The organism is Corynebacterium sp. TAE3-ERU16, from assembly GCF_019209935.1.
Taxonomy (GTDB): domain Bacteria; phylum Actinomycetota; class Actinomycetes; order Mycobacteriales; family Mycobacteriaceae; genus Corynebacterium; species Corynebacterium antarcticum.
Genome location: NZ_JAHUTN010000009.1, coordinates 1 through 115343, shown reverse-complemented (window position 1 = coordinate 115343; position 115343 = coordinate 1). Strand labels below are relative to the sequence as shown.

Annotated in this window: 91 protein-coding genes, 1 tRNA gene, 1 rRNA gene and 1 pseudogene (1 of these 94 running past the window's edge); 49 read left to right on the top strand and 45 right to left on the bottom strand. The window is 67.1% G+C overall.

What is annotated here, in order from left to right:
• On the bottom strand, positions 1-1046 hold the 5' portion of the coding sequence (locus KRX55_RS09940; RefSeq protein WP_218407574.1) for a SufD family Fe-S cluster assembly protein. Its footprint begins 88 nt before the window's first position; 1046 of the gene's 1134 nt are visible here — the first part of the coding sequence; it begins with the start codon at positions 1044-1046; the stop codon falls past the left edge of the window.
• Between the two features lie 44 nt (positions 1047-1090).
• Positions 1091-1810 carry an ATP-binding cassette domain-containing protein gene (locus KRX55_RS09935; RefSeq protein ID WP_218407573.1) on the bottom strand — a complete coding sequence of 240 codons (720 nt, stop codon included), beginning with the start codon at positions 1808-1810 and terminating at the stop codon, positions 1091-1093.
• 232 nt (positions 1811-2042) lie between these two features.
• Between KRX55_RS09935 and KRX55_RS09930 the strand changes: the two genes are divergently transcribed.
• The 5 genes from KRX55_RS09930 to dop all read left to right on the top strand — a co-directional run bounded on the left by KRX55_RS09930 (position 2043) and on the right by dop (position 9483).
• A complete protein-coding gene (locus tag KRX55_RS09930; protein ID WP_218407572.1) occupies positions 2043-4037 on the top strand; it encodes a thioredoxin domain-containing protein in 1995 nt (664 codons plus the stop codon).
• Positions 4038-4053: 16 nt separating this feature from the next.
• Complete coding sequence (locus KRX55_RS09925; protein WP_255567746.1) at positions 4054-5316, top strand: M18 family aminopeptidase; 1263 nt, start codon at positions 4054-4056, stop codon at positions 5314-5316.
• Between the two features lie 44 nt (positions 5317-5360).
• Positions 5361-6197, top strand: a complete 837-nt coding sequence (locus KRX55_RS09920) for a tRNA (adenine-N1)-methyltransferase (protein WP_200257495.1) — start codon at positions 5361-5363, stop codon at positions 6195-6197.
• 80 nt (positions 6198-6277) lie between these two features.
• Positions 6278-7897, top strand: a complete 1620-nt coding sequence (gene arc / locus KRX55_RS09915) for a proteasome ATPase (protein ID WP_218407570.1) — start codon at positions 6278-6280, stop codon at positions 7895-7897.
• Positions 7898-7935: 38 nt separating this feature from the next.
• Complete coding sequence (gene dop / locus KRX55_RS09910) at positions 7936-9483, top strand: depupylase/deamidase Dop (protein ID WP_218407569.1); 1548 nt, start codon at positions 7936-7938, stop codon at positions 9481-9483.
• Positions 9484-9548: 65 nt separating this feature from the next.
• On the opposite strand, the gene KRX55_RS12080 is transcribed toward dop, so the two are convergent.
• Positions 9549-11978 (bottom strand): HtaA domain-containing protein, encoded by a 2430-nt coding sequence (locus KRX55_RS12080; protein ID WP_218407568.1) that lies wholly within the window; start codon positions 11976-11978, stop codon positions 9549-9551.
• A gap of 494 nt (positions 11979-12472) precedes the next feature.
• Complete coding sequence (locus tag KRX55_RS09900; protein ID WP_218407567.1) at positions 12473-16372, bottom strand: Rib/alpha-like domain-containing protein; 3900 nt, start codon at positions 16370-16372, stop codon at positions 12473-12475.
• Positions 16373-16895: 523 nt separating this feature from the next.
• On the opposite strand from KRX55_RS09900, the gene KRX55_RS09895 reads away from it, so the two are divergent.
• The 7 genes from KRX55_RS09895 (at position 16896) to KRX55_RS09865 (ending at position 24988) form a co-directional block, all read left to right on the top strand.
• Positions 16896-17087 carry a ubiquitin-like protein Pup gene (locus KRX55_RS09895; RefSeq protein ID WP_218407566.1) on the top strand — a complete coding sequence of 64 codons (192 nt, stop codon included), beginning with the start codon at positions 16896-16898 and terminating at the stop codon, positions 17085-17087.
• 5 nt (positions 17088-17092) lie between these two features.
• Positions 17093-18538 carry a Pup--protein ligase gene (pafA, locus tag KRX55_RS09890; protein WP_218407565.1) on the top strand — a complete coding sequence of 482 codons (1446 nt, stop codon included), beginning with the start codon at positions 17093-17095 and terminating at the stop codon, positions 18536-18538.
• Positions 18535-19530, top strand: a complete 996-nt coding sequence (locus tag KRX55_RS09885) for a helix-turn-helix transcriptional regulator (RefSeq protein ID WP_218407564.1) — start codon at positions 18535-18537, stop codon at positions 19528-19530. The genes pafA and KRX55_RS09885 overlap by 4 nt, the downstream gene beginning before the upstream one ends.
• Positions 19523-20512, top strand: coding sequence for a helix-turn-helix transcriptional regulator (locus KRX55_RS09880; protein ID WP_218407563.1), 990 nt, complete (start codon positions 19523-19525; stop codon positions 20510-20512). Before KRX55_RS09885 ends, KRX55_RS09880 begins: the two co-directional genes overlap by 8 nt.
• Before the next feature lie 50 nt (positions 20513-20562).
• Entirely contained in the window at positions 20563-20970 is a 408-nt protein-coding gene (gene tatA, locus KRX55_RS09875; protein WP_218407562.1) for a Sec-independent protein translocase subunit TatA, read from the top strand.
• A 94-nt stretch (positions 20971-21064) separates the two neighbouring features.
• Positions 21065-22096: a twin-arginine translocase subunit TatC gene (gene tatC / locus KRX55_RS09870; RefSeq protein WP_370625821.1), complete on the top strand. Its 1032-nt coding sequence runs from the start codon at positions 21065-21067 to the stop codon at positions 22094-22096.
• Positions 22097-22168: 72 nt separating this feature from the next.
• The gene (locus tag KRX55_RS09865) at positions 22169-24988 is read left to right on the top strand and encodes a DEAD/DEAH box helicase (RefSeq protein ID WP_218407561.1); all 2820 of its coding nucleotides are present in this window, start codon (positions 22169-22171) and stop codon (positions 24986-24988) included.
• A gap of 13 nt (positions 24989-25001) precedes the next feature.
• Here the strand turns inward: KRX55_RS09865 and KRX55_RS09860 are convergent, their stop codons facing one another.
• Positions 25002-25703 carry a trypsin-like serine protease gene (locus tag KRX55_RS09860; protein WP_218407560.1) on the bottom strand — a complete coding sequence of 234 codons (702 nt, stop codon included), beginning with the start codon at positions 25701-25703 and terminating at the stop codon, positions 25002-25004.
• Between the two features lie 91 nt (positions 25704-25794).
• Between KRX55_RS09860 and KRX55_RS09855 the strand changes: the two genes are divergently transcribed.
• The 5 genes from KRX55_RS09855 to KRX55_RS09835 are packed head-to-tail and all read left to right on the top strand — an operon-like array spanning position 25795 to position 30551.
• On the top strand, positions 25795-26964 hold the full coding sequence (locus KRX55_RS09855) for a M24 family metallopeptidase (protein WP_218407559.1): 1170 nt from the start codon (positions 25795-25797) through the stop codon (positions 26962-26964).
• Positions 26961-27734: an SDR family oxidoreductase gene (locus KRX55_RS09850; protein ID WP_218407558.1), complete on the top strand. Its 774-nt coding sequence runs from the start codon at positions 26961-26963 to the stop codon at positions 27732-27734. Before KRX55_RS09855 ends, KRX55_RS09850 begins: the two co-directional genes overlap by 4 nt.
• Before the next feature lie 23 nt (positions 27735-27757).
• Positions 27758-29056 carry a precorrin-6y C5,15-methyltransferase (decarboxylating) subunit CbiE gene (gene cbiE, locus KRX55_RS09845; RefSeq protein WP_218407557.1) on the top strand — a complete coding sequence of 433 codons (1299 nt, stop codon included), beginning with the start codon at positions 27758-27760 and terminating at the stop codon, positions 29054-29056.
• The gene (gene cobM, locus KRX55_RS09840) at positions 29053-29826 is read left to right on the top strand and encodes a precorrin-4 C(11)-methyltransferase (RefSeq protein WP_218407556.1); all 774 of its coding nucleotides are present in this window, start codon (positions 29053-29055) and stop codon (positions 29824-29826) included. Before cbiE ends, cobM begins: the two co-directional genes overlap by 4 nt.
• The gene (locus tag KRX55_RS09835; RefSeq protein WP_218407555.1) at positions 29814-30551 is read left to right on the top strand and encodes a cobalt-precorrin-6A reductase; all 738 of its coding nucleotides are present in this window, start codon (positions 29814-29816) and stop codon (positions 30549-30551) included. Before cobM ends, KRX55_RS09835 begins: the two co-directional genes overlap by 13 nt.
• Here KRX55_RS09835 and KRX55_RS09830 read toward each other — a convergent pair.
• The 5 genes from KRX55_RS09830 to KRX55_RS09810 form a co-directional block, all read right to left on the bottom strand.
• A complete protein-coding gene (locus tag KRX55_RS09830; RefSeq protein WP_218407554.1) occupies positions 30548-30895 on the bottom strand; it encodes a PadR family transcriptional regulator in 348 nt (115 codons plus the stop codon). The two genes, KRX55_RS09835 and KRX55_RS09830, sit on opposite strands and share 4 nt — an antisense overlap.
• Positions 30888-31886: a hypothetical protein gene (locus tag KRX55_RS09825; RefSeq protein WP_218407553.1), complete on the bottom strand. Its 999-nt coding sequence runs from the start codon at positions 31884-31886 to the stop codon at positions 30888-30890. The genes KRX55_RS09830 and KRX55_RS09825 overlap by 8 nt, the downstream gene beginning before the upstream one ends.
• 426 nt (positions 31887-32312) lie before the next feature.
• Positions 32313-33833, bottom strand: a complete 1521-nt coding sequence (cobJ, locus tag KRX55_RS09820) for a precorrin-3B C(17)-methyltransferase (protein ID WP_218407552.1) — start codon at positions 33831-33833, stop codon at positions 32313-32315.
• A complete protein-coding gene (locus tag KRX55_RS09815) occupies positions 33834-34478 on the bottom strand; it encodes a precorrin-8X methylmutase (RefSeq protein WP_218407551.1) in 645 nt (214 codons plus the stop codon).
• 27 nt (positions 34479-34505) lie between these two features.
• A complete protein-coding gene (locus tag KRX55_RS09810) occupies positions 34506-35717 on the bottom strand; it encodes a nitrite/sulfite reductase (RefSeq protein WP_218407550.1) in 1212 nt (403 codons plus the stop codon).
• A 109-nt stretch (positions 35718-35826) separates the two neighbouring features.
• Between KRX55_RS09810 and KRX55_RS09805 the strand changes: the two genes are divergently transcribed.
• The 5 genes from KRX55_RS09805 (at position 35827) to KRX55_RS09785 (ending at position 43758) form a co-directional block, all read left to right on the top strand.
• Complete coding sequence (locus tag KRX55_RS09805) at positions 35827-37116, top strand: lipase family protein (protein WP_218407549.1); 1290 nt, start codon at positions 35827-35829, stop codon at positions 37114-37116.
• A gap of 80 nt (positions 37117-37196) precedes the next feature.
• Positions 37197-40799, top strand: a complete 3603-nt coding sequence (gene cobN, locus KRX55_RS09800) for a cobaltochelatase subunit CobN (RefSeq protein WP_218407548.1) — start codon at positions 37197-37199, stop codon at positions 40797-40799.
• A 37-nt stretch (positions 40800-40836) separates the two neighbouring features.
• A complete protein-coding gene (locus KRX55_RS09795; RefSeq protein ID WP_218407547.1) occupies positions 40837-41403 on the top strand; it encodes an FxsA family protein in 567 nt (188 codons plus the stop codon).
• Positions 41404-41414: 11 nt separating this feature from the next.
• Positions 41415-42956: an apolipoprotein N-acyltransferase gene (gene lnt / locus KRX55_RS09790; protein WP_218407546.1), complete on the top strand. Its 1542-nt coding sequence runs from the start codon at positions 41415-41417 to the stop codon at positions 42954-42956.
• A gap of 7 nt (positions 42957-42963) precedes the next feature.
• Positions 42964-43758 (top strand): polyprenol monophosphomannose synthase, encoded by a 795-nt coding sequence (locus tag KRX55_RS09785; RefSeq protein WP_218407545.1) that lies wholly within the window; start codon positions 42964-42966, stop codon positions 43756-43758.
• Between the two features lie 452 nt (positions 43759-44210).
• Here the strand turns inward: KRX55_RS09785 and KRX55_RS09780 are convergent, their stop codons facing one another.
• Positions 44211-44597: an RNA polymerase-binding protein RbpA gene (locus KRX55_RS09780; protein WP_198737891.1), complete on the bottom strand. Its 387-nt coding sequence runs from the start codon at positions 44595-44597 to the stop codon at positions 44211-44213.
• Between the two features lie 339 nt (positions 44598-44936).
• On the opposite strand from KRX55_RS09780, the gene KRX55_RS09775 reads away from it, so the two are divergent.
• From KRX55_RS09775 to KRX55_RS09740, 8 genes are all read left to right on the top strand, one after another.
• Positions 44937-45275 carry a hypothetical protein gene (locus KRX55_RS09775; protein WP_370625820.1) on the top strand — a complete coding sequence of 113 codons (339 nt, stop codon included), beginning with the start codon at positions 44937-44939 and terminating at the stop codon, positions 45273-45275.
• A gap of 32 nt (positions 45276-45307) precedes the next feature.
• On the top strand, positions 45308-45997 hold the full coding sequence (locus KRX55_RS09770) for a YceI family protein (RefSeq protein WP_218407544.1): 690 nt from the start codon (positions 45308-45310) through the stop codon (positions 45995-45997).
• 11 nt (positions 45998-46008) lie between these two features.
• Entirely contained in the window at positions 46009-46236 is a 228-nt protein-coding gene (locus tag KRX55_RS09765; protein ID WP_218407543.1) for a hypothetical protein, read from the top strand.
• A gap of 2366 nt (positions 46237-48602) precedes the next feature.
• Entirely contained in the window at positions 48603-49265 is a 663-nt protein-coding gene (locus KRX55_RS09760) for a hypothetical protein (protein WP_218407542.1), read from the top strand.
• A 691-nt stretch (positions 49266-49956) separates the two neighbouring features.
• A complete protein-coding gene (locus tag KRX55_RS09755) occupies positions 49957-50616 on the top strand; it encodes an NUDIX hydrolase (protein WP_248094846.1) in 660 nt (219 codons plus the stop codon).
• Positions 50617-50665: 49 nt separating this feature from the next.
• Positions 50666-52003: a quinolinate synthase NadA gene (gene nadA / locus KRX55_RS09750; protein ID WP_218407541.1), complete on the top strand. Its 1338-nt coding sequence runs from the start codon at positions 50666-50668 to the stop codon at positions 52001-52003.
• Positions 52004-52005: 2 nt separating this feature from the next.
• Positions 52006-52878: a carboxylating nicotinate-nucleotide diphosphorylase gene (gene nadC / locus KRX55_RS09745; RefSeq protein WP_370625819.1), complete on the top strand. Its 873-nt coding sequence runs from the start codon at positions 52006-52008 to the stop codon at positions 52876-52878.
• Positions 52875-54038 carry a cysteine desulfurase family protein gene (locus KRX55_RS09740; protein ID WP_370625818.1) on the top strand — a complete coding sequence of 388 codons (1164 nt, stop codon included), beginning with the start codon at positions 52875-52877 and terminating at the stop codon, positions 54036-54038. Before nadC ends, KRX55_RS09740 begins: the two co-directional genes overlap by 4 nt.
• A 21-nt stretch (positions 54039-54059) precedes the next feature.
• Here KRX55_RS09740 and KRX55_RS09735 read toward each other — a convergent pair whose 3' ends face one another.
• Complete coding sequence (locus tag KRX55_RS09735) at positions 54060-55037, bottom strand: bile acid:sodium symporter family protein (protein WP_248094834.1); 978 nt, start codon at positions 55035-55037, stop codon at positions 54060-54062.
• Positions 55038-55420: 383 nt separating this feature from the next.
• On the opposite strand from KRX55_RS09735, the gene KRX55_RS09730 reads away from it, so the two are divergent.
• The 4 genes from KRX55_RS09730 to KRX55_RS09715 all read left to right on the top strand — a co-directional run bounded on the left by KRX55_RS09730 (position 55421) and on the right by KRX55_RS09715 (position 61643).
• Positions 55421-58363, top strand: a complete 2943-nt coding sequence (locus KRX55_RS09730; protein WP_218407540.1) for an FAD-binding and (Fe-S)-binding domain-containing protein — start codon at positions 55421-55423, stop codon at positions 58361-58363.
• A gap of 335 nt (positions 58364-58698) precedes the next feature.
• Positions 58699-60060 (top strand): MFS transporter, encoded by a 1362-nt coding sequence (locus tag KRX55_RS09725; RefSeq protein WP_200257447.1) that lies wholly within the window; start codon positions 58699-58701, stop codon positions 60058-60060.
• 210 nt (positions 60061-60270) lie between these two features.
• Positions 60271-60948, top strand: a complete 678-nt coding sequence (locus KRX55_RS09720) for a DedA family protein (protein WP_255567744.1) — start codon at positions 60271-60273, stop codon at positions 60946-60948.
• A gap of 29 nt (positions 60949-60977) precedes the next feature.
• A complete protein-coding gene (locus KRX55_RS09715) occupies positions 60978-61643 on the top strand; it encodes a histidine phosphatase family protein (RefSeq protein WP_218407539.1) in 666 nt (221 codons plus the stop codon).
• A 5-nt stretch (positions 61644-61648) separates the two neighbouring features.
• Here the strand turns inward: KRX55_RS09715 and KRX55_RS09710 are convergent, their stop codons facing one another.
• Positions 61649-62989: a class I SAM-dependent methyltransferase gene (locus tag KRX55_RS09710; protein WP_218407538.1), complete on the bottom strand. Its 1341-nt coding sequence runs from the start codon at positions 62987-62989 to the stop codon at positions 61649-61651.
• A gap of 231 nt (positions 62990-63220) precedes the next feature.
• On the opposite strand from KRX55_RS09710, the gene KRX55_RS09705 reads away from it, so the two are divergent.
• Positions 63221-64633 (top strand): NAD(P)/FAD-dependent oxidoreductase, encoded by a 1413-nt coding sequence (locus KRX55_RS09705; protein WP_218407537.1) that lies wholly within the window; start codon positions 63221-63223, stop codon positions 64631-64633.
• 200 nt (positions 64634-64833) lie between these two features.
• Here the strand turns inward: KRX55_RS09705 and KRX55_RS09700 are convergent, their stop codons facing one another.
• Complete coding sequence (locus KRX55_RS09700) at positions 64834-65427, bottom strand: class I SAM-dependent DNA methyltransferase (protein WP_218407536.1); 594 nt, start codon at positions 65425-65427, stop codon at positions 64834-64836.
• Between the two features lie 225 nt (positions 65428-65652).
• On the opposite strand from KRX55_RS09700, the pseudogene KRX55_RS09690 reads away from it, so the two are divergent.
• Positions 65653-67897: pseudogene (locus tag KRX55_RS09690) on the top strand (bifunctional hydroxymethylpyrimidine kinase/phosphomethylpyrimidine kinase).
• A gap of 684 nt (positions 67898-68581) precedes the next feature.
• On the opposite strand, the gene KRX55_RS09685 reads toward KRX55_RS09690, so the two are convergent.
• Together KRX55_RS09685 and KRX55_RS09680 are read right to left on the bottom strand one after the other, a co-directional pair.
• On the bottom strand, positions 68582-69034 hold the full coding sequence (locus KRX55_RS09685) for a PaaI family thioesterase (protein WP_218407533.1): 453 nt from the start codon (positions 69032-69034) through the stop codon (positions 68582-68584).
• A 62-nt stretch (positions 69035-69096) separates the two neighbouring features.
• A complete protein-coding gene (locus KRX55_RS09680; protein ID WP_218407532.1) occupies positions 69097-69564 on the bottom strand; it encodes a PaaI family thioesterase in 468 nt (155 codons plus the stop codon).
• A gap of 143 nt (positions 69565-69707) precedes the next feature.
• Between KRX55_RS09680 and gndA the strand changes: the two genes are divergently transcribed.
• The 6 genes from gndA to KRX55_RS09650 all read left to right on the top strand — a co-directional run bounded on the left by gndA (position 69708) and on the right by KRX55_RS09650 (position 77456).
• Positions 69708-71159: an NADP-dependent phosphogluconate dehydrogenase gene (gndA, locus tag KRX55_RS09675; protein ID WP_218407531.1), complete on the top strand. Its 1452-nt coding sequence runs from the start codon at positions 69708-69710 to the stop codon at positions 71157-71159.
• The gene (locus KRX55_RS09670; RefSeq protein ID WP_218407530.1) at positions 71160-72566 is read left to right on the top strand and encodes a DEAD/DEAH box helicase; all 1407 of its coding nucleotides are present in this window, start codon (positions 71160-71162) and stop codon (positions 72564-72566) included.
• 32 nt (positions 72567-72598) lie between these two features.
• Positions 72599-73978, top strand: a complete 1380-nt coding sequence (locus KRX55_RS09665) for a hemolysin family protein (RefSeq protein ID WP_218407529.1) — start codon at positions 72599-72601, stop codon at positions 73976-73978.
• Positions 73975-75036 carry a hemolysin family protein gene (locus KRX55_RS09660; RefSeq protein ID WP_218407528.1) on the top strand — a complete coding sequence of 354 codons (1062 nt, stop codon included), beginning with the start codon at positions 73975-73977 and terminating at the stop codon, positions 75034-75036. Before KRX55_RS09665 ends, KRX55_RS09660 begins: the two co-directional genes overlap by 4 nt.
• Positions 75037-75042: 6 nt before the next feature.
• Positions 75043-75903, top strand: a complete 861-nt coding sequence (locus KRX55_RS09655; protein ID WP_218407527.1) for a 3-methyladenine DNA glycosylase — start codon at positions 75043-75045, stop codon at positions 75901-75903.
• 83 nt (positions 75904-75986) lie between these two features.
• Positions 75987-77456 carry a vWA domain-containing protein gene (locus tag KRX55_RS09650; RefSeq protein WP_218407526.1) on the top strand — a complete coding sequence of 490 codons (1470 nt, stop codon included), beginning with the start codon at positions 75987-75989 and terminating at the stop codon, positions 77454-77456.
• Positions 77457-77718: 262 nt separating this feature from the next.
• Here the strand turns inward: KRX55_RS09650 and KRX55_RS09645 are convergent, their stop codons facing one another.
• From KRX55_RS09645 to secA2, 5 genes are all read right to left on the bottom strand, one after another.
• Positions 77719-78264, bottom strand: coding sequence for a MerR family transcriptional regulator (locus KRX55_RS09645; protein WP_218407525.1), 546 nt, complete (start codon positions 78262-78264; stop codon positions 77719-77721).
• 119 nt (positions 78265-78383) lie between these two features.
• Complete coding sequence (locus KRX55_RS09640) at positions 78384-79145, bottom strand: bifunctional nuclease family protein (RefSeq protein WP_218407524.1); 762 nt, start codon at positions 79143-79145, stop codon at positions 78384-78386.
• An 81-nt stretch (positions 79146-79226) separates the two neighbouring features.
• Positions 79227-79976 (bottom strand): transcriptional regulator FtsR, encoded by a 750-nt coding sequence (ftsR, locus tag KRX55_RS09635; protein ID WP_370625817.1) that lies wholly within the window; start codon positions 79974-79976, stop codon positions 79227-79229.
• A gap of 99 nt (positions 79977-80075) precedes the next feature.
• The gene (odhI, locus tag KRX55_RS09630) at positions 80076-80522 is read right to left on the bottom strand and encodes an oxoglutarate dehydrogenase inhibitor Odhl (protein WP_200257410.1); all 447 of its coding nucleotides are present in this window, start codon (positions 80520-80522) and stop codon (positions 80076-80078) included.
• A gap of 235 nt (positions 80523-80757) precedes the next feature.
• The gene (secA2, locus tag KRX55_RS09625; protein WP_218407523.1) at positions 80758-83052 is read right to left on the bottom strand and encodes an accessory Sec system translocase SecA2; all 2295 of its coding nucleotides are present in this window, start codon (positions 83050-83052) and stop codon (positions 80758-80760) included.
• Positions 83053-83290: 238 nt separating this feature from the next.
• On the opposite strand from secA2, the gene KRX55_RS09620 reads away from it, so the two are divergent.
• The 4 genes from KRX55_RS09620 to KRX55_RS09605 all read left to right on the top strand — a co-directional run bounded on the left by KRX55_RS09620 (position 83291) and on the right by KRX55_RS09605 (position 86653).
• Positions 83291-84481: an alpha/beta fold hydrolase gene (locus tag KRX55_RS09620; protein ID WP_218407522.1), complete on the top strand. Its 1191-nt coding sequence runs from the start codon at positions 83291-83293 to the stop codon at positions 84479-84481.
• Position 84482: 1 nt separating this feature from the next.
• A complete protein-coding gene (locus tag KRX55_RS09615; RefSeq protein ID WP_218407521.1) occupies positions 84483-84878 on the top strand; it encodes a YchJ family protein in 396 nt (131 codons plus the stop codon).
• Between the two features lie 100 nt (positions 84879-84978).
• Positions 84979-85052 (top strand) — tRNA-Pro (locus tag KRX55_RS09610).
• 188 nt (positions 85053-85240) lie between these two features.
• Positions 85241-86653, top strand: a complete 1413-nt coding sequence (locus KRX55_RS09605; RefSeq protein ID WP_218407520.1) for a Na+/H+ antiporter family protein — start codon at positions 85241-85243, stop codon at positions 86651-86653.
• A gap of 114 nt (positions 86654-86767) precedes the next feature.
• On the opposite strand, the gene KRX55_RS09600 is transcribed toward KRX55_RS09605, so the two are convergent.
• The 8 genes from KRX55_RS09600 to KRX55_RS09565 form a co-directional block, all read right to left on the bottom strand.
• Positions 86768-86920 carry a zinc transporter permease gene (locus tag KRX55_RS09600; RefSeq protein WP_218407519.1) on the bottom strand — a complete coding sequence of 51 codons (153 nt, stop codon included), beginning with the start codon at positions 86918-86920 and terminating at the stop codon, positions 86768-86770.
• Positions 86921-87160: 240 nt separating this feature from the next.
• Complete coding sequence (gene der, locus KRX55_RS09595; RefSeq protein ID WP_218407518.1) at positions 87161-88795, bottom strand: ribosome biogenesis GTPase Der; 1635 nt, start codon at positions 88793-88795, stop codon at positions 87161-87163.
• Positions 88792-89484, bottom strand: a complete 693-nt coding sequence (cmk, locus tag KRX55_RS09590; RefSeq protein ID WP_218407596.1) for a (d)CMP kinase — start codon at positions 89482-89484, stop codon at positions 88792-88794. Before cmk ends, der begins: the two co-directional genes overlap by 4 nt.
• 17 nt (positions 89485-89501) lie before the next feature.
• Positions 89502-90380 carry a pseudouridine synthase gene (locus KRX55_RS09585; RefSeq protein ID WP_218407517.1) on the bottom strand — a complete coding sequence of 293 codons (879 nt, stop codon included), beginning with the start codon at positions 90378-90380 and terminating at the stop codon, positions 89502-89504.
• 72 nt (positions 90381-90452) lie between these two features.
• Entirely contained in the window at positions 90453-91127 is a 675-nt protein-coding gene (gene bioD, locus KRX55_RS09580) for a dethiobiotin synthase (RefSeq protein WP_218407516.1), read from the bottom strand.
• Complete coding sequence (locus KRX55_RS09575; protein WP_218407515.1) at positions 91124-92404, bottom strand: adenosylmethionine--8-amino-7-oxononanoate transaminase; 1281 nt, start codon at positions 92402-92404, stop codon at positions 91124-91126. Before KRX55_RS09575 ends, bioD begins: the two co-directional genes overlap by 4 nt.
• A 283-nt stretch (positions 92405-92687) precedes the next feature.
• The gene (locus tag KRX55_RS09570; protein WP_255567751.1) at positions 92688-94523 is read right to left on the bottom strand and encodes an ABC transporter ATP-binding protein; all 1836 of its coding nucleotides are present in this window, start codon (positions 94521-94523) and stop codon (positions 92688-92690) included.
• On the bottom strand, positions 94523-96244 hold the full coding sequence (locus KRX55_RS09565) for an ABC transporter transmembrane domain-containing protein (protein WP_218407513.1): 1722 nt from the start codon (positions 96242-96244) through the stop codon (positions 94523-94525). The genes KRX55_RS09570 and KRX55_RS09565 overlap by 1 nt, the downstream gene beginning before the upstream one ends.
• 214 nt (positions 96245-96458) lie before the next feature.
• Between KRX55_RS09565 and KRX55_RS09560 the strand changes: the two genes are divergently transcribed.
• Positions 96459-97949: a peptide MFS transporter gene (locus tag KRX55_RS09560; protein ID WP_255567742.1), complete on the top strand. Its 1491-nt coding sequence runs from the start codon at positions 96459-96461 to the stop codon at positions 97947-97949.
• A 109-nt stretch (positions 97950-98058) separates the two neighbouring features.
• Complete coding sequence (locus KRX55_RS09555) at positions 98059-98529, top strand: hypothetical protein (RefSeq protein WP_218407511.1); 471 nt, start codon at positions 98059-98061, stop codon at positions 98527-98529.
• Here KRX55_RS09555 and scpB read toward each other — a convergent pair.
• A complete protein-coding gene (gene scpB / locus KRX55_RS09550) occupies positions 98523-99086 on the bottom strand; it encodes an SMC-Scp complex subunit ScpB (RefSeq protein WP_370625816.1) in 564 nt (187 codons plus the stop codon). The genes KRX55_RS09555 and scpB overlap by 7 nt on opposite strands.
• A 31-nt stretch (positions 99087-99117) precedes the next feature.
• Complete coding sequence (locus KRX55_RS09545; RefSeq protein WP_218407509.1) at positions 99118-99945, bottom strand: sulfurtransferase; 828 nt, start codon at positions 99943-99945, stop codon at positions 99118-99120.
• A 532-nt stretch (positions 99946-100477) separates the two neighbouring features.
• Here KRX55_RS09545 and KRX55_RS09540 point away from each other — a divergent pair.
• Positions 100478-101146 (top strand): hypothetical protein, encoded by a 669-nt coding sequence (locus KRX55_RS09540; RefSeq protein WP_218407508.1) that lies wholly within the window; start codon positions 100478-100480, stop codon positions 101144-101146.
• Between the two features lie 16 nt (positions 101147-101162).
• On the opposite strand, the gene KRX55_RS09535 is transcribed toward KRX55_RS09540, so the two are convergent.
• From KRX55_RS09535 to rrf, 14 genes are all read right to left on the bottom strand, one after another.
• A complete protein-coding gene (locus tag KRX55_RS09535; RefSeq protein ID WP_370625815.1) occupies positions 101163-101996 on the bottom strand; it encodes a segregation and condensation protein A in 834 nt (277 codons plus the stop codon).
• Between the two features lie 2 nt (positions 101997-101998).
• Positions 101999-102871 carry a ParA family protein gene (locus KRX55_RS09530; protein ID WP_218407594.1) on the bottom strand — a complete coding sequence of 291 codons (873 nt, stop codon included), beginning with the start codon at positions 102869-102871 and terminating at the stop codon, positions 101999-102001.
• Positions 102872-103083: 212 nt separating this feature from the next.
• Positions 103084-104022 (bottom strand): site-specific tyrosine recombinase XerD, encoded by a 939-nt coding sequence (locus tag KRX55_RS09525; RefSeq protein WP_218407507.1) that lies wholly within the window; start codon positions 104020-104022, stop codon positions 103084-103086.
• Positions 104019-104681: an NUDIX domain-containing protein gene (locus tag KRX55_RS09520; RefSeq protein WP_304505533.1), complete on the bottom strand. Its 663-nt coding sequence runs from the start codon at positions 104679-104681 to the stop codon at positions 104019-104021. The genes KRX55_RS09525 and KRX55_RS09520 overlap by 4 nt, the downstream gene beginning before the upstream one ends.
• Positions 104682-104693: 12 nt before the next feature.
• Positions 104694-106355, bottom strand: coding sequence for a CTP synthase (locus KRX55_RS09515; RefSeq protein WP_218407506.1), 1662 nt, complete (start codon positions 106353-106355; stop codon positions 104694-104696).
• A gap of 225 nt (positions 106356-106580) precedes the next feature.
• Positions 106581-107633 carry a copper transporter gene (locus KRX55_RS09510; protein ID WP_218407505.1) on the bottom strand — a complete coding sequence of 351 codons (1053 nt, stop codon included), beginning with the start codon at positions 107631-107633 and terminating at the stop codon, positions 106581-106583.
• Between the two features lie 51 nt (positions 107634-107684).
• Positions 107685-108869: a putative cytokinetic ring protein SteA gene (gene steA / locus KRX55_RS09505; RefSeq protein WP_218407504.1), complete on the bottom strand. Its 1185-nt coding sequence runs from the start codon at positions 108867-108869 to the stop codon at positions 107685-107687.
• Positions 108870-108953: 84 nt separating this feature from the next.
• A complete protein-coding gene (recN, locus tag KRX55_RS09500) occupies positions 108954-110684 on the bottom strand; it encodes a DNA repair protein RecN (protein WP_218407503.1) in 1731 nt (576 codons plus the stop codon).
• 62 nt (positions 110685-110746) lie between these two features.
• Positions 110747-111682 carry an NAD kinase gene (locus KRX55_RS09495; RefSeq protein ID WP_218407502.1) on the bottom strand — a complete coding sequence of 312 codons (936 nt, stop codon included), beginning with the start codon at positions 111680-111682 and terminating at the stop codon, positions 110747-110749.
• The gene (locus KRX55_RS09490) at positions 111679-112515 is read right to left on the bottom strand and encodes a TlyA family RNA methyltransferase (protein ID WP_218407501.1); all 837 of its coding nucleotides are present in this window, start codon (positions 112513-112515) and stop codon (positions 111679-111681) included. The genes KRX55_RS09495 and KRX55_RS09490 overlap by 4 nt, the downstream gene beginning before the upstream one ends.
• A 69-nt stretch (positions 112516-112584) precedes the next feature.
• On the bottom strand, positions 112585-112776 hold the full coding sequence (locus tag KRX55_RS09485) for a hypothetical protein (protein WP_218407607.1): 192 nt from the start codon (positions 112774-112776) through the stop codon (positions 112585-112587).
• Positions 112777-112778: 2 nt separating this feature from the next.
• Positions 112779-113762 (bottom strand): HAD-IIA family hydrolase, encoded by a 984-nt coding sequence (locus KRX55_RS09480; RefSeq protein WP_218407500.1) that lies wholly within the window; start codon positions 113760-113762, stop codon positions 112779-112781.
• Between the two features lie 74 nt (positions 113763-113836).
• Positions 113837-115018, bottom strand: coding sequence for a hypothetical protein (locus KRX55_RS09475; protein WP_218407499.1), 1182 nt, complete (start codon positions 115016-115018; stop codon positions 113837-113839).
• Positions 115019-115229: 211 nt separating this feature from the next.
• Positions 115230-115343: ribosomal RNA gene (gene rrf / locus KRX55_RS09470) — 5S ribosomal RNA — on the bottom strand; the annotation flags it as partial.

Sequence of the window (115343 nt, the reverse complement as noted above, 5' to 3'; positions counted from 1 at the left end):
AAGCCACGGACGATGAGGTCGCGGGCGGTGTCCTCGTCGAGGCCGAGCGCCATGAGATAGTCGAGCCGGTCTCCGTCGATCATTCCGACGGACGCCTCGTGACTCAGCTGGGCCTCATCGACCCGTGCCTTCAACGCCGGGACGGAATCTATGTAGCCGGTGTCCCGGAGCATGAGCCCGTCGCACTCGAGGAACCCCGAGCACCCACGGCCGATTCCCACGAGTGTCGTGTCGTTGGCCACCTCGCCACCGTCGGAGACCATCCTCGAGACCTGCTCGGCACGGGACCCCACGCCCTGCAACCGGATCTCGGTGTCCATCTCGCGGTGGGTGCCGGCCGGCGCGAACACGACCGAGTGGCTCGTGTCGGTGGCCCCGTCATCGAGTTCGACGACGGAGTGGGACACGTGGTTGCGCAGTCCGGAGACCGCCACCGACACGGAACTATTCACCGCGTCGCGGGCGATCCGCGTCCCGGACCAGGAGTGGACGTCCATCTGCGGTCCCCAGCGTTCGACATCGAGAGAACGCAGCCGGGCCCCCTCGCCGATGAAGGTCTCCGAGACCGACACGTGGCGCCCGTGGGTCATCTTCGGTGTGACACCGGAACCACTGACGTGATCGACCCGGGCACCGGCTCCGATGACGGTCAGGTCGTGGACGAACTGACGTTCCTGGGGGACGGTCATGAACGAGAAGCTCTGGAGGGGCCCGTCGAGGACCGCGCCGTCGTGGACCCACATGAACGTGCCCAACGGCCGGTCCTGGGACTCGAACGCCCGCCGCAGGACGTCGTCTTCAAGCGGATCCACGAGGGAGAACATGAGCTGCTGCACCCAGGGGTATGTGACCACCGCGTCGGACAGCGGCATGATCTCCACCTGCCCGTCGTGGGTGACGATGCGTTCGAAGTGGTGGTCGACCATCAACGAGGTCGCCGCGCAGGATTCCTCGTCGCGCCAACCGAGGTCCGCGAGGAGCCGCGGGGTCACGCTTCCGCTACCGAGTCCGGGAACCGGGGTGACGGCTGGAACAGTGGATGTCATCGGGATCAGTCCTTAGGTGTTGTCGGAGTGTGGACGGTGCCGGGTCAGGCGGCCCAGCCGTCGGTGCGGACGCGGGCGAGCATGTCGCGGGCGTCCCCGCTGTCGGTCAGGCGTCCGTCGCTCATCAGGTGCGCAATGGGGGAATCGAGGTGGTCGAGAATGAACCCGGTGTGGGTGACGACGAGGGCGCTCCGTGCGGAACCGTCGGGACACGGGGTCTGCAGCAGATCGGCCAGCGCCCGTCCCACGACGGAGACGTGTTCGAGATCCACCCCGGATTCCGGTTCATCGAGCAGACACATGGTGGGCCGCTGGAGGTGGAGTTTGAGCATCTCGAAGCGGCGCATCTCCCCACCGGAGAATCCGCAGTGCACGTCCCGGTCGAGGAACTGCGAGAGATCCAGGCTCTCGGCCGCCGAGGGCAGACGGTCTCCCGCGTGGATGGCCTGCGCGAGTTTCTCCACCGTGATCCCGTGGAGTTTCGGGGGATGCTGTACCGCGAGACCGAGGCCGGCACGGGCCCGCTCATCGACCGGGAGCTCCGTGATGTCCTGTCCGTTGAGGAGTATCCGCCCACCGGTGACCCGGAACGGTCCCGTGCCCATCACGGCGTTGAGGAGGGAGGATTTACCCGATCCGTTCGCTCCGATCAGGACGTGGTTCTCGCCGTGGTTCACGGTGAGGGTGATGTTGTGGCAGACGGTGATGTCATCGACGGCGACGGTGACATCGTCCAGTGCGAGCAACGGGGTGGTGGTGTCCATTGGCGATCCTTCTCCCTGAAGTGGTCGGTCCTCCCCGCGGGCTCCGACCTGCGGGGAGCTGGTGCTTCAACTCCAGTGTAAGGAGAAACGTGAACGGCATTCAGGGTATGGATAGCGTGACCTGTGTCATGCGTCTTCAACTGGCGAAACAGGCATCACGATCGACTCGGAACACCCGATCCGGGGGTGCCCGACGGGCGGTGGTGATCCGGGTGCCGGGCACAATGGGGCAATGGCCAACAGACTCCGCGGCAGCGACAGCACGTATCTCCTCCAGCACGCCGGCGATCCCGTCGACTGGTGGCCGTTCGGACCCGAGGCCTTCGCCGAGGCCGCCCGGCGCGACGTGCCGGTCCTCGTGTCGATCGGCTACGCCGCATGCCACTGGTGCCACGTGATGGCCCGCGAGTCCTTCTCTGATCCGGGGATCGCGGAGCTGCTCAACCAGCACGTGGTGTGTGTGAAGGTCGACCGGGAGCAGTGCCCCGACATAGACGCGCTCTACATGCAGGCCACCATCGCGTTGTCCGGCCACGGTGGGTGGCCGATGACCGTGTTCACCGATCCGGAGGGGCGACCGTTCTACGCCGACACCTACGTACCACCGGAGGATCGACCGGGGCGCCCCGGTCTCCCGCGCCTCATCCGGGCCGTGGACGAAACCTGGCGCAACCGGCGTGGTGAGGTCGTCGACATGGGGGAGAAGGTCCGCGGAATGATGGAGCTGCACTCCGCACCCGTGCGCCCGGTCCCCACCGTCGACGGGATCTTCGACCGGGTGACGTCCGCGCTCCGGGACGCGGAGGATCCGGTGCACGGCGGATTCGGTGGTGCCCCGAAGTTCCCGCCCTCCGCCACCCTCCTCGGACTCACCAGGCGGGCGGAGCGGACCGGGAATGACCGTGTGCACGCCCTGGTCGGCAGGACCGTCGAGTCCATGGTCCGCGGTGGGATCTTCGATCAGATCGGCGGAGGATTCGCCCGCTATACGGTGGATGCGGCATGGCGGACGCCCCACTTCGAGAAGATGCTCGACGACAACGCCCTGCTCCTTCGTTCCCTGTCGGCGCACGCGCACGCGACCGGTGACACGCTCGCGGCCCGGGCGGCGCGGCAGACCGCAGAGTTCCTCTGTTCCCGGCTCCGCCGCGAAGACGGGCTGTTCGCCACGTCACTCGACGCGGACACCGAAGGAGTGGAGGGGGCGACCTACCGCTACACGCGGGAGCGTGTGTCCACCGCGCTCGGGCCGGGGGCCGAGGCGGACGTGGACTGGATCTGTTCCGTACTCGGGATCGACGAGGCCGACGCCGAGGCGGGTGGTTCAGTTCCGGGTCTGCGCCGCGACCCGGAGGACCTGGGACGGTTCCTGCGGATCCGGGATCGCCTCGCCGAGGCCCGGGACCGGGACCCGCAGCCGGGGCGGGATGAGACCGCCACCACCGCGGGAACCGCGATGGTCGTGACCGCCCTCACGGAGGCCGCCGACCTCCTGTCGGGACAGAACGTCTCCGCGGTTCGCGGCTCGGCCGCGGACGCACTCCGGGCTCTCGACCGCCTGCACCGGGCACCCGACGGTGTTCTCCTGCGGTTCCGGAACGGCAGCCACGCGTCGCTCGCCGACCTGGCGTGGCTCGGCGTCGCCGCAGCACGCACCGCAGCAGCGGCTTCCTGCGCCGGCGATACGGACACCACGACCGACTGTCTCCGCATCCTCCGGGATGCGCTGGGACAGATCGAGGACCGGCACGCCGATCCGGACAATCCGGGCACCTACTTCGACAGTGGAACGGCGATACCGGTGCTCGGACTCCGCGCCCGTGGCCCCTTCGACACGGCGGTCCCCGCCGGTGTCGCGGTGGCCGGCGAGGCCTTCCTCACCGGGGCGGCCGTCGTCAGCGCCACCGGGGACACGGACACCGCCGACCGTTGGGCGGACCGGGCCCGGGAGATCCTCGCGGTGCACGGGGAGGTGGCCGGTGCACGTCCACTGCAGGCGGGTGGCTGGCTCTGCCTGGGCGAGATCGCGGCCGCGGGTCCGACGCGTGCAGTGGTCACCCACCCGGCGCCGGACGCCCTCGGGCGACTGCGCCCGCAACTCGACTCTGCCGCGGTCATCCTCGGCGCGGGCAGTGGCTGCTTCGAAGTCGAGGGCCCGGAGCCCGGTGACGGTCCGGCCGTTCAGATCTGCCGCGACGGGGCCTGTGGCCGGGTCGTTCCCCTGTGATGGTTGGATGGAGTACATGATCAGCGTCAGTGACTTCATCCACGCATCCCCGAGCTCGTACCACGCGGCGGATCAGGTCCGGCGGGAGCTGACCGCCGCCGGATTCACCCGACAGGCCGAGGCCGATTCATGGGATGCGGCCCCCGGTGGACACGTGATGGTCCGGGGCGGTGCCGTCATGGCCTGGTACGTCCCCGAGGGGGCGGGACCGGACTCGGGATTCCGCATCGTCGGAGCGCACACCGACTCACCCGGGTTGAAGCTCAAGTCGATTCCGGACGCCGGAACCGCCGGCTGGCGGCAGGCGGCCTGCGAGGTGTACGGCGGCCCGGTCCTGTCCACGCTGTTCGACCGCGAGCTCCGGCTCGCCGGACGGGTCATCACCGCGGACGGCACACGGCACCTGGTGGACACCGGCCCGTTGCTCCGCGTCCCGAACCTCGCGATCCATCTCGACCCGAAGGTGAATAAGGGTTTCGAGTACGACCCGCAGCGCCACCTCTATCCGGTCCTCGGCGCCGGTGACCCCCGGGAAACCGTGCTCGAGACCGTCGCCCGCCTGGCGGGAATCGACGGGGAGGTCATCGCCCACGATCTGATCACCTGCGACACCCAGGCCCCTGAGCTCTTCGGGGCCGAGCGGGACCTCCTGGCCGCGCCCCGTCTGGACAACCTGTCCAGCGTCTGGCCCGCCACCGCAGCGCTGATCGAAGCCGTGCGCGACGGGGCAGCGGACCGGCAGAACGACATCCTCGTCCTGGCGGCCTTCGACTACGAGGAGGTCGGTTCCGGCGCGGTGACCGGCGCGGGCGGACCCATCCTGCAGAACGTCCTCGAGCGCACCGCCGAAGCGCTCGGTGCCACCGGCATCGACGGCAGGGCGAGGATGTACGCCCGTTCCTCCTGCATCTCCGCGGACGCCGCACACTCCGTGCACCCGAATTTCGCCGACCGGCACGATCCCGTCAACCGCCCGCTCGCCGGTCTCGGCCCGGCTCTCAAGGTGAACGCGAAGCAGCGGTACGCGACCGACGCCGAGTCCGCGGCCCTCTGGCACCGGATCTGCTCCGCCGCCGAAGCACCCAACCAGGTGTTCGTCTCCGGCAACCACGTACCCTGTGGAACGACCATCGGGCCCATCACGGCGACACGCCTGGGTATCACCACACTCGACACAGGTGTACCCATCCTCTCCATGCACTCCGCACGGGAGATGGCCGCCACCCGGGACATCGATACGCTCGCACAGATCCTCGGCGCCTACTACGCCGGCGCCTGACAGACCGCCCCCACGACCAGACGAGACACGAACGAGAGACACCCATGGCCTATTCCGGACCCTTCCAGGCGGGAGACCGCGTCCAGCTCACCGACGCGAAACGCCGCCACTTCACGATCGTCCTCAAGGAAGGGGAGAGTTTCTTCACCCACAAGGGCGGCATCGCACACGACGACATCATCGGCCAGCACGAGGGCACCGTGGTGGAATCCTCCCAGGGGGGCCTCTACCTCTGCTTCCGGCACCTGATGGTCGACCATGTTCTGTCGATGCCCCGGGGCGCCGCGGTCATCTACCCGAAGGACTCCGCCCAGATCCTCATCGAGGGAGACATCTTCCCCGGTGCCCGGGTTCTCGAGGCCGGGGCCGGATCCGGTGCCCTGTCGATGACCCTGCTGCGGGCGATCGGTGAGTCCGGCGAACTGATCTCCTACGAGATCCGGCAGGACCACCTCGACTACGCGGAGTCGAACGTCGACGAGTTCTTCGGCGGGCGGCCCGCCACGTGGTCCCCCCGACTGGGTGACCTGAAGGAGGTCACCGTGGACGACATCGGTGGCCCGGTCGACCGCATAATCCTCGACATGCTCGAACCGTGGGAGTGCCTCGACGCGGTCCGCGGACTCCTGCTGCCCGGCGGGGTGTTCATGACGTACGTGGCCACCGTCCCGCAGCTGATGAAGGTGATGGAGGGGATCCGCGCACAGGGGTGCTTCACCGAGCCGCGCGCCTGGGAGTCCCTCGTCCGGGACTGGAAGGTCGAGGGACTGGCCACCAGACCGGAACACCGGATGAACGCCCACACCGCGTTCCTCGTCTGGGCGAGACGCCTCGCGGACGGCACCGTCGCGCCCCGACCGCAGCGCCGCGCCAGGAAGTGACGCGACCCGACGACAAAGCGTGGGGATCAACCGGCCCGGCCTTCGGGCGGGCCCGCCCCGTTGGTCTAGATTGGAATTCCATGAGCACCTCCGCCGACACCCCCGATTCGGAAGACACCACCGCCGACGTTGCCGGGCAGACGATTCCCGCGCCGCGCTCCGCGGCTGACGTGAACCGGGACCTCGCGACGCAGCTACGGCGCGCCCGCCGGGACAACCGGGAACTGGCGACCCGCAACACCAAGCTCGTCGAGCTGCTCACCGCCTCCCGGCGCAAACTGGCCACCCTCAATGAGCAGCTGGAACAACTCGCGGCACCACCGTCCACGTACGGCACCTATCTCGAGGCGACTCCGGGCATGGAGGAGACCTGCGCCGAGGTCTTCACCTCGAACAGGCGCATGCGCCTGGCCGTCAGTCCACTCATCGACCGCTCTGAACTCGTCCCAGGGGTGCGGGTGCGGCTCGGGGAGGGGGCCCAGGTCGTCGAGGTGTGCGGCTTCGACGACTCCGGCGAGATGGCGGGCGTCACCGAGGTCCTGGACGACAACCGCGCCCTCGTCGTCGACACCACCGGTGAAGAGCGGCTCATGCGGCTCGCCGGCCCGCTGCTGACCGGTGAAAAGCCCCCGCGCCCGGGTGACACGTTGCTCATCGACCCACGCGCAGGTTACGCCTTCGAGGTGATCCCGAAGACCGAGGTCGCGAAACTCGCGCTCGAGGAGGTACCGGACGTCACCTGGTCGGACATCGGGGGACTGGACGACCAGATCACCCGCATCAGGGACGCCGTGGAGCTCCCCTTCACCCATCCCGAGCTCTACCGCGCCTACAGCCTACGGGCGCCCAAGGGGGTCCTGCTCTACGGTCCGCCCGGCTGCGGCAAGACCCTCATCGCCAAGGCGGTGGCCAATTCACTGTCTGAACGGATCGGCGACGGCTCCCGCTCGTACTTCATCAACGTCAAGGGGCCCGAACTCCTGAACAAGTACGTCGGCGAATCGGAGCGCCAGATCCGGCTCATCTTCGAACGAGCCCGGGAACTCGCGGGCGAGGGGCGCCCCGTCATCGTCTTCTTCGACGAGATGGAGTCCATCTTCCGTACCCGGGGAACCGGTGTGTCCTCCGACATGGAGACCACGGTCGTTCCGCAGCTGCTCGCCGAGCTCGACGGTGTCGAGAGCCTGTCCAACGTCATCGTCATCGGTGCGACGAACCGCGAGGAACTCATCGATCCGGCGATCCTCCGACCAGGTCGTCTCGACGTCAAGATCCGCGTACGACGCCCCGACCGGGCCGGGGCGAGAGAGATCTTCCACCGGCTGCTCCACGAGAATGTGCCCGTGGCCGGGGACCCGGAGGAACTCATCGACAACGCGGCGGAGTACCTGTTCCGCCCACGCCCCTTCGTGGAACTCACGTATCTCGACGGCGGCACCCAGGTCCTCCACTACCACGACTTCATCTCCGGGGCGATGATCGCGAACATCGTCGACCGGGCGAAGAAGGAGGCGATCAAGGACCATCTGGCAGGCAGGACGAACGGCATCACCGACGAACACCTCGCCCGCGCCATCGACGCCGAGAACATGGAGAACGAGGATCTCCCGAACACCTCGAACCCGGACGCCTGGTCCCGCATCACGGGACGCCCCGGCGCCCGGGTCACCGGGGTCCGTGTCCTCGAGACGAATGCCTGATCCGGGTCTTTGCACGCCACGTCAGAAAGAGACACACCATGTCGCGTTTCATCGGTTCCGAGACCGAGTACGGAATCTCCACACCCGACGATCCGACGGCAAGTCCGATCGTCACCTCCACCCACACGGTCCTCGCCTACGCGGTGGCCACCGGAGCGTCGCTGCGCCGGACCCGGTGGAACTTCGGTGAGGAGTCCCCGTTGAGGGACGCCCGGGGTTTCGATCTCCGCAGGTTCCGTACTGCCCCGGTCATCGACCCCAACACCGTCGGTGTCGCCAACGTGATCACCTCGTCCGGTGCCAGGTTCTACGTCGATCACGCCCACCCCGAGTACTCCGCCCCGGAGACCTCCGACGCAATGCAGGCGATGATCTACGACGTCGCCGGCGACCTCGTGATGAACCGCGCGGTCGATGCGGTCCACCAGTACACCGCCCGCGGTGAGAGCGTCATCGAGGGGCAGCCCCCGTGCCCCGCACTCAAGGTCTACAAGAACAACGTGGACGGGAAGGGGGCCAGCTACGGGAGTCACGAGAACTACCGCTGGAACCGGTCCACGGACTTCGACGTCCTGACCCGCGCCATCATCCCGTTCTTCGTCACCCGGCAGGTACTGATCGGCGCCGGGCGCGTCGGGCTGGGGGAACGGGGTGAGTCGCCGGGATTCCAGATCAGTCAGAGAGCCGACTACATCGAACAGACCGTGTCACTCGAGACGACCCTCAACAGGGGGATCGTCAACACCCGCGACGAGCCGCACGCGGACGCCGACCGGTGGGGCCGGCTCCACGTCATCATCGGTGACGCCAACATGTCCCAGACGTCGAACCTGCTCAAGTTCGGTCTCACGTCGCTGGTGCTCGACGCGATCGAGGCCGGAGAGGACTTCTCCGACCTCGAAATCGCGGACCCTGTGGCTGCGGTGAAGCAGGTGTCCCGGGATCTCGACTGCCGGAAGACCCTCCGGCTGTCGGACGGCCGTGAGCTGCGGGCCACCGCGATCCTCCGGGAGTACCTCGCCCGGTGCCGCCCAGTCAGTGACACGGACCGTCTCGTGCTACGCACGGCAGAGGAGCTCCTCGACGATCTCGACGTGGACCCGCTACGCACCGCCGACAGGCTCGACTGGACGGCCAAGTGGTCACTCATCCGGCGGTTCACCGACCGCGGTCTCGGTATCGGGCACCCCAAGATCGCGCTGGTGGATCTGCAGTACGCGGACATCGATCCGGCCCGCGGTCTCCATCACGCACTGGTCCGGCGGGGCAGCATGCGCAGTCTCGTCGATCCGGAGATGATCGAGACCGCGGCTCTCACGCCACCTGACGACACCCGTGCGTTCTTCCGCGGCGAGATCATGCGCCGCTGGCCCGACCAGGTTCTCGCGGCGAGCTGGGACACCGTGGTCGTGGTCGGGGACCGGGTCACCGGTCACCACCGGCTGCGGATGCCGGAGCTGGATTGCCTGACCCGGGAGAACTGCGGTGAACTCGTGGACCGGGCCACCGACGCCGCTGATCTGCTCCGCCTCGTGGATGAGCGCAAACTGGCACCGGTCGATCTCATCGGCGGTCCCGGCCGTTGATCCGGTGAATGGCAGGGGCCCGGCACCGGGATGTGTATCCGGTGCCGGGCCCCTGCCGGTTCTGCCTAGCGGTGGAAGATGCTCACGTTGAAGAAGTGGAACAAGCTCACGATGAGGGAGAGTATCCCACCGAACGACGCGAGAGCCAGCAGGCTGATGCCACCGAATCCGGTGAACAGACCCGCCAGGAAGCCCTTTCCGTCGCTACCGTCCGGAGTCGGTGCCGGGGTGGACGTCGAGGTCGGTGCCGGGGTGGACGTCGAGGTCGGTGCCGGGCTGGACGTCGACGTCGGTGCTGCCGCGCTGACCTTCACGGTCAGGTCGACGGTTTCGTCGCTGCCGTCACTGAACGAGACCTTCACCGAGATGGTTGTCTCACCTGCGGCTGTGTCCGCCGAGGGGGCGTAGGTGACGGCGCCGGTCTTCGCGTCGATCGATGCGCCGTCGGGAGTGTCGATGAGACTGAACTCGGTTCCCTCCGGTGCTGCCGCAGCTTCGCGTTCGGTGGTCGTCGTCTCGTCGAAGACGATGCCGGCGGAGGTGACGGACTCACCGGCGGTCACCTCGAGGGTGTCGTCCTCGAAGTAGGCGTCCACGGAATCCGCGGTGCTCTTCGAGTCCGGCTTGTCCGGCGTATGCCCCATGTTCACCACGGCGATGTCCGGGTTGTACTGGCCTTCGGCCCCGGGGAGCTCGAGGCGCTGGAGACCCGCGTAATCGACGTACTCGATCTCACGACGATCGACGATGAACACATCGTTGCCGATCATGACGGTCGCGAGCGGCAGGTTCTTCTCGGTGCCCTTCATGTTGCCGGAGAGTGACGCCTCCTCGAGGACGGTACCCGTGGCCGGGTCGACGACCATGAAGTAGTTCTTCGCGGACGCCACCAGAGCCTGGCCCTCCGAGTTGAAGGTCATGCCCGCGATGGAGACGAGCTTCTCCGGTTCTTCGGCATGGTACGGCATGGTGAACTCGCCGTTCTCGTACTTCAGGAACGCGACATTGGAATTGCTGTAGTCGTTGTAGATCCCGATGTTCGTGCCGTCCGTGGCGACGCCTCGGAAGCTGTGGCTGCGGTCCGCGATCGCCGGTGTGAACGCTTCGACCAGCGAGGCCTTCGCACCGTCGGAGGCCGGGGTGATGTGGACGGGGAGGGCACCCGATACCGAACCGTCCTGCCGGGGAACGGAGTGATCGTAGACGTAGAGATAGGTGCCGTCATTGAGTGCGCGGAGGCCCGAGGTCGAACCGAAGACGTAGGGCGAGCCGTAAACCTCGTTGTAGTGCTGCTCGGGGTCGACATCGGGGTACAGCGCGGTGGCATCCGGGAGTTCCACCGTGGTCGTGGTGCCGTCGGAGGCGATCGTCGTGAAACTGGCGGGGTAGTCGTCGACGGAGTCCTCGGGTTTGGGCAGCAGGTGCAGGACACCGAGTGTCCCGTCGGACGAGTCCCGTGAGAATCCCGAGACACTCCCTTCAATGGTCGCGATCTCCGTGGCGGCACCGAGACCGGAGGAGGACACGGTCGCACTGCGGATGACCGCCGTCGCGGGATCCTGTTTCTGCTCCACCCAGTAGAGGGTGTTCGTCGCGGAGTCGAATGCGGTGTCGGTCGCGTTGGTCGTCACGAACTGGAAGGTGTCGGAGACCGTGTCCAGATCGTGGGAGACGACGACGCCCTTGCCCGTACCGTACTCGTTCGTCACGTAGAGCACCGATCCGTCGGACAGGCCGTAGAGCCGTTCGGAGTAACCTGCCTTGACCGGGAGTTGGATGCTCTCGGCGAGGGAGTAACCGGCGTCGCCGGACCCGCTCAGCTCGGTTTTGCCCGGGTAGGAGAAGGACAGCGAGCTGATGTAGGGGTTTGAGTTGTAGAAGTTCGAGAAGGCCTTCTGACCGTCTTCGAGCAGTGATCCCGCGACACTCTTCCAGGTGGTGGTATCGGTCTGGTTGTTGTAGCGGCCGGCCTTGAAGTCGAGTTTCGCGAACGCCACCTCTTCGACTCCCAGCCATTCGCCGGTCAGGTAGACCCGGGAGTTCACGGTCGCGTAGAGAGTTCCGCTGCCCTTAGCTGCATCGAAGACGATCTTCGGGTCGGCGACGGTGAGATCCAGCTGACAGCCACCGCGCACGGGTTCGTCGCCCTCGCAGTACTTCATGTAGTTGACTGTTCCTCCGTACTGGACGACGGTGTTGCCTTCCGCGTCGGAGCCGGTGGACTTGTACGGCCAGAGGAACGTTCCGTCGACGAGTTCCGCACCGTCGAACAGATGGGTCGCCCCACCGGTGTAGTTGTTGAATGAGTCCCGGATCTCCCACTCGAGGGCGGGCGTCGAGTCCGCGTATTCCTGGGTGACGCCGGGACGCGGGGTGATGCCTATGGTGTCGTCGACGCCGGCGATCGCGGGAGCCGCGACACCGAGGCTGACTGAGATTGCGGTCACCGTGGCGAGCCCGATGCGGGTGAGTCGGCCGGAGTTGGTTCTGGGCACTGATGGGTCCTTAGGGGATCTGGTGTTCGGATTCGGCCACCGGTTGGAGTATCTTCCGGAATTTCGGGGTGATTTCACCGGTGATTGGTGACAACACTAACAGAGGTTAGGCGGTCCTCACCATCACTTTTGCAGCAGCCTAAACGCGGGAGAATTACGGAGAGCCGTCACCGATACCTTCCACCGGCCGGCCGGACGTCCGATGGGTGGGATCGGCGGCCCGAGTAGGTAGTCACCCATCAACCGAACGGTTGATTTTCCGGGTCACCGGTCCCGGGAAATACGGTCCATGACGAGGCCCGACACCGGGCCGGACCTCTCGAACGGGAAGGGCCCTTTCGGCGGATCGGGCCGGTGACGTGACCGGCTCTCAGCCGGGAAGAGAAAGAACCCGGGCGCGGTTCCGGTCCCCTGTGGTCGGGGACACGGACCGGGCCCGGGTCGTTTCGATCATTGTCCGGACCCGGATGGGTCACGGCCCATGATCATCTGTGTCAGCGGCTACCGAAGGACGGCGTGAGGCGGAGACCACCGAACACGTGTGCCGTGAGGAAGTGGATGATCGACGCGAAGATGCTGAACAGTGAACCCACCGTCATCAACCCCACGATTCCACCGGTGAGCAGCCCCAGCAGCGACGGGAGGGCGGACGGGGTTGGGGTCTCCTGCTCGGCGCCCTTCACCTCGAAGAGGATGGTTGCCTCATCCTCGGTTCCGTCCGCGTAGGTCACGGTGACCATGGCCTGGACGGTCGCGTCCTCCGCGTCCTCCGCGGCTTCGTAGGTGACGACGCCTGTGGTGGCGTCGATGGAGAAGCCGGCGTCCGGGGTCCCGGAGAACCTGAATGTCGTTCCGTCCGGAGCGGAGCCGGTTTCGACCGCGTCTGTGTCGGTCATGTCGAAGCCGGGTGCGACTGCCGCGGATTCGCCGGCTTCGACCTCGCCGTTCGCGTACACCGGGGTGTACATGGCGTTGTCATCGGTCTGCTGCTCGGCGGCGGATACGAGGAACACCGCGATCGCGGAATCGGTTGAGCCGTCCGAGTACTCGGCGTTCACGGAGAACGCGACGTTCTTCGTCTCCGTGTCAGCGGACGGGGTGTAGGTGATGACACCGGTTTCGGAATCGATCACAGCCCCCTCGGGGTTGCCGGCGGCGAGCTCGAAGGTGGTGCCGTCGGGGATATCGCCCTTCTCGATGTCGTCGGTGTCGGCCTTGTCGGCGAAAGGCGTGGAGGTGACACTCTCACCGGCGGTGACATCCGTGTTCGGGTAGAACAGGTTGTACATGGAGCTGGTCTCCGGGTCCGGGGTGGCCACCTCGTTGACCTTGACCAGTCCGGTGCCGGGCCTCGGGGCCGAGGTTCCGTCACCGTAGGTCGCCTGGACGTGGAAGAAGAAGCTCTGTCCGGCTTGTTCCCCGGTGGGGGTGAAGGTGACGACACCGGTGTCCTCATCGAGGGTCATGCCGACCGGTCGTGCTTCATCATCCTTGTCGACGAACTTGAAGGTCGTGCCCTCCGGCATGTCGACGATGGTGTAGGGGCTGTTCGTCGCCGCTTCGGGAGTCACCACCGCTTCCTCGCCGGGATCCACGATGACGGTGCTGTAGTAGACGTAGATCTCGCTCTCGGTGGGCTCGTCCTTCTTCACGTTGATGACCGGACCGGTCTGCTGAGTCGTGCCGCTGGGGAAGGTGACCTCGATCCGCGGGTAGATGGTCTGCTCATCGGCGTCGGCCGGAGCCGCGTAGGTGATGGTTCCCGTCGCGGCGTCGATGCTGACCCCGGCGATGTCCTCGATGAGCCTGAAACTGAAGTCCTCGGGGATGTCCTTCTTCTCGCTGCCGGATTCGATTCCGCCGAGCTTCGGCGTGGTCGTGGCCGTCTCACCGGGTGCGACGGTTACGGAATCCGGGTACCAGACCTGTTCGGTGTAGGTCGGTGTGGCCGCTTCGGCCTTGAGTGAGACGCCGGTGAGCTGGGTGCTCGTGTCGGCGAATGTCACCCGGATCTTGACGTTCTCGACGTCGTCGGTCGCCGCGGTCGGGCTGTAGGTCACGACACCGGTGTTCTCGTCGATCGACGCGCCCTCCGGAACGTCGCCCTCGAAGACGAAGGTGGCGGAGGGGACGTCCTTGTCCCCGTCATCGGTGACGAACGTCGGTGAAACGGTTCCGGTTTCGCCGGCGGTGACGGTGAGAGCGTCCTTGCCGTAGAACACCTTGCCGGTGTCCGCGACCGGGTCGGCCGCGGCGGTCACCTTGAAGGTCACGGTGTACTCGTCGGTGGTGGTGTCCGGGTAGTAGACCCGGACCGTCACCATGACATCGGTATCCACCTGGGATTCGACGGCTTCGAGAGTGACTGATCCGTCAACACCGACAGTCGCCCCCCGAACGTTCTCCGCGATGCCGAATTCCGTACCGACAGGTGCGGAATCGGTCTCGGTGGCGTCGGTGGCGACCATGTCGAAGGTCGGTGCCGGAGCGACAGCGGGGGTACCGACGGTGGCCGCTACAACCGTGCCGTCGACCATGGGCTCGTAGCTGGTCTCATCGTCGTACTCGCCGACGGTGACGCGCCCGACGCTCGAATCGCCCGTCGTTCCCGACATCGTCTTGGTGATCGTCGCGAGCTTGGTGTGGTTGTCCCCGTAGCCGGAACCATCCTGGGGGATCGTGACGATCAGCTTGTCGCCCGACGAGATGAGGTTGTTGTAGTCGGTGTTGCTGTACTTGAAGATCTCGGTCGCCTCGTCCAGGACCACGCTGTCCTGGACGGTTCCGTCCACTGCGCTCAACGCGGTGAGTGTCTTGTTCGCGGAGCTGAGGATGTAGAGGGAATCGCCGTCAGTGCCGACTCCGCCGATGATCTCGAACTCGGCGGCGGCGGTGTTGGTGTAGATCGGGGTCAGTTCGCCGTCGGCGTAGCGGTAGAAACCGACGACGGTGTGCTTGTTCGCGTCGGACTCCTTCCGGGCGTTGTAGAAGGCGACGATGTCGCCGTTCGCGTAGATGCCCCGGACGACCTGGAAGTCCGCGAAGAGATCGGCCGCGCCGGTCAGGAGCGACGCCTTGACGTCCGCCTTCGGCGTGATGTGGATCGGGGTCGCACCCTTTCCTTCAGTGACCTCGTAGTCATGGTTGAAGATCCATGTCCCGTCGGGGAGAGCGTCGAGACTGCGGTCATCACCGAAGGACAGACCGTAGGCCTCATCGCTGTAGTACTCGCCGCTGTCGTCGATCTCCGGGTAGAGGTCCTTGGCCGAAGGTAGTTCTGTGACCGTCTTCTCTCCGGAGGGTGTGATCTCGACGATGCGCGCGTAAGTGGGCTCCGTGTTGTACTTGGGGACGAGAACGACACCGAGGGTGCCGTCGGCCTGCCGGGCGAAGCCGGTCACGTGTCCGGTTTCACCGAGCTGAGCGAACTCGGCGATAGCGGTGACGTTTCCGTCGTCACCGAGCACGCCGGTCTTGATGAAGTTGTTGTCGTCGATCCAGTACAGGGTTTTCGTGGCGGTGTCCGCGACGACCATGATGCTCTCGATGCCGGTCACGGAGACGCTCTCGGAGTGTTCTGCGTTGAACAGTGCAGCGTCGATCCCGTAGTGGTCGGCGATCTGGAGTACGGTTCCGTCGTCGAACTCGATCGTCTCCATCATGTCGCCGACGCTCAGATCGGACTTGGCGGCGGAGTACTTCTCGACGGAGATCTCGATGCCCTGCTTCGCCTCGGTTTCACCGGGGTAGGTGAACTCGACGTTCTCGAGTGCTCCGGTGCCGAGGAAGGCGTTGTCGGCCGCTGCGTCGGTGGCGGTGGCTGCGACATCGACCCAGGTGGTGTCGGTGTCGCTGTTGATGAACCGGGCGCCGGAGAAGTCGAGTGCGGCGAGTTCGACGGTCTCGGGGCCGAACCACTCGGCGCCGTCCCTGGTCGAGTGGACGGTGGCGGAGACGGAGCTCGTGCCGTCGGGGTCCACGGTGACGACCGGATCGGTGAGGGTCACATCGACCTTGCAGGTGCCCCGGGACGGATCTGCGTCATCCTCGCACTCACCGAGGATCGTGACGGATCCGGTGTAGCTGACGGTCTTCGCCGCGTCGTCCTTGGAGACGTAGGGGAACACGAACTGCTTCGCTTCGGCGTCGTAGCGAGCGCCGTCGGCGGCCTCGTAGGAAGTCGCCTTCCCGCGGAACACCTCGTTGATGCCCCAGTGGAGTGCGTCCGTGTCGGCGGTGTAGACCTGCCTGGCACCTTCGGTGGCTTCCACCCCCTTGGTGTAGGTGGCGTCAGCGAGTGCGACACCGACCGGACTGATGGGGGAGAGGGTGAGGGAGAGACATGCGATCGCTGCCACTCCCGCCCGGGACATGCGGCGAGTTGATTGAGCCATTCAGATTTTCCTTATGTTTTGCTTCACGTATCCGTGAAGGGGAGATCGGTCTGATCGTGAGAGCGATCCACCATGCGGCGGTCTCCGCCCTCATCGATATACCTGCACTTGCGGTCAGCAGGGTTTTCACCTGCATATTTACTGGGTCCGGACGGTACCGGACCGGTTTCCCCCCAGTCGGACCAGCTTAGGTGGGGCTTACCAGCAGATAATCTAACACAGATTGGGTTAAGCTTGCCTAATGTTTGACGGGGGTAAAAACCCAACCGCCACACAGTCCCCATTAAGCTTTCGCCGGCACAACCGACCGGTTTCAGGCCCAGTCAGATCCCCAGACAGCGGGGTCCACAGCCGAACGGAACACCGTCGGGCCCCCGGTGACACGGCCCGGCAGGCCTTCGGGACGGATGTATCCGTTCGTGGCTACAGTTGAATCCGTAACGTACGCATGTCGTCCTTCCGGCCCAGCCCGGGAGGTGCCCGACGACCCGGTGTCAGGTACGCGCCGAAGGAGAGGAAGACAATGGCAAGCAATCCGTCCATTCACGCCGGTGGAGGTCGTGGTCGCGGTGATGACGATTCCGGCGACCAGGGTCTGGTGCAGTCGCAGATAGACACCCACGGAACTGACGACCTGCTCGACGAGATCGACGGTCTCCTCGAATCCAACGCCGAGGAGTTCGTCCGGTCCTACGTGCAGAAGGGTGGACAGTAGCCACCATGACCCAATCGGCAGCGGGAGCCCTGACCGAAAGAATCATGGGCGTCGAGACCGAGTACGGAATCTCCTGCACCCTGCCGGGCGGCGGCAGAATGATCCCGGACGAGCTCGCGCGCCAGATGTTCCGGCCGGTGGTCGACGAGCACGCGAGCTCGAACATCTTCACCTCATCGGCCGCCCGCCTGTATCTCGATGTCGGCTCGCATCCCGAATGGGCGACCGCGGAGTGCCGCTCGATCACGCAGTTGCTCAATCATGAGCGCGCGGGCGACCGGGCCATCGATGAGCTCGCCCTGCAGGTCGAGCGCGGCCTCGACCCTGGCTCACGCGTCTACGTATTCAAGAACAACGTCGATTCCATCGGAAACTCCTACGGATGCCACGAGAACTATCTCGTGCGACGTGAGCTGTCGCTGAAGAAGCTGGGCCTGGCGCTGGTCCCGTTCCTCATCACCCGTCAGCTGATCGCCGGAGCCGGGAAGATGTACCGGCCTTTTCCGGGCAGTCCCAGTGAGCGGTACGGGACGGGGTTCTGCGTCTCACAGCGTGCCGATCACGTCTGGGAGGGAGTGTCCTCGGCGACCACCCGGTCACGGCCGATGATCAACACCCGCGATGAACCGCACGCGGACTCGGAGAGATTCCGTCGCCTGCACGTGATCGTCGGTGACTCTTCGATGGCGGAACCGACGTTCGCCCTGAAGATCGGCTCTGCACTCCTCGTGCTCGAGATGATCGAGGCCGGGTTCCCCCTGCCCGAGGTCGAACTCGCCAACGACACCTCGACCATCCGCGACATCGCGCGTGACACCCGCGGCCGCACCGAGATACCGCTCTCCGGCGGAGGGACCGTCACGGCGCTCGAACTCCAGGAGCGCTACTGCACGGCCGCAGCGAGGTGGTTGGAGATCCGCGAGCCCGCGGACGGTGGAACGCCACCGGAGGAACTCGCCCGCATCGTCGATCTCTGGCGACGGATGCTCACCGCTCTGGACACCGGTGATTTCTCAACGGTGGACACCGAGATCGACTGGGTGATCAAGCACAAGCTGATCTCCCGCTACCGGGAGCGTCACGGTATCGAACTCGATCACCCGAAACTCGCGCAGATCGATCTCACCTACCACGATGTCCGCCCCGGCAGGGGCCTGTACTCCACGCTGGTGGACCGGGGAATGATCTCCAGATGGACCACCGACGAGGCCATCAACGCGGCAGCCGACACGCCTCCGCAGGACACCCGCGCCGCTCTGCGCGGTAGATTCCTCGACCACGCGCGGGCGGTCGGTGCCCCGGTGACCGTCGACTGGATGCGTCTACGGGTCAACCGGCCCGAGCCGCAGGTGGTGCAGCTCGGCGATCCGTTCGCCGCGACGGATTCCCGGGTCGACGAGCTCCTCGCCTACATGGACGCCCACGCCGCCGACTACCGGCAGACGCCATGACCCGGAAGGACGAGGCCCTGGAGCGGCTGATCAACCTCACGTTCGCGTTTCTCGACGCCGAACAGAACGGTGGACGGAGGCTGCTCACCGCGGCCTGGGTGAGGGACAACGTGGCCGGGTACGCCGACCGTGGCGAGGACGCCTCCCGCCGCATGTTCAACCGTGACCTCGGGGTCCTGCGGGCGGCCGGTGTGCCGGTCGAGATCGTCGCCAACCCCGACGATCCCGGGCAGACCGGCTACCGGCTCCAGTCCGAGGAATACTCCCTGCCGGAGGTGAGCTTCACTCCCGCGGAGGCCACCGTACTGGCGCTCGCCGGAGACATGGGGCTGGGACGGCGGCTCGCGGCGTTCGCGCAGTCGGGTTGGACGAAGCTCGCGGCGGCGGGCGCCTCCAGGGAGCTGGGAACCGTCCCGGTCGTCAGCGTGCTCAACGACACGGCACATCTCGGGCCACAGACCCTCGACACCATCCTCGGGGCCTGCCGGAACCGACGCCGCATCCGATTCACCTACACACGCGGACCCGTCGATGAGGCGGTCACCCGCTCGATGGATCCGTGGGGTCTGGTCAGCCACCGGGACCGGCTGTACATCGTCGGACACGACGCCGACCGGGACGCGGTGCGCAGTTTCCGGATCACCAGAATCAGCGACATCAGGGAGTCGGGCCCCGCCACCCACCCGAATCCGGGCGGGGTGGATCTGCAGGATCTCGTGGCCCGGTCCCTGAGACGCGGTCATGATGTGGTCGACGTCCGGTTCCGGACGGCACCCGGGTGCGCGGGAGAGTTGACCAGAGCCGCGGAGCTCCGCGAGGACGGGGTTCACGTCCTGCGGAACGTCGAGCGCGACTGGTTCATCCGCACCGCTGCCGCACACGCACCTCAGGTCGTCGTGACTGAGCCGGAGGACATACGGTCGGCGGTCATCGAGACGCTGTCCCGCGTCGCCGCGGGGCACGCCACCGAGAACGGGGACCCGCATGAGTAGTCGCGACAACCGACCCGGGGGAGGGAACCGGCTCGGAGATCTCGTACGGATGCTGAACCTGCTGCCCTACTTCGAGGCGCACCCCGGACGATCGATCATGGAGGCAGCCGGTGACCTCGGTTACGCTCCGCAACAGATCATGGACGACCTCAACCGGTTGTGGTGCTGCGGTCTGCCCGGAATGGGGCCGGGGGACCTCGTCGATCTGGACCATTCCTATCCGTCGGTGCGGGTCACCAACAGCCAGGGAATGGACCGGCCCCTCCGCCTCACACCGACGGAGGCCGGTGCCCTTCTCCTCGCGCTGGAGTCCCTCGAGAACGTCGGCGGCCTCACCGACCGGGACGCCGTGGTCAGTGCGGCGGCGAAGCTCCGCAGCATCGTCCCCGACAGCACGGCGGCGGTCGTCGACTCGGTCGTGACCGCCAGCTTCCGGTCGGCGACGTCCCCGGTTCTCGAGATCATCCGGGAGGCACTGGACAACCGGACCATCCTCAACTTCGGGTACTACAGTGCCGCCAGCGACACAACGACACGCCGTCGGGCCGTTCCCGCACGTGTGTTCACCAGAGAGGGAAACACCTATCTCTCGGCCTGGGACACCTCGGCCGGAACACACCGCACGTTCCGGGTGGACAGGATGGACGAGGTGTCCATGACCGGCGAAGCCGGAGACCCGCATCTCGGGGAGCTGAACTTCGACTCCGAGGATCCCTTCTCCTTCACCGCGGTTTCCCGCCACGCCGATGTCCGGATCCGCGGGGATGCCGTCTGGCTCGCCGATTACGTTCCTCTCGAGCTGGATCCGGAGGCGCAACCCGCCGACGGTTTTTATCCGGGACGCATGCCGGTCTCCTCCCGCGACTGGTTCGTCCGGTTCATTCTGGGTCAGGGTGGTCGTGTGCTCGTGGACGGTCCCGCGGAGCTCGTCTCTGAGGTGTCGGAACGCGCCCTCGCCGGTCTCGCGGCGTATCATCGCTAGGAAAGGAGAGCCCCCCGCTCCCTCACCCGCTCGTATGAAAGGCTGTCTCCATGACCCCAGGACCCCTTGAACTGGCCATCATCGCCGTCGTCGTGCTGGTGCTGTTCGGCTGGAAGAAACTCCCGGACGCCGCACGCTCCATCGGTCGATCGATGCGTATCTTCAAATCCGAGGTCAAGGAGATGAAGAACGACGATCAGATGGCGGACAACGCCCCCTCCGGACAGACCCCCGGGAACGTAGTCCCCGAGCCACGGGAACTGACCCAGAACCCCCAGGCCCCGCAGTACCCGCAGCAGGGTTACGGCGCCCCGAATCCGCAGGCCAACCTCCAGCAGCCCCCGACTCCCGCTCCCGGGTACCAGCAGCCGCAGGGCTACCAGACCCCGCAGGGCTACCAGCAGCCCATGCCACCCGGATACCAGCAGCCGAACCCGAATGATCCCCGGCAGCGGTAGCCATCCCGAGTGAACACGCGGGCGTTCCCACGCCCGCCTGACCTGACGCACCGGGATCCCGGTGCGTCGAACACGGAGCGGAACACCAATCTCCATGAGCACACCCACCCCGAAGAAGCGGCTCATTCCCCGACGCGGGCGCAACTCGGCGCGTTCGAGTGACGGGACGATGACCCTGGTCGAACACATCAAGGAGCTCCGTCGTCGGCTGATCATCTCCCTGATCGCGCTCGCCGTGGGAACGGTGCTGGGCGTGATCTGGTTCGAGCACTCCGTCTTCGGTCTGCCCACCCTGGGTTATCTCCTCCGCGAGCCCTACTGCAGGCTCCCTGCCGAGGTGCGTGCCGACTTCTCCGCTGACGGCAGCTGTCGACTGCTCGCGACCGGACCCTTCGAGATGTTCGGCCTCCGGTTCAAGGTCGGTGGCCTGGCCGGTCTCGTCTTCGCGTCGCCGGTGTGGCTGAGCCAGCTGTGGTTGTTCATCACGCCCGGCCTGCACAAGAACGAGCGTCGTTCGACCGCGATCTTCGTGACGGTGGCGGTCCTCCTCTTCGTGCTCGGAGCTCTCCTCGCGTACTGGGTCATCAGCTTCGGACTGGAGTTTCTGCTGACGTTCGCCAGCGAGTCCTCGACGACCGCTCTGAACGGCAAGCTCTACTTCAGTTTCCTCATCGGCCTGCTGCTGATCTTCGGGGTCAGTTTCGAGGTTCCGTTGATCATCGGGATGCTCAACATCATCGGGGTGGTGACCTATGAGCAGCTGAAGGACAAGCGACGTATCATCATCTTCTTCATTTTCTGCTTCGCGGCCCCCATCACCCCCGGTCAGGAACCGATGAGCATGGTCTCTCTGGCGATCGCCCTGACCCTGCTCGTGGAGATGTCGATCCAGTTCTGCCGCTTCAACGACCGTCGCCGCGACCGGGAACGCCCCGAGTGGGCGGACCTGGACGACGATGAAGCCTCGCCTCTGTACGCCCCGGGCGCCGATCCGCGCAGCGGTGGACCAGTCCGCGGCTCGGGGCCGGTGGCGTCCTCCGGACCCCTGCATCCCCCCGCCGAACCGCCCGCCCCAAGGCAGGGTTTCGACAGCCACGACGGTAGCGGATTCGACGACGTTCTCTGACCCCTGATCGGGTGCGGGGGCGACGTCCACCGTCGTGGGGCCGCCGGTACGGGCCCGGGTAGCGTGGTACCCATGACGGACACCGCCACACACCTCGACGAGTTCACCGCCCGACTCGATTTCCCCCTCGACGACTTCCAGATCCGGGGTTGCCGGGCCGTCGAGGAGGACCGGGGTGTGCTCGTCTGCGCGCCGACAGGTGCCGGCAAGACGATCGTGGGGGAGTTCGCGGTGTCCCTCGCGCTGTCCAGGGGCACCAAGTGCTTCTACACCACCCCGATCAAGGCGTTGTCCAACCAGAAGTTCCATGACCTCGTGGAGGTCCACGGTGAGGAGTCCGTCGGGCTGCTCACCGGGGATGTCTCGGTGAACGCCACCGCGGAGATCGTCGTCATGACGACGGAGGTGCTCCGCAACATGATCTACGCCGGTTCCCCTGCACTGGACCGGCTGAGCCATGTGGTGATGGACGAGATCCACTATCTGGCGGACAGGTCCCGGGGCCCGGTCTGGGAGGAGGTCATCCTCAACCTGGATGAGTCCGTACGGATCATCGGTCTGTCGGCGACGGTGTCGAATTCCGAGGAGTTCGGTGCGTGGTTGCGGACCGTCCGTGGTGACGTCGAGGTCATAGTCTCCGAGCACCGACCGGTGCCCCTGGATCAGTGGATGCTGCTCGGCAAGAAGCTCTACCCCCTGTTCGAACCCGGCAGCGGTGGTGAGGTCAACCGTGAGCTGGAGAAGCACGTCCAACGGCTGAACTCCGCGGAGATGGAACGCGGTTCGCAGGCGTATTCGGGGGGAGGCGGTTTCCGGGCCAGGAGCGGAGGACGCGGGGAGGACCGACGGGACCGGAGGCACGGTGGCCACCGTTCCGGCAGACCACGGGAGACTGGGGCGCCACGCCCGATGGGGCGTCCGGAGGTCCTGCAGGTCCTGCAGGGCAGGAACATGCTGCCGGCCATAACGTTCATCTTCTCCCGGGCCGGGTGTGACGGGGCGCTGCACCAGTGTCTGGGTTCCCGGCTGACTCTCACGACCGAGGAGGAGGCGAGGGAGATCGGCCGTATCGTCGACGCCGGGGTCTCCGACATCCCGGAGGTCGACCTGGAGGTGCTCCGGTTCCGCCAGTGGCGGGCCGCCCTGACCCGTGGCTTCGCGGCGCACCACGCGGGTATGCTGCCGGCGTTCCGGCACATCGTGGAGGAACTGTTCACCAGGGGACTGGTCCGGGCGGTCTTCGCCACGGAGACCCTCGCCCTCGGCATCAACATGCCGGCCCGTTCGGTGGTCCTCGAGAAACTGGTCAAGTACAACGGTGAGGCGCACGTTGACCTCACCCCGGGCGAGTACACGCAGCTGACCGGTCGCGCGGGACGTCGTGGAATCGACACGATGGGCAACGCGGTGGTGCAGTATGCGCCCGCCGTCGACCCGCGGGCGGTGGCCGGTCTGGCATCCACCCGCACCTATCCGCTGATCTCCACGTTCCAGCCCGGCTACAACATGAGCGTGAACCTCATCCGCACCATCGGCTACGGCCCGGCGCACCGACTTCTGGAGAAGTCCTTCGCCCAGTTCCAGGCGGACGGATCCGTCGTCGACGAGGTCCGGGAGATCGAACGCGCGGAACGGAAGGTGGCGGACCTCCGCGACCAACTCCAGAGGGCCGTGACCGAGGCGAATCCGCCGTCGACGGACGGGGACCCGGTCGGTGAGTTCCTCGACTACATCCGGATCAGGACCGAGTTGTCGAAGAAGGAGAAGAAGGCGCGCCGCCGCCATCTCGAGGACCGGCACACCGAGACCGTCGTCGCACTGCGGAAACTCCAGATCGGGGACGTCATCGCGCTGCCCACCAAGAAGCGCCCGATGCTCGCGGTCGTCGTGACGCCGGCGCCCGACTCGAAGAACCCGCGCCCCTGGATCATCACCGAGACCGGGTGGTCGGGCCGGGTGAATGCGGAGTCCTTCGCCGTCGCACCGCAGATCGTCGGCCACATGTCGCTCGGCAAGGACGTGCAACGCAAACCCAGGAGGAATGCACGGGTCGTTGTGCAGCAGTTCCGTCGCGGCGACTATCCGCGGCCGAAACGGCTGAGGCACGAGACCAGGATCAGGGACAACGACGAGGTCAGGGAACTCCGGGCGGCACTGCGGGCCCATCCGGCACACGACTGGGCGGACCGGGAGCTGCTAGCCAGGACCGCGGAGAAGCTGGTCCGTCGGCAACGCGACCTGGACCGTCTCACCTCCCGGGTGTCGGCGGCGACCGACACCCTCGGCCGCACCTTCGACCGGATCGTCGATCTCCTCGCGGAGATGGACTATCTCGAGTTCGTCACCGGCGACGACGACCCGGAGCCCACCCCCGTGATCACCGAGGAGGGCGAGCGCCTCGCGCAGATCCACAACGAATCTGATCTGCTCGTCGCGCAGTGCCTGCGCCGGGGAATCTGGAACGATCTCGATCCCGCCGAACTCGCCGGAGTCGTCAGCATGTGCACGTTCCAGAACCGGCGGGAGGTTCGCGGCGGATCCCCGGACGGAGCGACCGACCGGATGGCGACAGCGATGAATGCCACGATGCGGATCCACGGTGAGCTGGTCTTCGATGAGCAACGACACAACCTTCCGGTCACCCGGGAACCGGAGGCGGGGTTCGCGCTCGCGATCCACCAGTGGACCGCCGGTGCGCCGATGGGATACTGCATGGCAGCGGCCGCGGAATCCGGCGCGGAGCTCACCCCGGGTGATTTCGTCCGGTGGTGCCGGCAGGTGATCGACCTGCTCGAACAGGTGGCGAAGACGGCCTACACCAACGAGGTGAAGCACAACGCGCGGGCCGCGATCGACGCGATCAGGCGCGGTGTGGTGGCGCTCGGTTCGTGACCCGGTCGGCGGGTCACCGCGCCGACATCATCTCCACGGCGCGGCGGACGGCGGCGAGGTGGGGGGCGAGCAGTGCCACGGTCGCGACGTTGAACAGCTCGCGGTGGCGGTACCCGAACAGCAGTGACTGCAGGCCTGCGACCTCGCCGTCGACGAGCACGGGACCGCCCGAATCCCCGTAGACGACCTGGTCGCGTCCGGTGGGGAGGCAGATCGCCGCGTGCCGGACCCGGGTACGCAGATTCAGAGACAGGACGAACGGGACCTTCGCGAGCAGCAGACCCCGCCTCGGCGGGGCCGTCAGCCTCCTGCCTCCGTAGCCGTAGGTGACGGTGGGAGAAAACACCGGTGGCACCGCGGAGGCGATGGGTGGCAGGGACAGGGCGGGCGCGGGCCGGGCGAGCTTCACGACCGCGATGTCGGTGCCCACGACCACCCGGGCGTCGGAAACGGTTCCCCGGAGCCCGGGACCCGAGACTCTGATCCCCGACGGCGGGTCGCCGGGTGTGAGGAAGTGGGCGGCGGTCAACGCGAACCGCACGGGCGACGGAATCGCCTGCGGGGTGACGTCCCCACCGTTGATCGCCGCGGTAATGATCTCCTGGGTCGTGAGAAGCCCGGAGCAGTGGCGCCCGCCCCGGTCCAGCCGGATGACGCCGGAAGCGCCGATAGATGGGTCCGAACCGGTCCCCGTCCGACTGAGGCTGTGTTCCACGCAGGTGATTCTACGTGTGTCCCCGGTGGCATGGAGCCCGCCACCGGCCCCCGCCCCCGTGAGATCGCCCCGGGTACCTATGATGGGGCCCATGACTTCGAGGGAGACCGCAACCACCGGAAACATCCACAGCGACCGTTGCGCCGCGATCCTGGAGCACATGCGTAGAGAGGACATGTCGGCCATGATCCTCGGGACCGGACCCGATCTCGAGTTCTTCACCGGCCTGGACATCAGCTCCCACGAGCGCCTCACCGCACTCGTCATCCAGGCGGACGGCGACGACTTCCTGATCGCCCCCGCGGTGGACGCCGGCAGAGCCGTGCGTGAACGGACCGCGGAGATCGGTGTCCGGCTGATCCCGTGGCAGGACGGGCAGTCACCCTATGAACTGATCGTCCGCAACCTCGTCCTGCCGGAGATCACGGAAGGTGAATTCGCGGGCCGGGGAGTCGGCCTCGGTGCCTCCCTCACCGCCGATCACGTTCTGAGCATCCAGGACGGTCTCGCGGAACTCGACCACGGCTGCGTGTTGGCCGGACCGGTCATCGACCAGCTGCGGATGGTGAAGACCGATCACGAGATCGAGGAACTCGCCGCAGCGGGAGCCGCCATCGACCGTGTCCACGCCCGGGTTCCGGAGCTTCTCCAACCCGGCCGGACGGAGGCGGAGATCGCCGAGGAGATCACCGCGATGATCCTCGAGGAGGGGCACGTCTCCGTCGACTTCGTGATCGTCGGCTCCGGTCCGAACGGCGCCGATCCGCACCACAGCTTCTCCGACCGGAAGCTCCGGACCGGCGAGCTCGTCGTCGTCGACATCGGGGGAGCACTGCCCAGCGGGTACCGCTCCGACTGCACCCGCACCTATCTCGTCGCCGATTCGGATCCCCAGGTGATCACCGAGCGGGTCCTCGACATGTACCGGGTCCTGGAGAAGGCCCAGGCCGCCGCGGTGAAGGCGGTACGCCCCGGCGTCACCGCCGGGGAGATCGACCGGGTGGCCCGGGACGCGATCGCCGCCGCCGGATACGGGGCGCAGTTCATCCACCGGACCGGTCACGGAATCGGGCTCACCACCCACGAGGCTCCGTCGATCTCGTCCGGCTCCGATACGGTTCTCCAGCCGGGCATGGCGTTCTCCGTCGAGCCGGGCATCTACTTCACCGGAGACGTCGGTGCCCGGATCGAGGACATCGTCGTGGTCACGGACGACGGCGTGCGTCTCCTCAACAACCGTCCGCGGAGCCTGTTCTGGTGAGTTCCGGATCCGTGCTCCTGCTGGGAGGTCGCAGCGACATCGGCGTTCATCTGGCCGAACGTCTCGTCGCCGGACGCGAGGTGGTGCTCGCCGCCCGCGACATCTCCGCCCTGGACGACGCGGAACAGCGGATGCGTGCCGCCGGTGCCACGTCCGTCCACCGGATCGAGTTCGACGCCACCGACCTCGGCCGCCACCGGGCGGCCGTCGAGCGGGCCGTCCGGCTCGCCGGTACCCCGGCGCACGCGATCGTCGCGTTCGGTGTCCTCGGTGATCAGCGCCGCGCGGAGCACGATGAGGCCCATGCCGCCCATATCGCGACGGTGGACTACACCGCTCAGGTGTCCGTGTTGACCGTGCTGGCGGATCTGCTCACGGAGGCGGCGACCGCGGAACACCCGGCGACCATAGTCGCCTTCTCCTCGGTGGCGGGTTGGCGCGCCCGCCGCGCCAACTACGTGTACGGGTCGACGAAGGCCGGCCTCGACGCGTTCTGCCAGGGGCTGACCGACCGACTCCACGGTGGTCCGGTCAGGCTGATCACCGCCCGCCCCGGATTCGTCATCGGACGCATGACCGAGGGCATGGATCCCGCACCGATGTCGGTCACCTCGGCGGAGGTCGCCGACGCGATCGCCCGGGAGATCCGGTCTCAGGAGAGGGGTGGGAGAGTCCGCTCCATCACCCTGTGGATCCCGCGCCGACTGGAGGTTCTCGCCCGGGTGATGCGGCTCGTTCCCCGCCCGGTGTGGCGCCGGATGCCCCGGTGATCGACCCGGTAGGATGACGCCACATGACCAACTCCGCCACCGGTGACCGCGCCGCGACCGACAGCGGTGTCTCGCACCCGGAAGCGTTTCTCGCGAGCGTGGTCGGGATCAGTGCCGCGGGTATGGGAGATCTGCCAGCGACCTCCCTCGATCGGTTGCGTGCGGCCGATGTGGTGATCGGTTCCTGGCGGCAGCTCAACCTCATCGACGGGGAGATCACCGCGGAACGCCGACCGTGGCCGTCCCCGCTGCTGCCGTCGATCGAGCCTCTGTTCGAGGAGTTCTCGGGCCGGCGCATCGTGGTACTCGGCTCGGGTGACCCGATGTTCCACGGGATCGGCACGACACTGACCAGGATCTTCGGTCCCGGAAACATCGAGGTGCTCCCCCTCGCATCGTCGGTGTCGCTGGCCTGCGCCCACCTGGGCTGGCCGTTGAACGACACCCCTGTGGTCAGTCTGGTGACCCGTCCGGTGTCGGCCGTCATCCCGCTGCTGGATCAGGGCAGGAGGTTCCTCATCCTCGGCCGTGACGAGACCACACCGGGTGAGGTGTCCACGCTGCTCGCCGCCCGGGGGCACGGTGGGGCGAAGGTCCATGTCCTGAGCGACCTGGGTGGGCCGGACGCCCACACCCAGAGCTACCGCGCGGCAGCCGCGGAACCTCCGCGCAGCGCCCTGAACGTGATCGCCGTCGTTCCGGCCGGACCACCCGGAAGGAGCCTGCTCCCGGGTCTGCCGGACGACTCCTACGACACCGATGAGGGGCAGCTCACGAAGGCGGATGTCCGCGCCTGGACCGTCTGCGCACTCGCACCACGCCCGGGGGAGCGTCTCTGGGACATCGGCGGTGGCGCCGGATCCGTCGCCATCGAATGGTTGCGCAGCACCCCCGGCACCAGCGCCGTCGCCTTCGAAAGGGCCGAACACCGCAGGAGGACCATGACGGACAACGCCCGTAACCTCGGCGTGGAGCACCTCGAGGTGCTGGGTGACGCACCGCGTTCCTTCGGGGAGGCTGACACGGATCCCGACGTCATCTTCATCGGCGGTGGCCTCACCGCCCCCGGTCTCGCGGAAGCCGCGTGGTCGCGGCTGAAGCCGGGCGGGAGACTCGTGGCCAATGCCGTGACCGTCGAGTCCGAACGGGAGCTCTGGCGGCTCCGCGGCCGCTTCGGTGGCCGGATCACCCGCATCCAGGTCGACTCGGAGACGTCGATCGGTGGCTTCACCGCCCTGCGGCCCGCGCTGCCCGTGACGCAGTGGAGGGCCACGAAGCAGGTACCCGAATCAACTGAACAAGGGGAGAACCACACACCATGACCGTCTACTTCATCGGCGCCGGCCCCGGTGCCGCCGATCTCCTCACCCTCCGGGCGGACCGCCTGATCCGTTCGTGCGGGGTCTGCCTGTACGCGGGCAGCATCGTTCCCGAGGAGGTTCTCGAGCACTGCCCGGATGCTGCCGAGGTGATCAACACCGCCCGGATGCCGCTGGACGAGATCATGGCCGTGATCCGGCGGGCCGACGCGAGCGGTCTCGACGTCGCCCGGCTCCACTCCGGGGATCCGTCGGTGTACTCGGCCCTCGCCGAGCAGGCCCGCCGCCTGACCGCCGCCGGAATCGACTACGAGATCGTTCCGGGGGTCCCGTCCTTCGCCGCCGCGGCGGCGGCACTCGGACACGAGCTCACCGTGCCCACCGTCGGCCAGACCGTGATCCTCACCCGGGTCAGCGGTCGTGCCTCCGCGATGCCCGAGGGCGAGGATCTCGCGACCCTCGGTGCGTCCCGCGCGACGTTGTGCATCCATCTCGCGGCGCACGACATCGACCGCGTCGTCGGGGAGCTCACCCCGAGCTACGGGGCTGACTGCCCTGTCGCGGTCGTCGCCTACGCCAGCCGTCCGGAGGAGCGGATCGTGCGTGGACGGCTGGGCGACATCGCCGGAGCGGTGCAGGAGGCCGGGATCAGCCGGACCGCCGTGATCATCGTCGGGGAGGTACTCGGGGCGGAGGGCTTCCCCGACAGCTACCTCTACTCCGATGACCGGCCACGCGACGCGGAAGGACGGACGATACCGTGCGTGCACTGATTCTCGGTGGAACCTCGGAGGGACGGGAACTCGCCGCCCTGATGTCCACCCGCGGATGGCTCGTGACCAGTTCACTCGCGGGCCGGGTCGCCAGCCCGAGGCTGCCGGTGGGGGAGGTCCGCATCGGGGGGTTCGGTGGGCCCGCCGGCCTCGCCCGCTGGCTGATCGACCAGGGTGTGGAGGTCGTCATCGATGCCACCCATCCCTTCGCCGAACGGATATCGATCTCCGCGGCGGAGGCCACCCGGGCCACCGGGGTGCCCCTGATCGCGCTGCACCGACCGGCGTGGGAGCCGGTCGCACGGGACAAGTGGCGGATGGTCGACACGATGGAGGAGGCCGCGCGGATCACGGAGCGGGACTACCACCACATCCTGCTCACCATCGGCCGCCAGCAGCTCGCCCCCTTCGCCCACGACGATCTCAACCTCTACGTGATCCGCTGCGTGGACAGACCCGATGCCCCGCTTCCCGCCCGGCACCGGGTGATCCTCGACCGCGGACCGTTCACGGTGGCGGCGGAGAAGAAGCTCATGCGGGACAACCAGATCGACTGTGTCGTCACCAAGAACTCCGGTGGCGAGCACACGCGGCCGAAGCTCGACGCCGCACGCGAACTGGGTATCGACGTCGTGATGGTGCGCCGCCCGGAGTTGCCCGGCGGCGGTCGGATCACCGTGGTGCACACCGCGGAGGCGGCCTTCAACGCCGCGATGGAGCTCTAGGGTGCGGTCAGCTGTCCGTAGCCGTCAACGATGATGGCCGCGAACTCGGCGAACCGTCTGCGGGACTGCGCCAGCTGCTCGGCACCGGCGGGGGAGAGGTGGTAGACCTTCCTGCCAGGGCCGCTCTCACCGGGCTCCCACGTTGACGTGGCCAGTCCATCGTCCTCGAGCCGGTTGAGGACCGGATAGAGGGCCGCACCCTTGACCGGGTTCAGTCCCCGTTCCACTAGTCGCTCGGCGAGCCCGTAGCCGTGGCCGGGGGAGAGCTCCATCTCACCGAGCAGCAGCAGGGGCAGTGTCACACGTTGCCAGGCGGCGAACTCCCGGTCGGAACGGTCACCCATCGTCTCCTCCCCTCGGCGTGGGCAGACCCGCGTCCACCCAGAGTTTCGGGACCGCCAGGGCGAGGCCGGCGAACAGAATCACTCCCATCACGACAGGGAACGTCTCTCCGCTCCGCATCACTCTGACGGCCACCAGGGTGATGAACGCGTACTGGAGCAGCCGCCAGCGGCTGCGACTCCGCAGTGATCTCTCCTGCCCTCCGGTACGGGCCGCGGCAATGGCGGGTGACCCGAACTCCTCCTGCGGGGTTTCTCCCCGGGACAGCGAGTGGTCGGCGAGCTGGCGGGCCTCCTGTCCGGCACGTGAGCGGCTGTACCCGTAGTTGCTGCGCAGCAGCGTGCCGTAGCGGGACACCCACTGCCCGGGGTCATCGCAGGTGTCCCGCTCGTGGTCGGGAAGGACGCCGTCGTCCGGGGTGATCCACCAGCTCAGGGCGACTAGCCCGAGACCGACAGCCGGGACGAGGACGGAAGGGACGGCAATCACCGGTACCGGATCCGTCGAGGCCGTCATCACGCCGGTACCGATGACGCCGGCGACGGTGCCGAGAGCACCGACCCGGAAGCCGGTGGTCCGGCCGCTGGCGTGACTGAGGATGGCGAGGTGCAGTGCCGTGAGACTGACGGTGAACCCGATCGCCAGCACGATCATTCTGGTGCTCAGCGTGAAGGTCCATCCCACGGTCAATAGCCAGAGTGAGGCCAACAGGACGAGGAGTCCGGCCTGCATGGCCACGCCCGACAGCAGATTCCGCCACGTCAGTCCGGCCGTTTCCGGTGCGAAGGGGTAGGTGGCGACGGTTTCCCGCGCGGCCTCGCGTGGTGTGGACCATGACTCGTCGTCCGGGGCGACGGCGGCGCTGATCATTGCGTTCCGCATGGTGTCGGTCTCCCGGGCGAGGGCATCCCGGTCGAGCCTGCCGCTCACGACGAGATGGAAACGGTACGCCGCGATCCAGTCGGACTGTGCCGCGGTCAGATCGTCAGGCATGAATGGTTCTCCTGTCTTTTTCGTAGGGCGCTCCGAAGGTCACAGACCAGACTAGATAGATTTTCTATCTAGTCAAGCGTCCGGTGTCCCGGACCGGGGTACGCCGTCCCCGGGAGCCGGTGGTTCCCACCCCGCGACCGGAGATGGTGAACGTGGTCGGTGTGAGCTGAGTGGACCGCTCCCGGTGGGAAGATCGAACGGCACCGGGGAAGTGAAGGCCGCGACGGAGATCGGTTCGCGGGCGTGTCCGGAGCGCCGCGCAGGCAGGCGGGCGGGCGCTACCCGGAGAGAAGTCATCTCTCTCCGGAACCGGGGACCCCACGGACCGGGAGACGGAATCTGGCCTCCGGGTTGCGGTGGGTCTCCCGGGATCAACCACGGAAGGCCCGCCACGGGCCCCGGCGTTCGGGGAGGAACCGGGGCACCTCAGCCGTAACGGCGTGAGGTGAATACCCGCGGCCCATCGGGCCCCTCGTAGACCTTCGTCGTCGATGCCCCGATGATGAGCATCGTCCGCATGTCGACCACGTCCGGATCGAAGTCGGCGAGGGTGGTCACCGTGACACTCTCCCGGTCGGAACCGACGGCACGGGCGACGATGACCGGGGTTTCGGGGCCCTGGTGTTCCAGCACGATGTCCCGTAGCTCCGCCACCTGGCGCCGCCTTGTTCTCGATGCCGGGTTGTACACGGCGAAGGCCATGTCCGCCCCGGCGAGGGCGTGCACCCGACGGGCGATGACCTCCCACGGTTTCAACCGGTCGGACAGGGAGATCATCCCGAAGTCGTGGCCGAGCGGAGCACCGACCCGGGAGGCGACGGCCTGCGCCGCGGTCATTCCGGGAACAACCCTGACGGTGACATCCCGCCATGCGTCGTCGTCCGCGGTCTCGAGAACCGCGGCCGCCATGGCGAACACACCCGGATCGCCGGAACTGACGACGGCGACCCTCCTGCCCCTGGCCGCGAGATCGAGCGCCATGGCGGCGCGCTCCGCCTCGACCTTGTTGTCGGAGAGGTGGCGGCGCTGCCCGGCCCGCTCCGGAACGCGGTTGATGTAGGTGGAATAGCCGACGAGGTCCTCCGCGAGCCCCAGCTCGCGGGAGACCTCGGGGGTGGTCCAGTCGGGATCACCCGGGCCCAGTCCCACGACGACGACCTCACCCGCGCCCGTCAGCGCCGACCGGCCGGCCGCCTCCGACGACGCGGCGCAGACGCCATCCCGGTGGGAGGGGACGACGGCGACCGCGAAATACGGCACCTCGGTCACCTCGGTCGCCGGGAGGGAGTCCTGTCCCGCCATGCCGATACGGGACACGACGTACGTCCGGTCGAGGACACCGGCGCGGTCGAGGGCCCGCCGGACCTTCGGCCAGGTCCTCCCCAGCTTCATCACCACGGCTGTGTCCGTGTCCCGGAGCCGCCTCGACAGTTCCTCCTCATCGAGTGTTCCGGGGAGAACGGTGAGCACCTCGTCATCCTCGGCGAGCGGGCGGGCGAGGACGTCCGCGGCCGCGGTGATCGAGGTGACCCCGGGAATGATCCGGGCGGCACGGGTACCGGGGAGATCAGCGAGCATCCGGTGGAGATGCTGGTAGGAGCTGTAGAGCATCGGATCCCCCAGCGCGAGCACGACCACGTCGCGGCCCGCGTCCAGGTGTCCGGCGAGGCGCTGTACGGCCTCCACGTAGAACTCCGCCAGTGCTCCCGCATACCCGCCCGGATGGGTGGTGTCCCCGGTGGTGACGGGATAGGAGAGCAGTTCATGGATCTGTCCCTCGTGCAGGTACGGCTCGGCGGCCGCACGGGCGGCGGACGCGCCACCCGGCTTCGCGTGGTACGCCACGACGTCCGCGGCGCCGATCGCCCGGGCGGCGGCGACGGTGAGCAGCTCCGGATCCCCGGGGCCGACGCCGACGCCGGTGAGGGACCCTCCTTCGGCGGCCATCTACATGATCTCCCGGGAATCGGCGAGCGCGTTGACCGCGGCACAGGTGATGGCGGATCCGCCCCGTCGACCGTGGACAGTGAGGAACTCCGTACCGAGTGAGGACGCGTCATCCGCGAGCGCCTGCTTGGATTCGGCGGCGCCGATGAATCCGACGGGGACACCGAGAATCGCAGCCGGGCGGGGGAGACCGGGATCAGCCGCCAGCAGGTTGAGCAGGTGGAACAGTGCGGTCGGTGCGTTTCCGATGGCCACCACGGCGCCGTCGAGGACGGGGCGCCACAACTCGACGGCGGCGGCGGTCCGCGTTGTCCCGAGATCCCGGGCGAGCTCGGGGACGCGGGGATCCCCGAGCAGACAGATGACCTCGTTGTCCGCCGGGAGACGACGCCTCGTCACACCCGAGGCGACCATCTGGACATCCGTGAGGACGGGGGCACCGGACTGCAACGCATGGCGCGCGGCGGGGATGAGGTCGGCGGACATGGCGATGTCGCCCGCGAGGTCAACCTCACCGGCGGCGTGGATCATCCGGACGGCCACCGTGGCCTGCTCGGGGTCGAAGGCCGAGAGGTCAGCCTCGTTGCGGATGGTGGCGAAGGAACGGCGGTAGATCTCGGCACCGTCGGTGATGTATTGATGCATGGTGTCCCATTCTACGTTCCGGGGGTGTCAGTTCCTCCCGTCCCTGCGACCGATCTCGTATTCACCCTCACCGACCGCGAGATAGTCCGTGTACGGCCTGTCCACGGGATGCCCGCAGCGGCGCTCGCATCCGGAGAAGTGGACGTGGTCGTCGGGGGCGACGGGGACGCGGTGTTCCCGGACGGCGGCCACCGCATCGGCCCGCGTGTCGGACGCGGATTTGTCGCATCCGGTGGACCCGGTGCAGGCGGAGACCTCGAGCCACGGGGAGTCCGCGTCGAAGATGAGCCCCATGGGGGCGAGTACCTTCACCACGACCTCCGCGGACGCGGTGTCCAGCCCCTCGATGATCACAGAGCGCCAGCAGGTGACCTGGGTCGGCCGACCGATGGTCGCGATCATCCGGGCGAGAGCCGTGTCCAGTGCTCCGAACCTGAGTCCGGCCGCAAGGCTGACCGTCCCGTCCGGGCGGTCGATCCAACCGATCGGCGGATCCGGTTTCCCGACGGGAACCGCCGGCGCGGGGACGCCACGGGCGAGGCCCGATCCGGTGAGGTCCGCGGCGATGTCGGATGCGGCACCGGGTTGCTCGTCGATGCGCCAGGCCTTCCCGCGGCGCGCGGCCCACAGAGCGGCCGCCCGGGCAAGTGCCCGGGCCGTGTCCCCGGGGCGGGTCGCTGCGTCGACGGGCGAGCCACCGAGGATCAGATGGTGGAGCTCGGGCCCGGGCAGCACGCCGATGTCGGGATGCCGGGACGCGATCAGTCCGCTCCCGTCATCGATACCGAACAGCGTCCGCCCGGACAGCCGGGCCGTGGTCGGATCCTCCAGCAGCAGCTGGTCGAGCTGTTCTACGAGCGGAACGAGTTCGGGGGAGAGGGGGGCCGCGATGATGTTGCGGATCCGGTCGTGCGCGATGCTCGGCAGCAGGCCCGCCGCGTCCACCGCCCCTGTGAATCCCGCGGCGTTCTCCTCGGAGATTCCGCGCACCTGGAGGTTTCCGCGGGTCGTAAGGTGGATCATCCCGTCACCGTAGCGGTCGGAGAGGTCCGCGAGAGTCTCCCACTTCCCGGGATCCAGGTAACCCCCCGGCACCCGGATCCGGCCGATCCGACCATCCGCGGCACGGTGCATGTGCACCGCACCCGGACAGGCGTCGGGACGACCACGGTCGCCGAGACTCCGGGAGTTCTCCACCGTGTGTCCGGCGGTTGATGATGCCCTGGATTCCACGCTCATGCTCACCAGTCTAGGACCCGGCACGCCCCGGGCGGCAGCCGCGCCGCCGCGGTCCGGCCACCCGGGGACTCCGGGGGTTCCGGGCCACGCCCGTCGTTAAGGTGGACACATGCCTTCCCGTCTCGTGTCTCCCCGCCTGCGCACGGTCGCATCCGTGCTGCTCCGCACCGTGATGCCTGTGACGGTCGACGTGGTGCGGAGCCAGGTGGCCAGGTGGATGAGCGGTGAGCGGGCCGCCATCCGGTATCCGGAACGCAGGCGTGTTCCGGGATCGGTTGCCGATACCGCGCCCGGCTCGGTCCTGTCGGCGGAGCCGGTGCAGGTTCTCGGTGCGGGCAGCCGACTGAACCCGGCCACGGCCACCGCATTCTGCTACGCCACGAGGGACTCGTCGGGCCGTGTGATTCCCGCGACCGGGGTTCTGCTGCGCTCCCGACGGCTCACCGCCGACCACGCGGGACCCCGGCCGCTGATTGCGTTCGCCCCCTCGACTCAGGGCGTGGCGCGGCACTGCGATCCGTCGGTCAGCTGCACCGTGGGACTGGATCTTTTCCTGCGCCCGCCGGTGGACTGCATCATCGCCTACGAGCTCCCGGTTCTTCTCGCGCTGGTGGCCTCGGGTTTCCATGTCGTATTCATCGACTACCCCCGTGACGAGGTGACCGGTGTCCAGTACTACGGGGACAACATCGCCGGCGGTCAGGCGCTCGCGGACGCAGTGCGGGCCGCGGTCGGGCTCGGGGTCTCACCGCGGGCACCTCTGGGCCTGTGGGGTTTCTCCCAGGGGGGTGGAGCGGTCGGGTGGCTGGCGGAGAATCCCGGCTACGCCCCCGACGTCATCCCCCGGGCCGCGGTCGTCGGTTCACCGCCGTCCGATCTCGGCGCGGTGTTGGGCCATGTCGACGGCGGCCTGATCACCGGAGCGCTCGCCTACGCGGTGGCGGGACTGATGGTCAGCTCCGATGATCTCCGCAGGACGCTGTGGCCGCTGTTCAACGACCACGGTCGGGCGCAGATCCGGGCGAACACGGCGACGTGCGCCGGGGGGAGCATCGTCACCTCCGCGTGGGCGTCGACACGGAGATGGACGGTGTCGGGTCTGTCACTCGCGGAGCTGGCGGAGTCGCTGCCCGTGGTCCGACGGGCACTGCGCCGCCAGCTGCTCGGGAAACGGCGTCCCTCCTGCCCGGTGCTGCTGTGGGGGTCCGCGAACGACGACGTCATACCCGTCGGGCAGGTCCGGGAGGTGGCCCGCCACTGGGCCGGTGCAGGGGGGGACGTCTCCTACCGGGAATCGGTGATGCCGAGGTTCCCGGGCCGCACGACCCTCAACCACTTCCTCCCCTACTACCTCCGGTTACCCCGCAACATCGTGTGGTTGCTGTCCGCTCTGCGGTAGGCTGACCGCAGACACAGCCCGATTTTACGTACCCCCGAACGCGTTGCACCGCAGGCAGCGCAGGCAAGGACCTCTCCACCGTGATTCTGCTTCTCTCCACCTCCGACACCGACCTGTTGTCCGCGAAGTCCGCGAATGAGCGCAGCGAGGTGGAGTACCGCTTCGCCAACCCGAACGGCCTGTCCACCGGGATGCTCGATGAGCACCTCGCCGGTGCCGATCTGGTGATCGTGCGGCTGCTGGGCGGTAGGCGCGCGTGGGAGGAGGGCCTCGACCACATCCTGCGCAGCGGGGTGCCGGCGGTCGTGGTGTCGGGTGAACTCGCCGTCGACGCCGAACTCACCGAGCTGTCCACCGTCCCCGCGGGTGTGGTCACCCAGGCGCACACCTATCTCGCCGAGGGGGGAGCGGACAACCTGCACCAGCTGCACAACTTCCTCTCCGACACGGTGCTGCTCACCGGACTCGGCTTCGACGAGCCGGTCCGGATGCCGTTCTGGGGGCACCTGGACCGCCCGGAGTTCTCCGGACCGGCCGACGCACCGCGGGTGGCGATCCTCTACTACCGGGCGCAGCATCTCGCCGGCAACGTGGACTACATCCACGGTCTGGCCGACGCGATCGAGAACCTCGGCGTGCGCGCCGTACCGATCTACTCCGCCTCCCTGCGTACCGCGCCGGATGACCTGCTCACCGAGCTGGCGGACATGGACGTGCTGATCACCACGGTGCTCGCCGCCGGTGGCACGAAGCCCGCGACCGCACAGGCGGGGGAGCAGGACGAGGCGTGGGATGTGGCGGCACTCGCCGCCCTCGATGTCCCCATCATCCAGGGGCTCGCGCTGACCAATCCGCGCGCCCGGTGGGAGGAGTCCGACGACGGACTCTCACCGCTCGACGTCGCCACCCAGGTCGCGGTGCCGGAGTTCGACGGCCGGATCATCGCCGTTCCCTTCTCCTTCAAGGAGTACGACGCGGACGGCCTGATCTCCTACGTCCCCGACCACGAGCGCTGCGCCCGGCTCGCCGGGATCGCCTGCCGCTTCGCCCGGCTGCGGCATCTCGACAACGCGGAGAAGAAGATAGTCGTCATGCTGTCGGCGTACCCGACGAAGCACGCCCGGATCGGCAACGCGGTGGGCCTCGACACCCCGGTGTCCACCCTCAGGGTGCTGCACGCCATGGCCGAGGCCGGCTACGACCTGGGTGACACCTCGGAGATCCCCGGATACGACGATCTCGACGGCGACGCCTTCATGCACGCCATCATCGCCGCCGGCGGACACGACCCCGAGTGGCTCACAGACGAGGTGCTCGCCAACAATCCGCTCAAGCTGTCGAGGCAGGACTACCTCGACTACTTCGAGACCCTCCCGGAGGGCATGCGCGAGGAGATGACCGAGCACTGGGGCGAGGCACCCGGAACGCACTACGTCAACCCCGCCACCGGTGAGCTGTACGTCGCGGGACTCGTCTTCGGCAATGTCGTCGTCATGGTGCAGCCGCCCCGCGGCTTCGGTGACAACCCGGTCGGCATCTACCACGACCCGGACCTGCCGGCGAACCACCACTACCTCGGGACATACCACTGGCTCCGTCACGTCTTCGGCGCGGACGCCATCGTGCACATGGGCAAGCACGGCAACATGGAGTGGCTGCCCGGCAAGACCGTCGGCATGTCCGCGGACTGCTACACCGACCAGGCGATCGCCGACATGCCGCTGATCTACCCGTTCCTCGTGAACGACCCGGGTGAGGGGAGCCAGGCGAAGCGCCGCGCCCACGCCACCCTCATCGACCACATGATCCCTCCGATGGCCCGCGCGGAGTCCTACGGCGACATCACCCGGCTCGAGCAGCTGCTCGACGAGCACCAGAACATCTCGGCGATGGATCCTGCGAAACTGCCCGCCATCCGACAGGAGATCTGGACCCTGCTCACCGCCGCGAAGATGGACCAGGACCTCGGCTGGGAGCAGCGCCCGGACGAGGAGGTCTTCGATGACATGCTCATGCACATCGACGGCTGGCTCTGCGAGATCAAGGACGTCGCGATTCGCGGTGGCCTGCACATCCTCGGCGGGGACATCTCCGGCGAGATGCGCATCGAACTCGTCCTGGCGATGCTCCGCGCCCGCCAGCTCTGGGGTGGCGAGCGCAGCGTCCCGGGACTGCGGGAGGCGCTCGGCCTGTCCGAGGCGGGCGACGAGACGCGGACGCGTGTGGACACGGTAGAGGAGGTCGCGCACGGGATCCTCACCCGCCTCGACGAACTCGGCTGGGACGTCGAGCAGGTCGACTCCGTGCTCGACGGGACCCCCATGCCCGACACCGCGGACCGCGACACGGTCGCCGCGATCATGCGTTTCGCGTGCACCGAGATCGTTCCCCGGCTCGCCCAGACCCCGCGCGAGATCACCCAGATCCTGCACGCACTCGACGGCGGCTTCATCGACGCCGGCCCCTCGGGTTCCCCGATGCGCGGCCTGATCAACGTCCTGCCCACCGGCCGGAACTTCTACTCCGTCGACCCGAAGTCACTGCCCAGCCGCCTCGCCTGGGAGACCGGCCAGCTGCTCGCCGACTCGCTGATCGACCGCTACCGGGACGATCATGACGGCGCCTACCCGACGTCCGTCGGGCTGTCGGTGTGGGGAACCTCCGCGATGCGCACCTCCGGCGACGACATCGCCGAGGTGTTCGCCCTCCTCGGTGTCCGACCGGTCTGGGACGAGGCCTCCCGCCGGGTCACGGACCTCGAGATCATCGGTCTGGAGGAACTGGGCCGCCCGCGCATCGACACCACCGTCCGTATCTCCGGGTTCTTCCGCGACGCGTTCCCGCACGTCCTGGCACTGCTCGACGACGCGGTGCAGATGGTCAAGAACCTCGACGAGCCGGATGAGAGCAACTACGTACGGGCCCACGCACGTGCCGACGGCACCCTCGACGAGCACACCCGCCGGATCTTCGGCTCCAAGCCCGGGACCTACGGCGCCGGTCTGCTCCAGCTCATCGAGTCCGGTGCCTGGCGAGACGACGCCGATCTCGCCGAGGTCTACACCTCCTGGGGCGGGTACGCCTACGGGCGCGGCATAGAGGGAGTCGAGGCCGCCGAAGACATGCGCACCGCCTACCGGCGGATCCAGGTCGCGGCGAAGAACGTCGACTCCGCGGAGCACGACATCGCCGACTCCGACGACTACTTCCAGTACCACGGCGGCATGGTCGCGACGGTCCGTGCACTCACCGGAAACGACCCCGAGGCCTACATCGGTGACTCCCGCCGCCAGGAGACCGTCCGGACCCGTACGCTCCACGAGGAGTCCCGCCGCGTGTTCCGCGCCCGCGTGGTCAACCCGCGTTGGATCGAGGCCATGCGGAAGCACGGCTACAAGGGCGCCTTCGAGATGTCGGCCACCGTGGACTACCTCTTCGGCTACGACGCCACGACCAACCTGATGGACGACTGGATGTACGAGACACTGACGGACACCTACGTCCGGGACGAGGTCAACCGCGAGTTCTTCCGCCAGTCGAATCCCTGGGCGCTCCGGGACATCTCCGAGCGGCTCATCGAGGCCGCCGACCGCGGGCTGTGGGAGGAACCCTCCGAGGAGGCCATGGAGCTGCTGCGGGAGACGTTCATCGAGACGGAAGGTGAACTGGAGGATCGGCAATAGCCTCCGTCCACGGGGGTGAGCCGGTACACTCGGGCGGGTGCCTATCTTCATCGCCATCCCGTACATCCTGACCGAGACCCTCGCCTTCTGGCTGGTCGCCAGATGGCTGGGGGTCGGCTGGGCGCTCCTTCTGCTCCTGCTGTTCTTCTTCGGCGGACTGCTGCTCGCCGCCGTCGAGATGCGCCGGATCGCGCTGAAGCTCTCCCAGGGGCGCGTGGGTGCGGGCCGCGGGGCCGGTGACTACGGTCTCGTCGCCGCCGGTACCCTCGGCGTGGCGATGCCGGGGTTCATCACCACGATCGTCGGTCTCCTGCTGATCATCCCGCCCACGAGGTCGGTCGTACGCGGAATACTTGCGCGCAAGATGCGCCGCAAGATCGAGGATCTCGGTGTTCGTGGATTCGAGGCGGCCAACCGGTACCGGCAGACCACCAGCTACGGAACGTTCGTCGTCGACCACGACCCGTCGCAGGGTTCCACCACCTCTGCACCGGACGATCAGGAGATCCAGCGCTGGAGCAGCGAGGTCACCCCGGAGGACTTCCTGGATGACCGCGGGGACGAAGGGGACGGAGCCTCCGGCGACACCCGCCCACGCGGCTGATACGTCGGTCGATGAGCTCTCTCGTCCGCCTGCTGCTCGCACTGCTCAGCGGCGTTTTGGTCTACTCCTCCTACGAGCCCCTCGGCTGGTGGCCCGCGGCCCCGGTCGGGATGGCGCTCCTCTATGTCGCGTTGGCCCCCTGGGAGCGCGGGATCCTGGCCTCCGCACCCCGGCTGCGCACCGGTGTATTCCTCGCCTTCAGCCATTCGGTCGTGCTCTACCTGCTGCTCCTGCCGTGGATCGGTGAGCTCGTCGGGACATTCCCCTACGTGGCTCTCGCCGTCACCGAATCCCTGTACGCGATCGCCCTCGGTGCCGGTGTCACGGCGGCCGCGCGCCTCCGCTGCGGTCCCGCCGTCTACCCATTCATGGCTGTGGCCGTCGAATGGCTGCGCAGTTCCTGGCCCTTCGGTGGCTTCGCGTGGGTCCGCCTCGCCTGGGGACAGGTCGACGGTCCACTACGCTTCCTCGCCCCCGTCGGGGGACCTGCCCTGGTCACCTTCGGGGTGGTGATGGTCGCGGCCGGAGCGGCCACACTGATCCTCCGTGGCGGGCGGTACCGGGCGCTCACGCTGATCGCCGTTCCCGCGGTCGCCGCCGCGGGCTCCTGGGTCGCCGCTCCCGGAGCGGACGCGGACACCGGCCGGATCACCGTCGCCGCGGTGCAGGGAAATGTCCCGCGACTCGGTCTCGATTTCAACGCGCAACGCCGGGCCGTCCTGGCGAACCACACCCGGGTCACGGAAACCATCGGGGAACCTGTCGATCTGGTCGTCTGGCCCGAGAACTCCGCCGACGTCAACCCCTTCGCCGACGCTCAGGCGCGCAAGCTCGTGGACGAAGCGGTGAGCTCGGCCGGCGCGCCCGTCCTCGTGGGGACACTCACCACGGACGATGTCGGCGACCGCAACACCGTCGTCGTCTTCGATCCCGTCACCGGCCCGGGGGAGTGGCACCACAAGAAGTACCTCCAGCCGTTCGGGGAGTGGATGCCCTACCGGGAGCTGCTCCGTCCCCTGTCCCCGTACGTCGACCGGGCCGGTGACTACAAGCCGGGCGACGGGGACGGCGTCGTGCACGTCCGTGTCCCCGCCACCGGCGAGATGATCGGCGTCGGAGTGGCCACGTGTTACGAGGTCGCCTTCGATGCGGCCGGCCGGGACGCGGTCGGGGCCGGTGCCCGTATCCTGACCACCCCGACGAACAACGCGACGTTCGGTTTCTCCGACATGACATACCAGCAGCTGGCCATGTCGCGGATGCGGGCCCTGGAGCTCGACCGTGCGGTCGTCGTCGCCGCCACATCGGGTGTGTCAGCCATCATCCACCCCGACGGTCACGTCGCCTCGAGTACGAGGATCTTCACCCCGGCCGTACTCACCGACACTCTTCCACTCCGCGACCGGCTCACGTTCGCGGCCCGCCACGGTTCCTGGATCGAGGTGACGCTGGGTATAATTGGGTGGATATGCCTGTTCGTCGTGCTCGTCACCGGGAGAACCGGGCGAAAGACCGGGCCCCGACGCAGGAGCCAGCCACACCGAGGAGAATGACTCACCCATGTCGAAACCCAGCGACGCAACTCTGGTCATCATCCCGACCTACAACGAGCGGGAGAATCTTCCCCTGATCACCGGTCGGGTCCGTTCCGCGACGCCTGAGGTTGACATCCTCGTCGTCGACGACGCCAGCCCGGACGGGACCGGAGAGCTCGCCGACGAGATCGCCTCCGCGGATCCCCGGATCCACGTCCTGCACCGCAACGGCAAGGGCGGTCTCTGCGGTGCGTACGTCGAGGGATTCCGCTGGGGTCTGGAACGCGACTACCGCGTCCTGTGCGAGATGGACGCCGACGGGTCACACGCCCCCGAGCAGCTGCACCTCCTCCTGGATCAGGTCGACGCCGGTGCAGATCTGGTCATCGGTTCCCGGTACGTCGACGGCGGGAAGGTGGTCAACTGGCCGAAGCAGCGGTGGGTGCTGTCGAAGGGCGGCAACATCTACATCTCGCTGGCCCTCGGCGCGGGACTCAGCGACATGACCGCCGGTTACCGCGCGTACCGACGCGAACTGATCGAGTCCCTCGATCTGGACGAGCTGTCGAACGCCGGGTACATCTTCCAGGTGGACCTGGCGTGGCGGGCGGTACGGGAGGGCTTCGACGTCCGGGAGGTCCCGATCACCTTCACCGAACGCGAGATCGGCGAGTCCAAACTGGACGGCAGCTTCGTCAAGGATTCCCTCGCGCAGGTCACCGCGTGGGGTGTGGCGCACCGCAGGGAGCAGCTCTCCGCCATCGTGGAGGAAGTGAAGAAGGAGATCGCGTTCCGCCGTCGCAAGCGGCGCCGCAGCTGATCCCCTCTGCCGGAGTGCTTCCCCGGTACAGCTCCAGGTTTTCCGTCGGGTCGGGACGCGTCTCGGCCTGTGGTCCCGACCACCATGTCGGTGCGCCGCCGGGGGGGGGGAGTGGCACCACATCACGAGCAGATCAGCTGTTCCACCGAGTACGGAACGGCACCTGTCCGTGTACATGTCCGGCTCATGCCATGACGCCTCCACACCGATGAGGCTCGCCGTGGACTCCGGCCGTTCCGGATGACGGGAGGGCAGGACCTCCGTTGCTCCTGCACCACACAGCCTGCGAGAGAAGGGGAGGAGCATCCCCGTTCCACCGATGACTAGGGCACGGATCGGGGGCAGGTCCACGGACCGGGCCTTTATGTGCACTCGGGTGACGAAAACGGACCGCCACGATCAGATCAGTGGTGATCGACGTGACGGTCCGTTCCGGTGTGAAGGGCTGGGAATCAGGCCCCGTTCTTCTTCGCTTCCTCCTGCTGCTGCTTCAGCAGGCGAGCGGCGTTGCGGCGGCGCTTGCGGAGAAGCTCGATCCGCTCCTCGAGAAGCTCGTCGAGTTCCTCGATGGAACGACGCTCACGGAGCATGTCCCAGTGGGTCCGCGGAGGTTTGGTGGGCTTGGCTTCGACACCCTCACCCTCCATCAGGGTGCCCATCTGACCGTTCTTGCACATCCAGGTGCCGGGAATTTCCGCGTCATGCGCGAACGGAACCTCGAAGACGTCCCCGTCATCGGTGCGGTACTTCACCAGTTGGCGCGGCGCGAGGTCGTGGTCGCGGTCGGTCTCGTAGCTCACGGCGCCCATGCGGCTACCGCGGAGAACACGATCTGCCATAGAAGTATCAGTCCTTTACTGTGCGAAATACTGGTTAACAGCCATGTTCAGCCGGATGATCCCCTGTGTGAGGCGGTTGCCGTCCGTGTCATCCGTGGTGCAGCGACCGCCGGAACCGGTTGAATCCGGTGGCCGGCGGGTGGTACGTACCCTCTGTTCCTTCGCGCTGCTCCGGATCGACGGACGGAACGGCTGTTCATCCACACCACTATAGCCCTTGATCGCGCCGCACGACCACCACAGTTGACCGGCCACCTCTTCAACCGACCGTCCGGACCAGACACCCGGGTCCGGGGTGATTGTTGATGATGCGGCCGGGAAGGCCCTAAGGTTGGGGGAGTGAGTGAGGAAGCGATCGCCAGGCGCCAGGCGACATGCCAATGGTGCCAGGGCCCTGTTCCCGAACAGGGCCGGGGACGACCGCGGAAGTACTGCAGCCATTCGTGTAGGCAGCGCGCCTACGAACAGCGTTCGCGGGTGTCCGGCACCTCGATACCCGAGGACGCGGTCATCATGCGTCCGGAGAAGGCGGAGCGTCTCAGCGACCTGCTCTTCGAGCTCCGTTGTGCCGCGGAGGACGTCGCCACCGCCGCGGAGGAGAATTCCCCCGCGGAGGAGATCCGCGAACTCTGCGCGGAGCTCGTCACGCTGGCACGCCGCGCGGAACACCTTCGCTAACTTCGCACGTCGAGAACACCGGAAGAGGACACATGGAAACCCTCAAGAAGCCGTTCGTGGCTCTCACCGTCATCGCCATCATCGTGATTTCCCTGGCGAGCGTCGGACCGCTGGTGTACAAACTCATCACCAACCCCGGCATCCGTACCGGTGGCATCAACGCGGAGAACGCTGTTCCCGCGACGACCGATGTCGACGGCCACTGGAATCTCGTTCCGGGCTCCGGGGCGAACACGACCGGCGTCGGCTTCACCTTCAACGAGGTGCTTCCGGGCGAGCGCAAGAGTACCTCGGGAAGCACATACCAGGTGACGGGCTTCCTCGACGTGAGCGACGGACAACTCACCGACGGAGAGGTTGTCGCGGATGCCACGACGATCAAAACGGACATCGAGAAGCGCGACATCAATGTACGGAGGAGCATCCTGCACACCGACGATTTCCCGACGGCCACATTCCAGGTGAAGGGGCCGATCGATCTCGCGGATGTTCCCGACGACGGTACGGTGTCGAGCGCCGAGGTTCCCGGCGTCCTCACGCTCCACGGAACCTCCCGCGACGTGACACCCACGCTGGACATCCTCCGCACCGGTGAGCGGGTCATCGTAGCCGGGGTTCTCACCGTCGACAGGACCGACTACAACATCTATCCGCCGGAGTTCGTTGCGGCGACCATCGCCGAAGAAGGCGAGATCAACATCCGTCTCATCTTCGAGAAGTGAGGTAGATCACCATGGCCCACCGTATGATCCCGATGCTCTGGTTCCGCATCATCATTCTGATCGGTTTTCTGGGGTACACGGCGTACTCGCAGATGTGGCTGCTCGCAGGTATCGGCGTCGTTCTCCTCGTCCTCACCGGACTCCAGTTGCGAACGGCCCAGAGCACGCGGGACAGCATCCGCTCCGCGAACAACGGATCCGGTGGGAAGGATCCGGGTAAATCGTCTCGGCGAGGATGATCGGACGCACACCCTTGAGCACCCCCTTTTTGTCACAAGTGACAAAAAGGGGGTGCTCTTCCATACCGTGCGTGCGGAGCGGCAGGGTGGCCGGAACACCGCCGGACCACCCCCATACACCGACCGACCCCGTCCGTGAGGGGCGGACGCGTTCCGGTACGGCAACCGGATGTGGCGACCTCGGGACAACCCGGTGCGACCAATTCGACCGGGCGGTCACGGATCACCCGTCAACCACGGGTCCGGAATGCCGCGCGGGGCGGGACCACACGCCCGGCGCCACGGGAGTTCCGGGAGCGGGGCCGGACCGCCGATACGGCGCCCGGTACCCGGAGACGCCCACGGGGGAAGTACCGCGGATCAACAGTTGTCCGATAATGTACATTATGTCACTTAGTACCGGGACGTCGCCTCAATCCTCTCCGCTCGCCACCAGGCCCGCCCCCCCTCTCCGCCGGATAATCCCTGGATCAACCACTGACCAGAGATTCCGTGAGCGCCCAGACTCCCGACCGCGTCCCATCCCGCGGCGATGTCGACAGACACTCGCCAGGCACCCGGTCGAGGACGGATCGAGCGTGCCGCCCATCGAGCGGCCCCGTCAACACACGCGCACCGACCCCCTCCACCGAGATCCATCACCTCCGGGGCGAGGCACTCGGCCCGGACACCGTCCTCCGCCCTTTGGCGCATCCGGAGGTTCCACGTCGCTGCACGCCCCGGCCTGAGCATCGGAGTGCTTAATTTACCGCTACATTCGCAACTCAAATGCAGTGGCGGACAATTCGGACAACACATCCAATTGCGCCACCTCATCCAATTGTCCCAATAACAGAATCAACCGGGCCTTTCCCGGAGAACGACAGCGAGCGGAGGCCGGATCCACGATCGAAACAAGGCACGCACCAGTTATTTCATCGATCACCCTGGAATCACCCCGGCGGACACGGTCGCGTTTTGCGAATACGCCCGCCTACCTCACCGGCTGTTCATTCAGGCCTAGATACCTTCCAGCACTATTCAGCGACCGGTATTTTTGTACAATCAGCATCCCCTGGAGGTCCGGAGTTGACTCCTCGACCATTTCCGGCCTGACATTGACCGCACTAGAGCTTTCGGCACTTCTTGGTGGGCGGTCAAGCACGAGCACGGAACCTTCCGGGAAATGAGGATCGGCCGCTCGCAGATGAAACGAAGAGTTCGTTTCCGTTTTCACAGCGGTTGGTGGGTGTGAACCCAAGCAGCGGGTTGCCCTTCCGGTCACACATTTCTTCAGGGATCGGTTTTATCGATCTTCTCCCTTACTGGCCAGGCCCGGAGTAACTTTTTTTCACGCTCGACGTTGCAGATATCAGCACTGTCAGATAAGGATTGATCGACACATCAGACAGAATCTAACAGAGAACCGAAAATTTTACGCAGGTATTTTCCGTAGAAAAGGCAGCACCGCTTAGCCTGATTTACCGCTACCCGACGATTCCCTTGAGGACCTTTTTACCTGGCTGGGAGTTCACGCATTGGACCCGCCCCTCTCTCACCAGATAGGGCAAATCAACGGGTAGCGTCAAGGCCCGGGAAACATGACGGAAATACCCCACTTCCCCACGCCCCCCCCTGCTCCGTCGGTTACCCAACGCCAGGTGGTTTGCCGTCTCTGCCGGTGATCAGGCAATTCGAACACGGAAGCTCAGCAGCGATGGGACGCGAAGTGCGTCAGAGACTCAGGCTGCATGTCATGGTCGCGGCGGGCGATGATCGCTTCGCGGAGGATGCGGCGGTGATGAGGGTCGCTTCCGCGGCATGCCCGCATCACGGAGGTGTGCTGGTTCATCACCTTCACGCGTGTTCGTATTCCACGCGGGCGCCACAACTGTCGAAACAACAAGACCAAGAGTTAACAACGGGAGTAGCCCGCCGCGCTTCACAATAATTTCCACCTTCCGGACGACACTAGGTATACAAAGTACCCACTTGTAGTTATTTCTAAGACGCGACAGCACGACTGCGATACAGTAAACTCAAGCACCATGACAGAGAAATTTCACTATAACCGAAATGTTCTCCATGCCCGTCACCTCACCAGGCCAGCAACCCTGCCCTCAGCACCATCCTAGCCACTAGATAGATCATCCATACAGGACACCGCTCCACTTCCCAGCGGCCCCACTCCAGACGATATCGGGTGCTACAACATCTGCGAAGGTGGTATGATCTACTGGCCACCACAGTGCGGAGACACTTCATATTCAGAGCATTAAGACAAGTTGCAGGGAATAGCACTGTCTTGCAGAAATTGGACCTGATCACAGGCCAACAGGGATCAAAAGTTACGCGATTAGACTCTCTTACCTACTACAAGGAGTAAAATGCGCATTCTAAAAGGTAAGTCAGTGATCGCTGCAGGCGCAGCCCGCCTGATCACATTCCTCCCAACTACTGCCGCAGCCCAATCGTCTAGCGCTGCCTTGCTTCCCGCCTCCCCGAAAAGCTCTGTCGCCCAGCCCGTCGACCAGAACGAGACATGCTCCCAGAACAGTTCAGAAACCAAAAGTAATAAACAGCAAATTCTAGACTCTGCGCAGGAAGAGTACGAAACTTTCGATCTACAAGAAGAGATTGCGAAAGATCCCGTTCAATATCAGGAAAACATTTCTATCATTGAAAATTCTTCAGCGCTAGTCGAACATTTTAATAAGTACTCTGATTTTTCAATGGAGGACAGGCAGCGTCTTGCAGCTAGCACCCCCACGGTCGTCGTACAAGAAATAGCGACGAATCTAGAGGGAAAAGTGCTCCTACTCCATCCATCTACAGGTTCACCGGAAGTTGTGCCACAGGACGAGGCCGATAAGTACGATAACTTTCCGTCACTTCAAAAAGACCCCTGCTGGAAGAGCTATGTAGGAGCATGCACCGCAGCGGTAGTCAATGGATTCTATTGCGGTCTTGGCGGACCAATTACCATGACGGCATGTACTATCGGAGTTGCTGCAGGCGGTACTCATGTTGACTGGAATAGATACCGTTAGGGTCAGAGCACAATGAAAAGGTTCCTAATATTCACAACAATACTTGTAACACCAGCCTTAGTACTTTACCTCTTGTTTGATTTTTTCAACATAGGGTATGGGGACTCCCGGATTGTTGTGAGTCTAAGCTTCGGCCTTGTTCAATCGGCATACTTCTTGCTTAGATTCCCTATTAACAAACGCAACAGAGCGCGGACGGAAGAAGCCAAAAAATAGCCCCCTCCCTTCCATTCCTGACAATCGCATGATAGCAATGTCGCGGAGGTACGTATTGATGCGACCTGTGTCGGGGGAATCGGTTGGGCAGCACACGCGCGTGCTGGTGTGCGTGTTCTGTCAGATGACGGTAAACTCATGGCCGTGCTTTCCCCAGGGTTGTAGCTGGGTGATAAGCGAAGTCCGTCAGGTGGCAGCCTGGCGGGCTTCATTCATTTATGGGGTCTATTGACCGAGAATAACACCGCTGTTACTGGATCGTCGCCGGTGTCACAGACCCGCACATGCCGGGCCGGGGCGCCGATGGCCCCGCCGGTCAGATGGTTCCGGTCCCCGACCCGGGAGACCGACCCGACAATGGTGCTCTTTTTGTTCCGACCTCCAATCGTCGGTGCCTTTTGGTCTGTTTGACTGTAAGCTGAGTCGACAACCACTAAAGGTCACCAAGACCATAAGGTTGATGAAAGGAGGAACGGTGTCCCCGCCCGAAACCCGTCTGGCTGTATCCACCGTGATCTTCGCCCTCCGCCCGGAGCCCGAGGCCACGCCATCCCTGTGGACCCCTTTCGTCAGACGGACCCGCGACCCGCACCTCGATCAGTGGGCCCTACCGGGAGGTTGGCTCCCCGCCGACGAAGGACTGGAGGAAGCCGCGTCCCGCACGCTAGCGGAGACCACCGGCCTACGACCCAGCTATCTCGAACAGCTCTACACGTTCGGCAACGTGGACCGCTCTCCCACCGGCAGGGTCGTCTCCGTCGTCTACTGGGCACTGCTCCGGACCGACGAGGCACAGCACGCGGGAGAACGGGAGAACGTCCGCTGGTTTCCGGCTGAGGATCTCCCCGATCTCGCGTTCGACCATCTGGAGATCGTCGACTACGCACTCGACCGTCTGCGCACCAAGGTCGAGTACTCGGCCATCGCCAGGTCCTTCCTCGGAGACACGTTCACTCTCGCCGAACTGCGGCACGTCCACGAAGCCGTTCTCGGCCATCCCCTGGACCCCGCGAACTTCCGACGCTCGATGATCTCCTCCCCCGACCTCGTCGACACCGGCCGGGTGCTCACCGGAACGCCCCACCGACCGCCCAAGCTCTACAGCTACCGTGCTCCGGGTCCAGCCCGCCCTTAGCACGGTTTTCGACCACCCCTGAACCGCATAACCGGAGGACCAGTACATCATGCCCACCCGAGAACCGACCGACCCACGCGAACACGCCTCCGTGGATCGGGCGCTACAGCTGATCACAGCCGGCACCCGCGCCGGATCGTCCTGCAGCAGCTCGCTCACCGAGGCCCCCTGGACGTTCGACGCCATCCCCGGATACGGACCCGGCGCATCAATGTCGGATCCGATCCCCGACGACGCTCCCCGACAGGGCAGCCTGCCGCCCGAATACCGGAAGGCCACCGACGAGGAACTCCACGGACGGATCCGCGCGGCGAAGGCCGCACTCGGCGAGAAGGTCGTCGTCCTCGGGCACTTCTACCAGCGTGACGAGATCGTCCAGCACGCCGATTTCGTCGGCGATTCCTTTCAGCTAGCGAACGCGGCGCGGACCCGACCCGCCGCCGAAGCCATCGTGTTCTGCGGCGTCCACTTCATGGCGGAGACCGCGGACATCGTCTCGGCGCCCCACCAGAAGGTCATCCTCCCGAATCTCGCCGCCGGCTGTTCGATGGCGGACATGGCCGAACTCGGTGCGGTCACCGACTGCTGGGAACAGCTGCACGAAATCTACGGATCGGCCACCGACCGTGACGGTCGCGCCCCGGTCGTCCCCGTCACCTACATGAACTCCTCGGCGGCGTTGAAGGCGTTCGTCGGTGAACACGGCGGCATCGTGTGCACGTCCTCCAATGCCGACGCGGTAGTGGAGTGGGCGTTCGAGCGCGGTCAGCGCGTCCTGTTCTTCCCCGACCAGCATCTCGGCCGCAACACCGGCCGCGCACGGGGAATCCCACTGACGCGGATGCCGCTCTGGAACCCGAACCTGCCGCTCGGCGGAAACACCCGGGAGCAGCTCCTCGAAGCCAGGATCCTGCTCTGGCACGGTTTCTGCTCCGTGCACCGGCGATTCACCGTCGACCAGATCGACCGTGCCCGCGCCGATTATCCGGACGCCCACGTCATCGTGCACCCGGAGTGTCCGATGGAGGTCGTCGACGCCGCGGACTCCGCCGGCTCCACCGACTTCATCGTCAAGGCGATCAACGCCGCTCCCCCGGGGTCCGTGTTCGCGATCGGCACCGAGATCAACCTCGTCCAGCGTCTGGCCGCCGAGCACCCCGAGCACACCATCTTCTGCCTGGATCCGGTGATCTGTCCTTGTTCGACCATGTACCGGATCCACCCGGGGTACCTCGCCTGGGTGCTCGAGTCCCTCGTCGAGGGTGACACCGTCAACCGCATCACCGTCGCCCCGGACACCGCCGAAAAGGCGGGTGTCGCCCTGGAACGCATGCTGTCCGTCGCACCCCGTCCGATGGCCGGATCGACCAGCGGAAAGGGGAACTGACCGTGTATCCGACCGCAGCACAGATCAACGGGATCATCGACGACGCCCTCAGCGAGGATGCCCCGTGGGGCGACCTGACCTCCGAGACACTGATCCCGGTCGACGCCCACGCCACCGCCACCCTCACCGCCCGTGAGGACGGCGTCTTCTCCGGCGGATCCGTGTTCACCGCCGCCTTCCTGCGCGTCGATCCCGGTGCACAGGTCGATATCCGGTTGGCGGACGGCGCCACCTTCTCTTCCGGTGACGTTCTCGCGGAGGTGTCCGGCTCCGCCAGATCGGTGCTCCGCGCGGAACGGATCAGCCTGAACCTCGTCCAACGCATGTCGGGGATCGCCACCCTCACCTCCCGGTACGTGGCCGCCGTGGCCGGCACCGGTGTCCGCATCGTCGACACCCGGAAAACGACTCCGGGACTGCGCCTGCTGGAGAAGAAGGCCGTCCGGGACGGTGGCGGTCACAACCACCGGGCCACGTTGTCCGATGCGGTCATGGTCAAGGACAATCATCTGGCGGTGCTGCTCGCCGAGGGGGTCTCGGTGACCGAAGCTCTCCGGTCGGCGCGTTCCCGGCTCCCCCACACGACCCACATCGAGGTGGAGGTCGACCGCGTCGACCAGATCCCCGATGTCCTCGCGGCAGGCGTCGACTCCATCATGCTGGACAACTTCAGCCTGGAGCAGCTGCGGGAGGGCGTGGCACTCATCGGCGGTGCGGCGATCGTCGAGGCCTCGGGGCAGGTTAGTCTGGACACGGTCACCGACATCGCCGGAACCGGGGTGGACGTGATCTCCGTCGGTGCGCTCACCCACGGCGTCCGTTCCCTGGACCTCGGCCTCGACGTGATCGTGCGGCCCTCCGGGGACGCCCGGTGAGCGTTCGGGACCTGATCTACCTCGATCACGCCGCCACCACGCCACCACGTCCCGAGGCACTGCGCGCGATGTGGCCGTTCCTCACCACGGAGTTCGGCAATCCGTCCAGCCACCACGGGGTCGGCGAGTCAGCTCGGGCCGGACTGGCGGCGGCGAGGCGCGCGATCGCGGACACGCTGGGGGTGCGACCGGACGAGCTGGTGTTCACCTCCGGGGGTACGGAGGCGGACAATCTCGCGGTCAAGGGCATCGCCCTCGGCGCCCTCTCCAGCGGCCGGCCTGCCCGTGTCCTCACCACCCGACTGGAGCACAGTGCGGTGGCTGGGAGCACCGCGTACCTGCGCAGGTTCCACGACATCGGGACGGACCACCTGACCTGCGACGGATCGGGCCTGGTTGACCCGGAGGAACTGGATTCACTGATCCGTCCCGACACGGTCCTGGTGTCGGTGCAGGCGGCCAACAACGAGGTCGGAACGGTCCAGGATCTCGAGGCCCTGTCCGCCGTGTGCCGGAGACACGGTGTCCCCCTGCACACCGATGCGGTGCAGGCCGCCGGGCAGCTGGACATCCGCCCTTCGGCGCTCGCGGTGGACGCGCTGTCACTGTCGGGGCACAAGCTCGGGGCTCCGAGGGGAACCGGGCTGGTGTGGCTGCGGTCATCGGTTCCCGTCGAACCCCTGATCCACGGTGGTGGCCAGCAACGGAGCCGCCGTTCCGGTTCGGAGGATGTGGCCGGTGCCGTCGCGCTGGCCACGGCCCTGGTCTCGGCGGAGTCGGAACGCGCATCGACGGCCGAACGGATGACCCGGCTGCGGGACGGGTTCATCGGGCGGGTGCTGGCGACGGTTCCCGGTGCACGGCTGACGGGTCACCCGACCCGCCGCCTACCCGGCAACGCGTCCTTCGTCATCGACGGCGTGAACGGCGAGACCGTGCTGATCGAGCTGGAGCGACGGGGCATCATCTGTTCCTCCGGCTCGGCGTGTGCCGCGGGATCCCAGGACCCCTCCCCCGTCCTGCTCGCGATGGGAATCGGGGAAGACCTCGCCCGCACGGCACTCCGATTCAGTCTGGGGCGGGCGACCACCGAAGCTGATCTCGCGGCCGCCGCCGGGGAGCTGGCGGCGGTGGTCGCCGCTCTCCGACACGGGTCCTGAGCCGGGGTCCCGCGGGGTCGGTCAGTCCCTGATGGGCATGCGGCGCACGATGGCGGCGTAGAGCGCCCCGGAGACGTTGGCCCAGATGGCGGCGATGGCGCCCGGGATCGCGGCCTCGGGGCTGAAGAACTGGGTGGCCAGCGCGGAGGCGAGCCCGGAGTTCTGGGTCGACACCTCGATGGCGGTCGTCCGGCAGGCCGCGGTCTTCTGGCCCAGTAGCTTCGGGGCGTAGTAGCCGACGAGGTAGCCGAGGAGATTCTGGATGATCACCCCGAGCAGGACGACTAGCCCGACCACAGCGAGCTTGTCTGCCGACAGCGCGACGACGACCATGAGGACCATTCCGATGGTGCCGATGGACAACCACGGGAGAACCGGGAGAATCATGTTGACGAAGCGGTCGAAGAACACCCTGAGGATGAGACCGAGACCGACCGGGATGAGCACCGTCTTGACCAGGGACCAGGTCATACCGCCTGCATCGACGTCAGCCTGGGCGTCAGCCAGGTAGAGCATCAGCATCGGCGTGACGATCGGAGAGAGCAGCGTGGAGACGCTGGTCATCGCCACGGACAACGCGACGTCTCCCTTGGCGAGGTAGGCGATGACGTTCGACGCCGTGCCGCCGGGAACGGACCCGAGCATGAGCAGGCCGACCGCCACCTCCGGTCCGAAGTTGAGTGCCTTGGCGACAACGACGGCGGACAGCGGCATGACGATGTACTGGGCGACGACGCCGAGGAAGATCGGCCAGGGTCGTTTCACCACTGTCCCGATGTCGGGCAGGGTCAGTGTGAGTCCCATGCAGAACATGATCACCATGAGTCCCGGCGAGATCCAGGACTTCAGCGGGATGAACGTGTCCGGCATGAGGTAGGCGATGAATGCGCCGATGATGACGACCGCCGGGAACGCGAGAACGGCGAGCGTCGCCGAGCGTTCCTCCATGTCGGCCGTCTCGGGCGGGTGCGGCGCACTGTGACTGTCGAGCAGGGACACGGGGCATTTCCTTCCACTGGTTTTTCTTCGCTGTGCCCGGCCTCGACGGCGCGGGCGGCTGCGGGCTCGGCGGTTGTCGGGTCGGCCGCAGTTCCGGGGCCAGGGTGGTGCCGCATCCGGTGAATGCCGACGCCCAGCGCGGAGGTGTTGCACCGGATCGTCAACTCCGGCTAACCGTAGTGCAACCATCACCGTCAGCTAAACGGGACAGCTCCCACGGCACCCCCTTTAAATCACCCCCGGAAACACCGATCCGTCTCGGGACGATTTCCGTAGTTGGAGATATCTCCAGACAAAGAGCAAGGTCAGCCTAATTTATATAGAGTCGAAAGAACTCCAGAGTGTGACGCCCGATGTCGTTTCATGCGCGTTAGACTGCATTCATGAAGAAGCTGCTGACTCCGGATCCCAGTCGTATCGGACGCCCCGAGGGTGCCTCCCCACAGCCGGACGCCGTCCCCGCCGAACGCGTGAACGGTGCCCCTGCTCCCCTACTCAAGGCACTGCAGACGCTCCTCGGCGCGGAGAACGTCTCCGGCCGGGTCAGCGATCTCATCCGCTACGCCTCGGACGCCAGCCCGTACCGCACCGTCCCGCAGATCGTGGTTCGGCCACGCAACGCCCACGACCTCGCGAGACTCATGCGTTTCGCGTCCCTGAACGACCGGAAGATCACGTTCCGGGCCGCCGGAACCTCCCTCAACGGGCAGGCCATGAGCGAGGACATCCTCGTCGACGTCAAGACCCACTTCACCGGTATGGAGGTACGCGACGGCGGGAAGCGCATCTGGTCGCGACCGGGTGTCGTCCTCGGGGACGCACAGGCGGTCCTCGCACGGCACGGCCACATGATCGGCCCCGATCCGGGCTCGACGTCCGTGTGCACCATCGGAGGGGTCCTCGCGGACAACGCCGGGGGAATGCGCTGCTCCCTCGAACGGGACAGCTACCACACGTTGGAGGAGGCCACCTTCGTCCTCCCCTCGGGCACCATCGTGGACACCACCGACCCCGGCGCGGAGGAGAAACTGGCGGCCGCCGAACCCGGACTCGTCGCCGGTCTACTCGCGCTGCGTGACGAGATCCGCCGGGACGAGGAGCTGGTCGGGTTCCTGCGCAGGAAGTTCTCCATCCGGAACACCAACGGACTGCGCCTCGACGCCTTCCTCGATGAGGACACCCCCGTCCGCATCCTCATGCGCCTGATGGTGGGGTCCGAGGGGATCTTCGGCGCGATCACCGAGTCCGTCATCCGCACCATCGAGCTGCCGCGGTACAAGGCAGTCTCCTGGGTGATGCTCCCCGACCTGCGGCAGGCGGCCTCCTATGTCGCGCCACTGATGGACACCGGTGCGCAGGCCTGTGAGCTGCTCGTCGCTCCGGTGCTGAAGCGCTCCGTCGACAACTTCCGCGAGGCGCCCGCCGAGTGGGCGGACATCGACGACAACACCGCGGCACTGCTCCTGGAGGTCGGCGGGACCTCCGAGGAGGAGCTCGACCGGGCGATCGCCGCGGCCCAGGACGTCCTCGCCGATGCGGCGCTACTCTCCCCGTTGTCCTTCGACCGCACACCGGAGGGCCAGCGCGGTGCGTGGAAGATCCGGAACGGCCTCTTCGGGCTGATCGGCGGGGATCGCCCGCAGGGCACTGCCCTGATCACCGAGGACGTCTGCTTCCCGCCCGCCATGGTCGGTCAGGGGGCGGCGGATCTTCTGGACCTGCTCTCCAGCTACGGCTACCCGGAGATGGTCATGGGCCACGCCGCGTTCGGCAACCTGCACTTCTTCCTGCTCCCCCGCCTGGACGACGACGGGGAGCGTGCGCACTACGCGAATTTCCTCGATGATCTCGCCCGACTCGTCATCGACGAGTACCAGGGGTCGCTGAAGGCCGAGCACGGCACCGGCGTCAACATGGCACCCTTCCTCCTCCGCGAGTGGGGTGAGCGCGCCTGGGAGCTGATGTGGCGGGTGAAGGAACTCATCGATCCCCGTGGCATTCTCGCCCCGAACGTCAAGCTCACCCGGAGCCAGGACATCCACCTCCAGCGATTCAAGTCCTTCCCCAGGGTCGAGGACGAGATCAACGCCTGTGTGGAATGCGGCTTCTGCGAACCGATCTGCCCCTCACGGCACGTCACGGTCACCCCTCGGCAGCGCATCGTCCTGCGACGGGAGATGGCCCGCCAGCCCGAGGGCAGCGAGCTGCTGGCCAAACTCCAGCAGGAGTACGCGTACGACGCTGTCGAGATGTGCGCGGCTGACGGAACGTGTGCCGTCGCGTGTCCCATCAGCATCGACACCGGCAAGGTCATGAAGATGTTCCGCGCCGCCGAACACGACGGCACCGCCGAGCACATCGCCCTCGGGACGGCACGCAACTTCCGGCACTTCGAGCGTGCGGCCCGGGGCGGGGTGAAGGCCGCGGAGCTTCTGGACGGAATCTCCGGAACCGGTGCCCTGCGCGGTGTCGCGAACGCGGGCCGTTCGGTGATCTCCTCCGACATCCTGCCGACCATCCCCGGCAAACTGCCGCACGCCGCCTCCCGGAGGATGCCGGTCACCGAGCGTGAGAACGCCAGTGCCGTCTACTTCCCCGCGTGCATCAACAGGATCTTCGGACGTCCCCACGGTGCACCGGCCGACCAGCTCGAACTACCCCGGGCGGTCGTCGAGCTCGGACGTCGGTCGGGTCGACCGGTATGGATCCCCGGGGATGTCGAGGGCAACTGCTGCGGTACCCCCTGGTCATCCAAGGGTTACACCAGTGGATTCGAGGACCGTGCCCGCGCCATAGCGGCCGACCTGTGGCGGTGGACCGACGGTGGTGTGCTGCCGGTGGTCGTCGACGCCGCGAGCTGCACGCACGGGCTCCTGGAGCAGGTTCCCGGGGCCCTCGACGGTGAACTCGCGGAGAACTTCTCCCGGATCCGGATACTCGATGTAGTCGACTGGTTGAGGGATGAGGTCGTCGACGGACTCACGTTCACCGATTCGGTGGGGAGGGTCGCGGTCCACCCGACCTGCTCGACCACCCACATGGGACTCAACGACGATCTCGTCGGCCTCGTACGGAGGGTCGCCGATGAGGTCGTCGTCCCGGACAAGGCGACCTGTTGCGGGACCGCCGGTGACCGCGGTCTGCTGCACCCGGAACTGGTCGAGTCCGCGACCCGGGAGGAACGCGCGGGGCTCACCGGACACTTCGATGCGTTCGTCTCCGACAACCGGACCTGTGAGATGGGGCTCGAGATGATCGCGGGCAAGCCCTACCAGAGCGTGGCATCCCTCCTGGAGAAGGCGTCCCGTCCCGTGGTGACCCCGTGACCCCGTGACCCCGGTATTCCCGTGGGAAGCAGGCCCTCCGGGCGCCTTCGACCGGTTCCGACCACCGGTCGCGGATGGTCCGCGGCGACCCCGGCCGTCACCACGGAGCCCACGGAGAAGGCAGGTGGACCCGCCCCCGGCGAATGGAGTGCGCCGACGACCGTTTCCCATGGAGTGGAATTCGGGTTCTGTACCGTGAAAAGAAAGGTGTATGATACTACCTGCTTTTGGTGTGGTGACACATCACCGCACCGGTCCCCACCACATCGTTGACTCCACAGGTCAGGGACACCAATCACCGATACACCTCTCCGCACGAAGGAACCCCCACTCCCATGACCGGAACCACCACCCCGGTATCCACCACCCGACCGCGCTTCGACCGACGTACGCGACGCCGGATCGTCATCGCCTCACTGGTGGGGACAACCGTCGAATTCTACGATTTCTACGCCTACGCGAGTGCAGCCGTCGCGGTCTTCCCGTACCTGTTCTTCCCCGCGAACGAGGACCACACCGTGGCTCTCCTCGCCTCTTTCGCGACCTTCGGGCTCGCATTCCTCGGCCGCCCCCTCGGTTCGGTCGTGTTCGGACATTTCGGTGACAGAATCGGCAGAAAGGCCACTCTCGTGGCGTCGTTGCTCACCATGGGTATCGCGACCTTCCTCATCGGTGTGCTACCGACCTACGCGATGGCGGGGGTCCTCGCGCCCGCACTGCTGGCGCTCATGCGCTTCTGCCAGGGACTCGGTCTGGGCGGGGAGTGGTCCGGCGCGGCACTGCTCGCCACGGAGACAGCCGAAAAGGGCAAGCGCGCCTGGGCGGCGATGTGGCCGCAGCTCGGAGCGCCTTTCGGATTCCTCGCCGCCAACGGACTCTTCCTGATCCTCGTGAGCACACTCGGGCACACCAACGGTGACACCACCGGAGCCTTCATGACATGGGGCTGGCGCATCCCGTTCCTGCTCTCGGCGGTCATGGTCGTCATCGGGCTCTACGTCCGCTTCAAACTGGAGGAGACCCCGGTGTTCACCAGTGCGGTCCAGAGCGGCAAGAAGGTGAATGCCCCGGTCGCCGAGGTATTCCGCACATCCTTCCGTCCGCTGGTGCTCGGAACATTCATCATGGTCAGCTGCTACACGTTGTTCTATCTCGTCACCACATGGGTCCTCTCCTACGGGATCGGCCCACGGGAGAAGGGGCTCGGACTGGGGATCAACTACACCGATTTCCTGAAGATCCAGCTGATCTCCATCTTCGCCTTCATCCTCGGTATCCTCCTCTCCGGACGGCTCGCTGATTCCCGGGGGCGCCGCCGGACGCTGAGCATCGTCTCACTGATGATGATCGGCTTCGGCCTGGTATTCCCGCTGTTCCTCAGCCCCGACACCGCCACCACCGGAAGCACTCTCGCGTTCCTGACCATCGGAATGTTCATCATGGGGCTGATCTTCGGCCCCATGTCCGCGGTGCTACCGGAGCTCTTCCCCACCAACGTCCGGTACACCGGCTCCGGAATCGCCTACAACCTGGCCTCAATCCTCGGCGCGGCGATCGCACCCTTCGTCGCCACCGCACTGGTCGCCGCCTTCGGTGTGGCATCCGTGGGTTTCTATCTGGCCGCGGTCTCGGTGATCTCCCTCATCGCGATCCGCTGCATGCACGAGACCCGCTACGTGGACATGACGGAGATCTAGTACCCAGCGCCTGCACACGTCACCGGAACCCGGGACGGGTGTACCCCCGACCACGACGGCCCGGTCACCCCGAACCACCGGTCGGCACACGCCCACCCGGGGTCAACGGACTCCACGGGTAACCGCCCGACGCCCCGTGTCGTATCATCGGGAAGAAAGCCACCCGAGAGGTGGATCGATTCCGTAGCGACCCGCGAACGGAACATTCAGATGGAGAGCAGGTGGCCGCCGTTGTTCGACGTGGACACACTAGTCAACTCGTTCGGTCTGCTCGGGATACTCGCCATCGTGTTCATGGAGACCGGCCTGCTCATCGGGTTCGTGTTCCCCGGAGACACGTTGCTCTTCACGGCCGGCATCATGGCCCACGCCGAGAATCCGTTTGCACCACTGTGGGTTCTGCTCATCGGGATCCCACTCGCCGCGATCCTCGGTGATCAGCTCGGGTTCCTCATAGGTCGACGCTACGGCCCCAGGGCACTGGATTCCCAGGCGATGAGGTGGATCGGTCCCGAGGCCGTCGAACGGACCAACCACTTCTTCGACCGTTTCGGACCCGCTACGGTGACGCTCGCCAGATTCGTGGCGGTCGTCCGCACCGTTACCCCGGTTGTCGCCGGGTTCTCATCCATGGCGCACCGGACGTTCACCTTCTATTCGGTGATCGGCAGCGTGCTGTGGGGCGCCGGGGTCACCTCCGCGGGGTATCTTCTCGGGGAGGTTCCCGTCGTACAGGAGTACATGCACTGGGTCATCGTCGTCGGGGTCTCCCTCGTCCTGTTCCCCATGCTCATCAAGACGGCGACCCTGCTCCGGCGCTCGCGCCGGGCGGTCGGACCGCAGCCCGGCAAGACCGACACTCCCGGAGCCCCGGCGCCGGGACGATGACCACCCCAGACACACACGAGGAGTAGACCATGACCGGCCGTCTGATTCTGGTCCGACACGGAGAAACGACAGCGAACATCCGGCATTCACTGGACACACGTCCTCCCGGAGCCCCGTTGACGGAACTCGGCCGCAGCCAGGCCGTCGAGGTGGGCCGACGACTCGCCGAGATGCTCGGGGCGGCGAACGGCGACCCGGGCCGACTCACGGGCGTGCACACCTCCGAGGCTCTCCGCGCGAGGACCACCGGCAAGCTGCTCGTCGAATCCCTCGAGCGACACGCCGGGCTCGCTTCCGGTACCGTGCCACTGACAACCCGCCCGGGGCTGCACGAATTCTCCGCCGGTGACCTCGAGGACATGACCGACATCACCTCGCTGGAGACCTTCCGCGCCGCCCATCTCGCGGCACTGAACGGGGACACCACCGGGATGCCCCCCGGAGGTGAGAACATCACCACGTTCCTGGGGCGCTACCGCCCGGTACTCGAGGGGATCGTACTGCGGGAGATGGCCCGGCGTCCGGACGGCGACGCGGTCGTCGTGGCCCACGCCTCGGCGATGCGCCTGTTCGCGCGCCACGCCACCGGAATCGCCGTTGAGGAGGCTCACCCGATCCCGAACACGGGGCTCGTCATCCTGGAACCCGGAGACTCCCCCTTCGGGCGTTGGCGGCTCATCTCCTGGGACCACTGACGGTCTCAGCGGTGCAGCGGTCGCCGCGAGGTCGCGGTGACCTGGACCGCGTCCAGCCAGCCCAACCGGAACATCGCCTCCATCAACGCCAGCTGGTAGTCCCACAGGCGCCGGAACACGATGTCGAACCCGTCCGCCGCGGCACTGCGCTCATTGGCCCTGAAAATCTCCCGCTGCAGGTGCAGGGTGGACTCGTAGTGGGGCGCGAAGTGGACCTCCGCGACTATCCGTAGTTCGGTCGACCGGTCCACGGCACGGTGCAGATCCTCCGTGGTGATGTGCTCGAGTGCGGGCCAGATGTAGGCCCGGGAGACCGCGAGGGCGTCACGTCCCGCACGGCGCATGCCCTCGGTGGCCACGACGCTCTGGAGGGCCGCGTATCCACCGGGGGCGAGCATCTGCTCCACGGTACGTAGGTAGTCGGACCTGCCGGAGGCACCGAGAACCTCCAGCTTCTCCACACTCACGAGCGAGTCGTACGTGCCCATCCAGTCCAGGCGCGTCGGGATCGGGTTCTTCGTCACGGTCACGTGTACTCGGCCACCGTCCACGTCGCGGTCGAGAAGCCCGCGGACCGTTCCGGCCAGTTCCGGATCAGCCGTGAGGCAATCGACGGTGGCGCCCCGTCGAGCCGCGGCGAGGGCCACCGTCCCCCCACCGCAGGGGAACTCGACGAGATCCGTCCCCCTGTGCACCCGCGCGGCGTCGAGCAGTGCCTCGGCGGCGCGTTGCTGTGCCTGACCGAGATCCGCCCGTTCCACCGCCACCGGTGGTGCGAGAGTCGTGATGTCGACGAAATGGCTGGACGGTTCGCTCCCCCGACCCGCACCGCGGACGAAGCTCGGTACCGAGGTCCGGACCGTCGTCGGCACCCCGGAGGAGAACCTGGCGCCGAACGCCGACATCCCGTCACCGGAGAAGTTACGGACGAGGTCCCCGGGAAGCTCACCACCGGCGTATCCTCCCGCAGCGACTCCCCTCGGCGAGCCCGACCGGAGCTTTCCCCGGGGCGCGAATCCGCAGTCGAGCAGGCCAGCCAGGCACGACACCAGGTCCCGGCTCCGCCATTCTCCGGCCATGTAGCCCTCGGCCAGTCCCAGCCAACCGCTGTCGGCCAGCCGCAGGAACAGCTCCTCGTTCTCCACGGTCAGATCGGCACCGCCCGGAGCCTCGGGGTCCAGGACGATACCGGCGGAGGCGCACGCGGCCGCGAACCGGGACTCCGCAGCAGCCGCCCGGTGGCGCAGGATCCGGTTGTCCGGCACGATCGCGACACCGGGCCATCTGGAAGCGTCGACGTGGACGAGATGAGCGGGGGTGTATCCCCCGAATGCGGGGCCGGGCATGGTTTCTGAATACTTCCGTTTTCGATGCGTTGGACTGTCGGGTGGTAGACGTCGGGTGGAGCACAGGGCAAGCGTGCGGCGATAGTAACCCGCGGCTGCCTGCGATCCCCGCAGACATCGCCCTGTGAGCCGGGGTGATGTGATTTATCCGACAACGTACTACGATGAAGCCCCGTACTGCCGCAGCCCGCTCCTGCGGCTCCAGATCCTTACCCAGGAGACAACACCTAAATGACTGACAAGCCTTTCCGTCCCGAGGGCGGCCGCCACCACGTCGTCGTCATCGGCTCGGGCTTCGGTGGCCTGTTCGCCGTCCAGAAACTCGCGGACGCCGACGTCGACGTCACCCTGATCGACCGCACCAACCACCACCTCTTCCAGCCACTGCTCTACCAGGTGGCCACCGGTATCCTCTCCTCCGGCGAGATCGCCCCGTCCACCCGCCAGATCCTCAAGGACCAGGACAACGTCCATGTCGTCAAGGGAGAGGTCACGGACATCGACGTCGACGGAAAGCTGGTCACCGCCCGACTGGGCGATTTCGAGCGCGCGTACGCCTACGATTCCCTGATCGTCGCCGCCGGTTCGAGCCAGTCCTACTTCGGTAACGATCAATTCGCCGAGTACGCCCCCGGCATGAAGTCCATCGACGACGCACTCGAGCTCCGCGCCCGGATCATCGGCGCCTTCGAACGTGCGGAGATCTGCACCGACCCGGTCGAGCGCGAACGCCTGCTCACCTTCGTCATCGTCGGCGCCGGCCCGACGGGCGTCGAGCTCGCCGGGCAGTTGGCGGAGATGGCGCACCGCACGCTCCGCGGCGAGTACTCGAACATCACCACGGAGAGCGCGAAGATCGTCCTTCTCGACGGCGCGCCCCAGGTACTGCCGCCCTTCGGGAAGCGTCTCGGGCGGAATGCGCAGCGCCAGCTGGAGAAGCTCGGCGTCACCGTGAAACTCAACGCCATGGTCACGGATGTCGATGAGAATGCGGTCACCTACAAGTCGATGGTCGACGACTCCGTCGAGACCATCCCCGCATTCTGCAAGATCTGGTCCGCCGGAGTGCAGGCCTCTCCGCTGGGTAAGCTCATCGCCGACCAGTGCGGTGTCGAGGCCGACCGCGCCGGGCGCGTACCCGTGAATCCCGACTGCACGGTCGGTGAGCACAGCGACGTCTTCATCGTGGGCGACATGATGTCGCTGAACAAACTCCCCGGAGTCGCGCAGGTCGCGATCCAGGCGGGCGAGTACTCGGCTGAACAGATCATCCGCACCGCCGAGGGCGCCCAGGCATCCGAGCGGGAGCCCTTCGAGTACCACGACAAGGGTTCGATGGCGACGGTCTCCCGCTTCTCCGCCGTGGTGAAGATCGGCAAGGTGGAGTTGACCGGGTTCTTCGCGTGGATCCTGTGGCTCGCCGTGCACCTGATGTTCCTCGTGGGCTTCCGGAACCGCTTCGTCGCCGCCGTGGCCTGGGGACTGAATGTGCTCTCTCGGAACCGCTGGCAGCTCGCCACCACCCGCCAGCAGATGCACGCCCGGACCGCACTCGCGAAGCTGCGAGACCTGGCGGGCGAAGAAGACGAACTCATCGAGGTCAAGGACACGGACCGGTTCAACGGCAGGGCCGGGAAAGCCTGATCCGGGTCCTCCACCGGTCCCGGACACCGGGACTGTGACGAACGACGGCCGGTCGCACCGGGATGATTCCGGTGCGACCGGCCGTACCATCGGCTCCCCCACCGGACGTCCCCCGGTGTCGCCCTCCGGGGGAACACGGTAGAGCATCACCCGCGCTCCACCGCCTGCATCCGATGACGGAACTGCCGCCCGGACCGCCGCTAGCTGCTCCGGTGCACTAGCACGGCGACCATGAAGTCGGAATCCGCGGTGAGCGGGTCGATCTCCCACGTCCCCCACCGGTGCTGGGGTTCCAGGCCGGCCTCAGCGGCATCGGCGATGAACTCGTCGAATCCGTAGCCGCGGCCGGCACCGAACCCGATCACCATCCGGCCGTCGGGCGCCAGGACTCCGGTCAACGCCCGGAGAGCGGCGAGCCGGCCGTCCACGGGCAGGAAGGTCATGACGTTTCCGGCGGAGACGATCAGGTCGTACTCTCCGTCGGGAACTTCGCCGGCGGTGAGGTCCCCGACCTCCCACCGGCTACCGGGGAAGTCCCTCTCCGCGTGGCCGATGAGCACCGGGTCCAGATCCACCCCCGTCACCTCGTGCCCGCGAGCGGCGAGCACGCCCCCGACCCTCCCGGTGCCGCAGCCCGCATCCAGGATCCGGGAACCCCGGTTCCGTGCGAGGGCATCCACCAGCCGGGCCTCACCGTCGAGGTCGCGGCCCTGTGCGGCGAACATACGCCACCTGGCCGCGTACTGCTCGGAGTGGTCGGGATTGGCTGCGATGACTTCTTTCCACGTGGGCATGGAATCCACGCTACCGACCCGAAGCCGAACCGACCGAACTTCGACTCAAAACGGCCGGAAAGGGTGTCCTAACCCACACGCGCGACTACATGCTATTCTCGGCGAAACCGTCCCCGAACCGAACGGCCGGCCAATGCCACGGCCGCCCCGATCACGAGGAGTTGCACAGTGACCGGTCTCGCCGAGAACCACTGGGGCCTCTATCTGAGCGCCGACCCGTCGGCCATGGTCTCCACCGATCGGACCGGGGAGGTGATCACCGAATCCGTCAGGGGCGGGGTCAGCGTGATCCAGTTGCGGAACCGGGCCGCGAGCGACGCGGTCTTCGCGGAACAGGCGCTGAGGATCCGTGGCGCGGTGTCCCGGACCATCGCCGATCCCGGCCCGCACACACCGTTCCATGTTCCGGTCTTCGTCCACGATCGTTTCCGCGTCGCACTCCGGCACGGCTTCCACCTGCACCTCGAGCACGCCGACATGGCCTACCCCGAAGCCCGCCGGCTGATGCCGGGTGAACTGATGATCGGTGTGTCCGTCGACGGGCCCGGGGAGCTCAGGACGCTCCTCGCCGACTGCGACGATTCCGGTGTCCGTGTTCCCGACGTGATCGGGATCGGCCCCGTCTGGGCGACCGACACGCGCCGCCGCCGGGCCCCATCGCTGGGGACGGATGTCGTCGACGATGTCGCCGGGATCGCCGTCGCCGCGGGTGTGACGACGATCGCCTTCGGAGGGATCACCCCCGACAACGTGGATAAGCTTGGCGCCACCGCCGTCGACGGGGTCTGCGTCTCCACCGTGCTGATGTCCGCCGACGACCCGTACGCGACCGCACGCACGCTGCTCAACCGGTTCCGCCCCACAGAAGTCCACCGCAGCTGACCGACCAGGAGAATTCGACGTGTCCCCAGCTCTGCCCCGAGTACTGTCAATCGCCGGCACCGACCCCAGTGGCGGGGCCGGGATCCACGCGGATCTGAAGTCGATCGCCGCCGCCGGCGGCTACGGCATGGCGGTGACGACGTCACTCGTCGCGCAGAACACCCGGGGAGTCCGCGAGGTCCACACGCCCCCACTGGAGTTCCTCTCCGCGCAGTTGGACGCCGTCTTCGATGACGTCGACGTCGACGCGGTCAAGATCGGAATGCTCGGAGACGCCGCCACCGTCGATCTGGTCCGCCGGTATCTCCACGACCACCGCCCCCGATGGATCATCCTCGATCCGGTGATGGTCGCCACCTCCGGAAACAGGCTGCTGGACGAGGCCGCGGAAGGCGCTCTCCGCGAGTTCGTGCGGGACGTCGACGTGGTGACCCCGAACATCCCCGAACTCGCCGTCCTGTGCGACGCGACCCCGGCCACGGACTTCACCGGGGCGATCGCGCAGGCCCGGATGCTCGCCTCCGAGACCGGCACCTCCGTGGTTGTCAAGGCCGGGCACCTGACCACCGTGGAGGCGGGAAACGCCCTCGTCGCCCCAGACGGGAACGTGCACACCGTGTCCGCCCCTCGACACGACACATCCTGCACACACGGGACCGGATGTTCACTGTCCTCCGCGTTGGCCACCCGACTGGCGGCCACCGAAGACCCGGAGAGTGCACTGGACTGGGCGACCGGCTGGCTCAATGAATCCATCGAACACGCACACCGGCTCGAGGTCGGCCACGGCCACGGCCCGGTCGACCACAGCCACCGGGCCCGCCGTCTCGCCCGGGCCGCGGACACCACCCCCTGGCGTCACCTGATCGCCCCCATGCCCTCCGGAGAGGCACCCGGGTCGCTGGTGATCGCCGCCGGGCGCACCGCGCCCGCACCGCGGGTCTCCCCGGCCGGCCCCTGGACCGCCGCACTCTGGGAGGCGACGGCTGACGTCTGGGCGGAGATCATGGATCTCCCACTGATCAAGGGACTTCGGGCGGGGACCCTCCGGGAGGAGGCATTCACGTTCTACCTGGACCAGGACGCCCACTATCTCGACGAGTACGCCCGGGCCCTGGCCGCACTGGCTGTCAGGGCCCCGGACACCGGGGACCAGATCGCCTGGGCCCAGAACGCCGTCGGATGCATCCTCGGCGAGGCCGAGCTGCACAGGGCCTGGCTCTCCGAGCGTGAGCGGATCGGCGGACCCTCCCCGATCACGAACGCCTACACCGACTTCCTGCGCGCGAGCACGCTGGGCGAGGACTACGTCGTCGGGGCGGCGGCGGTACTCCCCTGCTTCTGGCTGTACGTCGAGATCGGCCTGGAGCTGGCGGAACACAACCACCCGCAGCATCCGTACCACGCCTGGCTGACCGAGTACGCGGCCGAGGAGTTCGTCGCGGAAACGCGGGCCGCCGTGGAACGGGTGGAGCGGGCTCTCGCCGCAGCGTCCCCGGAACAGCGCGCCCGGGCGGCCCGCGCCTACCTCAGCGCCTGCGTCCACGAACGGGAGTTCTTCGACCAGGCCGACCGGTTCGGGATGTGACACGGTCCGGGTTCCCTCTCCGTGCCCTGCGGCTCATGGCCGCGGGCCGGTTGATCCCCAGGCGTACGGGGGTGTGCTCCGGCGCCTGTGACAGTTGCGGCCCGCCCCGTCGCGTCGACGGTCTGCCCCCCGGACCGATCCTCGCCGGACGGATCCCCTCGTGGGGGTCAATTCGGGGATCGCGGAGGTTCAGCCCGCCGGATTCCCGGATTCAATGATCGAATGCCGGGGCCGTCCGGTCCTGCGCCGGTCCCCGTGAATCCCGCTGAGGCGCGGCCCGGGGTTGCCGACAACGCCCCTGGCCCGCGGATCCGGAAGCGACATCGATTCCCACCGCCGGAGCGGCGGTGAGGCCACGAGGAAACCGCACTCGACCGACCGTGAAAGGACGAGTCCGAGGACCGCGATGGGGACGGCTCCGAGAACGACCCGGGGCAGCCCGCGAGTCGGAGCGGTCGCGTCCGCCGAGACCGGCCGGACCGATCCGCACAGGCGGTGTGGGGCCGAACGACACCGCCGCCTCGCACTGATCAACGGGATCCCTCGCCGTCGCCCCCCCCGTGTCCGGGGTGAACGGCCGATCCGTGAGCACCGGGAAAAGCCCTGTCCGATGTGCCGGACAGGGCTTCGTTTCTGTGGCGGGGTGGTCAACGCCCCCTCCCGGCGACCGGGAGGGGCCGCAGATCAGCTCCGGAGCGACAGGGTGCGGAGTCGGCTCCTCGCCGCCACCTGGCCGTTGTTCTTCATCGTGATCTCGATCAGCTGCGTCGTGCCGCCGACGTGGACGGGGACTGCCTCCACCTCGATCACTCCCGAAGTCACCGACTTGATGAAGTCCGTGTTGTTGTTCACTCCGACGGCGACCGCCTTCGCCGCGATGATCGCCATGATCGAGCCTGCGGATTCGGCGAGGAGTGCGAGCACACCGCCGTTGACGAGCCCGAACGGCTGCAGATGCTCGGGGCCGACCTTGAGCCGGGCCCGGACGCCCTTCGGACCGATCCGCGTGTAGCGGATGCCCATGTGCGGATCGACCCCGGGGTTGCTGCGGTTGACCTCGCCGATCTCCTCGGTCGTGAGATCACGTTCGGTTGCCTGCATGAGCATTTCTGTCAGTGTCGGGTCTGCTGGATTCATGCCGCCCAGCATAGTTCGCACCCGACCACCTGGGAACGCCCCGGGACACCGACCGGCGCGGATCATTGCGCGGACGGGATCACACGCACCGAACGCTGCGTGCTGCGGAGGATGAGGTCCCCGCGATTGGTGACGCTGACGTCGACGAGGGCTACCGAGTCACCGTCGTTGATGAATGTTCCGGTGATCTCGATCACCCCGGCGGCGATGTTGCGGCAGAATTCCCCCGTCACGTGCGCCACGTTGATCTGGTTTCCCCGCGCAGCGACGGCCGCGGTGACGCTGCCGACCGATTCGGCGACGGCGAGGCACACCGCTCGGGAGACGTTGCTCCCACCGCAGTCGAGGTGGTCCGAGGTGATGTGCATTTCCGCCCGGACACCGTCGGGCGTGATCTCCAGGTACCGGAGGCCGAGGAGGCGATCGATTCCGCCGTTCAGATCGCCGAACCGGGCGAGTTCCCGCATGTGCAGCGGGCGGTCGGCGGCGAGTGCGAGAAGCTGGTTCAGAGTGAGGTTGCTGGCATCCATAGCCACCAACCATAAACCCGTCCGGCTCCGCCGGGTGAACCGGTCGACCACGGGGAGCGTGAGACGCCACAACCTGCACCCGGTGCCCGCTAAGGGCCCTCGGGTGCCCGGTCGGACACAGTTAGCGGGTACGATGTGGAGACATGACTGACCAGAAGCACCTCGCCCAGATCGGCGTCGTCGGACTCGCTGTGATGGGATCGAACATCGCCCGGAACTTCGCCCGCCACGGACACACGGTCGCGGTGTACAACCGCAGCCCCGAACGCACCGACGTCCTCATCGCCGATCACGGTGACGAGGGCACCTTCATCCCCGCGAAGACGATCGATGAATTCGTCTCCTCCCTGCAGCGCCCGCGTCGCGCCCTCATCATGGTCCAGGCCGGCCGAGCGACCGATGCGGTCATCGGCCAACTCGCCGACGCCATGGAGGAAGGCGACATCATCATCGACGGCGGCAACAGCCTCTACACGGACACGATCCGTCGTGAAGCGGAGATGCGGGCCCGTGGCCTGCACTTCGTCGGAGCGGGCATCTCCGGTGGTGAGGAAGGTGCCCTGAACGGCCCCGCCATCATGCCGGGTGGTCCCGCGGAATCCTACGAATCCCTCGGTCCGCTGCTCGAATCCATCGCCGCCGAGGTCGACGGTGTCCCCTGCTGCACGCACATCGGCCCCGACGGCGCCGGACACTTCGTCAAGATGGTGCACAACGGCATCGAGTACGCCGACATGCAGGTCATCGGCGAGGCCTACCACCTGCTCCGCTACGCGGTCGGCATGGAGCCGAAGGAGATCGCCGGTGTGTTCCGCGAATGGAACACCGGTGACCTCAACTCGTACCTGGTGGAGATCACCGCCGAGGTCCTCGACCAGGTCGACGCCGAAACCGGCCGACCGTTGATCGACGTCATCGTCGATGCCGCGGGCCAGAAGGGAACCGGCAGGTGGACGGTGAAGGCCGCACTCGATCTCGGGGTCCCCGTGACCGCCATCGGCGAGGCCGTGTTCGCCCGCGCGCTCTCGGGTGCCCGCGCGCAGCGTTCCGCGACGACGGGCGTACTGCCCTCCGGCAACGTCGCCGGCCCGGTGTCCGCCGATGAGCGCGAGCGTTTCGTGGAGGACGTGCGCCGTGCGCTCTACGCCTCGAAGCTCGTCGCCTACGCGCAGGGTTTCGACGAGATCCGGGCCGGCTCCGAGGAACACGGCTGGAACGTCGACCCCCGGGACCTCGCGACGATCTGGCGCGGCGGCTGCATCATCCGTGCCACCTTCCTGAACCGCATCCGGGACGCGTACGACGCGGATCCCGACATCGAGTCCCTTCTGCTCGACTCCTACTTCACCGGCGAAATGGTCGATCTGGTCGATTCCTGGCGCCGGGTCGTCATCAACGCAACGCGCCAGGGCCTGCCGGTCCCGGTGTTCGCGTCATCACTGTCCTACTATGACAGTCTCCGTGCAGAACGGCTTCCCGCCGCTCTGATCCAGGGGCAACGAGACTACTTCGGTGCCCACACCTATGAAAGAACTGACCGTCCCGGCCACTTCCACACGGAATGGTCCGGAGACAGGTCTGAGGTCCAAGCCTAAATGACATCCTTTTCCGATCTCGGTCTGCCCACCCCCGTCGTCCACGAACTGAAACGACAGGGCATCACCGAACCCTTCCCCATCCAGGCCGCCGCGATACCCGATGCACTCAGCGGCCGTGACGTGCTGGGCCGCGGCCCGACCGGCTCGGGCAAGACCTTCACCTTCGGTCTCCCCATGCTGACCCGGCTCGCGAAATCCGGCGCCTCCAAGCCAGGGCGCCCTCGCGGACTGGTCCTCGTCCCCACCCGGGAACTCGCGGCCCAGGTCAAGGAGCGCCTGGACGCTCCCGCACAGGCCCTGGGTCTCCGGGTGCTCGAGGTCGTCGGCGGCGTGAACATCAAGCGCAACATCAGCGCACTCGCCCGACCCGTCGATCTCCTCGTCGCGACCCCGGGTCGCGCCCAGGATCTGGTCAACCAGAAGATCCTTTCCTTCAGCGACATCGAGATCACCGCCCTCGATGAGGCGGACCAGATGGCCGACATGGGTTTCCTCCCGCAGGTGCGCAAGCTGATGGATCTCACCCCGGAGAGCGGCCAACGGTTGCTCTTCTCCGCGACGCTGGACGGTGACGTGACCAAACTGGTCAACCGCTACCTGCACGATCCGGTGACCCACTCCACCGCCCCCGTCGGGGCATCGGTGGACACCATGTCCCATCACCGGCTCCTCGTCGGTGACCGCGACAACCGTGGAGAGGTCGCCGCGGAGATCGCCGCCCGGGCCGGCCGTACGATCATGTTCATGCGCACCAAGCACGGCGTGGACCGGCAGGTCAAGAAGTTCCGCCGGGTCGGCATCAACGCCGTCGGCCTCCACGGTGACAAGGGACAGAACACCCGCGCAAACGCGCTGGCCGGTTTCTCCGACGGATCGATCCCGGTTCTCGTCGCCACCGACATCGCCGCCCGCGGCATCGACATCAACGACGTATCCCTCGTCGTCCACATCGATCCGCCGGCAGAGCACAAGGCCTACCTCCACCGCGCCGGACGAACCGCCCGGGCCGGAGAGAAGGGGACCGTGGTCACACTCGTCACCGATGAGCAGGTAGCCGAGGTCCGTACGCTGTTCAAGAAGGCGGGCGTCACCGCGGATGAGATCAGGGTGACGCCCTCCTCCCCCGAACTCGCGACGATCACCGGTGCCCGTCCCCCGTCAGGCGAGCCGCTGACCAATCCCGGTGCGAAACAGCAGCAGTCCCGCGGCCAGGGTCGTGGCGGCGCCCGGGGTGTCCCCCCGAAGCGCCGACGTTCCGCAAGACCCGCAGGCGATCCGGCGGCTAGGGGAAACGGACAGGGGCGCGGTAAGGTCTCCCCCAGCGCTGAACGATCCGCCGACCGCAAGCCCCGGCCGGAGCCCGGTTCAGACGGCACCCCGCGTCGTCGCCGCCGACGCCGCTGACCGCGACGTTCCTCCACTCCCACGATTGGTCCATGGACATACTCCTCAGCATCCTCGCCCTGGTCGGGTTCATCGCTCTGACCGTCGGGACCGGTTTCTTCGTCGCCATCGAATTCGCCCTCACAGGTCTGGAACGCTCCAGCATCGAGAACCACGTGGCGAACAGGGGCGACGCCCGGGCCCGGAACATCCAGAAGGCGCACAACGACCTCTCCTTCGAGTTGTCGGGTGCGCAGCTCGGTATCACCATCACGACCCTCGCCACGGGTTACCTCGCGGAACCCGTGCTCGCTCGGTTCTTCGACCCGGTGCTCGAACTGCTCGGCCTGAGCGAAGCGGCCGCACGCCCCATCGCCCTGGTTCTGGCGATGGTCGCCGCGACGCTGCTGTCCATGGTCTACGGCGAGCTCGTACCGAAGAACATGGCGATCACCGATCCCCTCACCGCGGCCCGGGTCACCGTCGGGCCCGTCCGCATCTTCAACAAGATCTTCAAGTGGTTCATCAACTCCCTGAACTCGACCGCCAACTGGCTGGTCCGGAAGATGGGTATCGAGCCCGCGGATGAACTCGCCTCGGCACGAAGTGCCCAGGAACTCGGTGCTCTGGTCCGCAACTCCGCGAAGCACGGTGGTCTCGACCAGTCAAAGGCCGTCATGCTCGACCGGAGCCTCAAGTTCGGTGAGGCCACCGCCGAGGAGTTCATGACACCGCGATCCACCATCGAGGACCTCGACGTCGATGACACCGTCGAGGATCTGCTCAACCTGGCGCTGACGACCGGTCACTCCCGGTTCCCGGTGACCGACGGTGACCTCGACGCGACGGTCGGGGTGGTCCACGTCAAGGAGGCGTTCGCCGTGCCCAGGGAGAATCGCGCGAAGACCAGTCTGCGGACCCTCGCCCGGCCGATCCCCGTGGTTCCCGCCAGCCTCGACGGCGACGCGGTACTCAACGCGGTCCGCTCCGCGGGATCACAGGTCGTTCTGGTCGCCGACGAGTACGGCGGCACCGCGGGAATCGTCACCATCGAGGACGTCGTCGAGGAGATTCTCGGCGAGGTCTACGATGAGCACGACGACGCCGAGGCGGAGCGCGACTACGTGCAGAACGGCGCCAACTGGGACGTCTCCGGCCTCGTCCGGGTCGACGACCTCCCGGAGAAGACCGGTTACTTCGCCCCGGACGGCCCCTACGAGACCCTCGGCGGCCTCATCATGGCCACCCTGGGCCGCATTCCCCGGGCCGGGGACATCGTTCTGCTCCCGCAGACCGAGCGCGATTCGATGGACGAGTTCGAGTCCGGCATCACCGGCCGTTGGCTGGCGCGGGTCACGGTCATGGATGAGCGGCGCGTCGACCGCGTCTACCTCACCCCCATCTCCGACGAGGAAGCGGGTCAGTACGCATGAGCGACTATTCAGCGGTGCTGTTCGCCGTCCTCCTCTTATTCATCAACGCCTTCTTCGTCGGTGCCGAGTTCTCGCTGATCTCGTCCCGTCGGGACCGGCTCGATTCCCTCATCGCACAGGGCAAGACCCGTGCCCGGAGCGTGCTCCGGGCGTCCGAGCACCTGTCGATGATGCTCGCCGGCGCACAGTTCGGCATCACGATCGCCTCCCTGCTTCTGGGTAAGGTCGCGGAACCCGCGATCGCGCACATCATCGAGGGCCCCGCCCACGCCCTCGGGCTGCCGGACGATCTCCTCCATCCGGTCGCCTTCGCGGTCGCCCTCGGCATCGTCACCTACCTGCACATCGTGCTCGGCGAGATGGTGCCGAAGAACATCGCGCTCGCCGGCCCGGAGACCGTGGCGATGATCCTCGTGCCCCCGCACATGCTGTTCGTCAAGCTCACCCGGCCCGTCATCGTCGCGATGAACTGGTTCGCAGGCGTCACCCTCCGGATGTTCGGAATCGAGCAGCGGGAGGAGATGGATTCCTCCGTCGGCCCGCAGCAGCTCGCGACGATGATCACCGAATCCCGGTCCGAGGGCCTGCTCGACGCGGAGGAGCACGCCCGTCTCAACAAGGCGCTCCGCTCCGACAACCGGACCATCCGGGAGGTCCTGATCGCCTGTCCGGACGTCCGGACGCTCGATTTCGCGGCCAAGGGCCCGACCCTGGGGGCGGTGGAACACGCCGTCAGCGAAACCGGGTACTCCCGTTTCCCGGTCACCGGTGTCGCCGGCAACTATGTCGGGTACATCCACGTCAAGGACATCCTGGACCGGATGGTGTGCCCGGACGCGACGCTCAACGACGTCGTCAAGCAGTCCGAGCTCCGTCCTCTCATCACGGTCGAGGCCGCCGGAACACTCGATGACACGATGAGGCTCATGCGCCGGCGGTCCGCCCACATGGCGCAGGTCCGTGACGAGCGCGGCGAACTCATCGGTATCGTCACCCTCGAGGACCTCATCGAGGAGTTCGTCGGTACCGTGCGGGACTGGACCCACGAGGAGGACTGATCCTTCGTGCGTGTACTGTCCCCGGAACACTGGGAACCACTCGCCGCCGCGCACGCGGAACGGGCCCACGGATTCACCGCGGAGCATCTCGTCCGGCGCAGTCGTGGGGAGAGACACCCCGTCTGGGACTTCCTCTTCGACTACTACCCGGTCACACCGGCGCAGCTCGCCCGGTGGCACCCGGGCCCGGACACCAGGCTCCGCGGGGACTGCCCCCAAGCCGGATGGCGGTTCTACGACACCGACCCCACGGGCACCACCGGGGTCAACCTCGGACAGCTGTGGGACACCCGGGGAGAGTCGTTCCGCTACATCAGGAATCTCCTCGAATCCACGGACACCAACCCGGCCCACTTCGACTGTCTCGGACTCCACGAATGGGCCATGGTCTACCGCACCGACGATCCCCGCCACGATCTGCCGCTCCGGCTGGGGCGCGACGGCACCGACGCCGTCGTTGAGAGCCACCAGATCCGGTGCACCCACTACGATGCCTTCCGGTTCTTCACCACTCCCGCGAGACCGCTGAACATCACGCCGTTGAGCCGGGACGACCAGCCGGCGAACGAGCAGCGTGGTTGCGTGCACGCGACGATGGACCTGTACAAGTGGGCCAGCAAACTGGGCCCGCTGGTACCCGGTGACCTCTACCTCGACTGCTTCGAGCTGGCCCGGGCGGCGCGCGTGCTGGACATGGAGGCCTCCCCGTACGACGTTCGACCACTGGGGTTCGGGGTCGTTCCCGTCGAGACCACGGAAGGCAAGCGGATGTACGTCAACCGGCAACGGGACCTCGCCGAACGAGCGACACCGCTGCGCCGCAGGTTGATCGCGTTGATCGATGAAACAAGTAGAGTTGCACTGTAGGTATTCCGGTCGACGTGCTTACCGTGTGATCCGGTGAAGTTCACGGATGCGCGGGCACGAGGAGACAAGGGCAGGTGATTGACGTGGGACGACACGCAGACGGGTACAGCAACTGGCGGCTGTCCAGGGAGTTGACCATCGGACTGATCGCCGTCGTCGTGGTCGTCGGCGTCGTCGTCTGGTGGATGACGGCCCGGGATGAGACGAACCGCACCCACGCCACGGCCTCCCCGTGCATCAACGGAACCCTGGCGCTTCCCATCCAGGCGACCGACTCCCCGCAACTCCGGGAACTGCTCGCCGACTACCGGCGCTCCGATCCGGTGGTCAGGGACTACTGCGTCGAACCACAGCTCGTCTCCTCGGGCGTCGACGCCGCGCTGATGTTGGCGTCCGGCCCCAGGGAAGTCACCCGGGCCGCCCTCGGGGCGGTGGACAGGACACCCGCATCTGACAACTGGCCCGTCGTCTTCACCACCCCCGTGGGAATCGCGCACACCACCGACACCGATGTCTCGGGAGCTGACTGGCCCGAGCTCGCCGACCGGGGTGTGGTGATCCCCGCCGGCAAGAACATCTACGCCAGGGCGGTCGCCGCCTCCGCCCTGACCGCCGCGGACGCCGACCGGGGTGTCGCTCTCCTCCGGGCCGACCGCACCGTAACCGTCGAGGGCGCCGTCGCCGACGGCTCGAAACTCCTCGCGGTGACCGAGGACTCCACACCGGAGGGATACGCGTTCTACTCCCCGGATGACCTCACGGTGGACACCGTCGCGATCCCCCTGACAGCGACGGACCGCGTCAGCGAGGAACAGACCAGGGCCGCGGCGGATCTCGCCCGCTACGTCTCCGACCACGTCGCGCAGAAGGAACCGGATGATGCTCAGCGTCAGGTTCTGGACACCGCGGACATCATCAGCGAACGGTTCGCCGCCGCACCGGAGCAGTCGAAGGGCTCGGTGGACGACGGAACCGACACACTCGTTCTCCTCGACACCTCGACGAACATGGACGCCGTCGTCGACGGCCACCGCATCGCCGGTCACATCGCGAGGTTGCTCGATCCCCTGATGCTCTCGGTCGGGCGGGCCGGCGGCCGGGTCGCCCTCTGGAACTACTCCTCGCCCCTGTCTCCCGGGGTGACCAGGGCCTGGCGTGACAATGTCACGTTCCTCGATGATTCCGCCGGCCGGAACGCGGCGGAAACCGTGAAGGGATTCGGCACCGGGGGCGATCCGTTGACCCGGTCCGCAGTTCCGGCCGCGCTCGACGCCGCGTCACAGCGTTCCGCCGAAACTGGTCGCCCGGTACGGCTCGTCATCATCACGTCGGGCACCGCAGACTCCATCGACGACAGTGCATTCAGGGACGCTCTCGACAGCAGTGATTCAGAGCAGGTCATTCCGCAGATCGTGCACGTCGGAACAGCCCCGGTGGACCCGGTGCTCGCGGACTGGGCGACGAGCAAGGGTGGTACAGCGTACACCACAGACATGACCGTTCCCTCGATGGCCGACTCCCTCCAGCAGGCTTTCGGAGTGGCGCGACCCTAGAATCCTGACCACCGCCCGCCCGACGTTTCCAACCCCCAGGGGATCGGACGGCGAGGTGGGAAGATCCGCACCGGCCAGTGGCACGGGCGGGAACAACGGGGCACGGGCGCCGTCGTGTGGGATGTACGGCACACCGGGCTCGACAGGTCCCGGACGGCTCACCACATCGACGGGTTTGCCGGACCCCGCTCAGACACGCCGGACCCCGCCCGGACGGAGAGTGAACCGGGCGGGTTCTCGTGGGGTCGGGAGAAGCGGACGCTCAGGAGATGTTGCGGCGCCGACGACGTGCGGCGAGTTCGTCCGCCCCCACGATCGTCGCACTCTCCTCGTCGACCCGCTCGTGCGGGAACGCGGAGATGGTGCCGGTGAGTTCCTTCATGATGCCGGGTACGGCGATGCCGAAGACACCCTGGCCACCGCCGAGCAGATCGATGACCTCTTCGTTGGAGCGGCACTCGTAGACCGTCGTGCCGTCGGAGACCAGGGTGATCGTCGCGAGATCGTCGACGCCGAGGTCACGGAGCTTCTCCACCGCCTGGCGGATGTTCTGGAGTGAGATTCCCGTGTCGAGCAGTCCCTTGACGATCTTCAGGACGAGGATGTCCTTGAAGGAATAGAGGCGCTGGGATCCGGATCCGCGCGCGGAGCGGATCGAGGGTACGACGAGTTTCGTCCGGGCCCAGTAGTCGAGCTGACGGTAGGTGATGTTGGCGACCTGACAGGCGGTCGGCACCCGGTACCCGACCTCCTCATCGGGGCCCAGGTCGAACAGTGACTCCTGGACGGGACGGTCTGTGTCGCTCATAAATCTCTCCTGTGTGATCTAGCTTCCTGCAGCTCATTCTTCGGTAAGACTAGTTCAACGTCAAGGAGTCGACGGGCGACACGCCCGAAACCTAAACCTCAACTTGAGATACAGCTTGCTCAATCCCCATCATTCACATCGGTAACATCGCCATCACCAGTCACATCGTTGTCATTCTCCCCGGAGGCCCCCACGGCACCCTCGGAATCCGTGGACTCCTCCCGGTGGCCGAAAACACCCCCGGCTCCACCCCCATCGGTGGTGCCGAGCGGGGTGCCCGTGGACTCCGCGGATCCGAGGAGATCGGCCTCCGAGACGCCGAGGGACTGCATCAGCTGCTCGAAATCCGCGTCGGCCTCAGCATCCCCGGACGCCGAGACAACCTCACGGATCGGCAACCGCTGCTGCGTTGCCGTCGAATCGAGCGACCCGTCGAACAGGGACTCGACCGGAGCGTCACCGAGATAGACCGTCTGGGCGACCAGCACGGACCGGTTCACGTAGATCGGGTACCTGGCGGTGAGTGCGAGAAGGACCCCGTCGGATGCACGCGCGTCGATCATCGCGTACTCCCCGTCGTGATCATCCAGTCCCGTGTGGATCTCGGCGTTGAACACCCCCTGCCAACAGCTGCTGATGTGGACCGAGGGATCGCTCCCACCGAAGCCGGTCAGCAGCGACTCAATGACCTCGTGACTGCCCGGGCGGCGCTGCCCGGTTCCGTCCGTCAACGAATTCAGGGCCACGGCCTGCGCGGCGTCGATCCAGACGGGCAGGACCCGACCGGTCCCCGGCCAGTCAAGCACCATGCAGGTGAAACCCTCCGGGTCTGCGACGTAGACGCCTCGGTAGGTGACCTCCACCGGCTCATCTTCGTTCATCGGTCTACCCGTGTACCTTTCTGCGGAGTGCGGTGCCGTGTGACGCCCCGGGGTCCAACGAACACCGCGCGTGCCGCGATATCAGCCCAGTTCGTCGCGCAACGCGTTCTTGACGAGCGAAGCGTGGAGCGAAACGACGAGCGCCGTCATCTGCTGGGAGAGTTCCTCGGCCCGCTGGCGTGCACCGTCACCCTTCGATCGGGCGACGGGAGTCGCGACCTGACCGATGAGACCGGCCTGACGGTTCGCCGTCGTTCGGAGACTCTTCAGGTGACGGATGTCGAACCCGAACTCACCGAGCGCACTCGCGGTGTGAACGATCCGGACGTCATCAGCGGTGAAGAACCCGGATTCGTCCGTCCGGATCAGCGCGGCCTGGGTGAGTTGCCCGACGAACTCCTCCTCCACACCGGCCTGGGAGGCCACATCGGCGGCCGTGAGGCGCGTGAGCACCGGCGCCCGGAAGTTCTCCGGACTGATCAGTGGGGCGGCTTCAGCGGTGGTCAGGATGGCCGCTACGGCACCGGAGTCCATCGCCTCCAGCTGCTCGCGGATGACCTTGAGTGGCAGGTAGTTGTCCCGCTGGGTCACCAGGATGTAGCGGAGTCGCTCGACGTCACTCTCGGTGAAACGACGGTACCCGGATGCCGTGCGCTGCGGGGAGATCAGTCCCTCCGACTCGAGGAACCGGATCTTGGACACCGTCACATCGGGGAACTCTGAACGCAGGCGGTCCAGGACGACACCGATGGACATGGTCTTGGTGGGCTTGGTGGCCCGGGTTCCCGTGGCCGGGGCGTTGTCGCCTGCGGTCTTTCTTAGCGCTGTCACGTGCGTGTCTACTCGGATTCGTCGGATGGGCGTAGGTGGGGGCTCTTGTCTGGCTCCTCGCTCAGTACCGACGGGGCGGGGCCCCGCCGGTCCGCGGAGCTACTTCGTGGGGCCGGCGAGGAACACGAGACGGAACTTGCCGATCTGTACCTCGTCGCCGCTAGACAGAACCTCGGCGTTCTTCGGCTCGCGGTTGACGTAGGTGCCGTTCAGGCTGCCGACGTCGACGACCTCGAACTGGCCGTCGGACAACCGGAACTCGGCGTGCCGTCGGGACACGGTGACGTCGTCGAGGAAGATGTCGCTCTCGGGATGCCTTCCCACGGTCGTGGTGGGCTGGTCGAGAAGGAACCTGGATCCCGCGTTGGGACCCCTCTTCACCACGAGGAGAGCCGCACCCGCGGGCAGGTTCTCGGTGCCGGTCGTCCCGGTGGTGTTCGCGGGAGTTCCGGCAGCAGCTCCCGACTCCATCTCTTTGAGCAGGTCAGCGCGGAATACCGAGGTGGTTTCGGCCTGTGCCTCGGAAAAGCCGGTGTTGTCGCTCATGTTAAACCTCCGGATCGACGATAAAACCACAAAATACTGGTGTTCCCTCACATCATAGCGGGTCCCGGCCGGAACCCGCGGTCGCGACCGGCTCTCCTGACCCGCAAACCCCTTCTGGGGTGGAACAATCGGACGAACTGCTGCAGGGGGCGGAAACCGTCGGGCGGTCCCGCGCACCAGGCGACGTCGGAAATCCAGGCCGCCACCCGCCGCGGGGGCACCGGCGGGGCCGGACTCAACGGAACATCGAGGTGATGGATCCGATGACCGAGTTCCCTGAACCGGACAGCGGATTGTCGTTGACCATGTAGGTCCACGTGGCCGACGGCCGTGCGAGCCCCTGATCGTCGAGATGCGCGCCGTCCCCGTCGATCCGCACCGAGCGGAACGTGTCCACCGACTCCGCCATCGCCCTCTGCGCGAGTTCCCTGAACTCCGCGACGGCGATCCGGTGGAACTCGTCGATGGGTGTCTCCCTGGCGATCGCCCGGAGATGGATCGACTCGCGGACGTCATCGAGCAGTGCCAGATGATCCGACCAGGCGTTGTCCAGGTGGTAGAGCATGATCTCGCGGGCCGCCGCGTCGAGCACCTCCCGCGGCAGCGCCCCCGAGAGTTCCGCGGCACGGTCCGGTGCGCGCTGCGCGAGCGACTCCCACGCCGCTGAGGTGTCGAGGATCTCGGCACGTCGGCCGTCGATGATCTCCCGTTGATCAGCGATCAACTTGTTGTACTTCCATGTCTGGGCGTGGATCTCCAGCAGCTGCCCCTCCGTTACCCGCTGGCAGTGTTCGATGAAGTCCCTGACCCGCCTGGAATCGATCTCCCCTCCGGGGCCGGGTGTCACGGTCACCTCCTCTCCGGCGCCTCCCGCGGTGACGACATCGTCCTCCAGGGAGACGAAGAAGACACTGAAGCCGGGATCCCCCTGCCTGCCGCCGCGGCCGCGGAGCTGGTTGTCCAGGCGGGCGGTGCGGTGCCGGGAGGTTCCGATCACGGCGAGCCCGCCGAGTTCCACGACGCGGTCCCGGTCATCTTCGTCGTTTCCGCCGAGCCGGATGTCGGTGCCCCGGCCCGCCATCTGCGTGGACACCGTCACGCGCCCCAGGTCACCGGCTTCGGCGATGATGCGGGCCTCCTCCGCGTCGTTCTTCGCGTTCAGGACCGACACCTCGATGTCGTACTCCCGGAGCCGTTCCGCCAGCTCCTCCGACTCCGCCACGTCCTGGGTGCCGACGAGCACCGGTTGACCGGTCGCGTGGATCGTCCTGATCTCCTCGACGATGGCGGCGTTCTTCTCCTCGAGGGTGGCGAACACGCGGTCCGCCTGATCGAAACGCCTCAACTCCCGGTTCCGGTCGATCACCGACACCCGCAGATCGTAGAACTGGCGGAGCTGGTCCGTCGCCTCCACGGCGGTACCGGTCATACCGCAGACCGTCGGGTACCGGCCCATCAGCGCCTGGAGGGTGATCGTGTCGAGGATGCGGCCTCCCTCGGTGACGACGAGCCCCTCCTTCGCCTCGACCGCGGCCTGTATCCCGTCGGGCCAGCGCTGCAGGTCGGCCACCCGCCCCCGGGAAGCGTCGATCAGCACGACCCTGCCGTCACGGACGATGTAGTGCACGTCCCGGATGAGCAGCTCGCGTGCGTGCAGGGCGAGGTTGACCTGAACGAGTGTGGTACCCACGTGCTCATCGTCGTAGAGCGAGCCGATCCCCAGAGCGTGCTCCACCTTCGCCGCGCCCTCGTCGGTGAGGAACACGTTGCGGCGTTCATCGTCCGGGCGGTAGTCGGTGCCCGGGTCCAGGGTCCGGACGACCTCGGTGATCCGTCCCCTCGGGGCGTGACCCGGTTCACTGCCCGCGAGGACGAGCGGGACGAGAGCCTCATCGACGAGAACCGAATCAGCCTCATCCACGATGGCCACATCGGCCCCGTGCTGCACGGCCTGCGACCGGTCGGTGATCAGCTGGTCACGTAGGACATCGAAGCCGATCTCGTTCACGGGCCCGTAGACGATGTCGCACGCGTAGATCCCGCGTCGCTCCTCCGGGGTCATCTTCTCCGTGATCGCCCCCGCCGTCAGCCCGAAGAACTCGACCAGGGGCGTCATCCAGTCGGCGTCCCGCGTGGCCAGGTAGTCGTTGACGGTGATGCAGTGGACGGTCTTGCCCGTCAGGGCGAAACCGGTGGCGGCCATGGCACCGACGAGCGTCTTTCCCTCCCCCGTCGCCATGTGGACGACGTCGCCCTCGAGCAGGCGCAGCGTGGCCTGCGACTGCACGTCGAAGGGCGTCATACCCAGGGTCCTGTCGGCCGCGACTCCGAGGACCGCGAGCAGTTCCGCCGGATCGCTCACGGACCCCCCGGAGGTGAGGTCCCGGGCACGGGCCGCGAGACGGGCGTCGTCGAGTGCCTCGAGCTCACGGTTGATCGTCCTCGCTTTGTCGACGATCGCGCGGCTCCGCTTCTGATTGCGGCTCTGCTGACCGCCCATCGCCTTCCAGAACCAGTTGAATCCGGCCACGTGGGACTTCCTTTGACTCGTCGGTTGGTGCAGCACCCCGCATCCGTGGGGTCGCGCTCTGACTGATCTGACATGTCTGTCGCTACAACGACCTTAACCAACGGGCGGCGCCCCAGGGCACCGCACACCTCTGAGCGGGCGAGCGGACACTGACATAGAGTGGCCGTGATGACGGACAGTGGTGGAACCCACCGCATCCGTCCCAGCGAACCAAGCAGCGAAAGCGAGTGAGGCTCCCGTGCACTCCGTCAGTGTGAAGCTCCCCGGCAGTTCCGGACAGATGATGGCCGGAACCCTCGACATCCCCGATTCCCCACCGGTCGCGTGGGCGTTGTTCTCCCACTGCTTCACCGGCTCCCGATTCACCCCCGCTGCGGCGCGGGTGTGCAAGACGCTGGCTGAACAGGGAATCGCCTGCCTCCGGTTCGACTTTCCCGGGCTCGGACAGTCGGAGGGCAGTTTCGCGGAGACGTCGTTCTCATCGAACGTGGCGGACCTGGTCGCGGCCTACCGGTGGCTCGAGCAGAATCACTCGGCTCCGCAGCTCCTCATCGGTCATTCCCTCGGGGGTGCCGCCGCGCTGAAGGCCGGGGCACAGATGCCGAAGCTGCGTGCCGTAGCCACGATCGGCGCCCCCTTCGATCCGGCGCACTCGGTGCTCCACTTCGCGGACCGGATCAGCGAGGTAGACGCCAACGGTGCGGTCACCCTCACCCTGGGCGGACGTGAGCTGACGATCTCCCGCGACTACCTGGAGGATCTCGCCGAGATCAACCCCGAGGCCTACCTGGGCGGGCTCCGCCGACCGCTGCTCCTGCTCCACGCACCGACGGATCAGACCGTCGGCATCGACAACGCACAGAAGATCTTCCAGCTCTCCCGCTACCCGAAATCACTCATCGCACTCGACAAGGCCGATCATCTCTGCACCCGCCCGGGAGTCGCACAGCGCGCGGCGAACCTCATCCGGACCTGGGTCGAGCCCTACCTCGCGGACGAATCCGGTGCCGATGACACCGACGTGATGCCGGAGGGGGTGGCCGAGGCGCGGTCGATCCCGGCGGGAAGGTTCACGGACCTGGTGCGCATCGAGGGGGAGACGATCACCACCGACCGGGAACGGTCCCTCGGCGGACGGAACCTCGGACTCTCCCCCACCTCACTCCTCATCGCGGCCCTCGCCTCCGCGACCTCACAGAGCATCAGGATCGCGGCGAAGGAGGCCCGCATCCGCGGGCTCGACGACGTGAAGGTGACGGTGTCCCGGGTCGTCGGCTCCGACGACGAGGCCACCGTGCTCCGACGCCGGATCGAGTTGATCGGCGACCTCGACGAGGCCGGACGGTCGGAGCTCCTCGCCGCCGCCGGCACGAGCGTGATCGAGAGGATCATCACCACGTCCTCGACCCTCATCGACGGGGACAACTGACGTGGCCGCCAGCATCGGCGACGCGGACAGGTGTCCCTGCGGCAGCGGTGACGGCTACGGTTCATGCTGCGGAACCATCCTGGCCGGCACCAGGCGAGCGCCGACCGCGGAGGCTCTCATGCGGTCGCGCTACACGGCGTTCTGTGTCGGCGATGTGGACCATCTCAGGGCGTCCTGGCACCCGGACACGAGACCGGGTGAACTGACCGTCGACCCCGAAATCAGATTCGTCCGGTTGGTCGTGCACGACACATCGGGAGGCGGGCCGTTCGACACCTCGGGCCGGGTCGACTTCACCGCCTTCTACCGGACAGGAACGGGACAGCGCGGCGCGCAGCGGGAGAACTCCTCCTTCACACGCCTCGACGGGCGCTGGGTCTACGTCTCCGCACTGTGACCTGGCCGGCCCTCTTTTGGCACGATGGCCTGCGGATTGGCGCAACCGCCCGACACTGTTGTAATCTGTGGCAGTTGCTCCGGTAGAACGGAGTGGACGCCGGACTGTGGCGCAGCTTGGTAGCGCACTTGACTGGGGGTCAAGGGGTCGCAGGTTCAAATCCTGTCAGTCCGACCGGAAGAACCCCGGTGGAGATCATCTCCACCGGGGTTTTCACCGTCCAGGAACAGGGACACCGGCCCACCGGGGCGCAGCGTCCTCCCGGTGCATCGGACACGCTGAAGGTTCGATCCGTGGATCGGGGACCGCCAAACCTGGGGCGATGATGAGGCCGACCGATACGTGACCTTAGTATTGTCCCCATGAACTCTGTGCTGATAGCGGTCATGCTGGTGCTCCTGCTGGCCGTACTCCGCGTACACGTCGTCCTCGCTCTCCTGATCGGTGCCGTCGTCGGCGGCGTGATCAGTGGACTGGGTTTCACCGACACCATGGTCACGTTCCAGGAGGGACTGGGTGGCGGCGCCACGATCGCGTTGTCGTACGCGCTCCTCGGAGCCTTCGCGATGGCGGTCGCCAGCGCCGGACTCCCGAAGCTGCTGGCGGACTGGATGGTCAGGCGAATCGCGGGCGGCAGTACCGCGGCCGGTCTGGACGGCGAGTTGACCCGGGCCCAGAAGCGGGCGGCGACGGTCACCGAGTACGGGCTGATCGCCGGAATCCTGGCCATGGCGGTGATGAGCCAGAACCTCATCCCGGTCCACATCGCCTTCATCCCGCTGCTCATCCCGCCCCTGCTCCGCGTCATGAATACCCTCCGGATGGACCGCCGTCTGGTCGCCTGTGTCCTGACCTTCGGTCTCGTCACGACCTACATGTTCCTCCCGATCGGGTTCGGCCGGATCTACCTCGAGTCGATCCTGATGGGGAACATCAACGCCGCCGGCCTCGACACCACGGGAATCAACGTCATGAGCGCCATGTGGATCCCCGCACTCGGCATGGTCGCCGGCCTTCTCACCGCGGTCTTCGTCTCGTACCGCGGGCCGAGGATCTACGAGGACATCCCCATCGCCGACGAGGTCCGCGACTCGTCCTCCCGGAACTCCGCGGGCGGATCAGGTTCCGGCGAGATCTCCCGGTACAAGATCATCGTCTCGGTCATCGCGATCCTGTCCTGCTTCATCATCCAGCTGGTCATCAACGCCATGGAGGTCGACGCGGATTCCCTGCTGACCGGTGCGCTGGTGGGACTGGCCATCTTCATGGCATCCGGCGCGGTCAAGTGGAATGAGGCTGACGACGTCTTCACCGCGGGCATGCGCATGATGGCACTGATCGGTTTCATCATGATCACCGCACAGGGTTTCGCCGCCGTCATGACCGAGACCGGCGACATTCCGGCGCTGGTCGAGTCCGCCGCGAACCTCTTCGGCGGAAACCGGCCCGCTGCGGCCCTCGCGATCCTCGTCGTCGGGCTGGTGGTGACGATGGGCATCGGTTCGTCGTTCTCCACCCTGCCGATAATCACGGCGATCTACGTCCCGTTGTGCATGTCGATGGGTTTCTCCCCTCTGGCGACCATCTCGATCATCGGTACCGCCGGCGCTCTCGGCGACGCCGGTTCCCCAGCCTCGGATTCCACACTGGGGCCCACCTCCGGACTGAACGCCGACGGTCAGCACGATCACATCCGCGACACCGTCATCCCCACCTTCATCCACTACAACCTGCCGCTCCTCGCTGCCGGATGGATCGCCGCGATGGTCCTGTAGACGTCCTCCACGGTCCGCGGCCCCCTCATCGTCCGCGGCCCCCTCACCGTCCGCGGACGACGACAGGCCCCTCAGGCGATGTCCGCCTGAGGGGCCTGGCTCCACGAAGGTGTACTAGACCGCCACGCACTCGTCCCAGTGGTCCTCGTGGCGGTGGTGACGGTGGCCGTCATGGATGTAGTCGACGTGGTCGCCGTGCTTGACGGCCTCGTGGCCACAGTTCTCGCCGTGCTCGTGCTCGTGATTCTCGTGGATGGTGTGGCTCATGGTGACTCCCTGATGTTCGGTTGCGACCCTATTGAAAATAGAGGGCCTGTTCAGTTCTTCCACTACACACCTTAGTTGAAAACAGATGGAAAACCAACTCGTTTACCTGTGTATACGCAGAGCGTTATTGAAAACTGCCGTTTCCCACACCGTGGAGGTGGAGCGTTACTGAAAAATCGGGCCTCGATACCGGAAGAGGACCCACCCGAACGGGCAGGCCCTCCCACACTCCGGCGGCGTCTACTTGCGCTTCCGCTTCTCCCGGACGCGCACCGCGATACGAACCGGCGAGCCCTCAAATCCGCCGAAGGCCTCCCGGAACTTGCGTTCCAGGTAGCGACGGTAACCGGCCTCCAGGAACCCGGTGGTGAAAAGCACGATCACCGGCGGACGGGTCGACGCCTGGGTGGCGAACAGGACGCGAGGGAGACGACCACCGCGCATCGGCGGCGGATTCTGTGCGATGACCGCACGCAGCCAGGTGTTGAGCTGGCCCGTGGACACGCGGGTGTCCCAGGACTCCAGCGCCTCGAGCATCGCCGGCTCCAGGCGCTGCAGGGCGCGGCCCGTCTTCGCGGAGATGTTCACGCGGCGCGCCCAGGGGATGTGGGCCAGCTGCAGGTCGATCTCGCGTTCGAGGAGCGGGCGGCGGTCCTCGTCCATCAGGTCCCACTTGTTGTAGGCGACGACGACCGCCTTGCCGGCGTCCATGATCATCCCGAGGACGCGCTGGTCCTGCTCGGAGATGGGCTCGGAGGCGTCGATGAGGAAGATGCAGACCTCGGCTGCCTCGATGGCGCTCTTCGTGCGCAGCGAGGCGTAGAACTCGTGTCCCTGGGCGTTCTTCACCTTGCGGCGCAGGCCGGCCGTGTCGACGAATTTCCACAGCTTCCGGTCCAGCTGCACCAGGGAGTCGACCGGATCGACGGTGGTGCCGGCGACGTTGTCGACGACACTCCGCTCCTCACCGGTGATCTTGTTCAGCAACGAGGACTTGCCGACGTTTGGCCGTCCGACGAGTGCGACCCGACGCGGGCCCTCGACGATGGACTTCTGCCGGGGCTCATCGGGGAAGGACGCGACGACCTTGTCGAGGACGTCGGCGCCGCCGCGGCCGTGCTGGGCGGAAACGGGGTACGGATCGCCCAGGCCGAGGGACCAGAACTCGGCCACGTCGCCGTACTGGGAGTCCGAGTCGAACTTGTTGGCCACGAGGATGACCGGAACCTCGGCGCGCTGGAGTTTGCGTGCCATGACCTCGTCGGTCTCGGTGACGCCGACCTTGGTGTCGACGACGAGGACGATGACGTCGGCGGTGGCCATGGCCACATCGGCCTGTCGGGCGATCGCACCGTGGATGCCCTTGGCGTCCGGGTCCCAGCCACCGGTGTCCTGGACCCAGAACCGACGTCCGTTCCAGTCCCCCAGGTAGCTGATGCGGTCACGCGTGACGCCGGGGAAGTCCTCGACGACCGCTTCACGGCGACCGATGAACCGGTTCACCAGTGTCGACTTCCCGACGTTCGGACGACCGACGATGGCCACCGTGCACAGTGACTCCTCGACGTGCTCGGGACGCTCGACGCCGAAGGCCTCCTCCATGCGTTCCCAGTCCTCGTCACCGAAATCCTCACCGAAGTCGGCATCGGCGAACTCCGAGGCGTCGAACTCGGGATCGAGGATGTCTCCGTCCTCGTCGATGTTGCGTTCCCCGAAATCGGCCGGGTCGAAGTCCTTGGCGGCGTGCCCACCGTGCGGTGCGGCGACGTCCTCGTCGGCGAATACACCGACGGCGTCCATCTCACCACCCTGCGTGTGGTAGACGAACATCGTCTCCGGTTCGTCGTCGGGGGAGGAATGCTGTCTGTCGCTCATGAGCGCGTCCTTTCTGCGCTTTCCGCGGTGAGCCGGACGAGACGGTCGATGACCTGCTCCAGCGTCATGTCGGAGGTGTCTACGACCACGGAGTCCGCGGCCGGGGCGAGCGGCGATGCCGCCCTGGTGGAGTCGAGTTCGTCCCGACGGATCACGTCCGCGAGAACGGTGTCGTAGTCGGCCTCGCGTCCCGCTGCGGTGTCCTGGTCGAAGCGTCGCTGCGCCCGCACCTCAGGGGAGGCCGTGAGAAAGGCCTTGACGGGTGCGTCGACGAGCACCGTGGTGCCGATGTCACGGCCCTCCACCACGCATCGGTGTGCCCGACGTGCGAGGCTACGCTGAAGTTCGACGAGGTTGACGCGGACCTCGGGGATGGCGGAGACGGCCGAGACGTACCGGGTGACCTCCGCTCCGCGGATGATCCCGGACACGTCCTCCCCGGCGAGGAGGACCTCTGTCGACGTCGGATCATCGCTGACCTCGAGGGGGAGGTCGGAGGTCGCCCGGATGACCGCGTCCGCGTCGGTGGGGTCGATACCCTGCCGGAGCACGTGCAGAGTCGCGACGCGGTACATCGCACCGGTGTCGAGGTACCGGGCGCCCAGTCGCGAGGCGAGCGCACGGCACGCCGTGGACTTACCGGTTCCGCTCGGGCCGTCGACGGCGACGATCAGTCCACCGTCGGGCATGTTCGTCAGGTCGGCCGTCACATTCCCACCGCCTTGTACAGGCTGCCGAGCTCCGCGCTGTTGAGGGCACGGATCGCACCGGGGGTCTGCTCCCCCAGGGACACGGTGTGGATCTTGGTGCGCACGAGCCTCTCCACCGGGTAACCGGCGGTTTTGAACATGCGGCGGACGATGTGCTTGCGCCCCTCATGGATGTCGATGCGGACGATGGACTTTCCCTGGTGGACGTCGACGATCTGGACGTAGTCCGCGCGTGCGACACCGTCGTCCAGCTCGATACCCTCCTTGAGCTCCTTGATGAGCTTGCGGTCGGCTTCGCCGACGAGTGTGGCCATGTAGGTCTTGCACACCTCGTACCTGGGGTGCATGAGACGGTTGGCCAGCTCGCCGTCGTTGGTGAGCAGCAGCAGCCCCTCGGTCGCTGCGTCGAGGCGTCCGACGTGGAACAGGCGCTGGCCGGCGTCGAGTTTCTCGCCGACGATGTCGCCGACACAGGGCCGACCCATGTCGTCGCTCATCGTGGACTGCACCCCGCGCGGCTTGTTCAGCACGAAGTAGACCATGTCCTCGTTGACGCGGATCCGGGCTCCGTCGACGCGGACGATGGCGGTGTTGGGGTTGATTCGCATGCCCTGGGTGGTGACGATGCGGCCGTCGACCTCGACGCGACCTGCGTCGATGAGTTTCTCGGCCATCCGGCGGGAGGCCACCCCCGCCTGGGCGAGGACCTTCTGGAGGCGGACGCCCTCTCCGGCGGCATCGCCGACGGTGTCGGCGCGGTGGCCGTGATCGGATCGGACATGCTGGTGGCGGGCCGGCTTGGCTTTGGAGACGTAGATGTCGGCGGCGCGCTTCTTCTTCTCCGGTGTGCCGTCTCGGCGAGCGGGTTGGTTCACGGTGATCGTGTCCTTTTCTATGGGGTTGTGCAACGGGGCAACTCTAGCCCGGTCGACGCCCCGGCGCCATTTTCACCTCGAGAAAGGTCCTGCGTCGAGGTTCTCCGCGACGCGCGCGAACTCCTCCGGGGCGAGATTTCCGGACCCCTGCGGGATGCACCCGAACAGCGGGACACCGGTGACCTCGGGCAGTTCACGGAGGTTGAGCCGGGTCGCGAGGTCCGGGTCACGGGGCAGGCACCCGCCGATGAGGCCGGTGACCCCGATGCCCCGGCTCCGCGCGGCCTCGACCGTGAGCTCAGCGGAGTTCAGCGAGCCCAGGCCGAGGGAGGTGACCACGGTGACGGGTGCGGCGAGCTCCACGGCGAGGTCCGCGATGGTCCAGTCGTCCGCGATCCGGACGAGCAGCCCGCCGGCCCCCTCCACGAGCACGGTGCGATCCGCGGAGTCGAGTTCCCGGATCTTCGCCGCTGTGTCCGCGAGATCGAGCTGGCGCAGACCGGCACGCCGGGCGGATAAATTCGGTGCGAGTGGTTCGGGGTAGCGGGCGAATCCGACGGTCGTCACGGTGACACCGACCAGTCGGCGGACCGTGGTCAGGTCGCCCTGTCCCTCGGGCTCACCGGTCTGGGCGGGCTTGACCACGGTGACGGCGCGGCCGACGGAGTGCAGTCGTGCGGCGAGTGCGGCCGTGGCGATGGTCTTTCCGACGTCCGTGTTCGTTCCGGTGATGATGTGCACGGTCATTGCGACACACCCGATTCCGCGGCGGCGACCATCGCGGTGCAGATCGCCGCGACGTCCTGCGTCGTGGCGGTGAACGGTGGCATCGTGTAGATCAGCCGTCCGAACGGTCTGAGCCAGACTCCCGCCGCCACAGCGGCGTCCGTGGCGGCGCACATGTCCACCGGGCGTTCCATCTCCACGACGCCGATCGCGCCGAGCACCCGGACATCGGCGACGCCCGGGAGATCCCGGAGCGGTTCGAGCCCGCGGGCGAGTTCCCCTTCGATGCGGGGAACGGTCTCCCTCCAGTATCCGGTCTCCACCAGGTCGAGGGCCGCGGAACCCACCGCGCACGCCAGCGGGTTGGCCATGAAGGTCGGACCGTGCATGAGGGCCCCGCCACCCTCCGGTTTCTGGATCACCGCGGCGACCTCATCCGTCGCGAGTACCGCCGCGAGCGACATGAAACCACCTGTCAGCGCCTTCCCCAGGCACAGGATGTCAGCGTGCACCCCTGCCGCCCGCGTGGCCAGCAGGTCACCCGTGCGGCCGAATCCGGTGGCGATCTCGTCGGCGATGAATAGGATCCCGTGCCGGTCGCACAACTCACGGACACCCGCGACGAGTTCATGGTCGTGGAACCTCATTCCACCGGCGCCCTGCACGACGGGCTCGATGATCATGGCCGCGACCGACTCATCGATCAGTTCGCCGATCTGCCGCAGGTAGTCGGTGCGGTCCGGTTCCGACGAACCCCTGACGGGTGGTGCGGGCGCGAAGATCTGCTCGGTCAGCGTCCCTGCCCACAGGGAGTGCATCCCGCCGTCGGGGTCGCACACGCTCATCGGGCCGAAGGTGTCGCCGTGGTAGCCGGATCGCCAGGTGATCAGCCGGTTTCTCTCCGGGTGTCCGTTCCCCCGCTGGTACTGCAGCGCCATCTTGATCGCCACCTCGACGGAGACGGAGCCCGAATCACAGAAGAACACCCGGTTCAGTGGTTCCCCCGCGATCCGGAGCAGACGTTCAGCGAGGTCGACCGCCGGGCGGTGGGTCAACCCACCGAACATGACGTGGCTCATCGTGTCGATCTGGCGGTGTGCGGCGGCCACCAGTGCCGGGTGGCCGTGTCCGTGGCACGCGGCCCACCAGGAGCTCATCCCGTCGATCAGCGTGCGTCCGTCCTCCAGGGTGACACGCACTCCCGAGGTCGACGCGACCGGCAGCGGATCCATCGCCGCCGGGGTGGGACTGTACGGGTGCCAGATGTGCTGCTGGTCGAAGGTGACGGTGTCGGTCATCGCGTCCTCGCGTCAGGGTTGAACGTTGTTCACTGGACACCTGAAACTCTATCTCGTCACCCCGTCCGGGCGGATCTCAGGGCCGGGAGACCGGTGCGGACGGGGCCACGGGTTCGATCCCGACTCGTATCCCGCTCCCCTGTCTCCGGGATCCGCCCGGGCCCCGGGCACCCGGGAAGGGGGGACTTCTTCCGTCGTGGCGTCGTCCGACGATCCCCGGCGACGGTCGATTCCTGCCCCGCCGCTGGGCACGGGTACCCGCGAGAAACGGGCGCTGTCCGCGTCACCGTCCCCGGGACCACGCGGCCCAGAGATCCGCGTAGGCTCCACCCTGCTCCACCAGTTCCCGGTGTGTCCCACGCTCCACGATCCGTCCGGATTCCATGAGCCAGACCTCATCGGCGCGTACCGCCTGATCGAGGCGGTGCGCGATGATTACCGCGGTACGTCCGTGCACCACGTTCCACGCGGCCTCCTCCAGTGCGGTTCCTCCCCCTGCGCCGGCCTCCGCGGTCGCCTCGTCGAGAATCACCACCGGAGGATCGACGAGAAGTACCCGGGCCAGCGCCACCTGCTGTGCCTCCACCGGCCCGAGCACCTGCCCCCGTTCCCCCACGACGGTGTCCAGACCGTCGGGTAGAGCGGCAACCCAGTCGTCGGCACCGACCCGCCGGAGGGCGTCGACCAGCGCCGTGTCATCCGCGTCCGGCCGGGCCAGCAGGAGATCCTCCCTCAGGGTCCCGGCGAAGACGTGGGCACCCTGTGTGACCAGGCACACCGCCCGCGCGCGCTGTCCGGGAGTGAGAGTCGACGCATCCGTCGTGCCGATCAGAACCCGCCCCGAGGACACCGGCCGACAGCCCGCGATGAGGGCACCGAGCGTCGACTTCCCGGCGCCGGAGGCCCCGACGAGTGCGGTGACGGTGCCGGGTGCGACCTCGGACGTGACGTCGTCGAGGATCGTCCGACCACCCGGGTAGCTGAAGGTGAGGTGTTCCAGCCGCAGACCCGGTGCTGTACCGGGCGGGATCCCGTGCGCGTCAGCCACCTCCACGGGCCGACTGTCCGGTTCAACGATCACTCCGACCACCCTGCGCAGGGACGCGGCGGCGGACGCCAGGGGGTCGATGAGGACGACGAGCATCCCGATGGGCTGGAACAGTCTGAGGAAGTAGAGGGCCGCGGTGGTGACCACCCCGACGGAGACCTCGCCCCGTTCGACCAGGAACCAGCCGGTCACCAGGACGCCGGACATACCGGTGTACTCGGCCAGGTTGATCCCGCCGAACAACCGGTTGATCAGGATCCGGATCCACACACCCAGTTCGACCGCACGCCAGGAGTGGTCGCCGATCTCGGACCGGCGGGACGCCTGCAGGTTGAATGCGCGCACCGTACGCAGTCCGCGGAGACTCGCGAGGATTCCGGTGGCCCGCTGCGCCATCTCCATCCGCTGGCACAGATACGCGTTTGGGGCGTGCGTCCGGTACCGATGGACGAAGAGCACGTAGACAGGTAGCAGCAGAACCGCCACACCGAGGAACCGTGGGTCCAAAAGGGCCATTCCGACGACGGTGACGGCAACGGCGAACCCACCTATCGCGAGGGACGCCAGAGACTGGTTGACCGCCCGAGTCATCTCCGCGACGTCATCGGTCGTCCGGGAGACGAGATCCCCGACCCCGACCTCCTCGATGCGCTCGGCGGGCATTCCGATTCCACCGGCGATGACCCGCTCCCGCAGAGAGGCGATGACGCGTTCCACGGTCCCGGCCATGAGCACGTAGCCGAACCCGGTCAACACCGCCATCGCCCCCACCGACGCCGCCATGGCGCCCGCCGAGAACCAGACGGCTGTCGTCCCCGTCCGGCCCAGCAGCGGGTGCCCGTCGCGCACCAGGTCGACCAACCCGCCCATGAGGCGGGGTGTCACGAGCCCCAGTGCGGATCCCGCTATGAGCAGGACGAGCGACGCGCAGAACCGGAGGAGATGCGGTCGGAGCTCCGTGACGAGCACATGGCGGACCTGAGCCCCGGTGGCGACGTGCAGCGCATTGCACGCCCCGGAGACATCCGGTCTCCGTTCACGGGCTCCCGGGGCCACGGCATCCGACTGCATCACGGTGCCACTCTCTTCCCGGCGGGAACGGGTCCGATGACCTCATCGGCCGAGGCCCGCCATGCGGGGGAACCCGTGCACACGACCGTCGTCCGACCGGAGCGGAGGATGCGGATGCGCTCGACGATCCTGGCCTCGGTGACCGAGTCGACCGCGGAGGTCGGGTTGTCCAGGACGAGGATGTCGGCGTCGGCCGCCAGTGCCCGGGCCAGTGCCACACGCTGGCACTGGCCTCCGGAGAGCCTGTCGCCGCAGTCACCGGTCACGGTGTCGAGTCCCTCCGGAGAGGAGATGATGTCGTCCAGTCCGGCGGCGAGCGCGGCCGAATCGACGGTCACCACCGGTACCGCGGTGGCGGCGGGGACGGTACAGCCGATTCCCTCGGCGATGTTGCGTCCGACGGTTCCGTCGAAGACCTGCGCCCGGTGCGGTGCGACGAGGATCCGGGAGCGCACGGCATCGACGTCCAGGTCCGCGAGGTCGGTTCCTCCGACCCGGATGTGCCCGGGTTCCGCGGGCACCGTCATCGCGAGCAGGTCGGTGATCCGGGCTACCTCGGGGGCGGGTAGATCGAGGACGGTCAGCGCGCCGGGCGCGATCATCAGTGTGTCGCCGTGTGCGGAAAGCTCGAGGGCCGTCGCGCCGTACGGGCGTGGTTCCGGACCGGGGTCGGTGTCGAGGAACACCCTGGGCGCCTGGAGTATCCCGAGAACGCGGGCGGCGCTTCCTTTTCCGGTCGCCCAGAGAACCGCCCCGAAGTCACCGACGAAGTTCAGTGGTTCAGTGACCAACTGAGCGAGGCCGATGACGGTGATCATCTGACCGAGGGTGATACGCCCGGTGACCGCGAGCAGCGCACCGGCGACGGCGATCGCGGCGATGAGCAGTCCCCCGGTTATCCTCATCGACCCGGTGAGGATCGCGTTCGAGTCGACGGACCGCAGTGTCGCGGACAATGCCCGCCGCGACAACCCCTGGTAGCGTGCCACGGCGGCCCTGTCGGCGCCGAGTCCCTTGATCACCCGGACCCCCTGCATCATGTCCGCGGCAGTTCCGGCGGCCTCTGCGGCGGCCTGTTGCTGCGCCCGGAACCGTGTCGCCAGGGGTCCCCCGACCTTTTCCGCGACGAACAGCACGATCAGCGCCCCGAGGACCGTCGCGACCCCCAGGGGCCAGTGGATGCGCAGCAGGATGGCGGCGCCGAAGATGAGGCCGACCATCTGTCCCACCGGATAGAGCAGAGCCTGCGTGCTCATGGCGACCTGGCGTACATCGGTCGCGGCGATGGCGAGCAGTTCGCCGGGGAGTCTGCGGTCGCCGCCGAGTCCGCGCGGGTCGAGCATCCGGTCAGTGAGGCGCATGCGGAGCCCGTGTTCGACGTAGTTCATCGAGATCCAGCCGAGCCGCGACGCGTACCTGTAGGCGGTGGACAGCACGAGGAAGTCGAGGGCCAGGAGAACGAGGAGCAGGATGAAGGTCCTACCGTCTCCTGCGGCGATGCCGTGGTCGACGGCCAGGCCGACGATGACCGGCACCCCCATCTCCCCGATCTGGTGTGTGGCTGACAGGAACAGCGCGGGCACCATGAGACGCGGGTGGGCCGTCATCGACCGCCACAGCAGCTGCCTGGGAGTTGTTTCCGCATCGACGCTCGGGGCATCCGGTGCCTCCGCGCGGGCCCTGTCGGTGATCCCACCGGGAATGCCGGCTGTCGCTGTCATGCATCCTCCTCGGTGGGAACGTGATCTCAGTTTCCCAGATTAAGGTGCGGCTCACCTTCCCGCCACATCGGAGATTCCTGCCAGCCCCCGCGCGGGGACCTTCACGCCGGGGTGCCGAAGTCAGATTCCGCCCATGAACACGTGACGCATGGGGGTACCCGACCACAACGGCCCCGTTTGTCCGGACCGATCGGATCCACTGATAATGCTTCTCATGACGACTTTTGAACAACGTTCAACTGCGCCTCCGGAACAGTCCCCGCTCCCCGGCCGGGGGCGGATACTGACCTCCGTCGCCGGGGTGGAGATGTGGGAGCGGTTCTCCTTCTACGGCATGCAGGCGATCATGCTGTACTACCTCTACCACTCCGCCACCGACGGCGGCCTCGGGATCGACCGCGCGGACGCCACCGCCCTGATGGGGGCGTACGGCTCCCTGGTCTACCTCTGTACCCTGGGCGGTGGCTGGGTCGCGGACCGGATCGCCGGGGCGGAGAAAACCCTCCTCGGTGGTGCGCTCATCCTCGTCGCGGGGCACCTGATCCTCGCCCTCGTGCCCGGAATACCGGGCGTCACCGCCGGTCTCCTTGCGGTCGCCGTCGGATCCGGCGCACTGAAGGCCTCAGCGATCACCGTTCTCGGTATCGCCTTCGCCGGTGACGAGGGAAGGCGCGACGCGGGTTTCCAGATCTTCTACCTGGGAATCAACATCGGTGCGCTCCTGGGGCCACTCCTCACCGGTTGGCTCCAGGACTCCCGCGGTTTCCACTACGGGTTCGGTGCCGCCGCCGTCCTGATGCTCGTCGGGCTCGCCAACTATCTCCTCACCCGCTCCCCGGATATCGCGGCCGGCCCCTCCGATCCCCTGCCCGCCTCCTCCCGTCCCCTCCTCATCGCGGTTGCCGCCGGATCCGCCGCTGTCGCCGCCGTCGCGGCCGGTACCGGATGGTTGAATGCCGGATCCGCCGCAAACGTGTTCCTCGCACTGACCCTCGGCGCCGCGGTCGTACTGTTCGCCCGCATGCTCCGCGACGGGTCGCTCAAGGAGGTCGAACGGCGCAGGATCACGGCATTCATCCCCGTGTTCCTCGCCTCGACCGCGTTCTGGTCCGTCCTCAACCAGACCTACGGTGTGTTCGCCGTGTACTCGGACATCCGGCTGAACCGGACCATGGAGCTGTTCGGATCCGTGCACGAGGTCCCGGCCTCGTGGACCCAGTCACTCAATCCGGCCTGCATCCTCATCCTGTCAGGCCCGACGGCACTGCTGTGGGCCCGACTGGGTGACCGGATCGGTTCCGCGACGAAGATGGCCGTGGGGGTCATCATCTCCGGGTGCGGCCTGCTCGTACTCCTCCCCTTCGCGGGCGGCGGACCGGGCAGCACACCGTTCCCAGCGCTCGCCGCGGCCGTCCTCGTGATCACCTGCGGGGAACTGCTCGTCGGCCCGGTCGGGATGTCCACCACGACCGCGTTGGCGCCAGCGAGCTACGGGACGCGGTTCTCCGCGCTCTACTTCCTCACCATGGCTGCGGGAACCGCCGCGGCGGGTGTCATCTCGAGGCTCTACAACCCCGAGGATGCGGCGGCGGAACGGTTCTACTTCACCGCCTGCGGACTCGTCGTCATCGCGATCGGTACCGTGGTGCTCGCCCTCGGCCGCCGGATCAACCGGCTGACGCACACGGAAGACCCGACGCGGTGACGCACCGTGGAAACTCCCGTTCCACCGAATCGGTTGGAGAAAGGGGATAATGGATCCGACAGCCGTCCGTCCACCGGAGACAGATCGGCTTCCCCACGAAGGAGGGCCCGTGTCACGTCGTCCGATCGGCCGCACCGCTCCGGCGTTTCCGGCGGTCGTCCTCGTCGCGCTCGGATTCAGTGCCGCGGCCTGTGACTTCGGCCGGGATCCCCTGTTGAAGGCGCTCGAGACACATCCCGAATCCGTCGCGCCGGCGACCCTCTACGATTCCGGAGCCACGGGGATGGCGGTGATCTGCCCCTACCAGCCCCGCGCCGCCGTGGATGAGGTACTCGGCGACAGCCCGCACAAGGACATCCCGGAGAGCGGCCTGCTCGAGGACTCGAACGCGCTCGGCATCGTGAAACCGTCCGGGCGCACGATCATCAAGAAGTTCGCCCGCTCGAAGGTCGATCTCTGCTCCCGTCCGGTCGATCTGGAGCTCTACCCCGGGGGTACCTCAGCGACTTTCAGGGAGCACGGGGGGACCTTCACACTCGTCTCCCTGGACCCGGAAGGACCGGATTCCGCAGGTCAGTAGTCCTCGTCGATGGAGTCGACGTCGGGGAGCAGCGGCGCCAGGTCGGGTAACCGGTCGAGACTGTCGATGCCGAGCAGCTCCAGCAGGAGTTCCGTGGTGACGTAGCGGTGGGCCCCCGTGGTCTCGTCGTTCTCGACCTCGCGGATCAATCCGCGCAGCTGCAGCGTCCGCATAACACCGTCGACGTTGACACCACGGACGGCGGACACCTGCGCGCGGGTCACCGGCTGACGGTAGGCGACGACGGCGAGCGTCTCCAGGGCGGCGCGGCTCAGGCGTGACTGGCTGCCGTCGAGGACCAGTTTCTCGACCACCCCGGCGTTCTCCGGCCGGGTGTAGAGCCGCCACCCTTCGGCACTGCGGCGGAGGTCGAAACCACTTCCCCGGGTCTCGAATTCGGTCCGGATCTCACCGAGGATCCCAGCCACGAGCTCCCCTTCCGCCCCGAGCACACGGGACAGGGTGTCCACATCAACGGGTGTGTCGACGACGAGGAGGATCGACTCGATCTGGGACCGCAGTGCGGTCACCGGTGCCGGGAATTGTGTTTCACTCACCCGGGACACTCTACCGGTCCCCGGGTGTGTGTCAGGGCCCCACCGGCTGACATGCCTGCGGGCTGCCCCATTCGGACCACGAGCCGTCGTAGACGGTGAGATCGGTGTAGCCGGCGTACTCGGCGGCGAGCGCATCGACGCACGCCGTGACCCCGGAGCCGCAGCTGAAGGTCAGACGACGGGCGTCGCCCACGACCTGACGGAAGATCTTCGCGAGTTCCCCGGGAGACCGCAGGTGACCGTCGTCGAGGACCCTGGTGAAGGGGATATTCACGCTACCGGGGATGTGGCCGGGTTTGAGCCCCGGCCGGGGTTCCGCCTCGACGCCGGCGAAGCGTCCCGCACTCCGGGCGTCGACGACCTCCCACGCACTCCGCGCCAGCGCCCGGGACACTCCGGGTATGCCGACCAGGAGGTCCGGACGCCCGGGCGCCGTTATCGTGCCCCGGGTCGTCGGTGACGCGAGGGGCTCAACCGCGTGACCGGCCGAGGTCCACGCCGGGAGGCCCCCGTCGAGGACGGCGACGTTGTCCAGGCCAGCGACCCTCGCGAGCCACCACACCCGGGGGGCGCACATGATGCCGAAACGGTCGTAGACCACCACCGCCGTACCGTCCGAGATGCCCCGGGCCTCGAACACCCCGCGGACATCCGCGGGAACGGTGTGTGGGAGCGGGGAATCGGCATCGGAGAAATCGTCCTCCAGATCGGCGAGCAGGGCCCCCGGCACCCCCACCGAGCTCTTCGCGGGATTTCCCATGGACGCGCACAGGACGACGAGGTCCGCGTCCCGCCTGGTGAGCTGGTCGGACAACCAGTCGACGGAAACAACTGGACCGGGAACTGTGACTGAGGACATGGGATGAGGATACGGGACTGTTTCACCGGTAAAAACACCCGAATAGGGGTGGCTGAGTGGAGCTCGAAGTGCCACAACCGAAATCCCCCGGGCAGAAACCCCGCTCGGTGGCCTCGGGTCACCCCCGGACGGCACCGGGGAAGACTGACCTATCATCGTCGATGACGGAGCATGTTTAACAGATTTAACAGGTCGAGGTTACGGCGCCACCCGCCCGAGGGGAAACGTGAATGACCCGGCCGTGAGAAACCCCTTCCCCCACCTTCGGCAGTTCCCCGGAACTGCTCGTCGGACGCGACGGCATCCTGGACGCCTTCAACCGCGGGCTGGACGAGGAGCCCGGGTCACCGACACGCGCACTCCTGCTGTCCGGTCAGCGTGGCGTGGGCAAGACCGCCCTCCTCAACGCGATCGAGGACCGGCGCAGACCCTCGGCTGGCTGACCATCGCCTAGACCGCGCTGGAGGGCCTGATCGACAGGCTCGTCACCGATCATCTTCCGACACTTCTCCGAAACCACGATCCCCGGTCGGTGACCAGGCACCTCGACGGTGTGACCGCCCCGGGAGGGATCGGCGGAGCCACCTTCACCGTCCGCGACCGGAACCCTGGGACACCGTCGCTCCGGTCGCAGCTCACGGACCTCACCGGGATTCTCGCGCCCCACCGTACCGGCGTCCTGATGACCGTGGATGAGGTCTGGCCGGGCTCCGCCGGGGAACTCCGCGAGTTGGCCCCGGTGATCCAGCACCTGTTCCGGGAGGCACGTCCCGTCGCCGTCGTGATGGCGGGACTGCCCGAGAACGTCGATGCACTACTGAACGCCGAGTCCATCACGTTCCTGCGGCGGGCGCACCACTCGATCCTCGGTGCCGTGACGAGAGCTGAGGCCCGCGCGGCACTAGAGGTACCGGTCACCGCGCCGGGGCGACGATTCGACGACGACGCCCTCGACGTCGCGGTCGACACAACCCGCGGCTATCCCTACATGATCCAGCTGATCGGATACCACGCCTTCGCGGTGCACGGGGAGGGAACCATCACCCTCGATGCGGTGACCACGGCCCGGCGGAGGGCGCTGGGTGAGCACATCATCTCCGCGCCCGCACACGGGCTCGTCGATCTACCGATGCCGGGAATGCGCGACTACCTGCGACTCGACCCGGACGCCACCGAGGCCGCGTACACCGGCTTCTGGTGAACCTCCCCCGGGCGGCTCACTCCCAGTTGCCGGCCGCGACCACCCGGGGATCGACCTCGCGCCCGGTCCACGCGATCCGCAACTCCCCCAGGGCGTCCTCCTGTTCCACACCGATGGCCTGCGCCTTGTACAGCTCCAGCAGCGCAAGGAAGCGGCCGACCACCTCCATGGAGACGGTGCAGTCGCGGGTCAGCGCAGCGAAGGTGAGCCACTGTTCCGCTCCGGCGAGCCGCAGGGTGTCCAGTATCCGTCCGGCCTGCTCCGGGACGGAGACGGCGACCTTGTGGATGTGGTCGGTACCGACGAGCTCCGGGACCCTGGGACGGAACACACCGGCCGCGAGCTCGGCGAAACTCGCCGGAGTGTGTCCGAGAGTCACCGGTGGGAGCAGTTCGGCGAACCTCTCCTCGAGACTGACCGCACGGGGATAGCGCCTGGGGGCGCCCCGCTGCCAGGTCGCGAAGAGTTCCGCGACCTGTTTGTAGGCTCGGTACTGGAGCAGACGCGCGAACAGGAGGTCACGGGACTCGAGGAGGGCTAGGTCCTCCTCGCTGTCCACCTCCCCCCGGGGCAGCAGCCGCGCGGTCTTCAGATCCAGGAGGGTCGCGGCCACGACGAGGAACTCGGTGATCTCATCCAGCTCGGCGGTCTCCCCGAGAGCCCGGGTGTAGGCGATGAATTCGTCGGTCACCCGTGACAGACTCACCTCCGTGACATCGAGCTTCTTCTGGCCGATGAGCTGCAGGAGCAGGTCGAAGGGGCCGGTGAAGTTCGCGAGCGCGACCCGGAATCCCGTGATCTCCGGCTGTTCCCCCAGCGTCGCGGAGGAGGCGTGGATCCGTTGGCCCACGGTCAGTCGACGGTCCGCTCGATGACCTCGCGGGCGAGGTTCCGGTACTGGTCCGCCCCCTGGGAGTTGGGCGCCCAGGTGATGATCGGTTCACCTGCGACGGAGGTCTCCGGGAAACGCACCGTCCGGGTTATCACCGTGTCGAACACCTGGTCGCCGAACACCTCCACGACCCGGGACATGACCTCGCGGGCGTGGCTCGTCCGCCGGTCGAACATGGTGACCAGGATCCCGATGATCTCGAGGTCGAAGTTGAGCCGGTCACGGACCTTCTCGACGGTGTCGGTGAGTAACGCGAGCCCCCGGAGAGAGAAGTATGCGCACTCCATCGGGATGATGACACCGTGGGAACAGGCCAGTGCGTTGACGGTCAACAGCCCGAGGGAGGGCTGACAGTCGATGATGATGTAGTCGTAGTCCCGCATTACGGGACGGAGCGCACGGGCGAGGGTCTGCTCGCGACCGACCTCGTTGACCAACTGGATCTCCGCGGCCGAGAGGTCGATGTTGGCGGGGACGAGATCCAGGCCGGGGACGTTGGTGCGGTGGATGGCGTTGAGCACGGAGGTGGAGCTGTCGACCATCAGGTTGTAGACGGTCAGATCGAGTTCGTCGTGCGGAATACCGAGACCCGCCGACAGGGCGCCCTGCGGGTCGAGGTCGACCAGCAGCACCTTCCGTCCCTCCGCAGCAAGGCAGGCACCGAGGTTGATGGTGGACGTGGTTTTGCCCACGCCGCCCTTCTGGTTGCACATGGAGAGGATCGTCGCGGGTCCGTGCCTGTCCAACGGCGCGGGTTCTGCGGGCTCGCGGAGGGGGCGCCCGGTCAGACCTACCTGGGGTCCCGGTGAATCGAACAGCGCCGAATCACTCACAGTCAATCCCTCTTCCTTGTCATTCGCACATACACACAGGGCCGCGTGAAACGCCCGTGACTCCGGTGGCGGGCTCCGGTGGCGCGGCCGACGGAAACCGTTCTCTTACACCGGTGTGTTTCCAGATTACATGGTCGGCGTCGATCACCCCGCCGACACCACCGAACAGCGGATTCAACACGAAGAACAAGCGTGAGACCTTGACACGGGCCTCACGCCCGTGGGTGGGCGCCGGCCCACACCTGACGGAGGTTCTCCGGTGTGACGTGGGTGTAGATCTGGGTGGTCGTCACGGAGGCGTGCCCGAGCAGCTCCTGGACGACGCGGATGTTCGCCCCACCCTGCAGCAGGTGGGTGGCGTAGGAGTGCCGGAGAGTGTGCGGTGAGATCCTGGCGTCGATTCCGGCACGCTCGGCGGTGTCCCGGATGATGCGCCAGGCGCTCTGCCTGCTGAGCGGTCCCCCACGGCGGTTGAGCAGAAGTGCGTGGGTCCGCCCCCGGGACATCGCGGGCCTGCCGCGGACCAGCCATGCCTCGACCGCGCGGATCGCCGGGGTGCCCACCGGAACCATTCTCTGGATGTCGCCCTTGCCGGTGAGCACGAGCATCGTCACGGAGCCGTCCGGGTTCGCCCGGGGCGCATCGTCGACCGGCAGGGACGTGATCTCGGAGATCCGGGCCCCCGTGCCGTAGAGCAGCTCCAGAAGCGCCCTGTCGCGGAGATCCTCGGGAGAGGCTCGCTCGCCGGTGGGCACGGCATTCATGAGAGCATCCACCTGATCGACTGTGAGGGTCTCGGGCAGCCGATCACCGACGGACGGGGGCTGGACCTGACCGGACACGTCCAGTTCGAGTTTCCCCTCGGACACGCCGAACCTGTGGAGCCCCCGCGCCACAACCAGGGCACGTGCCGCGGAGGAGGCGGCCAGTGCCCTCCGACCGGTGTCCGGGTCACCCGTGCGCAGGTGGATGAGATAGCGCTCGATGTCCGTTTCGCGGACCTCCCTCAGGTCCTCCAGTCCCGCCTCATCGAGCCAGTCGAGGTAGCGCCGCAGATCGCGGCGGTAGTTCGACTCGGTGTTCGACGACACCCCCCGCTCCACCACGAGGTGATCGAGCCAGGTCCGTGCGAGTTCCCGGGGATCCGTCACAACCCCTTGAGATCCTCACCCGGAGCGCGGCCCGCACCGCGACGTCCGGGAAGAGACGTCGGTCGGAGCCGGAACGGTTCGTCGACGCTCCTGGGCGTGCCGCGCCCCGCGAGGATGTCGAGCCCCACCATGATGCCGGCGACGGCGATCGAGTTGACGATCTCCCCCGACACCACCATCCGGTGGACCTCCTCGGGATCGAACCACGTGAGGACCATGTCCGATTCCTCGTCGTCGGCCGCCTCCGGACGCTCGACCCCGGAGATGTCGCGGGCGAGGTACACCCGTACCGCTTCCTCGCAGAAGCCCGGGGAGCTGACCACGTCGGTCAACAGATCCCACCGGTCGGCCCGCAGGCCGGCTTCCTCGGCCAACTCCCGGACGGCGCAGTCCAGGGGATCTTCACCGGCCAGATCGAGAAGACCCGCCGGAAGCTCCCAGAGCCGGTCCCGGACACAGTGCCGGTACTGGTGGACCAGTGCGATACGCTCCCCGTCGAAGGCGAGAACGGCGACCGCACCGAAGTGCTCGACGATCTCCCGTGCGGCGAGGCTTCCACCCGGCATGGTCACCCGGTCACGGCGGACCGCGATGATCGGGGCCTCGAGGAGCAGCTCCGACTCGGTGACGGTGAACTCATGCGAACCGGGTGCGGTCAAGGGGATGATCTCCTATCGGTGGACGTGGCGATCCACCGCTGCGGCGACGAGTGCGGCGAACAGCGGGTGTGGACGGGTCGGGCGGGACTTGTACTCCGGGTGCGCCTGCGTGGCCACGAGGAACGGGTGCACGTCACGCGGGTACTCGACGAACTCGACGAGCCTGCCGTCGGGTGACGTACCGGAGAACACGAGCCCCGAGCCTTCGGCGATCCGGTCCCGGTAGACGTTGTTCACCTCGTAACGGTGGCGGTGGCGTTCGGACACCTCGGTCGTTCCGTAGGTCTCCGCGACGACCGAACCCTCCTCGAGCACGGCCGGGTAGGCCCCGAGACGCATGGTCCCACCCAGATCCGCCTTGCCGGAGACCGCGTCATGCTGGTCCGCCATCGTCGCGATGACGGGGGCGGGGGTCTCCGGATCGAATTCCGCTGAGGATGCGTCCTCGATCCCGGCGGCGCGGGCCGCCTCGATGACTGTGCACTGCAGTCCGAGGCACAGCCCGAGGAGCGGTATGCCGTTCTCGCGGCAGTACCGCACGGCGCCGATCTTCCCCTCGATACCGCGGATTCCGAAACCACCGGGCACGACGACGCCGTCGACGCCGTCGAGTGCCTTCGCGGCGCCCTCGGTCGTCTCACAGTCATCACTGGGAACCCAACGGATCACGGTCCGGACGTTGTTTCCGAATCCGCCGGCCCGGATCGCCTCGGTGACGGAGAGATACGCGTCGGGAAGGTCGATGTACTTGCCGACCAGCGCGATGGTGACCTCACCGGAGGGGTTGTGGACCCGCTCCAGCAGACCGCCCCACACCGTCCAGTCGACGTCACGGAAGGGCAGTCCCAGGCGACGGATCAGGAAGGAGTCGAGATGCTCGCGGTGCAGGACCTTCGGGATGTTGTAGATGGATGGCGCGTCCGCGCAGGAGATGACGCCCTCCTCGTCCACGTCGCACATCAGCGCGATCTTCGACTTCAGTGCGTCGGGGACCTCACGGTCGCAGCGGAGCACCAGCGCGTCGGGGACGATGCCGATGGATCGCAGCGCGGCGACGGAGTGCTGGGTCGGCTTGGTCTTCAGTTCGCCGGACGGTGCGAGGTAGGGAACGAGAGAGACGTGGATGAAGAAGATGTTCTCCCGCCCGACGTCATGGCGGGCCTGTCGGGCTGCCTCGAGAAAGGGCTGCGACTCGATGTCGCCGACGGTACCGCCGATCTCGGTGATGACGATGTCGGGGCGGACGCCGTCGGCGTCCGGCTCCCCCATCTCGAGGACACGACGCTTGATCTCATCGGTGATGTGGGGAATGACCTGAACCGTGTGGCCGAGGAATTCCCCGCGCCGTTCACGGGCGATGACCGTGGAGTACACCTGTCCGGTGGTGACGTTCGCGTTGGAACCGAGGTTACGGTCGAGGAAACGCTCGTAGTGACCGAGATCGAGATCGGTCTCGGCACCGTCGTCGGTGACGAAGACCTCGCCGTGCTCGAAGGGGTTCATGGTGCCCGGATCGACGTTGAGGTACGGATCCAGCTTCTGCATGGTCACCTTCAGGCCACGTGCGGTGAGCAGCTGCCCGAGGCTGGAGGCCGTCAGGCCCTTACCCAGCGAAGACGCGACACCTCCGGTGACGAAGATGTACTTGGTATCAATGCCACGCGTATGCGACAAAAGGGGCTCCCGGGGTTCTAGGTCGATCCCGGGCTCACTGCCGGGCGGGATCGAGGTGTACGGACTGCCCCACCCGAAGCATCGGCATCAACCGGTTGATCCGCCTGCCCCACGGACGTGGAGCGGGCCCGGAAAACGAGGAAACCGCAGGTGGTGCTGAAGGTTAACGGCAACGTAACCCACGGGTCTCCAGTTTAACACAGCCCCCGGCCCCACCCGGGGCCGCTATCCGGCCTCCGGAGCGGGCGCAGCCTGCTCTTCAACGGGCTGGTCCTCGACCGGCGCCTCCGGTGCCGGAGCCCCGTCCGCCACGGGCTCCGGATCCCGGACCGGACCGGTGGGCCTGGCGGGTGCGGCGGCTTCCGCGGAGGCCGCCGAACCGTAGGAACCGGAATCGCCCTCGCGCTCGTAGCGTGCCGCGAGAACCGTCGCCATGCGCCCGTAGGCGCGGTCGATGGAGTCGACGGTGGAGACGTGCCGGTTCGCGTCCGGATTCCCCCGCAGGACACCTATGGCGCCGGTGTCCGCGGCGGCGTGCACCCGGCCTGCGAGGACCACACCGCGGCCCCGCGTGTCCAGGGCCGTCGCGAAGGTGGCGAGATTCTTGGCCGCGAACCGGTCGCCGGAGCCGTCGTCGTCACCGGTGACGATCACGATGATGTCGGCGGGTCGGATGGTCCCGTGCTCGAAGGTGATGAAGCCGGCCTCGGAGAGCGCGTTCAGCAGGAGATCCCGTTCCCCCGCGTCCGCCTGCGGATCGCCGGTCACCGGATCCTTGAACAGGGCGGAGCCCAGGGCTTCACCGGAGTGGGTGCCGGGGTCGAGCCGGTCGAGGGAGAGCTGCGCGCCGGCCGGAAGCGTCGAGGTGACGATCGTCTTCAGCCCGTCGGCGCCCTCCTGATCCAGGAACTTCTCCGTCAGCGCGATCGTGCCCGCGTCGACCGCATCGGCTTTCCCGAGGAGCCAGGCGATGTTGTCGATGTCCTCCTGATCCGCCCCGGGAGTCGTGATGAGCAGGACCGACTGGTCGGTGAGGGTACCGGCCACGGTCTCCTCGGCGACGCTCGCGACGACCGCATCCGCGGTGTCCGCCTGAGCGGCTCCGATCTCGGCGTTGAGACGGGCCTCACTGAGCTGTGCGGGCGTGATCGTCTCGGTTCCCGACTCCCCCTCCGGGAGGATCGGGGCCAGTACGCAGGCACCCAGAGCTACGCCGCCCGCGATGCCGAAGAAGATGCCCGCCAGCGGTCCGAATCGACGCCGTGATGTGTGGGCCATGGGTGAGAACTCCTGATCAGGTGTGGTGAGAGGTTGGTGGCGGAGAATCCGCTAGCGGAACCAGCCTTGGACGGTCAGCGCGAGATTGTTCCAGGTGTCGATGAGGTTGCCGGTGAAATCTCCGTCCCCGGAGGTGCCCGCGATGACGACGATCACGGCTACCGCGACGAGGAAGCCGAGCAGGGTCCAGAGCCACGCGAGGTTGACCGGTCCGCCGACGTTGTAGAGCTCCGCAACCGTTTCACCGTCGATCAACCGGGCACCGAGCTTCGCCCTCGTGAGAAGCGCCGAGGGGGTCGCCTCGGGGCCGTCGACGAAGATCGTGTGGAGATCCAGGGGCGCGCCGGCGTTCACGATGAGGGAAGCGCCGTGGTAGTCGGCCAGGAGCAGCGCGAGGTCGGTGGCCGATTTACTGGCGGCGGGGAACGTCATCGCACCGATGCCGAGGTCCTGGATACGCTCCAGCCCGACGGCGTGCCCGTCAGGATCCGCCGGAAGCACGACACGGGCGCCGCTGCGGAGCGCCTCCGAACCGATGCCGGACGGATCGCCGACGACGAGGTCGGGGGTGTACTTGGCGTCGACGAGGGCGTCCGCGGCGGAATCGACACCGATGAGAACCGGATCGTACTCGCGGATGAAGTTGTGCAGCCGTTTCAGCTGTTCCCGGTGGTCGGGACCGGGTGAGAGGACCAGGACCTTCCGGTTGGCGATCTCGACGCCCGTCTCCGGGACCCCGAGGCCGTCGATGAGCAGCGGAGCCTCGGAGTGGATGAACTGGATCGTGTTCCCGAAGAACGCCTCCATGTGGTCCACGAGCGACCCCTGGGCCTCGGTGAATGCGACCTCCGCGGAACGGGTGTCGAGGACCCGTCCCGCACAGATCAGGGTCCCTCCCTGGTAGAGCTCGCCGTCTTCGGTGAGCACACCCTTGCGGCCGTCCCTGAGGTGGCGCCACACTTCCGCACCGACGCTGTCCACGAGAGTGATACCGGCGTCGAGCATCATCTGGGGACCGAAGTTCGGAACCGCACCCGTGGTGAACCCGGCGACGTTGACGACGGCGGCGGGACGGGCGTCGATCAGCCGCTGAGCGAACGCACGGTTGATGTCCGGGGCATCGATCACGGCGATGTCGCCTTCGGAAAGACGTTTCAGGCCCTTCCCTCGGCGGGTGCACTCGCGGAGAGTGCCATGCAGGCCGGGGAGATCTACGGTGCGGGAGAACAGACTCATGCCGCTATTGTGCAACCGGGCGGGCCCCACGTGGTGGAGACTCGCGGAACAACGTGCAGGATGTCCGCCCGGCAGGTCTCTCCGTCAGCGGAACTCGGCGCGGGCCTTCGCGGCGGTGTCGAGAAGTTCCCGTGCGTGTGCCCGGCCCGTCGCGGTGTCGTCGAGGCCGGCGAGCATGCGGGAGATCTCCTCGACCCGCCGGTCATCGTCCAGCACCTCGACCCCGGAGGTCACGGAGGAGTCCCCGACCTGCTTCGCGACGTGGAGGTGAGTGTCCGCGAATGCCGCGACCTGCGGCAGGTGGGTTACCACGATGACCTGGTTGTTCACGGCCAGGCGCGCGAGCCGACGTCCGATCTCGACCGCGGCCCGCCCACCGACCCCTGCATCGACCTCGTCGAACACGAGTGTCGCCCCGCTGGTCCCGGCCGCGAGAATGACCTCGAGTGCGAGCATGACGCGTGACAGTTCGCCACCGGAAGCGGTCGTGGCCAGGGCGCGAGCCCCGGTGTCGGGGGTCGCTGCGAGAAGGAATTCGATGTCGTCCGCGCCGTCCGCGCCCGGGACAACCTGCCGGAGGGCGACCTCGAAGCGGGATTTGGCCATCGCGAGTCCCTGCAGCTCCCCGGTCACCTCACCACCCAGTCTCTCCGCGGCGGCGGCCCGGGCCGCCGTCAGTTTCTCCGCGGAGGAACGCATCGTCTTCTCCGCCTCCGCCGTCTCGGCACGCAGCTTCTCGACGGCGTCGCTGGAGACGTCGATGGCGGCGAGCTTGCGGCGTGCCTTGTCCCGCCATGCGAGAACCCCGTCGATGTCCGCGGCGTATTTCCTGGTCAGCTGCTTGAGCTGTTGTTGGCGCTGCAGCATCTGCTCGAGGGCGGCGGGGTCGGCGGGTAGGCCGGACAGGAATGCGCCGAGTTCCGCGGAGATCTCCCCCAGCTGAGAGGTCATCTCGCCCAGTCTCGCCGCGACCGCGGCGAGAACGGGATCATCCGACCCCACCAGCGCCGACTGGGCCGCACCGAGGAGGTCAGAGGCTCCCGAGGTGTCGGCTGCCCCGTCGAAACCACCGAGCGCCTCGGGCCCGTCGACCGCGATGACGGCGGCGGTCGCCTGTTCCCGCAGACCGTCGACATCCTGGAGCCGACGGATCTGATCCTTGAGGTCGGTGTCCTCGCCCGGCCCGGGATCCACGTCATCGATCTCCCCGATCGCGAACTGGAGGCGGTCAACCTCCTGCGCGAGCTCACGCCGCCGCGTCGTCCGTTCCTTCAGGTCCCTGGCTTTGTCCCGCCAGGACCGCCACGCCCGCCTATAGTCCGAGAGAAGCGGCGCTATCCGCGGATCGAACCTGTCGAGAGCGGCCAACTGGCGTTCCGGCGACAACAACCGCAGCTGGTCGTTCTGCCCGTGGATCGTGAGCAGGTCCGCGGTGAAGTCCGCGAGGGTGGCGGCGGGAACCGAGCGGCCACCGAGATGAGCCCTGCTGCGTCCGGTCGCGTTGACGGTGCGCGATGCTATGAATTCGCCGTTCTCGTCGGCGGTGCCGCCGGCGGCGTCCACGAGTTTGGTGACCGCACACGCGGTCTCCGTGGGCAGCTGATCGACGAGAAATCTGCCCTCGACCACCGCTTGTGCGGCGCCGGTCCGGACCCTCGAGGCATCGGCCCGGCCACCGCACAACAGTCGGAGTCCGGAGACCACCATGGTTTTACCTGCACCGGTCTCCCCGGTCAGCACCGTGAGCCCGGCGTCGAGTTCGGTGGTGGCGACGGGAATGACACCGAGGTTCTCGATCGTGATCTCTGCAAGCATGCCACCACGATACAGCAACGTTTAGAACAGGCGTGCTAGAGCAGGGAACGGTTGTGGAGCTGTCAGGTACCGGCGGGTCCGTCCTGCTTCGCCGGACCGGGCCCCCGCCATCCCTCCACCGGAAGACGGAACTTGGTCACGAGTCGGTCCGTGAACGTCGACTCGTCCAGTCGGACCCAACGGACCGGCCGGCGACCGCGCTCCACCTCTATCCGTGATCCGGGCGGCATGGGCAGTTCCCGGAAACCGTCCATGATCGCGACCGCCGCCGAGGTGTCCGAGTTCGACTCCACCGCGACGATCGATGAGGGGCTGACCACCAGAGGCTTGGCGAACAGGGCGTGAGCGTTGTTCGGGACGACGAGAATGGCGTCGAGCTCCGGCCAGAGCACCGGCCCCCCGGCGGAGAACGCGTATGCCGTGGACCCGGTCGGGGTTGAGATGAGCATGCCGTCGCACCCGAAGGTGGTGACCGGACGACCGTCCACCTCGAGGGTCGCGTCGAGAACCCCGGAGCGGTTGAGGTTCTCCACACTGACCTCGTTCAGCGCCCACGCGGTACCCACCTCCTCCTGATCGGCCCCCAGGACGGTGACGTCAAGGGTCATCCGGTCCTCAATCCGGTAGTCCCGCTCGATGACCCGGGTGATCGCCAGTTCCAGGGAATCCGACTCCCATTCGGCGAGAAACCCGACGTGTCCGAGATTGATTCCGAGGACGGGCAGGTCATTCATGTGCGCGATGTCGGCGGCGCGCAGGAATGTGCCGTCGCCGCCCAGAACCAGGACGAGCTCAACCCCGTCGGCGGCCTCCGCACAGTGCGCGTAACGGGGAAAACGACCCAGCACGGGATGCTCGACCAGGACGGTCGGGTCACTGGGCGTCAGTACCCGCACCCGGAGGCCTGCGGCATCCAGCAGCTCCGCCGCGTCAGCGGTTGCCTCCAGGTTGGCTCGGCGCCCCACGTGCGGAACAAGTAGTACTTCGCGGTCGGTCATTTCGGGCCTTCCTCCACTGCTCGTTCCACCATCTTCCGGATCTCGTCGTCCCCGTCGTACCGGGGCCCGCCACCGTCGGTGCCGGGCCCGTTGACGAGCCACAGGAAGTACTCTACGTTGCCGGATGGTCCGGGAAGCGGGGACGCGACGACACCCCGGACCGTCATCCCGAGGTCCCCGGCGAAGCGGGCGATGTCGTAGGTGACCTCCATCCTGAGCTCGGGACTGCGCACGACGCCACCGGACCCGAGCCGCTCCTTGCCCACCTCGAACTGCGGTTTCACCATGGGCAGCAGATCGGCGCCGGGGACCGTGCAGTCACGGATCGCCGGGAGGACGAGTCGGAGGGAGATGAACGACAGGTCCCCGACCATGGCGTCACACCGCCCGCCGAGCGCTTCCGGGGTGATTCCGCGGATGTTGGTCCGGTCCAGGACACGCACCCGGGGATCATTCTGGAGTCGCCAGATCAACTGGCCGTAACCGACGTCTACGGCGACGACCTCGGACGCTCCCCGACGGAGACAGACGTCCGTGAAGCCACCGGTCGACGCTCCCGCGTCGAGGACGCGCCGCCCGGACAGGGTGAGTCCGTCCGCGGTGAACGCGTCGAGAGCCCCGAGCAACTTGTGCGCGCCTCTCGAGGCGTACGTGTCCTCCTCGGCCTCGGAGACCCGGATCGAGACCTCGGGGTTGACGACGGTGGCCGGTTTGACCGCGAGAATTCCCCCCACTTCCACCCTCTTGCCGCGGATCATCTCCACCGCGTGCTCACGGGACCGCGCTATCTTGCGGCGGACGAGTTCGGCGTCGAGACGCCTGCGGGCGACCATCAGGAGACTCCTCGGTGTTCGGTGGCGTGCGTGTCGGGTGACGGAGTGGCGGGACGGGCCCCACCGGAACTACTGCAGCGCATCGTGCAGGATCTGGTGTGCTCTGGCGAGCTGCTCGGCCTCCTCGGCCAGCGTCGCCGTCGGCTCCCCCAGAACAGCGTCCAGACTGTTCCGGACTTGTTCCGGGGTGGTCCGCGGTGTTCCGGGATCGCCGGGCACCGGCGCGCCGGACCGCGGTCCCGGTTTCGGGTGTCCGGACATCCTCACCACCACTGTTCGAGCACACGACGCGCATCGGCGCTGTCTCCGGTGACCTCGCCGACCGTGGCTTGCGTGGCCCACGCGACGGCGGCGGCGGTCCGGAGCGCCTGCACGGCGGTCGAATCAGGGGTTCCGCCGCTGATTCGGAGTACGCCGGCGTCGACGGTAGCGGTGAAGCCCCCCTGCGCCCCGGGGCGCAGGGTGTCGGTGGCTTCGTCGAAGACGTCGAGGGTGTCCGAGATGAGTGTCGGACGGTGGGGCACGGGTGCTCTGAGCACGTCATGGTGACCACTCACCCCGGTGAGCACGCAGAGGGTGTCCATTCCGGCGGCGACCCCTCCCGCGATGTCGGTGTCGAGTCGGTCGCCGACCGCGAGCGGCGCGGTGCAGCCGAGGGCCCGGGCCGCCGAGTGGAACATCGCCGGTTCCGGCTTTCCCGCGGAGATCGGGGAGACACCGGTGGCGGAGACCACAGCCGCGACCATCGAGCCGTTGCCGACGTGCAGCCCGCGTTCCTTCGGGAGTGTGGTGTCCAGGTTACTCGCCAGGTACAGGGCACCCTTCCGGATGGCGAGTGCCGCCTCGGAGAGGTGCGCCCATCCGGTGTCCGGGTTGTGGCCGTGCAGGACGGCCACAGGATCGTCATCCGCGGAGTCGGTGAGCCTGAAACCGGCCTCAGCCGCCAGGGAACGGAAGGAGTCGGTGCCGAGGACGAGGACCGTCGAACCCGCGGGGACACGGTCCGCGGCGAGCTGGATCGCCGCCAGGGCGGAGGTCATGACGTCCTCCGGGCGGGTGTCCAGACCGAGGGAGTTGAGTTGCTCGGCCACATCACGGGGAGCGCGCGAGGCGTTGTTGGTCACGTAGACGGCGGGTAGGCCGGAGCCGCTGACGGCCGGGACGGCACCCGGTACAGCGGCCCCACCCTGGTAGATCGTTCCGTCGAGATCCAGGAGAAGAGCGTCGTAGTCTGAGGCCACAGTCATGGTCCATCAGTCTACCGAGGGCGGCAACGGACCGAATCCGGTGCCCCGGTCAACCGACCGCGTCGGGCCCGGGATCAGCCGAGTTCGGCGAGCCGCTCGTCGGTGTCGAGCAGTTCCCCGGTATCGGCCTTCTTGGCGTTGGTGAACCATTCCCTGGCCTCCTCCGCGCGCCCTGCGGCGGCCAGCGCGTCCGCGTAGGCGTAGAAGAGCCTGGCCGCGGAAGATCCGGTACGGGCGGGATTGAGGTCCTCGCGCTGCAGTTCGATCACCGCGGCGTCGACATCGCCCATGTCCTTGCGGGCTCCGGCGATGACGATCGCGAATTCGGTCCTCGACTCCGGGTCGAGGGCGTCGAGGTCCTCGTTCCTGGACATCTCGATGGCGCGTTCGGGGCGACCGAGGCCACGCTCGCAGTCGGCCATCACCGCGAGGAGGCCCGGTCCACCGCTCATCCGTCGGGCGGCACGGAGCTCGGCCAACGCCTCCTTCCATTCACCCGCGTGATAGGCGGCGATACCGCACGTCTCCCGGACCACCGCGACGCGGCCCGCCCGATCCTTGGCGGCACGGGCGTGGCGAAGGGCGAGCTCGGGATCGTCCGCCATGAGGGTCGCGGACATGACCATGTGCCGGCCGACGGCCTCGGCGTTGTCCTTCGACAGCGACCGGAGGTCCTGACGGACCGACGGGTCGAGGTCATGTGCGGTGATGTCGTCGGGAAGGTCAGGTTCGGTCATACGGGCCTTGATGCGTTCCTCCCGGAAACCGGACCGCTGCGGTCCAGCACGGAACCCGTCATCGCGGCGGCCTGCCCCCGCCCGCTGCGCATGTCCGCGGCCACCGTTGTTGTTTCGTCCGCCGCGACGCTCGTCGTCCCGGCTCCCCGCCGAACGGCGTTCGCCACCGCGAGGGGGACGGGATTCCCGGTTGTCCCTGTCGTAGCCGCCCCCACGGCGATCGCCGGTGTCCCGGTCTCCGTAGCCACGACCGCCCGATCCTTCCGTACCCCGTCGGTCGCCCCGGCGCCTGTCGTCGTCGGAGGACGACGGGCGGCCACGGTATCCGTCACGCTTCCGCCGATCGTCGTCGGTGGTGAACCCTCCGGTCTTGCGGTCGTAGGTCGCTTTCGGACGGTCGCCTGAATCGGAGCGCCCCCCGCGGGAACCACGGGAAGTCTGCGGTCGACCGGAGGACGGACGGTTGTCTCCCCGACCCCGGCCAGAGTGACGGTTGTCGTTGGAATTGTGTTCAGCCATGACACATGCCCTTCCGGGATCATCGGGTTTGAAACGGTTTACGGACGGCGACCACCCGTGGGAACACGGGTAGCCGGAGGAATTCATGCTACCCCGCCACATATCCGGGGCGGCGGACGCACGAAAAAGCGTGGACCATGATCGTGACCTTGACCCCCTGGGGGCATCATGGTCGGATCATGGTCCACGCTTCGTTTTTGTGAAGTTGTAGTGTCGGCGGTGTCCTACTCTCCCACACGCTCCCGCATGCAGTACCATCGGCGCTGGTGGGCTTAGCTTCCGGGTTCGGAATGGGACCGGGCGTTTCCCCACCGCTAAAACCACC

Bases quoted from the DNA above. Each gene is read 5' to 3' on its own strand.
- cmk (WP_218407596.1), bottom strand. From the start codon at position 89,484: ATGCCCGACGGTGGACTGATCGTCGCCGTCGACGGCCCGAGCGGAACC.
- KRX55_RS09710 (WP_218407538.1), bottom strand. From the start codon at position 62,989: ATGCCCGGCCCCGCATTCGGGGGATACACCCCCGCTCATCTCGTCCAC.
- KRX55_RS09480 (WP_218407500.1), bottom strand. From the start codon at position 113,762: ATGACTGTGGCCTCAGACTACGACGCTCTTCTCCTGGATCTCGACGGA.
- der (WP_218407518.1), bottom strand. From the start codon at position 88,795: ATGAGCGACAGACAGCATTCCTCCCCCGACGACGAACCGGAGACGATG.
- KRX55_RS09805 (WP_218407549.1), top strand. From the start codon at position 35,827: ATGCCTTCCCGTCTCGTGTCTCCCCGCCTGCGCACGGTCGCATCCGTG.
- KRX55_RS09575 (WP_218407515.1), bottom strand. From the start codon at position 92,404: ATGACCGACACCGTCACCTTCGACCAGCAGCACATCTGGCACCCGTAC.
- lnt (WP_218407546.1), top strand. From the start codon at position 41,415: ATGAGCTCTCTCGTCCGCCTGCTGCTCGCACTGCTCAGCGGCGTTTTG.
- KRX55_RS09685 (WP_218407533.1), bottom strand. From the start codon at position 69,034: ATGAATCCAGCAGACCCGACACTGACAGAAATGCTCATGCAGGCAACC.
- KRX55_RS09570 (WP_255567751.1), bottom strand. From the start codon at position 94,523: ATGCAGTCGGATGCCGTGGCCCCGGGAGCCCGTGAACGGAGACCGGAT.
- KRX55_RS09705 (WP_218407537.1), top strand. From the start codon at position 63,221: ATGACTGACAAGCCTTTCCGTCCCGAGGGCGGCCGCCACCACGTCGTC.
- KRX55_RS09815 (WP_218407551.1), bottom strand. From the start codon at position 34,478: ATGCATCAATACATCACCGACGGTGCCGAGATCTACCGCCGTTCCTTC.
- KRX55_RS09725 (WP_200257447.1), top strand. From the start codon at position 58,699: ATGACCGGAACCACCACCCCGGTATCCACCACCCGACCGCGCTTCGAC.
- KRX55_RS09885 (WP_218407564.1), top strand. From the start codon at position 18,535: ATGACCCGGAAGGACGAGGCCCTGGAGCGGCTGATCAACCTCACGTTC.
- KRX55_RS09880 (WP_218407563.1), top strand. From the start codon at position 19,523: ATGAGTAGTCGCGACAACCGACCCGGGGGAGGGAACCGGCTCGGAGAT.
- KRX55_RS09475 (WP_218407499.1), bottom strand. From the start codon at position 115,018: ATGGCTGAACACAATTCCAACGACAACCGTCACTCTGGCCGGGGTCGG.
- pafA (WP_218407565.1), top strand. From the start codon at position 17,093: ATGACCCAATCGGCAGCGGGAGCCCTGACCGAAAGAATCATGGGCGTC.
- KRX55_RS09670 (WP_218407530.1), top strand. From the start codon at position 71,160: ATGACATCCTTTTCCGATCTCGGTCTGCCCACCCCCGTCGTCCACGAA.
- KRX55_RS09715 (WP_218407539.1), top strand. From the start codon at position 60,978: ATGACCGGCCGTCTGATTCTGGTCCGACACGGAGAAACGACAGCGAAC.
- KRX55_RS09920 (WP_200257495.1), top strand. From the start codon at position 5,361: ATGGCCTATTCCGGACCCTTCCAGGCGGGAGACCGCGTCCAGCTCACC.
- recN (WP_218407503.1), bottom strand. From the start codon at position 110,684: ATGCTTGCAGAGATCACGATCGAGAACCTCGGTGTCATTCCCGTCGCC.
- KRX55_RS09605 (WP_218407520.1), top strand. From the start codon at position 85,241: ATGAACTCTGTGCTGATAGCGGTCATGCTGGTGCTCCTGCTGGCCGTA.
- steA (WP_218407504.1), bottom strand. From the start codon at position 108,869: ATGAGTCTGTTCTCCCGCACCGTAGATCTCCCCGGCCTGCATGGCACT.
- KRX55_RS09640 (WP_218407524.1), bottom strand. From the start codon at position 79,145: ATGAACGAAGATGAGCCGGTGGAGGTCACCTACCGAGGCGTCTACGTC.
- KRX55_RS09495 (WP_218407502.1), bottom strand. From the start codon at position 111,682: ATGACCGACCGCGAAGTACTACTTGTTCCGCACGTGGGGCGCCGAGCC.
- KRX55_RS09485 (WP_218407607.1), bottom strand. From the start codon at position 112,776: ATGTCCGGACACCCGAAACCGGGACCGCGGTCCGGCGCGCCGGTGCCC.
- KRX55_RS09765 (WP_218407543.1), top strand. From the start codon at position 46,009: ATGGCCCACCGTATGATCCCGATGCTCTGGTTCCGCATCATCATTCTG.
- KRX55_RS09560 (WP_255567742.1), top strand. From the start codon at position 96,459: ATGACGACTTTTGAACAACGTTCAACTGCGCCTCCGGAACAGTCCCCG.
- KRX55_RS09900 (WP_218407567.1), bottom strand. From the start codon at position 16,372: ATGGCTCAATCAACTCGCCGCATGTCCCGGGCGGGAGTGGCAGCGATC.
- KRX55_RS09830 (WP_218407554.1), bottom strand. From the start codon at position 30,895: ATGGGTGACCGTTCCGACCGGGAGTTCGCCGCCTGGCAACGTGTGACA.
- KRX55_RS09865 (WP_218407561.1), top strand. From the start codon at position 22,169: ATGACGGACACCGCCACACACCTCGACGAGTTCACCGCCCGACTCGAT.
- KRX55_RS09700 (WP_218407536.1), bottom strand. From the start codon at position 65,427: ATGCCCACGTGGAAAGAAGTCATCGCAGCCAATCCCGACCACTCCGAG.
- dop (WP_218407569.1), top strand. From the start codon at position 7,936: ATGTCGCGTTTCATCGGTTCCGAGACCGAGTACGGAATCTCCACACCC.
- arc (WP_218407570.1), top strand. From the start codon at position 6,278: ATGAGCACCTCCGCCGACACCCCCGATTCGGAAGACACCACCGCCGAC.
- KRX55_RS09930 (WP_218407572.1), top strand. From the start codon at position 2,043: ATGGCCAACAGACTCCGCGGCAGCGACAGCACGTATCTCCTCCAGCAC.
- KRX55_RS09825 (WP_218407553.1), bottom strand. From the start codon at position 31,886: ATGCCTGACGATCTGACCGCGGCACAGTCCGACTGGATCGCGGCGTAC.
- KRX55_RS09785 (WP_218407545.1), top strand. From the start codon at position 42,964: ATGTCGAAACCCAGCGACGCAACTCTGGTCATCATCCCGACCTACAAC.
- bioD (WP_218407516.1), bottom strand. From the start codon at position 91,127: ATGACCGTGCACATCATCACCGGAACGAACACGGACGTCGGAAAGACC.
- cobM (WP_218407556.1), top strand. From the start codon at position 29,053: ATGACCGTCTACTTCATCGGCGCCGGCCCCGGTGCCGCCGATCTCCTC.
- nadA (WP_218407541.1), top strand. From the start codon at position 50,666: ATGCCCACCCGAGAACCGACCGACCCACGCGAACACGCCTCCGTGGAT.
- KRX55_RS09855 (WP_218407559.1), top strand. From the start codon at position 25,795: ATGACTTCGAGGGAGACCGCAACCACCGGAAACATCCACAGCGACCGT.
- KRX55_RS09545 (WP_218407509.1), bottom strand. From the start codon at position 99,945: ATGTCCTCAGTCACAGTTCCCGGTCCAGTTGTTTCCGTCGACTGGTTG.
- KRX55_RS09490 (WP_218407501.1), bottom strand. From the start codon at position 112,515: ATGGTCGCCCGCAGGCGTCTCGACGCCGAACTCGTCCGCCGCAAGATA.
- odhI (WP_200257410.1), bottom strand. From the start codon at position 80,522: ATGAGCGACAACACCGGCTTTTCCGAGGCACAGGCCGAAACCACCTCG.
- KRX55_RS09680 (WP_218407532.1), bottom strand. From the start codon at position 69,564: ATGGATGCCAGCAACCTCACTCTGAACCAGCTTCTCGCACTCGCCGCC.
- cobJ (WP_218407552.1), bottom strand. From the start codon at position 33,833: ATGGCCGCCGAAGGAGGGTCCCTCACCGGCGTCGGCGTCGGCCCCGGG.
- KRX55_RS09600 (WP_218407519.1), bottom strand. From the start codon at position 86,920: ATGAGCCACACCATCCACGAGAATCACGAGCACGAGCACGGCGAGAAC.
- cbiE (WP_218407557.1), top strand. From the start codon at position 27,758: ATGACCAACTCCGCCACCGGTGACCGCGCCGCGACCGACAGCGGTGTC.
- gndA (WP_218407531.1), top strand. From the start codon at position 69,708: ATGACTGACCAGAAGCACCTCGCCCAGATCGGCGTCGTCGGACTCGCT.
- KRX55_RS09730 (WP_218407540.1), top strand. From the start codon at position 55,421: ATGAAGAAGCTGCTGACTCCGGATCCCAGTCGTATCGGACGCCCCGAG.
- KRX55_RS09565 (WP_218407513.1), bottom strand. From the start codon at position 96,244: ATGACAGCGACAGCCGGCATTCCCGGTGGGATCACCGACAGGGCCCGC.
- tatA (WP_218407562.1), top strand. From the start codon at position 20,563: ATGACCCCAGGACCCCTTGAACTGGCCATCATCGCCGTCGTCGTGCTG.
- KRX55_RS09810 (WP_218407550.1), bottom strand. From the start codon at position 35,717: ATGAGCGTGGAATCCAGGGCATCATCAACCGCCGGACACACGGTGGAG.
- KRX55_RS09720 (WP_255567744.1), top strand. From the start codon at position 60,271: ATGGAGAGCAGGTGGCCGCCGTTGTTCGACGTGGACACACTAGTCAAC.
- KRX55_RS09665 (WP_218407529.1), top strand. From the start codon at position 72,599: ATGGACATACTCCTCAGCATCCTCGCCCTGGTCGGGTTCATCGCTCTG.
- KRX55_RS09780 (WP_198737891.1), bottom strand. From the start codon at position 44,597: ATGGCAGATCGTGTTCTCCGCGGTAGCCGCATGGGCGCCGTGAGCTAC.
- KRX55_RS09510 (WP_218407505.1), bottom strand. From the start codon at position 107,633: ATGGCCCACACATCACGGCGTCGATTCGGACCGCTGGCGGGCATCTTC.
- KRX55_RS09925 (WP_255567746.1), top strand. From the start codon at position 4,054: ATGATCAGCGTCAGTGACTTCATCCACGCATCCCCGAGCTCGTACCAC.
- KRX55_RS09760 (WP_218407542.1), top strand. From the start codon at position 48,603: ATGCGCATTCTAAAAGGTAAGTCAGTGATCGCTGCAGGCGCAGCCCGC.
- tatC (WP_370625821.1), top strand. From the start codon at position 21,065: ATGAGCACACCCACCCCGAAGAAGCGGCTCATTCCCCGACGCGGGCGC.
- KRX55_RS09645 (WP_218407525.1), bottom strand. From the start codon at position 78,264: ATGAGCGACACAGACCGTCCCGTCCAGGAGTCACTGTTCGACCTGGGC.
- KRX55_RS09770 (WP_218407544.1), top strand. From the start codon at position 45,308: ATGGAAACCCTCAAGAAGCCGTTCGTGGCTCTCACCGTCATCGCCATC.
- KRX55_RS09660 (WP_218407528.1), top strand. From the start codon at position 73,975: ATGAGCGACTATTCAGCGGTGCTGTTCGCCGTCCTCCTCTTATTCATC.
- KRX55_RS09895 (WP_218407566.1), top strand. From the start codon at position 16,896: ATGGCAAGCAATCCGTCCATTCACGCCGGTGGAGGTCGTGGTCGCGGT.
- KRX55_RS09935 (WP_218407573.1), bottom strand. From the start codon at position 1,810: ATGGACACCACCACCCCGTTGCTCGCACTGGACGATGTCACCGTCGCC.